Genomic DNA, 115343 nt, shown 5'->3' with positions numbered 1-115343 from the left:
AGGCGGCGTCAACGCTCGCAAGGCCGGCACCACCGTCGCTCACAAAGATGCTAACGGGCAGGATGTTGAGCTCAACGTCTACGGCACCGTAGCTGAAGCGGTAGAGGAAACTGGCGCTGATGTCTCCATCGTCTTCGTGCCCCCGGCATTCACCAAAGACGCCGTGATCGAAGCGATTGACGCTGAGGTTCCCCTGGTCGTTGTGATCACCGAGGGCATTCCCGTGGGTGACACCGCCGAGTTCTGGGCCTACGCCAAGAGCAAGGTAGATGCTGACGGTAAGCCCATCACCCGTATCATCGGCCCCAACTGCCCCGGTATCATCACACCCGGTGAGTCACTGGTTGGTATTACACCCGCCAACATCACGGGCAAGGGCAAAATCGGCCTGGTGTCCAAGTCAGGTACCCTGACTTACCAGATGATGTTCGAACTGCGCGATATCGGCTTCACCACCGCTATCGGTATTGGTGGTGACCCCATCATCGGCACCACCCACATTGATGCTCTTGAAGCTTTCGAAGCTGACCCCGAGACCGAAGCTATCGTCATGATTGGTGAAATTGGTGGTGACGCTGAAGAGCGTGCTGCTGACTTCATTAAGGCAAACGTCACCAAGCCCGTTGTTGGCTACGTTGCTGGCTTCACCGCTCCTGAGGGCAAGACCATGGGCCACGCAGGCGCTATCGTCTCCGGCTCATCAGGTACAGCTCAGGCTAAGAAAGAAGCACTGGAAGCAGCTGGCGTGAAGGTTGGTAAGACCCCTTCAGAAGCTGCTGCTCTGATGCGCGAAATCTTCGCTAGCAAGTAAGCCCGAAATTCTTATTAGTAAGACGCCGGTGCTCACACTTTGTGTGAGCACCGGCGTCTTGCAATAACTCTGGTCTTTATCTCAAGAACAAAGCGCAGGGAGCCTAGGGCGTAGAACCGTAATTGTTATAGGTGGTGCCGCCAAAATATATGGGTCCGGTCGTACTGACGGTCATCTTATTATGATATTTTCATAATAACCTTGCGGTGGTGGATTGTCGGCGGTACAGTAGGGAGCAAAGGGCGGCCCAGTAGGGGGCTCCCGCCCGTCTCCCTCGTAGAAAGGTGTTGGGATGACTAAGCGCGCATCATTCACTGTTCCCGGTCTGACCGAAGAGTCTGGCCACCACGTTGCCGAGGCTTTGCAGCTTCGCCTGCATGCCCTCAATGATTTGCATTTGACCCTCAAGCACGCCCACTGGAATGTTGTGGGCCCCACCTTCATTAGTGTGCACGAAATGCTAGACCCCCAGGTTGATTTGGTGCGTGGCTTTGTCGATGAGCTTGCTGAGCGTATGGCAACCATGGGCGTCTCGCCCAATGGCCTGCCCGGAGACCTGGTAGCTAAGCGTACCTGGGAAGATTACAGCGTCGACCGCGCTGACGCCCAGGCTCACCTATCCGCCCTCGATGAAGTCTACAATGGTGTCATTGAAGACCATCGTGCAGCCATCGCTAAAGTGGGAGATGTTGACCCCATCACCGAAGACTTGCTGATTGGTCAGACCGCTGAGCTCGAAAAATTCCAGTGGTTCATCCGCTCACACCTCTATGACGGCCAGGGCAACGTGAAGTAAGTTCTTGGCTCACTACGCACGTAACATGGTAAAAAATCAGCCTCTTCCCGCGCGGGAAGAGGCTGATTTTTTATTCGGATGAGAGGTTTAGTCTTCGTCAACCAGCGCGCGAATCTTAGCCAGAGAGAGCTCCGAGTGCTCCATACGGGCGTGGCCAAGGTTCTTGGGTACAGAGAGGAGACCCGGCACCACAACTACCTTCATGCCTGCATCCACTGCACTCTGAGTCCCTGAATCTGAGTCCTCAATCGCTACGCAGTTAGCGGGGTCAACGCCCAAATTTTTGGCAGCCAGCAGGTAGGGCTCGGGGTTGGGCTTGGCCTGGGTGACGTGCTCATCGCTCACAATGGTAGAAAACAGTCCTTCAGGCCCTAAGTTTGCTGTGCGCTGGGCGACGGCGGTGGTGGCGTTGGTAACGATTCCGGCAGGTACACCAGCTGCCGCAACTTCGTCCAAGAGTTCGGGGATGCCTTCAAGCAGAGTAATGGTTGCTTCAGACAGCAAAACACCCATTTTCTCTTTAAGGCTTGCATAGAGTTCGTCTGCCGGAGCGTCAATGCCCAGGGCATGCATTCGTTCAAAAGTTACCGTGGCGGGGCGCCCCAGGCATGCCAGCGAATCTTCTTCGGTCCAGGTCTTACCGTAGTCTGCTGCAAGGGCCGCTTTGGCCTCAGCCCACAGGGGCTCGGTATCAACTAGGGTTCCGTCATGGTCAAAGAAAATCGCTTCAAGTCTGCTCATACCTTCAACCCTACCGGTCGGGGAGCGGACGCGTGCATAAAATGGGGGAGTGAGCTTACCGCAAAATTTTTCTGAAAATGACACTGTAACCCCTGGCAGCTCTACTCTACGCCGGCAAGGGTGTGCGTTGACCCGGATTAGTCTCTACCTGATGGGCCCCCTGGGGGTGCTGGCTGCTCTATGGATTACCGCAGGTAGATCACTTTTTGGTGCAGGTGGGTCTTTGGTGCCAGTCTTTGCTATCAGCTTCGGCCCAGCCTTAGCTGTTCTTTATCTGCTGGCTACCTACTATGCCTGGCAGGAGGTAAAGCTGCAGCGAGCAGGGGTATCCGCAGGTCTGCCGCTGGTCACCGCCCTGGTGCAGGTAGTTGGCTGGCTACTTGCCGCTGTCTTTGGGTTACTCGTGCCTGACCGTGTCGATGGTGTGACGGTCTCAGCCGCCTCCGCTCTTTTGGGGCACGATCTCGTGGGTCTTTCAGCGGGGTTCGGTAATACCGCCGGCATCCTGACTTTTGCTTTCGCCATAGCTGTGCTGTTGCTGACCCTTGCCAGCCGGCGCAAGGCTAAAGAAGCTGCCCGCGGCATCGATGATGATGTGCGCGAGCAACTGGAGCGCCAAGAGTCGATGTACGACTTCCTGGATTAAGGGCTCAGAGGCTCACCGCGTCCAGCCAACCGTTGAGTACCTGGGTGGACGCTGCCGTCAAATCCTCTGCGTACTGGGACGCTTCGCGCCTGAAGACCGCGATATCCTGGCCCGAGTCAACGATGTCGGCGGTGTAGGCAATGAGCCACTGCTCAACCTTACGGGGGTCAACTTCTAGGTGAAACTGTAGGGCTAGGGCGAAAGGCTTCCCTGCTTCGTCTTCAAGAGTGAAAGCTTGGTTCTCAAAATCAGAGGTGGTTGCCAGTGTTTCTCTGTCGGCGGGAATGCTGAACTGATCCCCGTGCCAGTGCAGAACGGGCGTGTTGCCAAGGGGAGCTAGCACGGAGTTCTTACCAGCTTCGGTGAGTTCCACCGGGGAGTAGCCCAGTTCTAGAACGCCGGAGGCGCTAATTTCGGCACCAGCTGCCACGGCAATTTGCTGGGCACCTAGGCAGATGCCTAAAACGGGTTTTTGCGACGCTAGACGGTTCTTGATGAGCTCAACCTCCTCAAAGAGGAAGGGGTAGCTCTGGGTGTCGTTCACGCTAATTGGGGCACCCAAAACAATCAAGAGATCGGCCTCTTGAACCTCAGGAATATTGAGAGAATCAATGCCAGCATCGCGGTATTCAACGGTGAAACCACGGTCTTCAAGGAGCTGCTCGTAAATACCGAGACCTTCGAATGCTACATGGCGGATGGCATATGCTGTGCGAGTCATGAATCCTCTTTAGGTAATGGGGTGAGTGCTGCCATGTCAGTCTACTGAGATGTGTCAGAGGTTACTAGTTGATACTCGCGGGTTGAGATGTCTCCAAAAATTACTGAACGATACTAGCGCAAATAAGTTGAGTGAGGTAGACTCAACTTATAGAAAAGGATGCAGCTAGGCCGGTTCCACCAGTTGTAGCGAGCGTCCACCACCAACCTTAAATATCAACCTCCTCATAGAAAGAAGACGAAATGAACGCTCAACTCACCACCAAGAGCCAAGAAGTGCTCTCAGCAGCCAATATGAACGCTCAAACTGCGAGTAATCCTCATTTAGACACCGCTCACCTGCTGAAGGCCCTCATGGATCAGCGTGATGGTGTGGCGGTAGCTGTGCTCAAAACTGCAGGGCTAGATCCTGATGTTATCTCGGTTGCTGCCTCCTCCCTCATTAAAAAACTGCCCAAGGCGGCCGGCTCATCCGTAGCTCAGGCTCAACCTTCCCGTGCCCTGCTCACTGCCCTGCAAAATGCGCAAAACAAAGCAAAAGAGCTGGGTGATACTTATATTTCCACCGAAGTCTTACTGCTGGGCCTTGCCGCAGGAAACGACGACACCGCTCGCGCCCTCGAAGCAGAAGGCGCGACCGCTAATCATCTAGAAACCACCATTAAAGAGATGAGAGGGGAGCGAACAGTGAACACTCCTGACCCCGAGGGTACCTTTGATGCCCTGACTAAGTACGGTACCGATCTGACCGCTGTTGCACGCGAAGGCAAACTAGACCCGGTCATTGGTCGCGACAGCGAAATTCGCCGCGTGATCCAGGTGCTCTCCCGCCGCACCAAGAACAACCCCGTGCTCATCGGCGAGCCCGGCGTCGGTAAAACTGCCGTTGTAGAAGGGCTGGCTCAGCGCATGGTCTCCGGGGACGTGCCCGAATCTCTGCGCGGCAAGACCCTCATCTCCCTGGACCTGGGAGCTATGGTGGCAGGTGCCAAGTACCGCGGTGAATTTGAAGAACGCCTCAAGGCAGTGCTTGAAGAAATCAAGGCCTCAGAAGGGCAAATCGTCACCTTCATCGATGAAATCCACACCGTAGTTGGTGCCGGCGCCACCGAAGGTTCCATGGACGCCGGTAACATGCTCAAGCCCATGCTGGCCCGCGGTGAACTGCGCCTGATCGGTGCCACCACCCTGGACGAATACCGCGAGAACATCGAAAAGGACGCTGCTCTTGAACGTCGTTTCCAGCAGGTCTACGTAGGCGAACCCAGCGTGGACGACACCATCGGTATTCTGCGTGGCCTCAAGGAACGTTACGAAGCGCACCACAAGGTTGCAATTGCTGACTCGGCCCTAGTTGCCGCAGCTAGCCTGTCTAACCGTTACATCCCTAGTCGCCAGCTACCCGATAAGGCTATTGACCTGATCGACGAGGCAGCTAGCCGCCTGCGCATGGAAATTGACTCGGCCCCCGAGGAAATCGACCAGCTACGCCGCGCTGTTGACCGCCTGACGATGGAAGAACTGGCGCTCGCTAACGAAACTGACCCCGCCTCCCTCGAACGCCTAGAAGCTCTGCGCGCTGACATGGCGGATAAGAAGGAAACTCTGGACGCCCTCAACGCCCGCTGGGAAGCTGAGAAGGCTGGTCTTAACCGGGTGGGTGACCTCAAAACCCAGATCGATGAGCTGCGTTCTAAAGCAGAAGTAGCCCAGCGCGAAGGTAACCTGGGGGAAGCTTCCCGTATTCTTTACGGCGAGATTCCCTCCCTGGAAGCCGAGCTGGTTGCTGCCCAGCAGGCAGAGAGTAGCTCTGCTAACACTGAAGCTATGGTGTCTGAGGAAGTCACCGCTGATGACATCGCAGAGGTTATCTCAGCCTGGACCGGTATCCCCGCTGGCCGCATGCTGACCGGCGAAACCGAGAAACTGCTCAACATGGAAGGCGAACTGGGTAAGCGTCTCATCGGTCAGTCCAAGGCTGTAACCGCTGTTGCGGACGCTGTGCGCCGTTCCCGCGCCGGTATCTCTGACCCCGACCGTCCCATTGGCTCCTTCCTCTTCCTGGGCCCCACGGGCGTCGGTAAGACTGAGCTTGCCAAGGCGCTGGCGGAGTTCCAGTTCGACGATGAACGCGCCCTGGTGCGCATCGACATGAGCGAATACTCAGAGAAGCACGCTGTTTCCCGCCTGGTTGGTGCCCCTCCCGGGTACGTCGGCTACGAAGAGGGCGGCCAGCTGACCGAAGCTGTGCGCCGCCGCCCCTACTCCGTCGTCCTGCTGGACGAGGTGGAAAAGGCTCACCCAGAGGTCTTCGACATTCTGCTGCAGGTGCTGGACGATGGCCGCCTCACCGACGGTCAGGGGCGTACCGTGGACTTCCGCAACGTCATCCTGATTCTGACCTCCAACCTGGGCTCCCAGTTCCTGATTGATCAGGAGCTGGACGAAGATGCCCGCCGCTCTGCGGTGATGGGAGTAGTGAATGCCAGCTTCAAGCCGGAGTTCCTCAACCGCCTGGACGAGGTCATCATCTTTGATCCCCTCTCACCCGATGAGCTGAGCTCCATCGTTGGGCTGCAAATTGCAGCTCTGGGCAAGCGCCTGGAAGACCGCCGCCTGACCTTGGATGTCTCCCCGGCAGCCATTGAATGGCTGGGGCTGGCTGGTTATGACCCCGCCTACGGTGCCCGCCCGCTCCGCCGCCTGGTGCAGCGAGAAATCGGTGACCGCCTGGCTAAGGGAATCCTAGCTGGGGCTATCAAGGACGGCGACACCGTGCGGGTGGACGTTAACCCGGATGTTGCCACCGAGGGTCTAACGGTTACTGCCGCATAAACCTCAACAAAGAGGTGGGTATGTTTATAGCCAGTTGGCGAGAACATACCCACCTCTTTGCCATGCCTGAAGGTAAGCAGGCTTCCACCCCTCAGTAAGATAGACCTATGGCCATTGATACCCGATTTGCAGGTGCCGCTGAGAGCATCAGCGCTCATGCCGATATTGCCGCAACCCACCGTGCCGCGCTGCGCTCCATTGAGCGAGTGGTGAGCGAAACCGCAGAGCCCACAGACCCTGCTACTGCTATGGCTGGTATCCGGGCTCTGCTAGATGCCGGCGATGTCCTGGCATTGACCGGCGCGGGTATCTCCACCGGCTCAGGCATACCGGACTACCGAGGCCCTGCGGGCTCTCTCAAAAACCATCGGCCCATGACCTATCAGGAATTCAAATACGACGAGGTTGCCCGGCAACGCTACTGGGCACGGTCCTTTGTGGGTTGGCGACAGATGAGCCGCGCCCGCCCCAATACCGCCCACTACCTGTTGGCGGATCTTCAAGCGCAGGGGAAGCTGGCTGGCATCATTACCCAGAACGTGGACGGGCTCCACACTAGTGCGGGAGCGAAGGATGTGCTCACCCTGCACGGGGATTTATCCACCATCGAGTGCCTGGACTGTGGTGCACATGAGAGCCGTGAATCGTTGGACTCCCGTATCGACGCCGCCAACCCCGGTTACCTTGCCCGCCTGATTGGCACCGACCTGCGAGTCAACCCGGACGGGGATGTTGACCTGGCTGACCGTTTCATTCGTGATTTCAGCATGGTGCACTGCCTTGCCTGCGGCTCCACCAAACTCAAACCGGCGGTAGTCTATTTTGGTGAAGCGGTGCCGGCGGCTCGAAAAGAGGCGGTAAAACGCTTGGGTGAACAGGCGTCCTCCCTACTGGTGTTGGGTTCGTCCCTAGCCGTGATGAGCTCCTACAAAATTGCCCTCGACTTTATCCGCGCGGACAAGCCTATCGCGGTGGTTAACCAGGGCCCCGGCAGAGCAGATGCCAAGGCTAACTACCTGTGGAGAGCTGATGTGGCGGATGCTCTCTATGTTCTGACTGCTCAGTAAAACGACCGTTCTCTATACATGTGACTACATTCTTACGTCTCAACCGGCAGAGCGAGAGGAAAATGGCCGCAAAAACCTGTACCCTTATATACAGAAAAGACTGAAGGTTTTTCTGGTACCCTTGTGCGTGCATAAGCAGGTGACCAGATACGAGCGATAAAGAGGGGGTCTCGCCATGGGGCGCGGCCGTCAAAAGGCTAAAGCAACACGTCAGGCTCGGGAGATGAAGTACTTCAGCCCCGAGACAGATTACACTGCACTTGAAAAAGAACTCAGCAAAAGCACGGGTTCTAGCAACCGATCATCTGCCCACCCACGGCGCGATGACGAAGAAGACTATTCGCAGTACGCAGATAAATATTCTGACGACTACGACGGTAGATAACCCGCGCCCAGCGCGGGTTCTTCCCGTTATATTAGGCACCTGCCGCGCTGAGCGGCTAGGTGCCTTTTCTTTGACCTACCTCAAAGAAAAAGGGGCCAGATTCTTTAGAAGAGATCCCCATGCTCATGGTCTCTTCTAAAAAATCTGGCCCCTTTGCTGTGGCCTTTAGGGCTTTAGGCGTAGTTGCCCAGCAACACTGCCGCACCGCCGTCCACGCCCTTAGCCCCCTGAACGTAGTCGGCGTTGCTCTGATAGGCGCCGGTATCTGCCTCCACGGTTCCCAGAACCCAGCTAGGTAGACCGCGCTTGTTGAGACGCTCCACGGCAGCATCGGCAACGCTGGGGTCAACCACAGCGATCATGCCAACACCCAGGTTGAGGGTGCGCTCCAAGTCAGCCTGAGGCACAGAGCCCAGCTCGCCGACCAGACGAAAGATGGCGGGGATTTCCCAGCTGGAACGGTCCACTAGGCCCACGGTGCCGCGGGGTAGCACACGTGCCAGGTTAGCGGACAGACCGCCGCCGGTGACGTGAGAGAAACCGCGGATACCGCTACCGGTTTGGCCGTCTTCGCCGTTGACGGGGAAAGCCTCAATCAGATCAAGGCAATCCGCGGTGTAGATGCGAGTGGGTTCCAGCAGTTCTTCGCCCAGGGTGCGGCCCAGCTCATCCACCTGGCGTTCTAGACCCCAGCCCGCAACGTTAATAACCTTGCGCACCAGTGAGTAACCGTTGGAGTGGATGCCGGAGGAGGCCATAGCAATCAGCACATCACCCTCGCGTACCCGCTCAGGGCCCAAAAGCTCATCTGCCTCAACGATACCGGTTGCCGCACCAGCGACGTCGTACTCACCTTCAGCCAGCAGACCGGGGTGCTCAGCGGTTTCACCCCCCACCAGGGCGGTACCAGCCAGAGAGCAGCCCTCAGCGATACCGCGCACGATATCGGCCACGCGCTCGGGTACCACCTTGCCGGTGGCGATGTAGTCGGTCATAAAGAGAGGGCGAGCACCGGTCACCACGATGTCATCAACCACCATACCCACCAGGTCATGGCCAATGGTGTGGTGAATGTCCAGAGCCTGCGCAATCGCTACCTTGGTGCCCACACCGTCGGTGGAAGTCGCCAGGTAAGGCTTACGGTAATCCTTCAGAACAGAGAGGTCAAAGAGGCCAGCAAAGCCGCCGACCCCGCCCACCACACCGGCGGTGTGGGTTGCCTTCACCGCGTCCTTCATCAGCTCTACGGCGCGGTCACCTGCCTCAACGTCCACACCTGCTGAAGCGTAGGTTACTGCCTTATTTGCGGTCATTATGAGCCCTTCTGGGTGGTGGGTGAAACTTTGTCTTCGGGGAGGACGAGCGCCTCAAGATCGGCGTCTGGCCCTGGTTCGCACCCGGTCTTGGTGACGGACTGCTGCCCGGGGCTCTGAGGAGCGGAGAACTTCTGCTCGAGGGTCTCGGTGCCTGGACGGGTATCAATCGAAACTGCTGTGGCATGCTCTGGCTTATGGGCAACCTCGCGCTCTACCGTTACCTCAGCAGCGGTACCGGCTAGAGGGCCACCGTTCTTTTCAGCATCGAAAATTGCTTTGCCACGGCGCTCTTGAGCAGGAAGGGGGATGGGATAGTTGCCCGTGAAACAGGCGGTGCAAAGACGCTCGCGGGGCTGCTCGGTAGCGGCAATCATGCCCTCTTCAGAGATGTATCCCAGAGAATCTGCACCCAGTGACTTGCCGATTTCTTCAATGGTTAGACCGTTAGCCACCAGCTCAGAGCGGGAAGCAAAGTCAATACCGTAAAAGCAGGGCCATTTAACGGGTGGGGAGGAAATCCGCACGTGCACCTCTTTAGCCCCGGCCTCTCGTAGCATACGGACCAGGGCGCGCTGGGTGTTACCGCGCACGATGGAGTCATCAATGACGACTAGACGCTTACCTTCCACCACGCTGCGTAAGGGGTTGAGCTTGAGCCTAATGCCTAACTGGCGGATGGTCTGCGAGGGCTGAATAAAGGTTCTGCCCACGTAGGCATTCTTGACGAGGCCGTTGCCAAAGGGAATGCCCGACTCCTCAGCGTAGCCGATGGCCGCCGGGGTGCCGGATTCTGGGGTAGGCATCACGAGGTCTGCTTCAACCTTATGCTCGCGCGCCAGCTGACGCCCCATTTCAACTCGGGACTCGTACACGCTCCGTCCACTAATAGTGGTGTCGGGGCGGGCCAAGTAAACATACTCGAAGACACACCCTGCTGGCTTGGCCTCAGCGAAGCGCTGGGAGCGTAGGCCGTCGGCATCGATAGTGATGAATTCACCGGGTTCAACCTCGCGCACGAGAGAAGCACCAACGATATCCAGAGCAGCGGTTTCCGAGGCTATGACCCAGCCGCGATCCAGCCTGCCCAAGACGAGCGGACGCACGCCCTGGGGGTCACGCGCCGCATAGAGAGTTTCCTCATCCATGAACACCAGGCAGAAGGCACCAGAGAGCGTCGGCAACAAATCAAGAGCTGCCTCCTCGAGGCTCTCAAAATGATGGTCCTTCAACAGAGCCGTGACCAGCGCGGTGTCGGTCGTATTGCCCTGGGCTAGTTCGCCGCGTTCAGGGCGTTTGCCATCATTCTTCTGTAGCAGACGATCGTAGAGATCTGCTGAGTTGACCAGGTTGCCGTTATGCGCCAGCGCTAGGGTGCCGTGGGGAGTGTCGCCCAAGGTAGGCTGCGCGTTCTGCCATATATTGCCACCGGTGGTTGAGTAGCGGCAATGCCCGATAGCCATATGGCCCGGCAGGGAGTTCAAAGTGGTTTCGTCAAACACCTGGGAAACCAGCCCAATATCCTTATAGACGCTAAGGTGCTTGCCATCGCTGGTTGCGATACCAGCAGACTCCTGGCCGCGGTGCTGTAAGGCATAAAGACCGTAATACGTAAGTTTTGCGACGTCCTCACCGGGAGCCCACACACCAAAGACACCGCATTCGTCTTTGGGGCCGTGGTCTAGGGGATCGAGATCGTGGGTGAGTTTTCCATCGGAACGAGCCAAAGCGCGAGTTTCCATCTCTTCTCGTGTAGTGGTTAGCCTCGTCACTGCCGCGCGGGGTGGGGTGGGTGAGCGAGCGAACAAGCCTAGTTTACCTGTTGCGAAGAGCTTAAAGAAGAAAAGCCCACCAGCGGCGTGTACATTCGCGCTGATGGGCTAATCATCTAGACAACATCTGTGGTGGCGTCATAGACCTTGGGTCGCTTGGACGAGCGGCGATCCAGCAACAGCGCTAATACTATGAACAGTGCGGTGCAGGCAGTTCCAAAAATTACCGCCATAATCCCGTACACCGCACCAAAGGTGTAGTTCTCGTTTTCAGGGCCCAGAAGAGTAACTACAAACGCAACGATTAAGCCAAGAATCAGCCCTGTAATGGCAAAAGCAGGGATGGACGGCGCACGGCGCACGGTCAGTTGCGCGCGTTCTGGTGCAGTAGCAGGGTTAAAGTGCTGGCCCAGGGAATATTGGGTTTCTTCGGTCTTCTCAGAAGGGGTGCTCATGGGGCTTAACTTTACCCGGTTTAGAGCGTGTCTGGGGGAGCAGTCTATCTAGCGCTTAACTGATGCTTATTCATAAAATCCCACCAGCCGTCAAAACATCAACACTCCCGCACCACCGAAAACATCCTCCCATACAAACCCAGCGGACGCCTGAACTCCGCATGCAACCCCCGCCAGGTCTTGATCTGAGCAATCACTCGCTCAACCACCGACCGCAGCCGATTATTCTTCTTCACCTGGACTGCCTGACGCTAACCAGGCTTACGCTTAGTCGGGGTAGCTAATCCCAGGGCGACATAGCCTTTATCACCCAGAGTCGAGGAATCCAGCAGCTGGTCGAGTCGGTGGGCCCTGAAAGCATGAGCATCATGCCTAGCTCCGGGTAAGGGGGGCTAAATAGCTAGCAACTTACCATTGAGTGTGAAGATGACCTGATGATTGAACCCTGCCCGCTTATACTTACCTGAAAAGTTTATTTTGCTTTGTGAACGCCAGTTCCAGGTGGTATCAGATTCCCGTCAATCACAAGGAGTCAGGTGCTTTCAGGTTCTCTTCCAAGGTGGGAACGAGTGGAGTGAGAATTTTTCCAGGGTCTTCTCGATGGTTGTGATGGTCCGTGAGACAGTGGGCTATGAGACCTCAAAAAGGCGGGCGAGGGCTTCTTCTTGGATGAGGTTGTGCCGGTAGCTGATGAGCCTGATTTCAAGGCCTAGACCAGGGTGAGCCTGCGGGTTTTTGGTCTGGTTTGACCCAGGTGAGGTGGTTGTTGAGGACTGTGATGAGCATGGCGAATTGAGTGGTTGAGAGCCCGGCTGCACGCTGATATGGCAACGTTTCTTCCCGGTTGGCTTGAGGCTATTTGTAGAGATTTAACGCTCATATTTTGCTGCCTGGTGGGACCGTTTGGGATGTATGGGCGGGTGTTTTGGGTGGTGCGGAGGGTTGGTGTTTTTGGCGGCGAGTGGGACCTCATGAATAAGCCTCACTTTCTGATCAGGGGGGATTGACGAGTCGATCATATAACGAGATATTGAAGGGTTCGGTGTCAAAATGAGCTCTTGTAGCTACCCTATATTCATTCTGGAAAGAGCTCACGAGGGGATTTCGCCAAGACAGTTCTTATACAGTAGATAGGTACGCAGAGTTCTTACAGTTCTAACTCCTTCAGAGGTACTCCTTCAAAACTCTTCCATTCCTTTAAACCATTGCTGCTTCTTCCGGAGACAAATACTGCAGCTGTGCTAGGACTCCTAAATAATATGTCCTTGGTTAGCCGAAAGTCTTCGAGAGAATCAGCGAATTTCTCCACATAACTTTCTCGGCTGGGAGGGCAACTTGGGGCCGATTCCGCACGAATTGTAGAGTCTTTCAAGATTACAAAACCATCAGCGGTCTGTTTGCCTCGTGCATGAAAGTTTTGGCCCTTGAAAAACAAGGTAGAGGTATTTTCTTTCTCAACGGTATTTGAGGTGTCGTCTCTCAAAGGTGGCGTAGCGGTTTCGTCTAGTGGTTGGAAGACCTTATATCCTAAGGAACCAACGGCGATCTTGGTGTATTCAATAAATTCATCCAGTTCCGCCTGTTTTTCTTCGGTGACGTTCCCCGGTGAGGGCGTGTTGTTGTTAGCGATTTTGTATCGTTCAGCCTCCAGCGCAGCTTTCCAGAGGTTATTTTCCAGGTAGCTAATTTCAGTGGGTCCAAAAGAGTCATCAGTGGTCGTGATGATAATGGCATGAGTGAAATAGCTCAGCCTGTCGGTACTGTGTTCATCGATTCGTCCGGCGATTCCGTTGCCGTTAGCTCGAGAGCGTGCTTGTCCGACGTAGACCATTTCTCGGTCAGTGGCCTCTTCAGACCCGAAGAGGAGATAGACACCGTTGTGGCTGAGGTCAGGCCGCTGTTTTGAGAGGGGTTTGAGGTTTGTGCGGGGGACGAGAAAGACTCTTCCTGTCCAGTTGGAGAGTGAACATTTGATGGGACCGGTGGGTGTTCCATTCAGAAGGAAGAGTTGAACTGTTTTTGGAGTAGGCATTGTTGGTCGTCTCTTGTTTCTTAGTGCCCCAGATGATAGGGGTAAGGCTCGTGTTTTAGACTTTACGTCGTGTCCGGTAACTATGGTGTGTTTGGGTGGTTCTTCTGTCTCCGATTGTCAGATTCCAAGCTCAGCCCAACACATATCTTTATTCACTATATAACTTGGGAGTGGACCGCATTTAAGGCGCTTGCCTTCTCACCTTAAGAGCCCGTGAAATCTATATATTAGAAATCATGCATAAGAACCCCCATGATCCCCAGCTCACGCTCAGAACCCTCCTTGATCTAACTGATATCCCTCTGGAGGAGGTTCTGTTTATCAGACATTCCCAAGGCGCTGCACACCTTTCCTCTCTTACTGAGTCCACCGCTGAGTCCATACTGAGATATACGCGCGAGCAAGCTGTTCACGCCCGTAAATTTCCCCAGGACCCGCCCACATATTGGTTTGTCTTCTTAGCAGAAACAGGAGGAAAATGCCGCTTACATGCCGTCTATGAAAATAACGGTGAGGTTCTTGCCGAACGTACCGCAGATCATCGCTATTTTGATCTTCATGTAAGTCAGGTTTTCGCTACTTATCAGGGTCGGCTACTGATTAAGTGGACTAAAGATTATATTAATTGGGCAAAACTGGGAAGGTATGCTCAGAACCTTGCGGTAGCTGAAATAGCTCCTCGTGAGGTGAAGGATTTCCCTGGATACGACAATGTTGTGCTCAGCTATGCTGAGCTTCAACAGGTGGTGTCGGAAGATTCTCTATATGTTAAGTGGCGGGCTGCGCTGGAAGCTGTGCAAGGGATCTATCTCATTACAGATACGGTTACCGGGAAGCACTATGTGGGTAAAGCCGATGGTAGCGAGAGGATTCTGGGAAGGTGGAGGACTTACGCGGCAGACGGTCACGGGGGTAATGTTACTTTGCGTGAGCTGCAGGTTACTGATGCGGATTATGCGCAGAGGTATCAGTTCAGTCTTTTACGCATTTTTGGGCCGCAGACGCCGCAGCTAGAGGTGGACCAAGCGGAGACGCATTTTAAGCGGGCTCTTTTGTCGCGGCAGTTTGGATTGAATCGGAACTAGTAGGGTCTGGAGGGCTACGTGGTGCTCAAAGGTTCCTGCAATAGTAAGAGGGATGGTCTTTTAACTGGTATCTAGAATTTACTGTTAAAAATTGGTTGAAGTATCAACTTACACTTTCAGAAACCAACGATTTTGCGACCGCGTTAGTGTTCCTTCCATCTTTAAGAGCGGAGCGCACCGCCTTTTTCTGCTCAGACGTGAGAGCTGCAGATCTTCCACTATAGCGCCCTTGTGAGCGGGCATGAGTCAGAACTTCTTTAGTGCGCTCTATCAGCAGAGTTCTCGCTCCCATTGAGCCAGGGAGGCTATCACGGAGGTGACGAGCTTTTCTGCTGGTATTTTAGTGTCTGAATCGAAATCTAGGCCTTGTACTCGCCTGCCTTTTGCGTCAATTGATTGAAGAGTTTTGAGCTTATCGAGGGTGCTTCGACCTAGACGATTTAACCGTGTGACGATGAGAGTGTCACCCTCGCACGCGTAGTCTAGAGCATCTGCTAGTTGGGGTTGTTTAGATTTTATGCCACTCACTATCACAGCATAAACTTTTCGCATCCTACGCTTTTGAGCTGTCCTTGCTGATTTTGTAATGAGGCTTATTCATAAGGGGTGTCCCACCAACTAGACGACGACCCCGCCAGCGGCAAAAAATAGAGAGTTAAATCGCCAGAAATAACCCCAAGCCATACCGGAGAGACCGTTGCCTCACCAGCGTACAACACGCCTATCTAGCCAGCAATTCGCCACAGTGCTCATCACCTCACAAACCAGATTAATATGGCACAGACCCAATGAAAAACCACGCAAACTCAGCTTGAACCAAACACTACAGATGACACTCATCTACCACCGGCACAACCTCACCGAAGAGCTACTAGCAGGCTTCTTCGGCATCTCTCAATCAACGGTCTCAAGAACTATCAGACTGAGAGAAAAAGCACTCCATCAAGTACTGCAGCCCTTAACTCAGCCACTGTCGAAAGCTCTCAGTATATCCGGATCTCTCGTCGTTGATGAAACGCTCATTCCAGTCTGGAATTGGCGTTCACAAGGTAAAATAAATTTTTCCGGTAAGCACAAACGTGCGGGTTTCAACCACCAGATCATCTGTACTTTAGACGGTAGACTCTTGGCCATTACTGATCCATTACCAGGGGCTATGCATAATGCTTATTGTTTCAAGGAGCACGGGTTAGATCAGTTGCTAGATTCTTCAACCTTGGCTGATAAGGGTTATATCGGTTTAGGGCTGGCGACACCGAATAAGCGGCCTGCTGGTGGGCAGATGAGCCGGAATCGTACGATGGTGAATCGTCAGATTAAGAGGTTGCGTTCGGTGGTTGAGCGTGCGATTGCTCAGGTGAAGACCTGGCGGGTTTTGCATTCTGGGTTTCGGCGACCGTTGGGGGTGTATGGGCGGGTGTTTTCGGTGATGCGGGGTTTGGTGCTTTTGGCGGCGAGTGGGACCTTATGAATAAGCCTCAATGTTGCACCAGCCCCACGATGATGAGTTGGCAAGAGGTCGCCCCACCCAGCTAGTGATTAATGCGTCGAATCTTTAGAAGAGCGGCAGGTAGTCGCTTAAATCTGAGCGCAGCCCGGATGCTGAGATGAGTGCAACTTTCTCGCCCCAGGTGGCAAAGCCCAGAGCAACTTGGCACCAGGTCAGCGCGTCTGCTTCCACCACGTTGGGCGGGGTGCCGCGAGTATGTCGAGGCCCCGCCACGCACTGTGTCACACCAAAGGGCGGTACCCGTACTTCCACCGAGTTACCGGGAGCCAAGGTTGCCAGTTCCTCCAGCAGATAACGGACGCCGGTTGCCCGAACGGTGCGGGGCAGAGCAGCAAAATCTTTGGCTGGGTCAGCTGAGCCCAGGGTTTGTTTAATGGCGGCAAGAGCCGCTGCCCCGGCGTCCTCAGATACCTTACGCCGGATCCCCATTAAAGCAGCTCCTCAAAAGCTGCCCCCGGTCTGATAGCGCCCACGGGGGCGCCGCCACCGACGATGGGGAAGGTGGTAGCTGTTACCGCACGGTCAGCTACATCAGCTTCGATTAGCCCGGCCACCTGTAAAGCGCGAACTGCCACCAGAGATGCTGCCCGGTTTGAGCCGTCCAACATTTTGACAGCTACGGCTGCCCCACCTTGCAGGCCAATAGCCAGAACACCCTCGGCACCACGCTTCACCACGGCATCTAGGGTTTCAGAGAGGACGGTATCGCTGGCGCCTACCCCGTGCACGTATTCTGGGTAGTCGATCATGGCGGTGGCAACGGTAGCTGCGCGGGCATCCGCCTTAATGTTGTAGGCGGCAACGCCCAGCGTTGAATACGCGTGGGCTAAGCCCGTCAGGGATGTTGCTGCCAGGGCAGCGCCGCAGCCATCAACGGAAACATGCTGGGCAGTCTCACCGGTGTAGTCCTCAATGGTTTGAAGAACCAGCTGTTGTAAAGGGTGCTGAGGTTCAAGATAGGTGGCGGTGTCCCAGCCTGATTTCACGCAACCCCAGAGAAAAGCGGCGTGCTTACCTGAACAGTTATAGGCTAGTTTCTGCTTGCCGTGACCTGCCTGCACGAGGGCATGGTAGCTAGGCTCATCGGCGGGCCATGCTGCCGGGCACTGCACATCATCAGCGGTCAAACCAGCTTCAGCAAGGACGGTCTGCGCCACCTTCATATGTTCAAAGGAGCCGGTGTGGGAGCCAGAAGCTAGAGCAATCTGCGCTCCTTGTAGCTCAGCTCCCGCGTTCATCGAGGCAATGGTTTGCAGGGGCTTGAGAGCTGAGCGGGCGTAAATCAACTCATCGGGTGCCCCAGCGGAGAAAGCGACCTGGCCGGCGGAGTCCAACACCACCACCGAACCTACGTGGCGGGATTCGGTAAAGCCCCCGCGGGTGACGACGGCGAGTTCGGCTGCTTGGTCAGCGGTAAAAGTCTGCATGGGTCAAGTCTACTGGGGGCCGTTTATCTCTCGTATTTCTCCCGCACAAAGTTTTCGCCCGAAAGGGGTTAAAAACTGGCTGCTTTTAACTCCTTTCGGGCGAAAAGTTTTACCGGGTGCCTAGCCCGCCTTCGTCATTTCAGCTTCGAGCTTGGTGCCCTCAACGTCCAGATCAGGTAGCGCCTTATCGAGCCAGCTGGGAATCCACCAGACCCGCTCACCGAGAAGATACATGAGCGCCGGAATCAGCGTCATACGAACGAGGAAGGCGTCAAAGAGGACGCCGGCGGCGAGGATGAAGCCGATAGAAGCAATCATGGGATCACCCGAGAAAACGAAGCCGATAAAGACACCGGCCATAATGAGGGCCGCTGCGGTGACCACTTTAGCCCCGTGCTGGTAGCCGATAACCACAGCCTTTTGAGCTCCGCGCCCCCGGCTATGGGCCTCTTTCATGCCGGATACTAGGAAGAGCTGGTAGTCCATGGCTAGACCGAAGAGGATGCCGACGGCGAGGATAGGCAAGAAGGATAAGATGGGCCCGGGCGTAGAAACACCGAAGAGCTCACTAGCCCAGCCCCACTGGAATACCGCCACAGTGGCACCCATCGCTGCCAACAGCGAGAAGAGGAAACCAATGGTTGCGGTGACTGGCACCAGGATGGAACGGAAGACCAGAACGAGCACCAGAAGCGAAAGGCCAATGACGATCCCCACATAGATGGGTAGCACCCGGTAAAGGTTCTCTGAGATATCGATATTCATGGCGGTTTGGCCGGTAACACCGAAGTTAACCTGCCCCCGGTCGGTATCCAGGGTCAGCGCTCGTAGCTCGTGCACCAGAGCGGTGGTTGACTCTGAGTTGGGGCCCTCGGCGGGAACAACCTGATAGAGCACAGCTGAGTGATCCTCGGCGATGAGTGCTGGAATCACGCTGACGACGTGGTCCTGTTCCAAAATGTCCTGGCCGATATCCACCTGAAGCGCTGCGGCTTCATCCTCAGTGGTGCCTTCAGGGAGTCGCGCCGCCGCGATTACGGTGCCGTTGCGGCCCTCACCGAAGGTATCAGCAATGAGGTTATAGCTAATGTTAGCTGCCGAATCAGTGGGCTGGGAGGAACCGTCGGGCAGCCCTAAACGCATGTCCGCTACCGGTAGTGAGAGAGCGCCCAGAGCCAAAACTACTGCAGCGATGGTGAGCAGAGGCTTTTTGAGGACCGTCGCAATCCAGCCGGTTTTCTTCTCTTCGTGAGTTTGAGCCGCTGCGTGTGCTTCTGCACGGACGCTGGCCGCGGCCTCAGAGGGGTCTTCGGACGCGGTCTGCTCAGCGCGCTTCTGGAGGTGGGCGCGGTGCTTCTTGCTGATGAGGCGCCATCCTATCAGAGACAGCACAGCGGGGGAGAAGGTAACTGATACGGCTACCGCTATGAAAACAGCGAAGGCAGCAGCGTTACCCATGGTGGAAAGAAAGGGGATACCCACTACGTTGAGACCCAACAGGGCAATCATCACGGTGATACCGGCGAAGACCACGGCACCACCTGCGGTACCCGTTGCCAGCGCGATGGAAGGTCGAATGCCCATTCCCTGCGCTAGGTTATTGCGGTGTCGGTTGAGAATAAAGAGGGTGTAGTCGATGCCAACGGCCAGGCCCAGCATGGTACCCAGGGTGGGGGTAGTGCTGGTCATGTCGATGACGCCTGAGAGCGCTAGGGTGCCTAGAGCGGAGGCACCTACCCCGATGAGGGCCATGAGAATGGGCAGACCGGCGGCCACAAGGGTGCCCAGCATGATAAAGAGAATGATGAAAGCAATTGCCACACCAATAATCTCGGCCGTCATGTTCATGTGGGTTTCAACGCCCTGCATGGTCTGGTCGAAGGTGACTTTTAACCCGGCGTCCTCTGCGGCAGTGCTCATTTCACTGCGGACGGTCTCCAGGTCTTCTGATGAGAGCGCTGTGAGCTCCTTGGTGAAAGTGATCCCTGCAATGGCAGTTGAGCCGTCCTCAGAGATGGAGGTCGCGTCGGAGGTCATGTCCAGCAGAGCCGCATTGCGTTCTAGTTCAGCGGTGCCGGTTTCAAGGTCCGTGCGTCCCTGATCAAGTGCAGCCTGGGCGTCATCCAGTGCCTTGATACCCGCTTCAGCTTCGGTGCGGTTGCGATCGATTTCTGCTTGAGCTTCTTCGAGGGGAGCCCGCTGCTGATCAAGTGCAGCCTGCTGGGCTTCGATCTCACCGAAAGCTTCAGCGGGAGCGTTAGACGCTTCAAGCCCGGCGCGTGCCTCATCGAGTTGTCGCTGGGCATCCTCAAGCTGAGCCTTGCCGGCATCCAAGTCTGTTTGGGCTGCGTCTAGGGCAGCGATACCTTTTTCTGCTTCGGGGCGGTTGCGATCAATTTCTGCCTGCCCGCTTTCAATGTCGCGAGAACCGCTCTCAAGCTGGGCGCGGCCTTCTTCTATCTTGGCCTGCCCATCTGCGATTTGGGCTGCCGTTTCAAAGGGGTTGGTGACGCTATCAACGGTTTCAAGCTCCCCAACCCGGGTGAGTGAGCTGGCAAGGGCTGCTTTCTGTTCCTCGGTGAACTCGTTGCCGTCCTGAGTCTGAACAATCGCAGAGCCGGTAGCGGCGTTAGTGTTCATGTCGAAGGTGTCAGCCAGCTCTTCTTGAACCAGCTGTGCTTCGGTGCCGGGAATCGTGATTTCGTTGCTCATTTCGCCCTTGAAAGCGGCATAAGACCCACCGATTCCGGCAAGGATGAGGACCCAAATGCCGATAACGGCCCAGGCGCGCCGGGCAGCAAAACCGCCCAGCCTATAGAGGAGTTGAGACATGCTTATTGGTCAGCTTCCTGTGATGAAAAATTGATGTTCTTGGACGATGAATGTTTGAGGCGGTTAATAGCGCGGGGTTCCGCTAGCTACCTGATCGATATTTCGGTGGATGTAGGGCACAATGTCTGCTATTTCTAGGTCTTTGGCCTCTGCCGAAAAGCAAGTGACGTCCTGCTCAGATTCTTGAGCGAAAGCGGCAAAACCCATGAGGACACCCATCAATAGATTGACGGTGTAGAGGGCATTGGCAAGGCTTTGCTGAACCGTGAGCTGGGGATAGGCATGGTCAATACTGCTACAGAAGCGGTCGCAGATGGTACCTAAGGTCAGCATGATTTCTTGAGTCATACCTTCGAATTCTTCATAGGACAGGGCCGCTGCCAGCACTATAAATTTCTTGAGGTGTTCTTGCACGTGGGGGCTATCCACCGCTGCGTGAAAGTGATTCGTGATAGCGACCGGCACTTGCTTAAGGGTGAGGTCATGAGGGAACGGAGGACTATCGATGATGGGTTCTAGGTGCTGAGCAACGCGGAAGGTCAGAGCGTTGTCGATTTTTTTGAAGTGATTGAAAATCGTGCGTTCTGAGACCTTTGCTACCTCGACGAGAGCGCTGGTTGTAAGCCCGCTGCGTCCATTGCGTAAAACCAGCTGCTCAGCTGCTTCAGCAATTTTTTGTTTGGACGCAGTGGAGCGGGCACGACGCTTATCGATAGGTGGCGCATGATGGAGCATGTTCATACAGTAACTGTAATAATGCAGTAACTGCAACAAAACGTTATGTGGGGTTGGGCATAGAGAAGAGGTGCCGCCCATGCTGAGAATCAACAGTATTTATCACGGGAAGAAGTGCTGGACCGGATCCGCACGAGGCAGTCGTGGTCAGGGAAGGGGATAGGGCTTGGGGATGTGTGATGTCGAAAACAAAATGGTGTAGATAAACAGCAGGAAATGCTGTGTTGAATGGCTAATAGAGCGCGAATATACACGTTATCTTTCGCGTCACCTCTGCTGGATAAACTGGTCAAGCTGATGCTATCGGGTAGCCTAAGGGTATGAAGGTTTTGGTACTTGGCCCCGGCGGGCGAGAACACGCAATTATCCGAGCTTTGCAGAGAGATTCATCTGTCACCGAAGTGCATTCTGCACCGGGTAATGCGGGCATAGCCGCTCATGCCCCGGTTCATGCCATTGACGCCAATAACCCCCTGGAGGCCGTCGAACTGGCCCAGGAACTTGCCGTTGATCTAGTGGTAGTTGGCCCCGAAGCCCCTCTGGTCGCCGGGGTATCCGATGCCCTGCGCGATGCTGGCTTCGCGGTCTTTGGTCCCTCCAAGCCCGCTGCCTTACTTGAAGGCTCTAAAGCTTTTGCCAAAGAGGTCATGGCTGCTGCCGGTGTCCCTACCGCTCTGGCTCGTGTGGCTGGTACCAAAGAAGAAGCTGAAAGTGCGCTTGCTGCTTTTGGTGCACCCTATGTGGTCAAAGACGACGGGCTGGCCGCGGGTAAGGGCGTAATAGTCACCGAGGACTACGACGACGCGCTAGCCCACGCCGAAACCTGTTTCGCCGCCGGCGGCACCGTGGTTATCGAGGAATATCTGGATGGCCCCGAAGTTTCCCTTTTTGTGCTTTCTGATGGCACTAACTGTGTACCGCTCTCGCCTGCTCAAGACTTCAAGCGTATTTTTGATGAGGATCGGGGCCCCAACACCGGTGGCATGGGTGCCTACACCCCCTTGCCTTGGCTACCTGAAGGCTTCGTTGAAGAAGTCATTCAGAGGGTAGCTGCCCCCACTATCGCTGAAATGAATCACCGAGGCACCCCCTTTGTCGGAGTGCTCTACTGCGGGTTAGCTGCGACCTCCCGCGGCATCCGCGTCATTGAGTTCAATGCCCGTTTTGGAGACCCTGAAACTCAGGCAGTGCTGACCCGCCTCAAAACCCCCCTGGGAGGGTTGCTCATGGCAGCAGCCAAGGGTGAGCTGCCCGCAGATATAGAACTGGACTGGGACCCCCGCACCGCCGTTGACGTCGTCATGGCAGCGGAAAACTACCCTGACACTCCCCGCAGAGGCGACGTCATCACCGGCATCGAAGCAGCTAACGCTCTTGAAGGGGTGCACGTAGACCACGCTGGTACTGTGTCTACCGACCGCGGCATCGAAACAGCCGGTGGCCGCGTGCTGGCCGTAGTAGCTCTAGGCGAAGACCTTGCAGACGCCCGCGAACGAGCCTATTCTGGTGTTGCTGCCATTAGCTGGGATGGCGCGCAGAACCGCTCAGATATTGCTCTAGCTGCCGCTGAGAACCGCATTACCATTCCCACCCCTCTCTAACTAAATAGTTCTATGACTGCTCACCCTATGTACGGGTGGGCAGTCACTGTTTTATCATTAGCTCACACCTCACCCTGCATCACATACCAGGAGAACCACAATGACCAACACCCCGGTTGATATTCCCGGCTGGAAGCACGTTTATTCCGGTAAAGTCCGAGACCTCTACATCCCCTTAGAAGATACACAGGACGCGGTAGGGGTGAACCTCAGCGACGATGCTGAACTTCGCGCCGGTTGTGTCATGGTCGTTGCTACGGACCGTATCAGCGCCTTTGACCAAGTGCTCCCCACTGAAATCCCCGATAAAGGCAAGATCCTTACCCAGATGTCTCTCTGGTGGTTCAAGCAGCTCACCGGTGTGCCCAACCACGTGCTCTCCACCGATGTGCCTGAAGTTGTTGCCGGGCGAGCCATGATTTGCAAATCTCTGAATATGTTTCCCGTGGAATGTATCGTGCGTGGTTATCTCACCGGCTCAGGGCTTGTCTCCTACCAAAAGACGGGAATGGTCAATGAATACAAGCTACCGGCCGGTCTTGTGGATGGTTCCCGCCTTGAGAACGCGCTTTTTACCCCTACCGGTAAAGCAGAAGTGGGTGAACACGACGAGCCCATCACCATCGAGGAGCTCAACGAAGAAGTCGGCGAAGCAATCGCAGACCGCCTGGAGGAACTCACCCTCTACGTTTACCAAACCGCAGAGAAAATTGCCCGCGAACGCGGCATTATTCTCGCCGATACCAAAATTGAGTTCGGCACCGACTCTTACCGTGGTGAAATCACCCTGGGTGACGAGGTCCTCACCCCCGATTCCTCCCGATTCTGGGACGCCGAGGACTACAAGCCAGGCCGCTCCCAGTCGTCCTTCGATAAGCAGTACGTGCGCGACTGGCTCAAGAGCGCGGCTTCTGGTTGGGACGGCACCGGCCCTGTGCCGGAACTACCTACCGACGTGGTTGAGAAGACCCGGGCACGCTATGTGGAAGCCTTTGAACGCCTGACCGGGCAGACCTTTAAGGCTTAAGGGCTAAAGAGGCGGGGTGCACCAGGAATCTTCCTGGTGCACCCCGCCTCTTTGTATGCCTAGGTTAGCTGCCCTGCTCTGCGCGTACCTTCTGGTGGTACTCGTAGTGGGTGGCACCAATCTCTGAGAGAGCATAGAACCAGCGGATATGCTCGGCTACCGCTACCTGGGCGCGTTCAGGCTCACCGGTGGTCACCGCTGCGAAAATTTCCCTGTGCTGCCGCTGGAGCTCCTTTTTGGTGCTTTCCCAGTCTTCTAAATAGGGCACTGCTTCTTGTACATAACCCACCGTGGCAAGGTGCAGTGAGTCGATGACGGTTTCCATGACGATGTTGCCGCTTAGTGACGAGATTTCGTAGTGAAAGCGAGTATCGCAGAAGTGGAAACGGTCATCACAGATACCGGCGTGACTCATCTCATCGAGGTAGCTCTCTGCCCTTTGCAGAGCTTCGCTGTGTTCGGGCAGGTGCGCCACCTTAGCTGCTTGGGCGGCAGCGTTACCTTCGAGCAGGACGCGGGTGGTGACGATGTCTGCTACGGGCAGGGTGCGCGTGGCGATGTGCATGCGCAGAGCCCAACCCAGAGCATCCGAGGGCTGGGAGATGACAACGGCCCCTGATTTAGGGCCTGATCCTACGCCCGAGCGAATGAGCCCTACTGCGCTGAGGATGCGCAGAGCTTCGCGTACAGATGGGCGCGAGATCCCGTATTCTTCAGCCAGGGTCCGTTCCCCGGGTAGGCGGTCGCCCACGCGTAGTTGGCCGTGGCGCAGCCTGTATTCCACCGACTCCAGTAGAGCGGTGTAGGTGCGTTCTTTATCTTTCACGTCTTTACTTTCATGAAAGGAATGGGGGTAGCAAGACGGTGCAGCCCCAACGAAGCGAGGGCGCTGCACCGTCTCATATATCTTAGCCGTGAGGCTACAGAGTGTTACTGGTTGCTGGCGAAGTAGGGGTCAACCATGAATCCCAGAATGTTGGACTGCAAGAAGACCAGCACGCAGATAGCAAACAGGAGGATGAAGGACCAGGGCAGGACAGCCTTGAAAATCTCTGATTCCTTGCCTTCCATGTTCACCGAGGTAGCTGCGATAGCCAGGGACTGGGGTGAGATCATCTTGCCCACAACACCACCGGTGGTGTTAGCAGCCAGCATAAGTTCGGGGTGAGCGCCGGGAACACCGTTCGCCTGCAAGTTCTCAGCGGCAGTGACCTGCAGCTTGGAGAAGAGCGCGTTGGCGCTGGTGTCAGAACCGGTAACTGCGGTACCAACCCAACCCAGAACGGGTGAGAGGAAGGCATAAGCCACACCGAGGGAGGCAACGAATTCACCGATGGCAACGGTCTGACCTGAGTAGTTCATGACGAAGGCCAGGGCCAGAACCAGGGCGATGGTGACAGCGGTCCAGCGCATCTTGTAGGCGACAGCGCCGATTTCCTTGAGGACGTCCCCAAGGCCAAGCTTGTAGGCACCCTTCTCGTTGAAGATGGAGTAGATCACAGCAACAATCAGACCCGAGAAGAGCAGGTAGGTGCCGGGGTTAGCCAGCCAGGCCCAGGTGTAGGCGGAGTTGACGGGATCGCCAGAAGCGGTGACCAGTCGTTCTGCCAGCAGGGGAATATCGAACTTGATGGACTGCGCCTTGAGCCAGTTAACCAGCGGGGTGTAGAGATTAGCTAGACCGAAGATGATAACAACAATGAGGTAGGGCATGAGTGCCATCCAGATGCGGCGGGCGGGCAGGTGCACTGATTCAGCTGACTCAGTGATGCCGTAGCGCTCGCGGACACCCGCAACTCCGCGAGGCTTGACGAAGCGCATAAAGACTACGGCTGCTGCAATGGAGACAATGCAGGCAATCACGTCGGTGAGCTGGTAGGCGAAGTAAGTAGCTGCCCACCACTGCGCCACTGAGAAGGCCAGACCGATAACGGCGGCGTGCATCCACGCGTCCTTGATGCCCTTTACACCATCTAGGATCCAGAGCAGGATGAAGGGGACGAAGAAGGCGATGAAGGGCGCCTGGTGACCAACAACGGCTGCCACGTTGACGGCAGCCTGGGCGCCCTGTTCGTTGGCGCCGTAGGCAACTTCACCGGCGGTGGTGATGGGGATAGCAACTGCGCCGAAGGCAACGGGGGCGGTATTGGCGATAAGGACGGTGGTCGCTGCCTTGAGGGGCTTAACACCGAGTGCCAGGATCATGGTTGCGGTAATAGCAACGGGGGCGCCGAAGCCTGCAAGTGCCTCAAGTAGACCGCCGAAGCAGAAAGCGATGAGGATTGCCTGGATGCGTAGGTCGCCGCCGCCGATGAGGTCGAAGGTGCGTCGGAGGTCTTCAAAGCGGCCTGAGAGCACGGTGATCTGATAGAACCAGATCGCCATGAGGATAACCCAGACGATGGGGAAGAGACCGTAGATACCGCCGCGGAAAGCGCTCATACCGGCAAGATCGAAAGGCATGCCGAAGCCGAAGACGGCTACGAGGATAGCGACAATGAGGGAAACAAGACCCGAGACGTGTGCGCGGGCTTTAAAACCCAGCAGCATAATGAAGAACGCCAGTAGGGGCAGGGTTGAAACCAGTGCGCTGAGCGCAAGGCTGCCACCTACGGCGTCGGTTACAGCGGTATAAGTATTCTCCACCGTAAACCTCCTTGAATGTGTGCAGAGATGATGACTCTTCTATGAGTTATCAAATATAAAAATTAAGAGACCTGATTGTGTGGTCAGACCATAGTGATGAGGTTTAGACTACATGACTTATAACACTCTGCCAAGTTGTTCAAACCACTTTTTTGGGCTTATCTGAAGGTGTTTTAGATGTTTCCGAAATGCTGGCGCAGGGGCAATGAGGGATGGCTCAAACTGTCGATGCTCCCCCGACAAGGTCAAGGAGTCGAACTGGTCTTGATGTGGTCAGACCATCAGATGATTTGAGTAAAAAAATGTGCCCTTATTAAAAAGGTAAAAGTGACCCAATATCGTGTTAAATGAAGAGTGAAGAAGAGAATCCAAACTAAGGGCCCTCTCTCGCTTCCGGCACCCGCTCAAAGACGGCGGTAGCGCTACGGATGGCGGCAGGGAGCACCGTACGGAAGATTGAGAGATAGACATGCGTGTGGCACTATTTTCAACGTGCATCGTAGACGCTATGTACCCGAAGGTAGCGGCAGCTACCGTTAGCGTCCTAGAGCGTTTGGGGCATGAAGTTGTGTTCCCTCAGGGGCAGACCTGCTGCTCCCAGATGCACGTCAATTCGGGATATTTTGACGATGCTTACCCGGTGGTTAAAACCCACGTTAAGGCCTTCAGCGAGTGGGACTTTGACGTAGCCGTAGCCCCCTCGGGCTCCTGCGTTGCTTCCTTGGGACACCAGCAGCCCATGATTGCTGAGCGAGCCGGTGACACCGCCACCGCCACCGCAGCTGCTGACCTGGCGGCCCGCACCTTTGAGCTGTCCCAGTTCTTGATTGATATCTGCGGCATTACTGATGCTGCTGAACAGCTGGGCTCCTACTTCCCTGAGAAGGTTACCTTCCACGCGTCCTGCCATGGCATGCGTCTGCTACGTCTTGGCACTCGCCAGGAAGATTTGGTGCGCACCGTGGGAGGCCTGGAATACACCCAGATTGAAGACCAAGATCAGTGTTGCGGCTTTGGTGGCACCTTCTCCTTTAAGAACGCCGACACTTCAGGCGCTATGGTCGCTGATAAGGTGCAGCACATTGAAGAAACCGGTGCCAGCGTGTGCACTGGCGGTGACGTCTCCTGCCTGATGAACATCGGCGGCGCCCTGTCCCGTAAGGAATCACCGGTTCAGACGGTTCACTTCGCTGAAATTCTGGCATCCACTAAAGAAAACCCGCTTAAGGTTTCTGGCCCCGTCTCTGTTACCGCAGGAGGTAAGTAAACATGACTGCAACCGCACTCGGTATGCCCCAGGTCCGCCACGGAGTGGGCAATATCTTTGAACACGAGCCCTTCCCCGAATACGCAAAACGTGAGCTCAAGAACGAGCAACTACGCGCCAACCTGGGCTTTGCGACTCATAAGATCCGTACCAAGCGTGACGCTGTTACCAGCGAACTGCCCGACTGGCAGGATCTACGCACCGCCGGTTCCATGATCAAGCAGCAGGTTATGGCTAACCTGGATACCTACCTCGAAGAGTTTGAGCGTAACTTCACTGCCAAGGGCGGTCACGTGCACTGGGCACGCGACGCTCACGAGGCAAATGAGATTGCTCTTAAGCTCATCCAGGCTGAGGGTGTCACAGAGGTCAATAAGATCAAGTCCATGGCTACAGCCGAAACCGGGCTGAACGAGTACCTGGAAGAATTCGGTATTCACGCTATCGAAACTGACCTTGCAGAAGAAATTGTGCAGCTGGGCGATAACGACCGTCCCTCCCACATCCTGGTACCCGCTATCCACCGCAACCGCACCGAGATTCGCGATATCTTCCGCCGCAAGATTGAGGGCGTTAATCCCAACCTGTCGGATGATCCTGCTGAACTCGCCGAGGCATCTCGCTTCCGTCTGCGCGAGAAGTTTCTGACCAACAAGGTGGCTATCTCGGGCGTAAACTTTGGTATCGCCGATACCGGCACCATGACCATCGTTGAGTCAGAAGGCAACGGTCGCATGTGCCTGACCCTGCCCGACACCCTCATTACCTTCATGGGTGTTGAGAAGCTACTGCCCACCGTACAGGACCTTGAGGTCTTCACTCAGCTGCTGCCTCGCTCGTCCACCGGTGAGCGCATGAACCCCTACACCTCCATGTGGACCGGTGTCACCCCGGGCGATGGCCCCCAGAACCTGCACGTCATCCTCATGGACAATGGTCGCACCGCTGTCCTAGCTGACCAGGTAGGCCGTCAGGCTCTAAACTGTATCCGCTGCTCCGCCTGCATGAACGTCTGCCCAGTGTACGAGCGCGCCGGTGGTCACGCCTACGGCTCAACCTACCCCGGGCCCATCGGCGCCATTCTCTCACCCCAGCTGGGCGGTATCGAGAACGAGCACAATGCCACCCTGCCCTTCGCGTCCTCCCTCTGCGGTGCTTGCTATGACGCATGCCCCGTAAAGATTAACATCCCTGACGTGCTGGTTCACCTGCGCGGTAAGGCAGTGGACGCCGAGAAGGCACAGGGCGAATTTGCCGGCGGTAAGAAGGACCCCCACTACCAGATGGACGCCATCATGTTTGGCGCTAAGAAGCTCTTTAGCTCCGGTAAGCTCATGGGCCTGGCAACCAAGGGTCTGCCTGTCTCAAAGCTGGTGACCGGTAAGAAGCACAAGATTAGCAAGCTGCCCGGTCTGGTTGGCGGCTGGACTGACTACCGAGACATTCCTGAGCCCCCGTCCACCTCCTTCCGTAACCAGTGGAAGAAAGAGCGCGGTGCTGCGCCCAAGCGGGTGGGCGGCTCCCGGGTGGACGTTGCTGCCCTCATGGAGGCTAACAAAACTAAGGTAGCTGAGGCTCACGCCAAAGCTGAGGCCGCTAACCCCATCATCAAGGAGGCACAGTAATGACCGATGCTAAGAGCGAGATTCTGGGCCGCATCCGTGCCTCCCTTTGGGATTCACCCCAGCCCGCTGAACCGGTGCGTACCTACCGCCGAGTCAGCGACAAGGGTCAGGAAGAAATCATTGAGATTCTGGTCGACCGTCTGATTGACTACAAGGCCAACGTTTATCATGAAACCGCTGAGACTATCGCCGGTCGCATTGATGAGCTACTGGCTAAGGCATCGCGCTACGTGGTGCCTGCTGGTCTGGATGCCGCTTGGTTGCCTGAGGACACCGCTTCACGTTCAGCGGTCACAGATTCTGGTAACGCTGATAAGCCAGGTGCGCTTTCCGTGCGCGAATTAGACGCTGTGGACGCCGTGGTGACCTCATCGACCGTGTCCTGCGCTGAAACTGGTACCATTGCGCTCAACAGCAACCCTGCTGAGGGACGCCGCGCTATCACCCTGGTCCCTGATCACCACATCTGCGTGGTGCCGGTGGAAACCATTGTGGAGCTTATTCCTGAAACTGTTGCTCGACTGGATATCGAAAAGCCCATCACGTGGATTTCTGGCCCCTCAGCCACCAGTGATATCGAGCTGATTCGTGTGGAGGGCGTGCACGGCCCCCGTACTCTGGATGTCATCATCCTCAAATAGAGCGCTGGCAAACAAAAAGATGGGGTGTGAACTGAAAGTTCACACCCCATCTTTTTATATTTGAGGAGACATCCTTGGCGCTCTAGCTGATTCCTCAGCGAGGATTATGACGGTTACCGATGATCGAGTCTTACCCGTACTGCATGCTTGAACTAAACTCGGGGAGGGTGATCTGGTGCAGGTAATTTGTCACACTCCACTCCCGGAAGACCGTGGCATAATCGTGAACGGACGTAGAAGTGGAGATTCCATGAAGACAGCAACACCGGGCGCGGGGCGTATTATTGGCGTGGACCTTGCACGCTGCCTGGCACTCATTGCCATGTACGTAGCTCATGTTGCCCCTAGCGCGGGGCCAGCTGGCATCCTAAACCTCAGTGAGTTTGCAACCGCCCCCCTCTTTGCTCTGCTGATGGGCGTGTCAGCCTACCTCTCCACAGAACGCATGAGCTTCCCGGTACTCTTTGCCTCATCGGTGGTCCGCGGAATCATGTTGATAGCTATTGGGCTATATATCAATACGTGGGACGCGCACGTGGATATCGTCCTGCCCTACCTGGGTGTTTTGAGCGTCCTCATCGCCCCGCTGGTCTTCTTGCCTGCCTGGCTGCTGGGTGTCATATCTTTACTCTCATGGTGGTTCGCCACCACCGCGCTGACCTTTTTCACACCCGCCTACAATGAGCAGGTACTTTCCGGTAGCTACCTCCAGTACGCCTACCAGTGGTTCTTCACCGGCACCCACTATCAGGTTTTCACCCTTCTGGCCTATGCCTGTGTTGGTGGCATCCTGGCTCGTGCACTGGGGGAGTGGGGAGCAGTTGGAGATACGGTAACTGCGATAGCCGCTACCGGCGTCGCCGGCCTAATCTACTGGTATGCAACCACCGAACTCAGCGAGTTCTTGCCCTATACCGCCAGCAGGCTTGAAATCGCGTTCGCGCTCTTCTTGAGTATCGCTGCCCTAGGGTGGAGTTGCCTACTAGCACGTATCTTTGCTTCGCGTGCCCAGGTGCTTGACCCGCTGGTAGCTGCCGGCAGGATGACGCTCTCGCTCTACGTCTTGCAGATAGGCGTGCTGGCTCTCTATATTCGCTACGCCCCGGCCTACGGCTTGCCTTACAACGACGACTCCTGGTGGATGCTCGTGCTTCTCATTGCCCTATCCCTACTTTTTGCCTGGAGTTGGGACCGTCTGCTAGGCAGAACGATCGCTCGACGTGGCCCCCTGGAAAGTCTATTAGCGCTGGTCACCGGCAGGAGTTAATGTTTGTGGGGTTACCTACTCAACAAGGTGCTTTCGCGTTAGGTTGACCCCTCTTTCTGATAGGCTCATCTCACCCCTAGAAGAAAGGTGAGATAGCCATGCCCAAACATATAGCGCCCCCAAAAAATCGCACATGGGTACGAGCCCTGTTTCCTGCCCTTCTGGTGCTGGTCTGGGTGGCTGTTGCAGGTATTGGCGGGCCTTACTTTGGCAAAATCTCAGAAGTCTCAACCAACTCAGCAACCGACTTTCTGCCCCAAAGCGCTGAATCAACCCAGGTGACCGAGCAACAGCGGGACTTCTTCGGGTCAGATTCCATCCCGGCTATTGCTGTCTTCGCTGCCGACGGCGAACTCACCGATGAACACCGCTCCTACCTAGACGGGCTAACCCAATCCATGCGTGATGAGGGTTTTATCAGCGGCGAAACTTCCCCGGTCATCTACTCAGAAGACGGGCAAGCTGCAGAAATTATCATCCCACTAGAAGGCAACGAAGATGTGCTTGAACCGGTCGAAGCGGTACGTAGCTACATCGCTGACCCGCCGGCTGGTCTCACCGGCTACATTACCGGGCCGGCTGGTTTCACCGCTGACCTCGTCGAAGCCTTCGGCGGAATCGACGGTATCCTGCTCGCCGTGGCCCTGATTGTTGTCTTTATCATTCTGCTCATTGTCTACCGTTCACCGGTTCTTCCCATCCTGGTGCTCATCACCTCTATAGTCGCGCTCTCCGGCGCTATCTTCGTCATCTGGCACATGGCTAACATGGGCTGGGTCAAAATCAACGGGCAGGTTCAAGGCATTCTGCTCATTCTGGTGGTCGGTGCAGCAACCGACTACTCCCTGCTCTACGTCGCCCGCCACCGTGAGGCTCTCACCCAGTACGCCTCTCGATTCGACGCCACCAAAGCAGCTCTCAAGGGAAGCTTTGAGCCTATTCTTGCCTCCGGTGGCACCGTCATTGCCGGTCTGCTCTGCTTGCTCCTCTCCGAGCTATCTTCCAACAAGGCGCTGGGCCCGGTGGCTGGCACCGGCATCGTCCTTTCCATGCTAGCCGCCCTTACCTTCCTCCCCGCCACCCTCGCCCTAGCTGGCAGAGCAGCCTTCTGGCCTGCCCGCCCCAAATTACGTGAGGGAACTCAGGACGCTAGCGCGGGTCTCTGGGTCAAAATTGCAGATTTTGTTTCTGCTAAACCCCGTAAGGTCTGGCTAGCTACCGTCTTTGTGCTCGCCATCTTCGCGGCCTTCGCCACGACCTTCCAGGCCAACGGTGTGCGCCAGTCAGACCTGGTGCTCGGTGAATCCCAAGCCCGCGACGGCCAGGCGGTACTCGCCCAGCACTTCCCCGCAGGCTCCGGCTCACCAGCGTCCATCATTCTGCCCGAAAATTCCATGGACACCGCCGTTAGCGCCCTTGAAGCAACCGAGGGCGTGGACTCCCTAGCAGTACTTTCAGAGGAATCACCCTCAGGCACCATACCCCTCGGTGCAGAGGCTGCCAACCTGCCGCCTATGTTTGCCAACGCCGCACCCACCGTGGTCGATGGCAAAGTGCTGATTCAAGCAACCCTCAGCGACCCCGCAGACTCCCGCGAGGCCGAAGAAACCATCAAAACCATCCGAACCGAACTGAACGACACCGGAGCTATCGTCGGCGGTGAAAGCGCCACCAACCTGGACACTAACACCAGCGCCGTACGCGACCTCACCGTCATCATCCCCTCGGTGCTCATCGTCATCACCCTCATCCTCATGCTGCTGCTGCGCTCCATCGCCGCACCCCTGCTACTAGTTGCCGCAACAGTGCTGTCCTACCTCACCGCCATTGGCGTCTCAGCCCTGGTCTTCAACCACATCCTCGGCTTCCCTGGCGCAGACCCCACCGTACCCCTCTACGGCTTCGTCTTCCTCGTAGCCCTGGGCATCGACTACACCATCTTCCTCATGACCCGGGTCCGCGAAGAAGCCCTACAGGTTGGCACCACTCAAGGCATGCGCAAGGGGCTGGTGGTGACCGGTGGTGTCATCACCAGCGCCGGTATCGTACTAGCAGCGACCTTCGCCGCCCTTGCCGTCATCCCCCTCATGTTCCTTGTGCAGCTGGCCTTCATCGTCGCCTTCGGCGTTCTGCTGGATGCCACCGTGGTCCGCGCCCTGCTCATCCCAGCATTGGTTGAGGACATCGGCGCCAAGGTCTGGTGGCCCTCCAAACTGACCAAGAAGCCTTAGGAGCTTTCTCGTCAGATAGTGTCGGATACGTCTCCATAACCGGCCAGGTACGACAAAGCCCCGGAACTCTGCTGAGTTCCGGGGCTATTTGTCGGGATGACAGGATTTGAACCTGCGACCTCGTCGTCCCGAACGACGCGCGCTACCAAGCTGCGCCACATCCCGATTGTTGCTTCAGCTTTTGAGCCTAGAGCAACTGTTCAATAATAACGCTCCGCCTGCTAGGACGCAAAACCAGGCAAGGCCGATAGCGCGCTTTCTCTGCACTGATCAGCGCGCCATCTCTTTACCGGGTTGCCCGCTCTAATAGCTGCAGGATGTTTTGGTAGCTGTGCCCGGTTGCCTCCGTCATGCCCTGCTCACAGGTGCGGTTAGTTGAGGCATAGGCAACAAAGGTGCGCTGATTAACCTCAGCAGCCTCAGCAGCGGTAGCGCTAGCCGTCAGCTCGGGGTGCAACATACCCCTATCCCCGGCGTAACCACAGCAACCCCAGGCAGCCGGTACCACGGCGTCCGGTGAGATCGCCTCAGCAATCTGCACCATACGGCTCTGCAAGCCCAGATGGGTGATGGAGCAGGTGGGGTGCAGGGCAAGAGAAGCGATGGGAGCCGTAACCGCTAACTGGGGAAGTAGACGGTCGGCGGCGAATTCTACCGAGTCAATGAAGACAATACGGGAGAAATCCGGCTCACCCGGCACTCGGCTGCGCCCCTGCTGGCTCTCTACCGCGGCGGCAACTTTCTGCTGCATGGTCAGCAGCCCCTCGGTGCAGGATGAAGCATCACAGATCACCGGTAGGCGCCCGCCATCCGTGGCTTTCCAGAGTGCAGTGAGAACTTTATCGCGCATAATGGCGTATCCACCGGTGTAGCCCTTGGACTTCCAGGGAGTGCCGCAGCAGAGCTCACCGATACCCTCGGGCACCGTGTAGTGTACACCCGCGCGCTCGCAGAGGGCAGTGAAGGCAGCGGTGGCGTTGACGGTGGTGTCAGCGCCGTTCTCATCGATGCCGCCAAACATGGCATTGACGCAGGCGGGGAAGAAAACGATCTCAGCTGCCTCATCGGCATGGGGATGGCGGCGGGTTCCACCGCCGGAGAGGTGCTTCTTATAGAGAGGCACCATGTCTTCGCCCACGAGAGTGCGCGCCACCTTCGTGACATTTTGGACCGCCGGAAAGGGGAGAGCTTTAGCCAGGTTCAGCGCTTTGCCGGCCCCTGCGTCCACTGCGCCCCAGTTTTTAGCCGCAAGTTTCCAGCCAGTAGCCGCTAGCTTATTCTGGTTTTCACTGCGGAGTCTGCGCACCAGCTCACCGGTATCAATGTGCATAGGGCAGCGGGTCAGACACATGCCGTCTACCGCGCAGGTCTGCACCCCTGCGTAGTCGTAGTCCGCACGCAGTTGCTGCGCTAACTGGCCGTTGCCTTCGGCTTCGGCTGCCTGAATTTCCCGGCGGAGGACGATCCGCTGGCGGGGCGTAAGAGTCAGGTCTTTGGAGGGGCAAACCGGTTCACAGTAGCCGCACTCCACGCAGCGGTCCACCTCTTCTTCAACCGTCTCAGCTACCTTGAGATTCTGCACGTAAGAGGTGGGATCATCAGAGAGCAGGACGCCGGGGTTGAGCATGCCGCGCGGGTCAACCAGGGCTTTGAGCTCGCACATGATCTCGTAGAGTTCATCGCCAAACTGGCGGCGGACAAAGGGCGCCATGATGCGGCCGGTGCCGTGCTCAGCCTTCAGGGAGCCGTCAGCACCAATGATGAGATCCACCATGTCCTCAGTGAAGGCTTCATAGCGTTTCAGTAGAGCAGCGTCGCGGAACTGCTCATTGAGCATGAAGTGGATGTTGCCATCCTTAGCATGGCCGAAAATCACTGAATCCTGATAGCCATGCTGGTCAAAGAGGGCCGAGAGATCCTGGCAGGTTGAACCCAAGCGCTCGACCGGTACCACTACGTCTTCTAACAGGGCGTTAGTGCCGCTAGGGCGGTTTCCGGCCACCGTTGTGTAGAGGCCTCGGCGGGCCGCCCAGAGCAGGTCTCGTTCGGCGGCGTCCGTGGTCATGCTGAAAGGTAGAACGGTGCCCAGGGAAGACAGCATGGGGGCAGCTGCCGCCTCTTTGTCTGCCAGTTCTTCTCTACTGATGCCCTGGAATTCGACCAGCAAAGTGGCGTGGTCTTTGACGTCAATGGCGGCAAGTGATGCCGGTACCTGGCCACTGCGCTGGGCTACGCGAATGGAGGTTGCATCAAGGAGCTCTGCTGTTGCCATGCCTGCTGCCACTAGAGCTGGAATGGTGCTGGTGGCGTCGATGAGATTATCAAAGGTCAGCAGACCGGTGGAGACCGCTGGCAGGATGGGCAGGGTGCGGTAGGTGGCTGAGGCAATGAACCCCAGGGTTCCTTCGGAGCCTACGAGCAGGTGTTCCAGAATCTTGACCGGAACCTCATAGTCCACAAAGGAGTTAAGACCGTACCCCATGGTGTTCTTCATAGAGAACTGCTGCTCGATTTTCTCCACGGATGCCGGGTTATCCACGATGCGGCGTCGCAGGCGCAGTAGACCCTCATGCAGGTCTGGTTCTTTGGCTGCTAGCTGAGCGTCTGCGTCCGCATCGGCGGTATCAATGACGGTTCCCGAGGGCAGCACGACAACCAGGGAGTCCAGGGTGTTATAGGTGTTGAACTCGGTCCCCGAGGACATACCCGACGAGTTATTGGCGACCACACCACCAATGGTGCAAGCGGTGATGGACGCCGGGTCTGGCCCCAGCTTGCGCCCGTAAGGTGCCAGGCGGATGTTGACCGCTTGGACGGTGGCGCCGGGCTGGACGCGCACCCGCTTACCGCCATCCAGTACCTCGATTCCGCGGAAGTTTCTGCGGGTATCTATTAATAGGCCGTCGGTGCTTGCCTGGCCGGAAAGTGAAGTGCCCCCGGAGCGGAAGGTGAGGGGGACACCGTGGCGGGCTGCACCGGCAAAGATTCTGCCAATGTCAGCCGCTGACTCGGGCCGCACAACTGCACCGGGAACCAGGAGGTAATGGGAGGCATCGTGTGCCATGGCGAGGCGGTCGGTGGTGCTGTCTGAGAAGAAATCTGCTTGCTGCTTATCCCGCAATGTTTCCGCCAGAGCTTGTAGCTCTGGTGTGTGGGAGTGGGCTAGGGCTTCGGCTGAGGTTATAACGCTCACGGGGGCTCCAAGGGCAGGGATGAAGTGTGTGTGACAGCAGCGCGGGACATAATTGACCAGCGTTGCCCACTTCTTACTGTAACTCAGCCCACAGAATCAACCAAGGCGGCAGGTCGGTCTGTGACACGCAGTTTTAGGCAGGGTTAGTTTCATTGGGTGATCACTAGGTGGACACCCATAAAACTACCGCTGCCCAAAACCTAGCTCACAGCGTTGCTTTCCTCCCAGGCGCCCACCATGCGGGCAAAGCGTCCACCGTGTGCCACCAGGTCGCTGGGCGAGCCGTCCTCCACCACGTGCCCGGCGTCCACCACCCAGATACGGTCAGCGTTGAGCACCGTTGAAAGCCGGTGGGCAATCACTAGAGAGGTGCGCCCCGCTAGCAGGGTCTCAAGGCCCCGTTGCACCAGCTGTTCCGTTGGGATATCCAGTGATGCGGTTGCCTCGTCCAAAATGAGCACAGCAGGGTCTGCCAAGAAAGCGCGGGCAAAAGAAATCAGTTGTCGCTGACCAGCAGAGACCCTCCCACCGCGCTTGGCCAGATCGGTATCAAAACCCTGGGGTAGAGACATAATGAAATCGTAGGCCCCCACCGTGCGGGCGGCCTCGTGCACCTGCTCATCAGTAGCGGTGGGGTCACCCAAACGGATGTTGTCGGCAACGGTACCCTCAAAGAGGTAGGCCTCCTGGGTTACCATCACTACCTCCCGGCGTAGCTGCGCATCCGACAGCTGCCGCACGTCCACCCCGTCCAGGCTGATAGAACCGGTGGTTACATCGTAAAAACGGGCAACCAGCTTAGCGATAGTTGACTTACCTGCACCCGTGGCGCCCACCAGTGCCAAATGTTGACCGGCAGGCACCTCGGCACTCAGGCGGTGCAGGGCGGGTGTGCCGTCCAAGTACTCGAACTCCACCCCGTCAAAGACCAGGTGGCCCTGGGCAGGAGTGAGACGCTGCGCCGGATGTTCAGGCTCACGAACCTGGGGCTTTTCCGCCAAGAAACCGGAGACCTTCTCAAGAGCAGACACCGCCGATTGGAACATGTTATAAAACTCGGAGAGCATAAAAATCGGCTCGAAAACTCGGTTAGCATAAATAACCAGCGCCAGCAGAGTACCTACCTGCATAGAACCGCCGAGGACTGCGTAGCCACCAATTACCAGCACCGCTGCAACGAAAGTGTTTCCGAGAGCTTGAAGAGTAGGCATGTAGAGGCCGTGAACCTTCACCGATTCCATGACCCGTGCGCGGTAGTCCTCAGCGGCTGCCGCGTAGTCCCCGCGTACCTGTGGTTCAGCGCGGAAAGCCTTGACCGCCCTAATGCCCGTGAAGGTTTCAGCAAAACGGCTGATAATGCGGGCGGAGGCTACCCGCTGAGCGCGGTAGGTAAGAGATGACGCACGGCGGAACCAGAGGGTAAGCAACCAGACCGGCACGAAAGCGATCGCCAGGGCAACCCCGGCTCGCCAGTCCATCAGGAAGAGCGCAACTACGGTGAAGATGATGCCCAGCAATGTAGATGCCAGCTCAGATAGCCCGGAATCAAGGAACTGGCGGATGGTGTCAAGATCGCTGGTCAGTCGTGAGGTGACCCGCCCGGAGGTGTAGGTCTCGTGGAAACCTACGGATAGTTTCTGGGAATGGTCGAACATTCGTTGGCGCAGATCGTAGAGGGCGCTCTGAGAGATCTTGTAGGTCAGCAGAATATTGGTGTAGATGCAGATTGCAGACAGCACACCCGCACCGGCGTAAAGGAGCACCATGCGTGTGGCGGGCCCGGCATCCCCTGCCATCAGCGGGTCAATGGTGGTATTGAGGGCCTCAGAAATAATCCAGGGCATGGCGGTTTTGAGCACCATGGACAGAACCACCAGCACCACGGCAAACAGCAGGTGTAAGCGTACCGGCGCTAGAATATCCGCCAGAAGAGCCACCGACCGGCGGCGCACCTGCCGGGCTTCTTCTTTGCTGAGATTGACCTTGTCTTCTTGGGCTTCGATAGAGGGTTTCACTGCTCTGCTCCCTGCCCGGTGGTACTTGGTGCCATGAGTCGGCGGTAATCAGCCCTGCTCAAGAGCTCGCTGTGGGTACCCAGGGCCGCAACCCTACCCTCCTGCAGCAGAACTACGCGGTCAGCTAGAGCCACGGTTGACGGCCTGTGTGCGGTCAGCAAGACGGTGGTGCCGCCTAATTGCTTCTTGAAGTTGGTGATAACCCGTTCCTCGGTGCTCACGTCCAGGGCAGAGAGCGGGTCATCTAAGAGCAGGACGCCGGGGCAAGCTGCGATAGCGCGTGCCAGCGAAAGACGCTGGCGCTGGCCGCCCGATAGACTCATGCCCTCTTCTCCAATGACCGTTTCAACACCATGGGGCAGCTGCGCCACGAAGTCAGCAGCAGAAACATCCAGAGCGCGTTCTAGTAGCTTATTCTGCTCATTTTCGGTGAGGTCTGACCTGGCACCAAGGAGGACGTTCTGCCGCACGCTTGCTGAAAAGAGTACGGGCTCTTCAAAAGCGAAAGCAACCCGTGACCGTAGCTGGGGCAACGGCACCCGATGTGCGTCCAGCTCATCTATTCGCAGGGAGCCGGAGGTAGGGGCGTAAAGGCCAGCTGCCAGTTGCAGAACCGTTGACTTGCCTGAGCCAGTTGAACCGACCAAGGCAACAATCTCGCCGGGGTGTACCTTCAGGCTGAAACCTGTGAGAACAGGACGTTCTGACTCACCGTAGCTGAAGTGAACTTGATCGAACTCGATGGACGCTCCACCGAGCTGGGTAGATAGCATTTCAACCTCAGACTCATCAGCGTCAAGGGTTAGCTCCACCTGCTCACCAGCTCCACCCACCATGACCTGGCGGTGACGATCCATAGAAACTTTAGCACCCAGGTACATGGAGAGCAGCATACTGCTCCGCTCCACCTGCGCCATCAAGATAGTCGCGGTCGCAAAATAACTGCTGAGAGCACCCACACTCATGGTTCCTTCCGCGACGAGATTGAGACCGACCAGAAGCGCAATTGCCAGCGTCAGACCGCTGATGATGCCTACCTGCATCTGCACCATGCCCGTGGTGCGGCCGCGCTTGATTTCTAGGTTCTTGAGTTCGCTTGACCCCTTCTCAAACCCGGCAAGTGCGTGCTCACCCCTCCCCAGAGCTTTGAGCACCCTAATACCCTGCACCGATTGTTCTACGGTGGTAGCTAAATCGCCGGTTTTCTCTTGGGAGGCGCGGGTCAGGGTGCGAAAGGAACGCACAAAGCGCCAAATGAAGAAAACGGTGAGAGGCAGGCTAATCAGAAAAATGAGGGCCAGCTGCCAGGAGCCTCGAGCCATATAAGCCGTGCCCACGGCGACCTGAACCAGGGTAGTAATCAGCTGAATCAGACCGAAGGCAGTCCACCGGCGAATGGTGCCTAGATCTGACATGGCACGGGTGAGTAGCTGCCCTGAGGGCCAGCGGTCATGAAAGCTCAAGGGCGAGCGCAAGAGGCGGTCAAAGAGATCTATGCGCATGGTGTTCTCCACCGTGGACGCCGGCTCCACCACCAGCTGCCTGCGCAAGAGAATAAGACCCGCCTGGGCAAGACCTAGCGCAAATACTAGGGTGCCGCCCAGCCAGACTGATGACGCTACTGGCTGGTTGGTGAGAAGTGAGTCAATAATCCACCCCAGAACCTGGGGGATTGAAATAGCCAGAACAGCAGCTGTCACGGCTACCAAGAGACCAGCAACCCAGCGTCCTCTCACCGGGCGCGTATAGGCCCACAGGGAGATATCGTCTTGGCTGCGCTCGCCGTAGGGCACTGGAGGGGGCGTTGGTAAGGGTTTGACGCGCAGAAGACTAAAAGACATGTAATCCATGTTATATTCACTAGCTGCTGGTCAAGGAACCGGTTCACAGCTGACGAACGGTCCCCGGTGGAGGTAGGAGCCCGCTTACGAAGCCGCCCGCTGAGAGTCAGCCAGCCTGCCCACCGCTTCAGCCCAAGCGGGGATAATGCTGTGGTTGTGCCGCGAGACCGTATCGTTGCCGAGAACGTAGGGCTCGGTGACCCTGCCCGCGGCTGCCCAGCGCGAGCTAGTCCCCACAAAACCACGTTCATCGGTGCGCAGGTAGCCCTGGGAGATATCGGCATCGGATGCCCGTGCCAGGGTCTCATTGAAGCTACCTTCTGCTAGACCCGCCGGGGATTGCACGGTATCGATGAGGTAATCCGCTTTAATATCTTGTGCGCGATCCATCATGCTTAGGTCCAAAAGGCCGGCCTCCACAAGGCCTAACATGCGGTGCATTTGTGCGGCGGGTGCGCCGAAGGTGAGCGGTTTCAGGCGGCCAATGGTCTCGCGTAAGGTGCTATCCAGTGCCAGCCCGCCGAGTGAAACCCGGGTAATAATCTGGGGGTAGAGATTTTTCCAGACCATGCCAAAACTCTGTTGCGGCAGACGCTCGCTCAGCAGGCTCACCCTCATCAGCTCTTCAGTGGGCAAGGTGGATAGTGAATCTTCCCACGTCAGCGGCACACCGTGCAGGGCAGAAGCAGCCTCAATAACCAAGGCACGCAGCTCGGCGCCCGTGGTGACCTGGGCCAGGGGAGCTTTAAACTTCTCTAAGAGGTCCAACTCGCTTTCGGTGGGCTGCGGGGGCTTCACCTGAATGAAGCGACCACTGCGCGAGAAAGGCATCATGGTGGCAGGTTCAAAACCGCTGGGCTCATAGGTTGCTCCGGAGAAGTTGCCGCCCCTGCCCAGCGTCAGAGCCAGCACCGTATCAATACAAGAAAGTGCTGCCCCGCGCAGGGCCACACTGGAACCGGCAGCTACCGCACTCAAGTCGTCGTATGATCTCAGCACCCCGTCACCGCTAGGCAGGGGGTTATGTCCGGTGACCGACAGCACCGCATCATAATCAGCCAGTTGGCTGATATCGGTAACGCGCTGTTGCACATGGCGCACGGTGAACCCGGTCGGCAGATTTGCCAGAAGATGCTGCCAGGAGAAGTGGAAAAAAAGCCCCACGGTGCGGCGCGGCGGGAAGGTGGTAAGCGGGTCTGTCTCACCCAGCACCTGACGCCGAAATTCATTCAGCAGACCCCAACCGGTAGCAACCCGGCCAGCCTCCACGTTCAGCAGGTAGTAGGCGGGCTGGTCCAGGCTGTAGGCGGCGCCCCTGCCCAACTGTTGAGGGTCAAAGATCGTCACCTCACAACTGAGGTTCTGCGCACGTGCAATGCGAGCAAGCTCTTCAACTGCCCATAGACCACGCGGGCCGCCGCCCACGATTGCAACCCGCACGACTCTGCTCACGGGGTTACTTTTGAGCCGAAGTCAAAGTGACCAGCACGGCTTCAGGCGGGCAGAAGAGGCGTACCTGCGCATACCTGCTGGTGCCCAAACCGGCTGAAACCTGCACCGGAACACCTCCCTGTAGAGAAACGCCCTTGGCACGTTCCGGGGGCAAATCGCAGTTAGATCTCAGCGCATGACCGCCGGGAAGGCAGACCTGACCACCGTGAGTGTGACCCGCAAAAATTGCCTGTGCGCCATCATCCACAAAGCGCTCCAGAGTGCGCATGTAGGGAGCGTGGCAGACACCTAGCCGGACGCTAGGGGCTTTCTCAGCCTCAAAAGCTGTGGGGGCAAAGCCAGGGTGCTGATCGTAATTCAGGTGCGGGTCATCCACACCAGAAAATTCTAGCCTCAAACCATTGATGGTCAGGGTGTCATGGCGGTTAATAAGACCTACCCAACCTCGGGCATCGAAGGCATCGTGCATGTCTTGAGTAGGGAGTAGGTCGCGCGGTTCAGTGCCAGCCTCATCCCCGGTATTCTTCTTCCAGAGATAGCGGGCGGGGTTCTTAGAAACGGGGGCAAAGTAGCAGTTAGAGCCGGGTACGTAGACACCGGGGAAATTAAAGAGCGGGCCCAGAGCCTCTAAAAGAGCGGGAAGACCGCTCATGTGGGAGAGATTATCACCGGTATTGATAACTAAATCAGGCTGCAACTCCGCTAGGGAATGCATGAAAGCTGTCTTCCGCTTCTGCCCCGGGATCATGTGCATATCCGAAATGTGCAACACCCTAAAGTCGGGGCTACCAGCGGGAAGAACGGGCAGAATTTCTTGCCGAACCCCAAAATTGTTGAGCTCGTAAAAACGTGCATAAGCTGCCGTAGCGGCTCCCGCAACCGCACCTGCAGCTAGAACCGCCGAAACAGTCTTAGAAGCGGAGCGGATCGAAGCTGCTACATCGAAAGAACTTAAAGAAGTCATGGTGTAACCCTTACTGGCTCGTGCCGAGAACAGAAGCTGAGGGATTCTCAAACCTGTCCGTATTGTAGTTTTTAGCCTCAGCTTGCATGTAACGCTGCCACTGCAGACCCGCATAGGTAGCGCCGTCCACGTAGTCCAACGACTTACCGTTGATGGAGAGGCCATTGAGTGAACGTGAACCCCAGTTCATGGAGCCTACCCAGGATGCAGTTGACAGGCCGCGGGTATAACCCACAGTCCAGGTCTGGGTGGAGTTATCGGTGGTACCTGTCTTAGCTGCTGAAGCATCGGTAAGACCAATGCCGCGCTGGTAACCGGAGCCATCAACCAGAACCTGCTTGAGTACGTAGTTAACACCATTAGCGACGTTCTCTTCGAGAACACGTTCACAGCTAGCCTCATAGGTTTTAATTTCCTCGCCGGTCTTACCGCTTTCCACCTTGTTCAGAGATTTGGGCTCACAGTACATACCGCCGCTCGCAAAGACAGCGTAGGCAGAAGCCATAATCAGGGGAGTGGTACCATTACGCCAACCACCGATGTAGGCCGAAGGCTGATTAAGGCCGTAAGGCTCATCATTGCCAGCACCGTCGGTGATATGCATGGCTGAACGCAGGTCGTTGAGGGCACAGGCATCGGTCACGGACGCCATCTTCATGGTGTAGGAGTTAATGGAGTTCTTCATGCCGTAGGCTACGGTGCCCCAAGTCTGGGCTCCACCCTCAGCATTTTGGAACTTATAGCCGTCCGTATCAGGGGTCTGGGTGAAACCGCCTTCAACACAGGACGCAGGCCAACGGAAGGACTGGGGGTAGTTCAGAGAGGTGCCATCGATGTAAGCATTGACACCCTTCCCGTCCTTAATCCACTGGGCAAGCAGAACCGGTTTGAAGGTAGAACCCGGCTGGTAACCGGCTGTACCACCGTGGGAGGTGCCGGCGTTAAAGTTGTAGTAGGAGCTCTGATTGGTCTCGTCTTGCTCACCGTACGCTGAGTTCTGAGCCATAGCCACGATGTTGCCGTTGGAAGGCTCCACCGATACCAGAGAAGAGTTGACATCATCAACGTTGTTGCTGGAAGGCTGAGTCGCTTCAACCTGCTTCTTGGCCTCTGCCTGCGCGGCGGGATCAAGAGTGGTAATAATCTTGTAGCCGCCCCGGTAAAGAGAGTTGGCTCGATCATCTTCGGTTGCACCGAAGGTTTCATCATTCAAGAAGTCAGTGACCGCGTAGTAACAGAAGTGCGCTGAATCGCCAGCAGTAGAGCATCCCATAGGGGTGTTATGAATATCCAGCTCAATGTCTTCGTTGAGAGCACTGGAGTATTCTTCCTCAGTGATTTTGCCGTCACGAAACATGGTACCTAATACGATATCGCGTCGTTCCCTAGAAAGCTCAGGGTTTACGTCTGGGCGATAAATGTTAGGTGAAACAACCATGCCCGCCAGAATAGCTGACTGAGAAATATCAAGTTCTTTAGCGGAGATACCCCAGTAGTAGTTGGCAGCGGCCTCTACACCGTAGTTGGAGCCGCCGAGGTTGATGATATTAAGGTAGCCCTCCAGAATGTCATCTTTGGAGAGGTTCTGCTCCATCGAGATCGCAAGTTTAATCTCTTTGATCTTGTCGAGGTAATCCTTGTTGGCACCCAAAGTGTCGGCTTCTGTACCGTTCTGCTCAGCCGCGTCAATCAACAGGTTATTGACGTACTGCTGGGTGAGGGTTGAAGCGCCCTGTCGCGCACCGGGGTTAACGATGTTATTGACCACCGCGCGGGCAATACCCAAAGGGGACACCGCACCGTGCTCGTAGAACTTGCGGTCCTCAGACGAGAGAATGGCATCTTTCATGTGCTGAGACATATCATCGAGAGTAATCTCGGTGCGGTTCTGCGAGTAGTAGGAGGCGAGCTCTGTTTTACCGTCCTTGGCATAAATGACCGACGGCTCAGATAGGGGCCCCTCGCTGAGGGTATCGGGCAAGCCCTTGAACCAGTTCAGCGATGCACTTGCGGTAGCGCTCAGGGCGGTAGTCGGAGGCACAAGAATAAGAGCCGTCACAAAGCCGGCGATGATGCTGAGTGCAATGAACTGCAGAAAATCGCCGGGTGTGCGGTGTCTCTTGCGAAGATTCTTAGATGAAGCCATTGCATCAGTTTATCGGCTGATAGGAAAAAGTACATTGGCTTGCCCCTGTTGACACCGTAGAAGTGTGCTGTCAGCCGGTTAGAAAGACCACATCGCAGAGGTTTATATACGGTGTGTGTAGCTAACCTAGACCCTTCGCCGGTGATCCTTTCACCGTTTACCCAGCTGTAGTGAGCCTTCCGGCACGTAGCTAGTTGCTCTCATCGTTCGTCTTTTAGGGCGGGGTGGTCTAGGCTAGAACTATGGAAAAATGGGAATACGCAACTGTGCCCCTGATGATTCACGCAACCAAGCAGATCCTCGATACCTGGGGTGAAGATGGTTGGGAACTTGTCACTGTACTTCCCGGCGCTGCACCTTCTGGGGCAACTCCTGCCGGTAATATGGTGGCACCGACTCAGGGTAATCCAATCGCCTACTTCAAGCGTAAGAAGTCAAACTAGCGATTCTGTTGAAAGCCGGGTTTGCGGCCTGCACTGTGCAGCGCCTGCAGGCCCGGTTTAATGCTCTATACATACGGTAGCTCGCCCAGCAACCTTTTTAGTTCTTAGGCGTTGTTGAGTGCAGGCTACCCAGTGAAAGGTGATGCGATGTCAACGGTTGAAGACCGCATTAGAGAACTCGGCTATAACCTACCCGAGCTAGCAGCTCCCGTGGCTGCCTACGTCCCCGCCGTCACCAGCGGCAACTACGTTTACACATCTGGCCAATTGCCCTTCGTTAAGGGTGAGCTACCTGCCCGTGGCAAAGTCTCTGCCAGCGGGGACGCCGCTTACGTGAGCCCCGAGAAGGCTCAGGAGCTTGCAGCTCTTAGTCTGCTTAACGCTTTGGCAGCGGTTAAATCTGTTATCGGTGATCTTGATCGGGTGACCAAGGTCGTCAAGGTCGTCGGTTTCGTTGCGTCCGAACCAAACTTCACAGCTCAGCCCGCCGTCATTAATGGTGCCTCTTTGCTGCTGGGTGAAATCTTTGCTGAAGCGGGCCAACACGCGCGCTCGGCGGTAGGGGTGCCTGTGCTTCCGCTTGACTCCCCGGTCGAAATTGAAATTATCGTTGAGTATGTCTAACCAGGGAATGTACACCGGGGCCCTCAAAACCTTGCCTCGCTCAGATGCTCCTACACCTAGCGCCAGCGTACCTGCCGCTGCGCGCTACTTCAGGGTGCCACGCGCCCTGCAATCGGCAGCACACTCTTTTGTAGAAAACGGCGCGGTAGCGGGGCGAAGCCTGCGGCAGGCAGCCTCAGTTGTCTTTGTGCGTGATGGCGCAAACGGGCTTGAGGTACTGCTCACTTACCGCACCGGTGCATCCCCTCTGGGCGTGGTAACTTTCCCCGGTGGTCTCATTACCCCTGCAGACGCCGAGCCGGTGCCTTGGGTTGGTCCATCACCAGCACAGTGGCAAGCCGTTCTGCAAACAGAGGACGCCGAAACCGCGCATGCTGCTGTTGCCGGGGCTATCCGTGAAGCGTTTGAGGAAACCGGAATTCTGCTGGCAGGGTCTGACTCAATGAGCGTCACCGAGCACTCTGACGGACTAGAACAGATGGACGCCCGCGAAATGATTGCTGCCGGTGATAAGACCATGGCGGAATACCTGGGCAAACGCGGCTTGAAACTTCGCACCGATCTTCTACGCCCCCTGGCACGCTGGCAGTCCCCAGATTTCAGGCACCAGAGATGCGATATCCACTACTTCGCCTGTGCGGTACCGGTGGGACAAAAGTTTTGTTTACTGGCGAGTAAAGGCTCCTGGGGTGAGTGGCTCAACGTGAGGGAGCTGCTGGCAACCTCAGGGCAGACCTGGCTAGGGGACCGCATCGGGGCTGACACCACCCGTTCCCTGCCGCTGGAAGAACTCCTAACCCCTGGCGTCCTTTGCATCTTGGAGAGCCTAGCGCGCTCCTCCAACGCTGTTGCCTTCTTAGCACAGAAGCACAAGGTCGAAATAAAGAAGGCAGAGGTTGTGCAGGTCGACGGTGAATACATGCTTGCCTTTACCTCACCTACTTCACCTGGAATCTGGGAAAAATGCTCAAGCCAGCTTTACCGTTCAAATAATACTTAAAACTTAGCCACGAGTGACGTCAAAAAGGTGGGCACCCCAGTTGGGGTGCCCACCTTTTTATTGACCGATAACGGTTGAAATGTTTAGCGTGAACGCTGACGCAGACGCTGCAGGTCAAGGATAACCACTGCGCGTGCTTCGAGTCGGATCCAACCGCGTGAAACGAACTCAGCAAGAGCCTTGTTCACGGTTTCGCGGGAAGCGCCAACCAGCTGTGCCAGTTCTTCCTGGGTGAGCTCGTGAGCAACCAGGACGCCGTCCGTAGCGGGGCGACCGAAGCGGTCAGCCAAATCAAGGAGGGCCTTAGCCACGCGACCGGGAACATCTGAGAAAACCAGGTCAGCCAGGTTCTCGTTGGTACGGCGCAGGCGGCGTGCTAGAGCCTGCAGTACCTGAGCTGAGATATTAGGTGACTTTTCCATTGCCTTGCGCAGGGACTCGTGCTTAACACCTGCCAGGCGGGTTTCAGACACAGCGGTCGCGCTGGTGGAACGGGGTGAGGGATCAAAGAGCGCCATCTCGCCGAAGATTTCACCGGGGCCCATGATGGCTACCAAGTTTTCACGGCCGTCAGATGCGGTGCGTCCCAGCTTCATCTTGCCGGAGATGACGAAGTAGAGCTGATCGCCCTGATCGCCTTCGTAAAAAAGGGTAGCGCCGCGGGACAGGTCAACTTCGGTGATGTCTTCGGTCAAAGCTGCAAAAGCCTCATCATCAAGTGATGCAAAGAGGGGGGCGCGGCGTAGTACTTCAATATCCATAGTTCAAAAACTCCTAGAACAGTTCTAAAGTGGAGAGCAAAAGTGCGAGAAGCAGCTTGTATGGTGCTACCGGGCAGAGTACTAAGCATAGTATGAGCTGTTTCAATGCGCGCCACATTTGCTTGTGACATATTTAACTACTAAAGAGACTACATGATATCGGGTGCTTTCAAAACCTTTTTTGAGGTATGCGTGGGAGTTCCCAGAGATTTTTAGGGCCCGGTCACTGGTTATTCTCCCAGGTTCAGACGGTAACCTTTATTCTTCCCACATTGGGGCATCACCCCCGTTGTTGAGCTACATGACCTATCTGAGGGATGGGTACAGAAACGGAGAAGGCCATGAGCGCTGCGACCGTCCTTGATATTGCGGTTTTGGCCGTCATTGGGCTGTATTTTCTGACAGGTCTACGTCAGGGCCTTTTCGTTGCCCTGGGCACACTGGTTGGCTTTGTGATGGGTGCTGCTGCGGCGGTCTATGCCACCCCCTGGATGATTGACCAGGTGGGATCGCAATGGAACCTGCTGGTGGCGCTGGGTACCGTGATGGCGTGCCTGATACTGGGGCAAACTATCGGGATGGCCTTGGGGCGCTCCTTGCGCCGTATCACGGATGCTACTCCTTTGCGCGGCTTAGAACGTCTGGCTGGTGGTGTGCTGAACCTGTTACTCAGCGCTTTGGTGATTGTGACCATCGTGCTTCTGGTGCGCCCGCTGGGGCTGCCAGCTGTTACTGCTGCTACCGCTGAATCTAGGGTCATTTCCTGGATGATGTCGGTCACTCCGGCTACCCTGCAAGATAAAGTCACTGAAATTCGTGGGCAGGTCATTGATGCGGCAGCCCTACCTGAGATTTCCAACCTGATCTTTCCTGAGCAGGCTGCCCCCTCTGAGCCACTGTCAAACCCCGTTCTAGAGAACGCGAGCTCCTCAGTAGTGCAGGTAGTGGGAGCTGCCCAAGCTTGTAATTACACTTCGGAAGGCTCTGGCTTCGCTGTGGACGGTGGGCTGGTCGTTACAAACGCTCACGTCCTTGCCGGGGTCACTACCCCCACTCTGCTGGCGCGGGGCGGTGAGGCAGCGACCGGTGAAGTCATCTATTTTGATGAGGCTCTAGATATTGCCATCATCTCATCCCCCGATTTGGGAGTGAACCCCCTGCCTATCGATGGCACCGAAATAGCGGCTGGCACTACCGTCTCCTTTATGGGCTACCCCGGTGGGGGAGGTTTCCAGAGTAAACCTGCCACGGTGCAGGGGCTGGGCATCACGCAGACCGTTGATGCTCAGACTGGCCAGACCAACCCCTCCCGTCTGGTGTACCAGCTGGCAGCTGATGTTCAACAGGGTAACTCCGGTGGCCCTGTGCTGACGGAAGATGGCACGGTTATGGCCATGATTTTTGCTAAAGCAACCCAGGGGCAAAGCGGCTACGCTGTGCCAGCATCAAGCATTATCAACGCGCTGGGTCAGGTGGAGGTCGGGTCACAGGCGGTAGCTACCGGCGCATGTGCAGGCTAGCTCCCAACCGGCGCTAGCGGCTATCACTGGAACCTTGAGCCTGTCGCCGCGCAAAGAGCAAATAGTAGAGCAACCCGCAGGTCAGCAATACTAGCCCACCTGTAATAGACGCGAGCGGTAGCGTCCAAACCACAATGAAGCAGCCGGCTGCCCCTGCTACCTGTAACCAGCGCGGGTAGCGGCGGTGGGTCGGGCCCTGGGTCAATGCGGCGCAGTTCGCCAAGAAATAGTAGAGCAGAATACCGAAGGATGAGAAACCGATCGCCCCGCGCACGTCAAAGAGCAGAATGAGAAGGCAGACGGCTAACGCTACCGTGATTTCTAGGCGGTGAGGTACCCCAAAACGGGGGTGCAGAGGGGCAAAAACTGCAGGTAGATGCTTGCCTACAGCCATAGCGTGGCCGGTGCGTCCGATACCTGTAATGAGCGCTAACAGTGCACCCAAGGCAGCCAGGCTAGCGGCTAGGGAGAGCACCCCACGGGCAAAAGGCCAACCGCCAACTGCATCTGCCAGAGGAGCTACACTGCCAGCTAGCTGTGCTGGGCTGAACTGTGACAGCACAACAAGGGCAACTGCCAGGTAGAGTACGCCCACTAAGCTCAGCGCCCAGAGAATGGCCCGCGGTATGGTACGTTCTGGCTGTATAACCTCACCGCCCATGGTTGCAATGCGCGCGTACCCTGCGAAGGCAAAGAAGAGCAGACCAGCACCCTGTAGAACCCCGTAGAGACCAGCGGTTCCTGAGTCAACCGCGTGTAAGGGCGCCGGTGAAGTACCGGTTAAGACCGCAACAAAAAAGACCGCTAAACCTGCTAGCACCAGGGTGACCAAAAGCTTAGTCAGGGCAGCGGTGCGGGTGATACCCCGATAGTTGACGGCAGTGAGTGCAAGAACCGCACCTATGGCAAGAGGCTTTTGCCAGGACGGCGCGGCGTAGGCGGCAAAGGTCATAGCCATGGCCGCGCAGGAGGCTGTCTTGCCCACCACGAAGCACCAGCCTGCGAGAAAGCCCCAGATGTCGCCCAGCTGTTTTTTGCCGTAGATATAGGTGCCACCAGACTGGGGGTACTGGGCGGCTAGCTGGGCACTAGAGGTGGCATTAGCAAACGCAAGAAAAGCGGCGATTGCCAGTGATACTAACAGGTATTCACCTGCTGCGCGGGTTGCTGGGGCGAAAGCGGCGAAGAGCCCGGCGCCAATCATAGAGCCAGCCCCAATGAAGACTGCATCGGCCAAGGTTAGTTTGCGCTGTGGTGTGGTACTCATAGTCTATGACCTCGTGAAATGTAGGACGCTGGTTTGAGTTTAACCGGCAGGTTGAAGCTGGCGAGCAAGATAGGACAGCGCCAGCTCGTAGCCTTGAGCCCCGGCACCAGCAATGACGGCGCTGGCTTGCAAGGAAACGTAGGAGTGGTGGCGAAAGCTCTCGCGGCGGTGCACATTGGAGAGGTGGACTTCAACGATGGGCAGTTCGGTGGCCTCTAAGGCGTCGTGGATTGCAACCGAGGTGTGGGTGTAGGCGGCAGGGTTAATGATGATTGCTGAGCCTTCGGTGCGGGCCCGCTGGATTTCGTCAATGAGCGTACCCTCGTGGTTGGACTGCATGAACTCGATGCTCAGACCCAGCTCGGTTGCTTGAGCGCGCAGGGTCGCCTGAATGTCTGCCAGAGTGGTGTGCCCGTAGATGTCGGGTTTGCGGATACCCAGCAGGTTAAGGTTGGGGCCGTTGAGAACAAAGATGGGTTTGGGTGCAGTCGCAGTAGTTGCCATGGCTCCTAGTTTTTCACAGTAAAGAGCCCGCCTCCAGTTTTCTGCGGAATCGTGAGAAAACTGGAGGCGGACTATGGATGGATTTCCTTATTTACCCCTTAGCTCTGCTTGAAGTTAGCCTCGATTGACTGCATGACGGTGGGGTCTGCCAGGGTGGTGGTGTCGCCGACCGGGCGGTCTTCTGCGACGTCCTTGAGGAGGCGGCGCATGATTTTGCCGGAGCGAGTCTTGGGCAGGTCGTCCACGATGAGCACGCGCTTGGGCTTGGCGATGGGTGAGATTTCCACACCGACGTGGGCGCGTATTTGCTCTGCCAGTTGGGTAGGGTCATGGTCCTCTGCTTTGGCGCTGTCGTTGAGGATGACGAAGGCCATGACTGCCTGACCGGTGGTTTCGTCAGCAGCGCCCACTACAGCAGCTTCTGCTACGGCGGGGTGCGATACCAGGGCGGACTCGATTTCGGGGGTGGAGAGGCGGTGGCCGGAGACGTTCATGACGTCGTCCACGCGGCCCAGTACCCAGAGGTCGCCGTCGGCGTCGCGTTTGGCGCCGTCGCCTGCGAAGTACATCTTTTCGAAGCGTGACCAGTAGGTGTCGATGAAGCGGTCATCGTCGCCCCAGATGGTGCGCAGCATGGAGGGCCAGGGCTCACGGATGGTGAGGAAACCGGACTGTTCGTTGGGCAGGGAATCGCCCAGGTCATCGACCACGTCGATGGTGATGCCGGGGATGGGCTGCTGGGCGGAGCCGGGCTTGGCGTGGGTGATGCCGGGGAGCTGAGAGACCATGATGGCGCCGGTTTCGGTCTGCCACCAGGTGTCTACGATGGGGCACTTGCCGCCGCCGATGACGCGGTGGAACCAACGCCAGGCTTCGGGGTTGATGGCTTCGCCCACAGTGCCCAGTACGCGCAGGCTGGTGAGATCGAACTTTGCGGGGATGTCCTCGCCCCATTTCATCATGGTGCGGATGGCGGTGGGGGAGGTGTACATGATGGTCACCCCGTACTTTTCAACGATTTCCCAGAAACGGCCGCGGTGCGGGGCGTCGGGGGTGCCTTCGTAGATAACCTGGGTGGAGCCGTTGACCAGGGGGCCGTAGGCGACGTAGGAGTGACCGGTGACCCAGCCGACGTCAGCGGTGCACCAGTAGACATCGGTCTCGGGCTTGAGGTCAAAGATGTTCTTGTGGGTGAAGGCGCCCTGGGTGAGGTAGCCGCCGGTGGTGTGCAGGATACCCTTTGGCTTGCCGGTGGTGCCTGAGGTGTAGAGGATGAAGAGGGGGTCTTCGGCGTTTTGTGCTGAAGGGGTGTGGTCGGTGGATTGTTCTGCGGTGAGCTCGTGCCACCAGACGTCACGGCCCTCAACCCAGTTGACGTCTTCGCCGTTGCGCTTGACGACTAGCACCTTCTCGATGGTCTCAGCACCCTTTTCTAGGGCGGTATCAACGGCGGGCTTCAGCATGGAGGGCTTGCCTCGGCGGTAGGAACCGTCAGCGGTGATGACTAGCTTGGCTTCGCCGTCCTCAATGCGGGAGCGCAGAGCGTCGGCTGAGAAGCCGCCGAAGACTACTGAGTGAACGGCGCCTACGCGGGCGCAGGCCAGCATGGCGATGACGGCTTCAGCGATCATGGGCATGTAAATGGCAACCCGGTCGCCCTTGGTGACACCCAGGGATTCGATGCCGTTGGCGACGCGGGAAACTTCGTCTTTGAGTTCGGCGTAGGTATAGGAGGCGGTGTCGCCGGGTTCGCCTTCAAAGAGAATGGCGGTGCGGTCGCCGTTGCCGGCCTCAACATGGCGGTCTACCGCGTTGTAACAAGCGTTGAGTTCGCCATCTGCGAACCACTTGGCGAAGGGAGGGTTAGACCAGTCCAGGGTTTCGGTGAAAGGCTTGGACCAGGTCAGTAGCTCACGAGCCTGCTCTGCCCAGAAATCTACCCCTTTTTCTTTAGCTTCTTCGTAGATGCCGGGCTGGGCATTAGCTTGGGCTGAGAATTCTGCGCTGGGAGCAAAGATATTGGTTTCGGTCATGGGCTCTGCCTTTCCTGTGTAAAGGTTTATGGCGTGGCTCATTGATGTGAGTCACACAAATATTTATCTAACACCATAGTGCACTGTGTAGTGGCTGTCACAAAATCACTGTTCGTGTTACATGAAATGTGACGGTAGACCCGGCGTGAATATGACTGGAACTGACGGTGCGCTATGCTCTGACAACCGCTTTTGAGTAGTCTCATTCATATGGTTGAATCACTCTCATCGATAGAGCTAACCCCTGATGAACGCTCTCTGCTTGAAATCCGTACTGTGCCTGCCCCGGTGGCGGAGGCGGCAGCTCGCAAACGCTCACGCGCCGCTGCTAAAGGGGAGAGTGAAAGCCCCCTTTCCCTGGTGCGTCGAGCCCGAAAAATTAACCGAATTTTGGGGGAAACCTACCCTTACGCCGTAGCTGAACTCGATTTCGCGAACCCCTACCAGCTTTTAGTGGCAACGGTGCTCTCAGCCCAGACCACCGACGTCCGTGTCAACGCAGTTACCCCAGAGCTCTTCGCCCGCTACCCGGACGCGGCCGCCCTGGCTACTGCGCGTATCGAAGAGGTCGAAGAAATCGTGAGACCTCTGGGTTTCTACCGCTCCAAGGCAAAGGCAACGGTGGGGCTTGCCGAGCGGCTGGTCGCTGATCACGGTGGGGAAGTGCCGGAAAAATTAGAGCAACTGGTCAAGCTCCCCGGCGTGGGTCGCAAAACCGCTTTCGTGGTGCTGGGTAATGCTTTTGGGCGCCCCGGCATCACCGTGGACACCCACTTTGGGCGTCTAGCCCGCCGCTTCGGTTTTACTGACCTAGAAGACCCCGTCAAGGTGGAACACGCCGTCGCTGCTCTCTTTGAGCCCAAGGACTGGACCAACCTCTCCCACCGTCTGGTCTACCACGGCAGGCGTATCTGCCATGCCCAAAAACCGGCCTGCGGGGTCTGCCCCGTTGCTGACCTTTGCCCCGCCTATGGCGCCGGGGAAACGGAGGAAACAGCTGCTAGGGCTCTCATGAAATATGAGATGGCGCCCGGGCGCGAACGCCTGCACCTGCGTTTTCTGCAGGGTGCCACCCGCCAGGAACTCCGAGCAGAAGGGTACGGCCTCAATGCCTGAGAATATTTCCCACAGCCACCCCACACGCACCCAGCTCCTTGAGCTACTGGAACGCAACCCACCGGCAATAGAGGGAGCTGATGCCTGGCGGATTGGGCGCATTGACCCTGAAAAAGCCCGCGATGCTGCCGTGCTAATCCTCTTTGGTGTGCTCGATGACAGCCCCTCAGAAAGCCACTGCGGAGCGGTAGGGGATGACCTTGACCTGCTGATTCTTGTGCGCTCCAATCGGCTGCGTCATCACGCCGGTCAGCCTGCCTTCCCCGGCGGTCGGGTGGACCCAGAAGACTACGACGAGGCAGCCCGTCTAGGGGTTCCGGTTGCCCAGGTGGCTGCTCTGCGCGAAGCTGTCGAAGAAACCGGATTGGATGCCAGTGGAGTTGAAATTCTAGGCCAGTTAGAACCCGTTGCCTTGCCGGTCAGCAATTTTATGGTCACTCCAGTAATTGCCTGGTGGACGCTGCCCACTCCCGTCGCCGCGGTGGACACTGACGAATCCACCCTGGTGGTGCGCGTGCCGGTAGCAGATCTGCTCGACCCGGAAAACCGCCACACCGCCGCCATCAACAGCGCCTATCAGGTGCACAAGTCACCTGCCTTTGATGTGCACGGTGACCACGAAACCTTCACCATCTGGGGCTTTACCGGCTTCATCCTCTCCAATATCTTCAAAGAACTCGGCTGGGAACTGCCCTGGAACCCCCAAAAGATGCGGGACATCGGTGCATAGGCCATAAGAAAAACGGGGGGCCGGCATAGGTGGGTATTCAGCCTGCTGACCCCCTCTTCTTATTTGGCCTGGGAGTAGTCGTCGGTGGTTACTACGGTGACCGGGAACTCAACGTCGGTGGGCCCAAAAATTAGTTCAGCGGCTGCCTGGGCGCTTTCTCGTACAATCGTGGCGCATAGTGCCGCCTCGTTCTGCGGGCCGTAAATCATGATTTCATCGTGTAAGAAGTAGACCAGGCGGGACTGTAGACGGTGGCCGAAGCGCCGTTCGGTGCGCAGGCGGCGGCGAATCTGCGCCATCCAAATCACCGCCCATTCAGCGGCGGTGCCCTGAATGACGAAGTTACGGGTGAAGCGACTGTGGGAACGGGCGGCCGTTGCAGCAGCTCGCTCTTTTTCTGCTGAGGATCGGTCGCGCTGAGCCTCAAACCAGGCGTGGGATGGGGCGGGGGACGTCCTACCTAAGAAGGTAGTGACCTGACCGCCGCGCAAGCCGATTTCTGCTGCCTTTTCAGTGAAACCGATGGCTTGGGGGAAGAGCTTTTTGAGGTGGGGCATGAGCTGCCCTCCCTCACCGGTGGTGGCACCGTACATGGCAGCTAGCAGGGCAATTTTGGCGTGGGAGCGGTCTGCCAGAGCGCTGCCGGTACGTTTGCCGATTTCTGCGATACCCAGGTAGAGGTCGGTGTCGCGGCCTGCTACAGCTAGAGCTCGGTCCCCACTCATAACCGCCAGAATACGGGGTTCGATTTGGGCGGCATCTGCCACGGTAAGCAACATACCTTCTTCGGCGTGCACGGCGGCACGGACGTCCTTAGGGATCTGCATGGCACCGCCCCCGTGGGCACCCCACCTGCCAGTAGCGGCGCTCGCCACCTCATAAGCAGGATGAAAGCGGTTGTCCGTTACCCAGGCGTCTAGCCATGCCCAGCCGTTAGCGGTGTAGAGCCTTGCCAAGCGTTTGTACTCCAGCAGGGGGCGTACCACCTGCCAGCGGGATTCGCGCAGGTGCGGGGCGGAATTCGCCCATTCGGTGAGCTCCCACTTGCGAGTGCTGGTGACCGAGAAGCCCGCGGACTGAAGTGCTCGCAGCACCTCATGAGGGGAGTCGGGGTTGAGGTTGGGCGCCCCCAATTCTTGGCGCAGACGGGCAGCTAACTGTTCGAGCTTGTAGGGGCGCTGATAGCCTGCCGGGCGGGCACCGAGCTGGTGCTCTAAGATCTTTTCGTGGATAGCCCGGTTCCAGGGCATCCCATAGTGCTTCATTTCTGCGGCAATAATGCCGCCCTGGGATTCGGTGGCTGCCAGTAGGCCTAATCTGCCAGGGTAAGGGGCCGATTTGATGGTGGTGAGCTGGGCCTGCAATTCTTCGAGAAGCAGGGAGGCTGTGGGGGCAGGTTCCTGTTCGTCACGGCTGGCGGTTATGGGCGGGGCATCAAAGAGGGACTCTTGACCCTCAATCTGGCGGCGAGCCGGTAGGGTTCCGGCTGGCTGAGCTTCCTTGCCGAGCTCTAGTACCGGGGTGAAGCTGATACCGTTTTGGGCTCTGGATGCTGCGGTCACTAAGAGGCGCTGAACCAGGCGCAGGTCGTGGCAACTGCTGGGGCTGGCACCGGCCTGCAAAAGCATGGGCATGACCATTCGGGCATCTGCCCAGGTCCAACGGATCGTGCGGTGGGTGTTGTGCTTTTCAACCGTTTGCATAAAGTCCGCTATTTTTCCCAGAGGAAAGGTGCGGTGAGTGCCAGAGCCGGTGTCATTGAGTGTGATGGCCTCCCAGAGCGCATCAACTGCCCCACCGAGGTTCTCCCCGGTAGAGGCGTCTGCGGGCCCGAGCACAATATACATTCTTCTATTATTCCTGTTTTTCTAGCCGCAGGTGTAGACAGGTCACAACTCCTGTGGCACAAAGAGGGGCAGAAAAGGAATTCGCCCGGGACGCTTAAGGACAGTCATGCGCCACACAAGCCAACCGTCAGCTATCGAGCAAGACGCTGAAGGTCAGCAGATGGATACAGATCAGCTACCGCAGCTCTACCAACTGGCACGGAAGGGCACCCCGAAACTGGGCAGAGCAAGGGAACCAGGTTCTTCGGGCGAAGGCCCTTCCCCTCAGCAGACCATTGCCGCGACCTCAGCCGAAGATCGTATTGAACTATCAGTGCGTAAGGCCCGCAGCCGCTTCTTTGAGTTGCCAGCCGAAGAGGTAGGTGCCAGCGATGTGCAGCGCTCTGGCACCACCATACAGCCTAACGTTTCCGCGCACCCCAGTGCTCTGGAGCAACCCACTCTGCCCGCACCGGTTAGGGCCCCGCGTCCCCATACCGTTGCTGCTCTTGCCGGTACTATCACTGATTTCCGGCCCCTTAAGGCAGAGGTAAAAGGGCCTGCTGCGCCCCCCTCTAACCCGGTGCACCTGGAGGTAGACTCACAAACTCAGAAACCTATGACGTCAAAGAGCAAGCACAGCCAGGTGCCTGATGCTCGACTGCTGAACCCCGCAGACCCGGTAAATTTACGCGGCCTTTTGGACGCTATTGACGTCCCTTTGACCCCGGTAGAAGAAGACTCTGCCCAGCGCCGACTCAGAGCAGAGCTAACCGGGCTGGGCCCCCTTGACCCTCTGCTGGATATCCCTCAACTGAGCGATATTTTTCTCAACGGAACCGAGGTTTGGTACGAGGCGGCGGGGCTATTGCAACGCTCAGATATTTCCCTTACCGATGAGGAGGAAGGTCGTGCCCTCGCTACCCGTCTGCTCAGCGCTGCCGGTGGCAGGCTGGATGACTCCCACCCCATCGCTGATGTCCAAACAGAAAATGGATTGCGCGTGCACGCTGTGCTACCACCGCTCAGCCGGGGCGGCACCCTGCTCTCTATCCGCCTGCGCGCTACCGGCACCCCTACCCTGGCTGACCTGCAAGAACGGGGTATGTTGAGTGAGGAAACTAGCCGCGTACTTGCCTACTTGGTGCGGCAGCGCGCTAACTTTCTGATCAGTGGGGGCACTGGCAGCGGCAAAACCACCCTGCTCTCTGCCCTGCTCGCAACCTGTGGTGCGGACGAGCGGCTGCTGCTAGTTGAGGATACCTCTGAACTCGCCCCAGATCACCCGCACACCGTGAGTCTGCAGGCGCGTGAGGCGAACACCGAGGGCAGGGGAGAAGTTCGTCTCTCTGAGCTCATCCAAGCGGCCTTGCGTATGCGCCCCACCCGCCTGATAGTGGGAGAGTGCCGCGGTGCCGAAATTGCAGATATGCTCTCGGCCATGAACACCGGCCACTCAGGCACTGGCGGCACCGTGCACGCTAACTCTACCGAGGCGGTACCTGCCCGTCTGTACGCTATGGGTGCACTCGCCGGTCTGAGCGAACGGGCGGTGACTTTGCAAGCCGCTACCGCCCTGGACTACATCATTCATATTGATAGGAGTAGCGGTCAGCGCCAGGTGCGGGAGATTGCCAGCCTGAGCCAGCAGTCTGGGACCTTGGTGGTCCGGCCGGTATGCCGTGTCGAGGCAGGTCGCCGGGGACCCTATCTTGCCTGGCTACCGGCGGGAGAACAACTGCGTCAAGCAGTCCAGGGTGCTGTGGGTGATAGCTCGTGATACACCTGCCTCCCCGCCATGCCGCCCGCCCGGGAATAGATGAACTCGAACTTTGGCCAGATCTCATGTGGCATCTAGCAGCATTGCTCAAAGCTGGGGTAAGCCCAGCCTTTGCACTGGCAAAAGCTACCGAAGAAGTAGCAGGGCGTCAGCGTCACCTTGAGCAGCAGCCTCAGGGGTTGCTGGCCCGTTGGGATAGGGAGGCGACCGGGCTTTTAGTTGCAGTCGGAGACCTGCACCATCTTCTCAGCTCCTGCCTACTTGCCGCAGAAAGAGGGGCCCCAGTATCGCAGGCCTGCTTACACAGCGTCCAGACGCTGGCTCGCCCCACCTCTCTTGAGCGAGCCCTCAGCCTAGCGGCCTGCTGGCAGGTCAGCGAGCGCACCGGTGCCCCCCTTGCTGAGGTGTTGGAACGATTCGCCCGGTATTTGGAAAACGATATTGACCTCTTGCAGATGAGAGAGGCTGCCATGGGCGGGCCTAAGGCAACAGGCCGCATTCTCTCCTGGCTGCCCCTGTTGGGGCTGGGCTTGGGTCTCGTCATGGGGGCAGACCCGCTCGGCGTCCTCTTCGGTTCGGTGCTGGGCGCTCTGATCTGCTGCGTTGGTCTTGCCCTTGCCCTAGTGGGTAGCCGCTGGACGGCTCGCCTCATCCTCCGCGCAGAAAAAGGGGAGCTCTAATGGAGGTGCTGGTGCTAGCGGCTAGCTCTTTTGCGCTGGTTGCATCCTTTTTGCTGTGGCTCTTGAAGCGCAGGGACGCCCGCCGAGCTCAGGCGCAAGAGCCTGTTGCCGGCGCTAACCCAGCGCCTGGTTCAGCATCTGACGCTGCCCCTGGTGCCGCTTTGGATGCAGCCCTCTACCTGGATTTAGCCGCATCTATGTTGGCTGCCGGGTTACCTGTGCGTGCCCTACTACATCACTTGGGACAGTTGGATAGCGGGCGCTACCGCCTCTTTCTGGGCGGGGTGGTGCTTAAGCTGGATGCTGGTGCCACCTGGGCCCAAGCCTGGGGCGAGACCGTGCCTAAACCCTTGACCGGTGTTCACTCAGCCCTGGGACTGAGTCTGGAAACAGGTGCGCCCAGTGCCGATTTCCTGCGTATTCTGGCAGACCGGAAGCGTCGGCACCGTCAACGCTCCTTAGAAAAGGCGGCTGCCAGGCTGGGTGTGCAGCTGGTGGTGCCGCTGGGGCTCTGTTCCTTGCCTGCTTTTATCTGCCTGGGTGTGGTGCCTGTTCTGATCGCTATGATTCCCTCCCTGCTCTAAAAGGCGTGTACACAGACTCTAAACCCAGTAGATTTTTCGGTCACAGTCGCTTCATACTTTCACCCATTACCTGGCAGCCGCACCGGGGCGAAGGAAGTAATCTGAGCAGATTTTCCACAGCTTCCCTCATCCCTGGTCACCATCGGTGACCTGAATGACACTGGTAGTAGCCCGCTGAGGTGGTGGATTCCTTTTCCATCCTTTTCCTCTTACCCTTTCGCCCCGCAGCGGGCTAACACTCACCCTCTGACCTGAAAGGACGGCACCATGTCGTACCCTACAACCACACCCTCTCACTCACTGGTCTCTGCTGAGGACCGGGGAGAAGAAGCCCCGACCGCCCCAGCTCTTATCGGGGAGCTAGTCACCTCTTTGGATGACCCAGAAGCCGGTGCAACCACCGCTGAGTACGGCATCGTCATGCTAGCAGCAGTCGGCTTTGCCGGTCTGCTGGTAGTAATCCTGAAATCTGATGAGGTGCGTGAGCTCCTGCTAGGGATTGTGCGCAATGCGCTCTCGACTGGAGCCTAAACCTCACCCACGGCCTCTCGCCGGTGGCATCTGGCCCTGCGCTCTTCTGGGGCGGAGGGCTAGGTGCCGACAGCGCGGGTCTGTCACCGCTGAATTTGCAGTTACCCTACCCGCCGTGGTGTTCGTGCTGGGTCTGGTACTGGGTGCTGCAGCCCTGGGCATCGTGCAACTCCGCCTTGAAGAGGGCGCCCGAATAGGAGCCCGAGCCGCTGCTCGCGGTGAGGGCGCTGAGACGATCACCCGCATCGTCCAGGAAATTGAGCCTCGGGCAGCCGTATCGGTGAGTACCAGCGGAGAATTCACTCGCGTTGAAGCTAGTCGCACTGCGCCGGGGCTAATTGGTCGGCTCACCGGCTGGCAACTGGTCGCTGATGCTCAAGCGCTCACCGAAGGTGGTGGGCAGTGAGCATGCGGCAACCAAGCTTCTGTCTGCCCCGCGAGGATGCCGAGCGGGGCAGTAATACCGTGACATCTTTGGGATTGGTCTGCGTGCTATTAGTTCTGGGGCTTACCGTGGCAGGGCTGGTCGGTATCGTAAGTGCTAATCATCGGGCCGCTACCGCTGCTGACTTGGCAGCCCTCGCTGGAGCCGATGCCGCCCGAGGGTTAAGCAGTGGGCAGCCCTGCACCGTAGCGGCCGCTGTGGCGGGGCGCAATGGGGCTAGTCTGGCTGGCTGCGCTCTCCCTTCGGAGCTGAGCGGAACGGTGGATGTCCGTGTAACGATTCCTATAGAAGGGCCGTTCGCTTTCTTGGGGTCGGCTGAAGGTCTTTCACGTGCTGGGCCTCCTGCCGTGCTAGTAGACAAGGGTTCCTAGCCCACCCAAGATTACAGCAGCCTACCTTGGCTAACTCTTTCAGCTTGCCCGCGAGAAAGCCGGAGGGCTAGAAGGGCGCCTCACTACTGTGCTGACCGGTCAGCGCTTCAACTGCTGAGACCACCGGCTGCGGCGCTCGCCCTGCATCGACTTCCCTTTGATTCAGGGGCTCGATGAGGGCTCTGTTCTCGCCCTCCGACACTGCCCCGGCATGAACCAAGAGAGCTCCCAGCAACCGGGCTGCTGCGGTCTTCTCTAGAGGCTCGTTGCGGTTGCCGCACTTGGGGCTCTGGACGCAGGAGGGGCAGCCGCGCTCGCATTCGCAGGCCAGAATGGTGTCAAGGGTAGCTCGCAGCCAGTGCTCGGCTGCCTCGAAACCGCGTTCGGCAAAACCTGCTCCACCCGGGTGACCGTCATAGACAAAGATGGTGGGCTGCTCGGTGTCAACATGCAGGGCAGTAGAAAGCCCTCCAATATCCCACCGGTCGCAGGTAGCGGTGAGGGGTAATAAACCGATGGCGGCGTGCTCGGCGGCGTGGAGGGCGCCGGGTACCTCGCGTTCGTGAATCCCAGCTGAATGCAGAACTGTGGCAGGAATGGTCCACCAAATAGCGCGGGTGTTGAGGCTTTGAGGCTCTAAATCCAGGGGCTCGTCGCCCAGCACTTGTTGGCCAATCAGCGATTTGCGCTGATAACCCACTACCTGCGAGCGCACCCGCACCGACCCAAAGTTCATTGTTACCGGCCCCTGCTCCACCGTCTGATCGGTGGCCAGTACGGTGACTTCGGTGATGTCCCGTGCTTGCGTGTAGTAGTCGGGGGTGGCTCGGCTGACGGCAATGACCCGGTTTTCTTCATCGAGGTCTTCCACCAAAAAAGTTTCACCCTGGTGAGTGTAGATAGCCCCGGGGTGTCCTTGTGCGTGAGCTGAACCGCCGTCCATCGTGCCCACCACAGCGCCGGTTTCTACCTCAATAATCTGCAGCGGTGAACTGCCGCCGCGCAACGAGACCAGGGCGGACGCGGATTCTGGGTGGGTCCAAAACCAGCCGGTGGGGCGGCGGCGCAGGTAGCCCTGTTCTACCAACTTTTCCAGAAGCCTGGGGGCGGTGGCGCCGAAAACAATCAGCTCTTCTGGACGCAGGGGCAGCTCTGCGGCAGCGGCGCAGAGGTGGGGGCTGAGAACATAGGGGTTCTCAGGGTCAAAGACTGTCTTTTCAACTCCGTTCTCAAAGATGTCAGCCGGGTGGTGCACCAGATAGGTATCCAGCGGGTCTTCGCTGGCAACCAGCACCGCGAAACTATCTTGCCCAGCGCGGCCAGCGCGTCCAATCTGTTGGAAGAAGGAGGCCCGGGTGCCTGGCCAGCCGGCCACCAGCACGGCGTCCAGCCCAGCAATATCAATCCCCAGTTCTAGAGCCGATGTTGATGCAACCCCCAGCATCTGCCCGCTGCGCAGGGTACGTTCTAGATCTCGGCGTTCTTCGGGCAGGTAGCCTGCACGGTAGGCACTCACCCTGGATGATAGGCCGGGCTCGACTTCATCTAGGAAGCGCCCGGCGGTTTGGGCAATAGCTTCTGCCCCGCGCCTCGATTTGATGAAGGCGATGGTGCGGGTTCGGTCAATCACCAGGTCTGTCAGCATTTCGGCGGTTTGAGTGATGACAGACTTGCGCACGGGAGCCCCGTTTTCACCGCCACTGCTTCCTCCGGGGGAGAGGCCTGTACCCCGATTTGCGGATAGCCGGTCAGTCACCTGCTGGTTCTGGTCAAACTCAGGTTCCCAGAGCACCACATGGGTAGCACCCCGCGGAGCCGTGCTCTCGGTAACGGCGGTGACTGCCTCCGGTCGAGAACCAATTAAGCGGCTGAAGGATGCGGCTGGCTCAGCACTGGTGGCAGAGGCACCAATAAAAACCGGGCTGACACCGTAGTGCCGGCAGATTCTGCGCAGGCGCCGCAGGAGTACCGCCACGTGGGCACCGAACACACCGCGGTAGCTGTGTGCCTCGTCAATAATCACATAGCGTAGCTTGCGCAGAAAAACTGACCAGTGACCGTGGTTGGGCAAGATGGCGTGGTGCAGCATATCCGGGTTACAGAGCACCAGGTTGGCACGCTCACGAATAAAGCGTCGGTCAGCGGGAGGAGTGTCACCGTCGTAGGTTTCAGGCACCACACCGGGCAGGTTTAGAGAGCGTAGTGATGCTAGCTGGTCGGCAGCTAGAGCTTTGGTGGGGGAAAGGTAGAGAGCCGTTGCCCTGCCAGAAATAAAGCCTGCTCCGCCCTCGCCGATTTCCCCTCGGTAAATAGCATCTAGTGCCGGTAGCTGGTAGGCAAGGGATTTGCCCGAAGCCGTGCCGGTGGCAAGAATAACGTGCTGGTTGCCCGGTGAGCTGTGGGCGGCATCTGCGGCCTCAACCTGGTGTCGGTAAGGCTGGTCAACGCCCAGGAATTGGTAGGCTTCTACGACGCGGGGGTGTGCCCACTTGGGCCAGGGGGAGGTAACAGCTTCTTGGGCTGTTAAGGTCTGCACATGCGTGATTTGAGGCGGGTGGCTACCGTACCCCAGTCTCTGCAGCATCTCCCGCATCGCAACCGGGGCGGCATCCACGGGGTGAGCGCTGGAGGCTGAGCTAGGGGTAACTGGCACGTCACCGGGTGCGGGAGTTGGAACAGACATACCTCCCATTATCACCCCTGATCGCAGAGCGCCGTTGCTGGCAACAAACAATCATTCCCTTCACCCAGCAAACTGATGCTGAGCAATGGGCCTAGCCGCTGAAATAAAACGCCCCTTCTGTGACTTAGGCAATAAGGTACGTGATAATGGGAATATGAGTATTCCAATGAACATTCAAGACCAGAATCAGCCCGCTGAGAGGGAACCGGCAATCACCGTACTCGATGATAAGCAGGTGTGGGAGCTCATTGAGAGCACCAGGTTTGCCCGTCTGGGAACACTGGGTGAAGACGGTTTTGTGCACATCACCCCTCTTAACATTGTGACTGATGGGGAAAAGATTTATTTCCGCACAGCAGCGGGCTCAAAACTAACCCAACTGATTCTTGAAGAGAAAGTTACGGTGCAGTTCGACCGCGCTGAAGGCCATCATGCTCACTCAGTCAATGTTTTTGCTACCGCCCGCTTGCTCACAGACTCCCAAGAAATTGATGAGGTGAAGAAGCTCAACCTGGCCCCATGGCTGGATACCGAAAAGCTGGAATTCGTGGAACTAACCCCGCAGAAGGTGACCGGCCGGCGCTTCCGCCTGGGGCACTAAGCCCCTTACCGCCTGCGGCATCACATCTCACTTTAGAAGCTCGCCTGCTGTACCGGTGGGTAACTGGGCAGGGGAGTAGAATGGGGGTGTGGCTCAAGAACGAATTATTCTCTATTACTGCTTTGCACCCGTGACCGACCCCAAGGCTGTCATGCTCTGGCAGCGTGCCCTGTGTGAAAAACTAGGGCTGACCGGTCGCATCATTATCTCCAAGCACGGTATCAACGGCACCCTGGGCGGTGATATCAACGCGCTCAAACAGTATGGTAAGACCACCCGTCAGTACCCCGGTTTTGAAAAGCTAGAACTGAAATGGTCTGACGGCGGAGCTGCTGACTTCCCCCGTCTATCTGTTAAGGCTCGCGACGAAATTGTAGCTTTCGGGATCCCCGAAGAACTGGTCGTGGATGAAAACGGCGTGGTGGGCGGTGGCGTCCACCTCAAGCCCGAAGAGGTCAACCAGCTGGTTGAAGAACGCGGCGACGAAGTGGTCTTTTTTGACGGACGCAACGCTTTTGAAGCCAAGATTGGCAAGTTTAAGAACGCTATTGTTCCTGATGTTCGTACCACCCACGATTTCATCGAAGAAATCGAATCGGGAAAGTACGATGACCTCAAAGACAAGCCCGTGGTTACCTACTGCACCGGCGGTATCCGTTGCGAAATCCTCTCTGCTCTAATGAAGAACCGCGGCTTCAAAGAGATTTACCAGATGGACGGCGGTATTGTCCGTTACGGCGAAAAATTTGGGGATAAGGGTCTCTGGGAAGGCTCCATGTACATCTTCGATAAGCGCATGCACGTGGAATTCTCACCGGACACCGTCACCATCGGCCAGTGCGAGCACTGCGGTGCCCCCTCCAACAAGTTTGAAAACCTGGATGTAGACGGCAAACGCGATCTGGTGTTGCTCTGCGGCGACTGTGCCAAGAAAGCTCTAGCCGAGAGGGGCGCGGTGAGCGCCTCATAACCTCAGCGGCAACTAACAGAAAGCCCACCTGTTCTCATGGCAGGTGGGCTTTTCTATATTTGAAGCGGCCCTGGGCTAGAGTGGGTGTCTATGAATAGCCCTGCCTCTACCTTTGAAACAGCCCTGATTGAGTACGGAACCTTTATGGTAGCCGGTGTGACTGCACCTGCCAGCGAGCAGAGCGTCTTTAGTGATTGGTGGCAGGAGCTTTACAAAAAACTAGAGCAGGGTGAGAACGGTACTGCAAAGCTGGCTGCGGTGGAAAAATTACAGCGAGTGGGCGTTATTATGCCTGATGCTGATGATGCCGGAGCCACCTATACCGCAGGTTTTATCGTGCCCGGTGGAATTAAGGACGTCGTTGCCCTGGGACTGACCGGTGTGATGGTGCCTGCCGCTATGTACGCCACGGTTCTGGTCCAAGGAGCCGTACTAGCTGGTGAGACCCCCCACCACATCAAAGAAGGCTTCGAACACCTGCACACCGAGTTTCTGCCCTCGAAAAGGCTGGTGCCTACCGGCGTCCACCTGGAGGTGTATGGGCCTGGTGAGATGACCAGCAAGAATTACCGCATGTACCTGTGGACAGCCACTACTCCTGCGTAAATAAAGGTATGGCTCCTGCACCAGTCGGTGCAGGAGCCTTTTGAGTGGTGTGCTCCTCAGACGCTGGTGGTTACTTGGCTGGTGGTAGTTTCTCCCAGGGCTCGATGCCGCCGGCAACCTCATAGAAAAGGGGGTGCAGGCGCTGTGCCGGTGGACTGGCAAAACGGTCAAGGTACCACTGGGGGTCTCTGGCCTCTACCTTTTGCTTCAAAAATTCCAGCTCATAATCAACCTGTCCCTGCGTCACAGCCATCGGGGCAACCCCTTCAGCCTGTTCTGTGACAATCAGTGAGCGGTTGAAATTGTAGCCGCGCCGGTCAGCCTCATCGGCTAGACCGTGAAGGTAGGCGCAAATGGTAGCCAGAGGGTCTGGGCTTGCCTTGAAACGGTCCAGCTGCGGGTGGTTTTTGTATCCCTTAGTGAGGCCCTGCAGAACTTTCTGCGCCAGTAGCGTTTCACGCCAGCAGGCGACCAAACCCTTGGCGTCCAACAGGGAGGGAGCTACTGACCAGATACGCACCTAGGAAGTCTCGACCCGGCGAGCAATAGCTGCTTCAAGCCGCTCAACTTTTCCCGTGATCTCACCTGAATCGTGGCCGGGGCGGATATCGGCTTTGAGTACCAGTGACACACGGCTACCGTGCTTGCCCACCACTTCGGTGGCTGCCTTAATGACGGCCATGCATTCATCCCAGTCACCTTCGATGGTGGTGAACATGGAATCGGTCTGGTGGGGCAGACCAGAGTTTCGGACAATTTCTACGGCTTCTGCAACGGCATCGTGCACTGAACCACTGGGGTCGCCCCCGCCAGTGGGGGCTACGGAGAAAGCAAACAACATAGGGATTAGCCTAGTGCAGTCTGCCCCAGCCGTACAGGGCCACCTGCCGTTGCTCACTTCCTGCGGTTCTGCGGGGCTGGAGGTGAGGAGATAAGCGCCTTCAGAGAAGAAACCCTCCTGATTCCTGAGATAATGGGGGCGTGACTGATTTTTCTCGTATTGATAATGCCCCTATGAGCACCGACACTGCCGCGCTCGCAACCCTCAACGCAGCTTTGAAATCGGTGAATTACACCTATGACGGTGTGCAAGAGCTGCTGGGCGACGGTCCTTTCGACGCCATGGCTCGGGACCAGGTGGTTCCCGGCGTCTACCGCATTGGCCAGGTACTGGGCTGGGAGGCAACATCTGAGAGCTTCACCACGGCTGACCGCGCTCTTGCAACCGTGGTCAGCTTCTTTTTGCTGGCTCAGGAATGCGAGGTAGCTGATCTTGATGCTGCCCTCGGCGCGGGCTCTGCGCAGCTTATTTCTGAGCTGGGGTTGGCAGAAGGGACGCCGGGTGGCGTCCTTGCCACGGTAGATTTGCGGCCTCACGCGGCTGATGATGGCACCGAGATTTATGTTGCCAGCGATTTAGGTGCTCATCAGCGCGAAGGCGTGTTGCGCCGTGACCACGTGCTGGGTATCGGGCACGCCTCGCTGACCCTGGCACAGTTGATTGAGCGAATCCCGGTAGATCGTGCTCTAGATGTGGGGACTGGCTGCGGTATCCAGGTCTTTCACTTGCTCGCCCACGCCCAGCACGTGACCGCCACCGATATTTCCGCGAGGGCACTGGCATTTACCCGCTTTAATCTGTTGCTCAACGCTGAAGCGCTCCAGGTTGACCCCCACAATGTGGAGGCTCGCGTGAGCCTGCGCCTGGGTTCTCTGCTGGAACCGGTGGCTGGCGAAACCTTTGACCTGGTGGTGTCTAATCCTCCCTTCGTGATTACTCCTCGCCGTGAGGGAGAAGTGGCCGCTGATCAGTACACCTACCGGGATGGCGGTATGGCAGGCGACGGTATCGTTTCCACCCTGGTGGGACAGCTCCCCGGGGCGCTGACCCCCGGTGGGCGTGCCCAAATGCTGGGTAACTGGGAAATCCCTGTTGCTACTGTCGGGCAAGAGCGTGATTGGTCAGCGCGTCCCCGTGCCTGGGTGGGGGAGCAGACCGAAGCCTGGTTTATCCAACGGGAGGTATTAACCCCTGAGCAGTATGCCGAGACCTGGTTACGCGATTCTAGCGAGAACCGTGATGCGGCTGCCTATACCGAGAGCTACACGGCTTACTTGCGAGACTTCGCGGCGCGCGGAGTGGAGTCGGTGGGCTTTGGCATGATCTGGTTGCGCAAGCCTGCTGCGGACCTCACCGGTGAGCGCCTGCATCGCTTTGAAGAAATCACCTACCCCATCCAGCAACCCATCGCCCCTTTTATCACCGAGGCAGTAGCTCACTATGACACGGTGACGGCCATGACCGATGAGCAACTACTGGCACAGCACCTGGTGGTGGCCGGGGATGTGACTGAGGAGCGACACGCTACGCCGGGTGCAGAGCATCCTTCTGTAATTTTGCTCCGTGCCGGTGCCGGGTTGCGTCGTACGATTTTGGAGACCACGGAAACCAGTGGCTTCGTCTCAGCATGTGACGGTGATTTGTCCGCCGGTCAGATTATCGGCGCACTTGAAGCGTTGCTGGCTTGGGAGGATGACCAGCCGCGCCGCGTATTAATAAGTAATATTCGGGAACTCTGTGAGAAAAGTTTCCTGCGGATTGACAGCTGAGAATTAGACTGGGGCAATGAACGAGAATCCCATTAAAACTCTGAATGAAGACCGTTGCTGGGAACTATTGAATCAGCATCAGGTGGGCAGGCTAGCTCTGGCAGCTGGTGGTGAGATTGATATCTATCCCGTGAATTTCGTGGTGCACGAACGCAAGATTTACTTCCGCACCGCGGCTGGCCAGAAACTCTCTGAAGTGGTGATTAGCCGCAAGGCAGCTTTTGAGATTGATGAGATTGTTGATGGGGTGGCACGCTCGGTCGTGGTGCGCGGAAACGCTCACTGGCTGACCAGCGAAGCCGATATGAGCGCCGTTGAATCGCTGAGGCTCAAAGCGTTCGCACCGACCTACAAAACCAACTGGGTGGAGATAGAACCCACCGGGGTTTCCGGTCGTGAGTTTGAAATTGGGGATGAGCCGGACTACGACGAGCTTATCGTTGGCTAAGGTTCCTTGCCCGACCTCGCTCGGAGAGTAACAAGCTAACCTCACACCGGGTGCTGTGTGGGCGGCGGTGGGCAAGTGGGTTATTGTTGTGGGTATACGCGCAAAAACGGCGCTAGGACTGTCTGAACACTAATCCAAGGAGCACAGTTGCCCACTAAGGCTACCTCTGAACACGGCAGGTCACTGCTGATTGTGGAATCCCCCTCGAAGGTAAAAACGATTAGCGGCTATCTTGGTGATGCCTTTATTGTTGGGTCCTCCATGGGGCACATCCGCGATCTGCCTCAGCCTTCAGAACTGCCAGATGAGCTCAAAAAGGGCCCAGTGGGTAAGTTCGCCGTCAACATTGATGAGGGTTTTACACCCTATTACGTGGTGAATTCAGACAAGAAAAAGAAGGTCACCGAGCTCAAGCGCCTGCTCAAAGAATCTGACGCTCTTTACCTAGCAACCGATGGGGACCGTGAGGGTGAAGCTATCGCCTGGCACCTTTTTGAGGTGCTTAAGCCCAAGGTCCCGGTTTACCGTCTGACCTTCCCCGAAATCACCAAAGAGGCCATTGAACGCGGTTTTGAGAACCTGCGTGAAATTGACAATGACCTGGTGGACGCTCAGGAAACCCGCCGTGTACTGGACCGTATTTACGGCTATGAGCTCTCGCCGGTGCTGTGGCGCAAGGTATCCCGCGGTCTCTCAGCGGGCCGCGTGCAGTCGGTAGCAACCCGCCTGGTGGTTGAGCGTGAGCGTGAGCGCATGGCTTTCCGTTCCGCAACCTACTGGGATCTAACCGGTACTTTTGCGACCTCAGACAATCAAGCTTTTACGGCTAAACTTTCAGCTGTTAACGGTTCTCGCGTGGCAACCGGCAAGGATTTTGCTGATAGCGGCGAATTGAAGCCGGCTTCAGCGGGCAAGGTTGCCCACCTGGATGAGGCCGCCGCCAGCTCACTGGCAACCGCCCTGGAGCAGGCAGCCTTTAGTGTCCGCTCCGTTGAAACCAAGCCCTACACCCGTCGTCCTGCCGTACCTTTTACCACCTCTACCCTGCAGCAGGAGGCAGCGCGTAAGTTGCGTTTCTCCTCCCGCTCCACCATGCAGGTGGCTCAGCGGCTCTACGAAAACGGTTACATCACCTACATGCGCACCGACTCGGTAGCCCTGTCTGACCAGGCCACCAAGGCAGCGCGTAAGCAGGCGACCGAGCTCTACGGCCCGGAATTTGTACCTGCATCCCCCCGTACCTACAGCTCAAAGTCAAAGAACGCACAAGAAGCACACGAAGCAATCCGCCCTGCAGGGGATTCCTTCCGCACTCCGGATGCCGTGAAAAATGCTCTGAGCGTGGATGAGTTCCGCCTCTACGAGCTGATTTGGAAGCGCACCGTCGCCTCCCAGATGGCCGATGCTAAAGGTTCCACTGCATCCATCCGCCTGGGCGCAACCTCAGCTGATGGGCGCGACGCTGAGTTCTCCGCCTCCGGCACCGTCATCACCTTCCGCGGCTTCTTAGCTGCCTACGAAGAGGGTAAGGATCTAGCCCGCGGCGAAGAGGGAAACGCCAAGGACGGTAGAGAAGATAAACGCCTGCCCAACCTAACCGAAGGCCAGGGCCTGACCGGGAGCGACATTGCAGCCGCCAAGCACACCACTTCACCGCCCCCGCGCTACACAGAAGCCTCCCTCGTCAAGGCAATGGACGAGCTGGGTATCGGCCGCCCTTCCACTTACGCGGCAGTTATCTCAACCATCATGGACCGCGGTTACGTCAATAACCGCGGCGGCACCCTGATCCCCTCCTGGGTTGCCTTCTCAGTGGTGCGCTTGCTCGAAGAATACTTCGCTAAGTACGTAGACTATGAGTTCACCGCAGAGATGGAAGAGGACCTCGACCGCATTGCCCGCGGTGAAGAGTCCCGCACCACCTGGCTGAGTAACTTCTACTTTGGTGGCGACGCCACGCGCGGTCTCAAACCCATCGTGGATAACCTGGGCGATATTGATGCCCGGGCTATCAACTCCATCGAGGTAGCTCCCGGCGTTAATCTGCGCGTGGGTAAGTTCGGTCCCTACCTTGAAGCCGGCGGTGAAATTGATACCGAAACTGGCGAAATCAAAGACCCCGTGCGCGCTAACGTGCCTGCTGATCTTGCCCCCGATGAGCTGACTGAAGAAAAAGTCGCTGAGCTTATGGAACAGGGGAAGAACGACGGTCGCGAACTGGGCACAGATCCCAAAACCGGACGCACCGTGGTAGCACGTGATGGCCGCTATGGCCCCTACGTCACTGAGGTCATCCCCGAGATGACCGAAGAGGAAATCGCTGCATGGATGGAAGCGCAGCCCACCGAGTACTACAAGAATGGCCGCGCTAAGCCCAAGAAGAAGCCCAAGGCGGAAAAGCCCCGTACCGGCTCTCTCTTCAAGTCCATGGACCTTGCCACCGTCACCCTTGAGGACGCCCTCAAGCTCATGAGCCTGCCCCGCGTGGTCGGCACTGACGCTGAAGGTGTTGAAATTACCGCGCAGAACGGGCGCTTCGGCCCCTACCTGAAGAAGGGTACTGACTCCCGCTCACTGGAGACCGAGGATCAAATCTTCAACATTACCCTGGAACAGGCGCTCGAGATTTACTCCCAGCCCAAGCAGCGCGGTCGCGGTACCGCTAAGCCGCCCCTGGCTGAGCTGGGCGTTGACCCAGTTTCTGAGAAGAAGATTGTGGTGAAGGATGGTCGCTTTGGTCCCTACATCACCGATGGCGTCACCAACATTACGGTACCCCGCAGTGAGACTATCGAGTCACTGACGCATACCCGCGCGGTTGAACTGCTAGCTGAGAAGCGTGCTAAGGGCCCGGTGAAGCGCAAGACTGCGGCTAAGAAGCCCGCTGCCAAGAAACCGGTAGCTAAGAAAGCAACCGCGAAGAAGGCTCCTGCTAAAAAACCTGCGGCCAAGAAAGCTAGTTAGCATCTGGGGGCTGAACGTGTAGCAACGTGCTACGTGATGTCACACCCGATAGATGAGCCCCCGCCCGCTGACCCTCTTACGGTCTCGTGCGGGGCGCTCGCCCGACTACGAGCGTCCATGTCTGCCTATGTGCGCCCAATCGATCACTGGACCAGTAGACTAGACCTAGCTTTTTTCACTCACCACTGGGGGTTGCCATGCGCTTGGGCGTACTAGACGTTGGATCCAATACTGTTCACCTGTTGCTATTGGACGGTAATGCGGGCAGCCGACCCGAGCCCTACGCCTCCCATAAGATGGGGCTGCAGCTGGTCCGCTACATCGATGCGGACGGTAATATCAGCGATGAGGGGCGCAATAAGCTCACCGAGTTTGTGGGTAGCGCCCTTGATTTCGCGATTGAGAACAACGCCGAGGATCTGCTGGCTTTCGCCACCAGTGCTATTCGTGAGTCCACTAATGGGGCAGCTGTTTTGCAGTACGTGCAGAATAAGACCGGGGTGACCCTCACCGAAATTTCCGGTGATCAGGAAGCTGCAATTACCTACCACGCTGTGCGTCACTGGCAGGGCTGGGGTGCTGGCCGCATCCTGAACTTTGATATCGGTGGTGGTTCTTTTGAGTTTTCTACCGGTGTGAATGCTTTCCCCGATGACGCTATTTCTGTGCCGCTGGGTGCCACCCGACTGACCGGTGACTGGTTCAGTGACGAAATGCCCACCCCTAAAGAAGTGAAGAAACTGCGCAAGTACACCCGCGAGGTGTTGGAACCTGTTGCAGAAGATTTGCTGGCCTACGGGCAACCCCATATGACGGTGGGAACATCCAAGACCTTCCGCTCCCTGGCGCGTATTTGTGGTGCTGCCTCCTACTCTGCAGGCCCCCACGTCAAGCGTGAGATGCGTCTGGAAGACCTGCGCCTGTGGTCCCGGCGTATGGAGGCCATGTCACCGGCTGACAGGGTCGATTTACCGGGTGTCTCTGAGATGCGCTCACATCAGATTCTTGCCGGTGCTATCGCTGCTGAGGCCGCTATGGAGGTCTTTGATATTGAGGTAATGCGCGTGAGCCCCTGGGCATTGCGTGAGGGGCTCATCCTGCGCCGCCTTAACCACTTCGCTACCCAGGGCACCGCCAATATGATTAGCCCTAAATCGATTGCTGAGGGCGCCCGCCGCTAGCCGGGAGTTCTCCCTATTCCACGACGGTTGTCCCATTCTGATAAGAGGAGGGATTGATTAGTGACCTTGCTGCCCGTGAGAAGTTCTAGAATGGGTGTAGACACCGCCACGGGGAGGTAACCATGACCGAGCAGAACAGTACCGATCTGCAGGCAGTTGAGCAGAGCCAAGCTGGAGAGAGCACGCCCCAACAGGTCCCAGTGGCTCTCTCTACATCCTGCCTCTTTCCTCTGGGTGTGCCAGAGACTTTTGAAACTGCCTTAGAGCTGGGCTATGACAGCGTCGAGGTTATGATTACCCACAACGTGCTGAGCCAGGAACCTCACGACCTGCTGGATTTGATTCAGAAGTACCAGCTACCCATTTCAGCGATCCATGCCCCTACTCTGTTGCTGACCCAGCAGGTCTGGGGCAGGGCCTGGAACAAGATGCAGATGGCCGCTAAGATGACCAGGGCAGTGGGGGCTGATGTGGTGGTAGCTCACCCGCCCTTCCGCTGGCAGAAAACCTACGCTAAGAACTTTGTGGCGGGGGTTCACGAGATTTCCCAGCTAGAGGGCGTCAAAATCGCGGTGGAGAACATGTACCCCTGGTCAGTGAAGGGTAAGGCCGTAGAGATGTACGCCCCGCACTGGGACCCCTCCAAATTTGATTATGACTGGATGACTTGGGATTTCTCGCATGCTGCTGCCGCTAATGATGACTCGCTAGAGGCCGTTCAACGCATCGGTTCCCGGCTAGGTCACGTGCACCTGACAGATGGATCCGGTGACAAGGTCATGGACGAGCATCTGGTGCCAGGTCACGGCTCGCAGCCGGTCGCTGAAACCCTGCAATTCATTGCAGCCAGTGATTTTGACGGAGTGGTGTGCGCTGAAATTTCCACTCGTAAGGCTAAGGGTGCGGCTGCGCGCGATGAGATGCTGGCAGAGACACTTGCCTTTGCCCGCGAACATTTGGCACGCTAGGTTTTTTCTTCGACAGGACGGCGGGTCGCGGCTGAGAGCTGAAATCAGGCAGGGTCTCCCCGTGGCATGAAAAAATGAAACCTGACTCACACTAGGGAGATGAGATTCTAATGACCACGGTAGCTTTTATCGGTACAGGTTCTATGAACGGTGCCATTGCGGCTGGCCTTCTGGCGTCCGGCTTTGACCCTGCTAAGGTGCGCGCCACGGTGGGTTCCCATGCCAGTATTGAGAAGTTGCGCGCCCGGCTGGGGGAGGGGTCGGAATCTGTCACGGTTCTGGCGAATGAAGACGACCCCACAGCAAATCTGACAGCGGCCCGCGGTGCAGATATTATTCTGCTGGGGGTTAAACCCTACGATATTTTGGAGCGCGCCCGCGAAATCGCACCGGTGCTTTCGCCCAATGCGATCGTTGTTTCGGTGGCGGCTGGCATAACGCTCGAAGCATTAGAGAAGGCTCTGCCTGAGGGGCAACCTGCAGTGCGCTGCATGCCCAACACGCCTTCGCAGGTAGGCCGCGGTGTTCTGGCAGTTTCGATAGGACAGACCGTTACTGAAGAACAGCAGGAGGCTGTAAAGCAGGTGCTGGGGCCGGCCGGTAAGGTGGTTGAAGTTGCTGAACACCAGATGGGTGCTGTCACCGCGGTGTCTGGCTCAGGGCCTGCCTATGCCTTTCTACTGGCGGAGGCCATGGCTACTACCGGGGTTAAGCTAGGGCTGGACGAAAAAACCGCTACCGAGCTCGCTGCCGCAACGGTTGCTGGAGCTGGCTATCTCTTGGAAGCTGACCCCAACCCACAGAAGCTGCGCAAAGAGGTAACCAGTCCCAAAGGAACCACCGATCGGGCTATTAGCACTTTTGTAGACCATGGAATCTTTGAGCTAACAGAATCTGCCATGCGAGCCTGTGTCCAGCGCAATAAAGAGATGACTGCGGAGTTTAGCCGGTAGCCAGAATTCCCAGGGCTAAGTGAGAGTTAGAACAAGAAAGAGGCGTGGGAGCCTAAAAGATTAAACGATGAAGGCCAAGCCGTAGGGAATCGGCTTGGCCTTCAGTTCCTTGTTTCTGAAAAAATCAGAAACAGGGAGTGCTCTCTACCGGGGCCAGACGGAATTAGGGGGGAACCGTCAGTCTGCCCTGGCTTCGAGCTACTTGAACGGGTTCGCGGACCGTTCAGTAATCACTCGCACCTTTAGAGGCAGTTATAACTATATGGCATATAGGGCAAAAGCGCACACTGACATTCAAAAAAAGTAGTCAGAACCTTAACATAGATAAATATTTTAATTTTTAATGAAAATCACCGGCTGTGCAGTAAATGGTCAGTTACCATTGCGCTGCTTGCTATATATAGAAGCTTATTCAGAAGTCCTCCCAGCACTATAAAACACCACCCCAGACCACTGAAAATATTTCCGCCGAGCGCGAAGTGGTGAACCTGTTCATCACCTTCACATCCGCAGATGTCCTGCCGGTCTTACTATTTTCGGCAGGGGTAGTAAAACCCACCTCAATCTAAGTCTTTATCAGCTAAGGTCGATGACTCCGGTCACTGGTCCAAACGGCGATGTTTGAAGGCATAGGCATCATGTCTAGCCTCCGGTGCTGGGTTGGTGATGATTAGTGAGCCCGGTGGTGCTCTGGTGCGGTAACGGTCTTTCAGTCTGGCTTGAGGTTATTTGGTTGAAGATTTTACTCTCATTGTGCTATTGGTGGGGCCGTTGTTTTATTGATGGGTGTGGGACTTGTGAATAAGCCTCATAGAGCCCAATTAGGGTCTTGATGCAAAGCGCTCAATCAGATCAACCTGACCAGAAACAATCAACAAATCCCGTGATGAGACGCGGGTTTCGGGGGTCGCGTAGGTAATTTCTTCACCGGGAGATTTGACCCCCACAATGGTCACGCCGTATTTAGAACGCACATCAGATTCTGCCAGGGTGAACCCATGAGTCTCCTTGGGTGGGTACATTTTGACGATGGCAAAATCATCATCTAATTCGATGAAATCTAGCAGTCTTCCTGAGAGAAGGTGGGCAACACGAGCGCCAGCATCCGACTCAGGGTAGACCACCTTGTGTGCACCGATACGGGAGAGGATTTTCCCGTGAGAGGGTGTTATGGCCTTAGCCCAGATCCGTTCAATGCCTAGATCCACCAGGTTTGCGGTAATCAAAACAGAAGCTTCCACCGAGGTGCCGACGCCAACTACTGCGGCGGTGAACTCGTGCGCCCCCAGCTGTCTCAGGGCATTCATGTCAGTGGCGTCAGCCTCAACAATATGGGTCAGGTCCCCGGACCACTTTTGCACGAGGGCGGGGTCTTTTTCTATAGCGAGAACCTCTTGGTTCTGGCGTACAAGTTGCACTGCTGTGGCTGTACCAAAGCGCCCAAGCCCGATAACGAGCACGGGGGCGCGGTGAGAGCGCTGAGGGTCTTTTCTAGCCAATGATGGGCCTCTCTTCTGGGAACTTGTAGAGCCTGCGGCGAGAACGCATGGCAAGCCCCGTCGCAACGGTGATGGTGCCGACGCGGCCGATGAGCATGAGGATGGAGAGTAGGTATACACCGCTTTGAGGTAACTCGGCTGAGAGTCCGGTGGACAGGCCGCAGGTTGCGTAGGCCGAAATTACCTCGAACAGTGAACGTTGAAGTGATGCTCCACTCATGAGCATAATTGCTGCTGTGCCGATGAAGACGAAGGTTGCGCTCATCATAATGACCGAAATAGCGATACGTAGAACGGTGTCCGGGATGGTTCTTCCGAAGGCAACCACAAACTGATCGCCGCGGGCCTCTGCCAGAATGGCGAGGAAGACCACAGTAATAGTGGTGATTTTGATGCCACCGGCAGTGGATGCTGAGCCGCCCCCGATAAACATCAGCAGGTCGGTCAGTAGCGCGGTGACCGGGGTGATATCGTTCATATCAACGAGGTTGAAGCCACCGGAGCGCGTCATGATGGAGGCAAAGGTTGCGTTCAGAACCTTGTCGGCGACGCTCAGTTCGCCAATGGTTTTGTTGTTGTTCCATTCCAATGCTCCCCAGGCGAAGGAGCCGGCCACAAAGAGTACCAGGGTGCCGATGACGGTGAGTTTGGCGTTGAGGTTCCATCGGCTAAAAACTACCAGGTTTTGTTGGAGGACCAGAATGACGGGGAAGCCCACCGAGCCGATAACGACGCCAAGAGAGATGGGTATAAGAATCCACAAGTCATGACCGTAGGGCACAATTCCGTCTGAGTGAGGGGTGAATCCGGCGTTATTGAAGGAAGAGACGGCGTAGAAGATGCCGTGCCAAACACCTTGACCCAGCGACTCACCCAGCAGGAGAAATCGGGGTATTAAGACCAGCGCAATGGTGCCCTCAATAACGATTGAGGTAACGGCAACAGTGCGCAGCACGGAGCCTACTTCACCCAGTCGCCCTATATTCATTGACTCCTGCGTGATGATTCTTGACCGCAACCCTAATTTTCTACCAACAGCGAGCGCCAGGATTGAGGTCAGTGTCAGGGTGCCCAGCCCGCCAATTTGGGATCCCAGCAGGATCATGAGTTGTCCGAAGAAGGTCCACTGTTCAGCGGTGGATACCGTAGTAAGGCCGGTGACGGTCACGGCGCTGGTCGCAGTGAATACGGCGTGCTGAAGCTCTACCCGGTGCCCATCCTGAGAAGCGATGGGCAAAGAGAGCATGATTGAGAAAAAAGTGATGACGAGTATGAAAGCTGTTATTGCGGTACGGGAGGACGAAGACCCCACGACCCGGTCTATCAGGTCGCGTAGGCTCTCAAAACGCTGGATCAACAGCCTAATCCCGGCTGAGTACCGCGATTCCTTACCCTCTCGAACGAACTGAGGTTGCTTCTTGAGCTCTTCCTGCTGTGGTGTGGACATCTTCTTACCTCCTTCATAGCTCATCGCTTCTAAGCGTAGTCTGCGTGTCATAAAACCGTCGCATCAACGGTTACGAGTTTTATTGTGTTTAATGGTATTTGTGACCCAACTTACCTATAGGGGGTAGAGCCAATGGCGGCCATTGAACGATTGAAGCCCACTGATGTGCGCGTGCTGTGGAGCCCCGCCATGGCCAACTATTTTTTTGGGGACTACCACCCTATGCATCCCAGTAGGCTGGATGCCACTGCATCCCTCGCTAAAGATTTAGGGATTTTTGACCTGCCTCAGGTTCAACTCGAAAAGCCAGAAATCGCCAGCGTTCAACAGCTTATGCTGGCGCATGACTACCCCTACATCGACGCCGTGCAGAAGATTAGCGCTGACCCATCATTGGTCATCGCTAGTTGCGGTTTGGGCACCGAAGACACCCCCGGCTACGAGGGAGTCCACGAGGCTAGTGCTCGCTTAGCGGGCGGAACTTTTCAGGCGGCTCAAGCAATTTTGGATGGCAAGGTTAAGCACGCGGTTAATTTTGGCGGGGGTATGCACCACGCCTCCCGCGACCACGCCAGTGGCTTCTGCATCTACAACGACTGCGCAGTGGGTATTAGCCACTTGTTAGAGCAGGGTGTTTCGCGCGTGGTCTATATTGATGTGGACGCCCACCACGGCGATGGCACACAGAGCATTTTTTGGGATGACCCACGCGTCATGACCATCTCCATTCATGAAACGGGAATGTCCCTCTTCCCTGGCACAGGTTTTTCCAACGAGGTAGGTCCGGAGGGTGAAGCCGCTGGAACGGCAGTGAATATTGCCATGCCACCTACCACTACCGATTCGGGGTGGCTGCGCGCTTTTAACGCTGTGGTTCCCAGCCTTTTGCGGGAGTTCCAACCAGAAGTGATTTTGAGTCAGCACGGTTGCGATACGCATATGAATGATGAGATGTCCCACATGAGCATTAGCATCAACGCTCAGCAGGAAATTGCGGCTCAGATTTCCTTGCTGGCTGATGAACTGTGCGAGGGCCGTTGGATCGCTACTGGCGGAGGTGGTTACTCGGTATACGACGCGGTGCCTCGCTCATGGACCCATCTGATGGCGGTTGCCGCCGGGCAGCCTCTGGATGTCTATCAGCCCACCCCTGCGTCCTGGCAGAAGTACATGCTTGAAACCTACGGAACGAAAGTTCCGGCTGCTATGGGTGACCCCGTTGATTTATGGTGGCGCTCCTGGGAAATAGGCTTTGACCCGGGCGACGATACCGATCGCACCATCATGGCGACCCGCAAAGAAGTTTTTCCGCTATGGGGCCTCGATCCTTGGTATGACTAGTCAGCCTATATATAGCCCGTCGGATATTTTCCAAGAAAATTGAGTCCTGTCTGAGTATTTGGTACAAACCTGAAATATGGTAGCGACAATATGTAAGTAGGGCTATATATGTGTATATGATGATGGGCATGAAGGACGATCTTTTTGCTGTCATTGCTGACCCCACACGGCGCCATATTTTAGAGTTTTTAGCCATCGAGAGACTCTCCGTGGGTGAGTTGGTTGAGGAGTTGGGTATCAGCCAACCTACCGTATCAAAACACCTTAAAGTTCTGCGCACTGCTGGGCTGGTGGAGACCGAAGCTGTTGGGCAAAAGCGTTTTTATTCTTTGGTACCCCAGCCCCTTGAGCGGGTTACCGACTGGTTAACATCTTTGGTGCCGCCGCCATCTGCGGCACAGGACGACGTGCAACGCCCCCCGCTCCCTGCTACCGGGGAGCAATCGGTAGAGCCAGAAGATAGTCTAAACAAGCCTGCTGAATCGGTGGAAGAGAAGGACAAACCAGAAAATTCGGTGCAACCCCAGCTTACCGAGGAGGTTGTGGAACAGACCGAAGTTAAGGAACCTGCTGAAACTGCCGAACCTGCTGAAACTGCCGAACCTGCTGAGTTGCTTGAGTCTGTAGAAGCAGATGTGCCCGAAGTAGCAGACCTCGATGCCTCGCATCCTCAGGGGTCGCAGCTTTCTTCCCCGGCGATTACCTTCACCCCCTTTACTCCTTTTACCCCCTCTGCCACCGCAGACGCTCGCCCCACCTCACCTTCAGTGGCAGAAACAGAGACTGTTTCTGCAGCTTCCGAAGACCCCCAAGAGCTTTTATCGGTAAACACCGTAGAGGTCTCAGCGCCCGCTGAGATTGAAGACCAAGAAGTAGCTCAGAGGCAAGAGCACACCCCGCCTCTCTATGCTGAGGATAAGCTAGCCGTGCCCCAAGATGACACCGATGAACGTGGGCTCTTTGCAAAACTAACGCGTCTGCGCCGCCGTTCGCGCTAAACACTTTCCCCCTCACTCACCCTCAGCAGAGAAATAACCCCGAAACATGCCTAAACATCAGAAGTTACTCGACTGGATCGAGAGCGAACTGATTTCACGTACCCTCCACCTTGGGGATCAACTCCCCGATGATAGGGAGCTAGCTCGCGTTATCGGTCTTAGCCAATATCAGATCCGTGAGAGCCTCAAGCACTGCGAAGAGATTGGTCTGCTGCGCCTTTACGTGGGTAAACGCAAAACCATTCTGAGCGAATTATTGCGCGAACCGGCAGTCTCGGCAGGGCCGGCTATCGGTCTTTCTCTAGCTAGCTCTGTTTCACCCCAGCGGGATCTCTTTCAGACCTGTCTGCTGTTGGAGTCACATGCTGTTTCAACAACTCCAGCACACCAGGCGGCCTACCCTGAGCTAGAGAGAATCCTGCAAAGGATGTCAGATCCGGCGACCAGCCTGAGCGATTTCCACGATCTTGAGGCAGATTTTCACATTCAACTCGGTCAGCTTTCTGGCAATACCCTTATCTCAGCGTTACTGGCTACGATGAGGGACTCCATGATAGAAGCGAGATTCGATCTGGTATCGCAGGTGCCGTTGTGGAGTGCCACGGCGACGCGTCTGCGCATGGAATACCGCGCAATTCTTGATGCCGTAAAATCCGAAGACCCGGCCCTGGCCCGCACCTTGCTCATCGCTAACCTCAAAGAGCGATTTGCTGAAGCCCAGGTCCCCTTAGATTTTGAAGCGCCAACCTCTGAGGGGCAGACTCTGAGCAGTAACCTGGTGCCGGTGGATATTGAAGATCAAGACTTAGTCCCTGAACAATGGGGTGGCCCCATTACCCCCGGACTCTTTGATGCTTTACAGAATATTCAGCCCAGAGAAGCTGACCGCGATAAGCAACAGACCTTGCCCGAGTTCCGCGAAGAAAAGCCAGAGGGCTTCCCGGACGGTCAGGCAGCACAGGAAGCTCGTCAGGAACCTAAACCTAGAGCAGATTTCGTATCTGAGCCTCAGACTACATCGACTAGTTCACTACCAGAAACTCTGGAGAACTCTGCCCCGCAACCACCTACCGTGCTGAGGGCTGTTCCCACGGGGAGCGCAACGCGCCGCCGCAAGGGCACAGTGAGCCCTGTAGTTCACGCAACCATCATCACACCCCCGGTCCGGCAACCTCTTGCTACCCGCGAAGAGGGAGGTCACCAAGATGAGGGGCAGGCAGCGGCAAGCGCTCCCGCTTATCGCGTGCTAGCTGATCAGCAAGATGAGCTGAACCGCATTGAACGTGCCCAGTCGGCGGCAAAAGCCCGCCTGGCCGCTGCCGCTCAAAAACGGCAGGAAGCCCGTGAACGCGCGCAGGCTCAGGCGGCAGAAGAAAAAAGGTTGGCTGAACAGGAGGCCGAGCGTCAGACCCAACAGCGGGCTGAACTGGAGAGGGAAGCGCTGTCTCAGGAGCTTGAAGCTAAACTGCGTGCAGAAGAGCTAAGGCTGGCTGCTCTGTCTGCACAGCCCCAAGAGGCAGAGAATCAGCAGGAAGCAACCCAAGAAGAAGCGGAATCAAGCGAACACCATCAAACTCACGAATCCAAACCCAAGAATCGGCTCCACCCCGAGACTCCTACTCCAGGCAGAAAGCATTTTGCGGTCAGGGAATACTTTGGTTTTCTTTCCGCAGGACGTCGAAAACCACAGCCGGCCAAAGAGCTCCCAGCCTCCGAAGCCGGCCAGGCTGACGAGCACACCGTGCCAGAAGGGTACGAAGTTTTAGAGGAAAACCCTACTAGCTCATCCCAGCATGCGGAGGAGATGGCGTCTGCATCCGATACCGGTAGGAACACTGCTGAATTTGAACTGGCACAGACCGCAAACCCGCCCCAAGGGGGAGCAAACCGGCACCCGATGAAGAAAAAGAGGCAAAAGAGCCGTAAACGCTAGCTCTGCGCCGGCAGTGATTTTAGCCTCTCAAAACGAGAAAATGCTCTCATTCGCAGGTGAACAATGCGCGAAATGTGGGCATACCCTGTACTCTTGACTGAAGAGCGTTTTTTCACGCGCTAGGGTTATGTATGCCCAAAATAGCGTGTATTGGAGCGTTTATACCGGTATAACGCCCGGATAGCTACCGAAAGGCTTGCCGTGCGCGAGCATCGTTCGGCCGGGTATCGACCACTATTTAATAAGTGAGGTGAATCCGATGGGTTCAGTTATCAAGAAGCGCCGCAAGCGTATGTCTAAGAAGAAGCACCGTAAACTTCTTCGCAAGACTCGCCACCAGCGTCGCAACAAGAAGTAAATTCTTCACCGCGAGCCCCGCACAGTTTGTGCGGGGCTCGCGCTGTTTTAGCACCTAACGCTACAGTGGTCCTATGGCCACTCCCACGATTGAACTGTTAACCAAGCCCGGCTGCCACCTCTGCGAAGCTGCGCGGCAGACGACGGGTGAAGCTGCCGCCCGCTTCGGGCTGAGCTTTACCGAAACTAATATTGAAAATGATCCCCAGCTTTTTGAACGGCATAAGAATGAAATCCCGGTCTTGCTCATCGACGGGGAAGTCAAAGACTTTTGGCAGGTTAATGCTCGCCGCCTGACTAAGCTACTGGAAAAGAAACTGGCAGCCTGAAACCTGCTGGAGACGGGAGTAGTGATGAGGACGTCGCCGCTGGCACCGGCGCCTTATCTTTGAGACACTGGTGTGATGACTTCCTCAGAAAAAGCACCGGTAACCGTTCATCTCATGCGCCACGGTGAGGTTCACAACCCCCAGCGCATTGTCTACGGTAGGTTGCCGGGTTACCACCTGTCAGAGGCTGGGCAGAGGATGGTGCGGCTTTCAGCCGAAGAGTTTAAGCGCCGTGCTGATGCCGGTGCCAATATTGTGCATCTGGTCTGCTCTCCATTGACTCGCACTCAAGAATCAGCTGCCCCCATCGAAGAGTTGCTGGGTTTGACCGCGGTACATGATGAGCGTGTTATTGAGGCTGACAATTATTTTGAGGGTCTGCACGTCACCAAGGACGAACTGCTAAAGCACCCTGCCCACTGGCCGCACCTGCTCAACCCCCTGCGTCCTTCCTGGGGTGAGCCCTACCGCCAGCAAATGACCCGTATGGTCGAAGCTATTAAGGATGCCGCCCGCACCGCTTATGAGAAGGGTGGAGCCGGTGCTGAGGCGATTATTGTGTCTCACCAGCTACCTATTTGGATGGCGCGTACCTCTGTTGAGGGTGGGTTTTTGCCCCATGATCCCCGCAAGCGTCAGACCAATCTGGCGTCTATTACTTCTTTGCACTTTGATGATATTTTCAGCCCAGGCACACCGCGTCTGACCTACTCTGAGCCTGCCGCTGAGTTGTACTCAGGTGTCATTCAGCTACCCGGGTCATAATAGAGCTTTGGCTAAATACATCGTCTAGTTTCACTGAAGAGAGCACCGCACCATGCCTTCACCGATCTCACCGCGTTTCAGCCGTAAACAGGCACTAAGCCTGGGCCTTTTGGGCGGCGCAGCTTTGCTGACCGCTTGCTCAGCTGATGAAGATTCACTGGCTGCTCAGGCTAATGCAGGAGACTCTAAAGGATATATCGCGGGCGATGGCAGCGTCACCGAATACGCTGAGGCTGAGCGCGGAGAACCGGTTGAGTTCGAAAACGAGCTCTTTGATGGCAGTACCCTGAGCGCAGCAAGCTTGCGCGGCAAGCCCGTAATGCTGAACTTCTGGTATGCAGGGTGCGCTCCTTGTCGTATTGAGGCCCCGGAACTCAATTCTTTGCACCAAACTTTCGGCGATAAGATCACCTTCCTGGGGGCTAATGTGCGGGATGAAAAGGGTACGGCTGAAGCCTTCGAAAAGAACTTCGGAGTTGAATACCCTTCTTACCGGGACCTCAACGGCAAGGTGCTTCTCGGCTTGAGCAAGTATGTGCCGGCCCAGGCCGTACCCACCACCGTAGTTCTGGACGCTCAGGGTAGGGTTGCTGCACGCATCCTGGGGCAGATCGATCCCTCGATCTTGCGCACCATTCTTGAAGAGCAGGCGAATGCCTAACGTCGGGGACATCGTTCTAGACGGTTCGCTCTGGTTGGCCCTGCCCATTGCAGCGCTTGCCGGGCTGGTGTCTTTCGCTTCTCCCTGCGTCCTGCCTCTGGTCCCCGGGTACTTGGGGTACGTGAGTGGTCTTTCTGGCGCTGAGATGAGCCCGCGAGCCCGTACAGCCCGTACCGTAACCGGTATCGGGCTCTTCGTGTTGGGGTTCTCCTTTATTTTTGTGCTGATGTCAGTGGTATTGGCTCAGCTGGGAGCCGCTCCCTGGCTGCGAGGCCAGAGCTGGGTGAATCTGGTGCTGGGGCTATTGGTCATTCTCATGGGCCTGGTCTTTATGGGCCGCTTCAATTTCTTTCAGCGCGACCGAAAGATTGAGAAAAGACCGCCCGCCGGGCTCTGGGGAGCGCCTATCCTAGGCATCACCTTCGGGCTGGGCTGGGCACCTTGCATCGGCCCCACTTTTGCCGCTGTTCAGACACTTGTCTACACCGGTGGTTCTGATAACACCAAGGCGATTGCGCTCACCCTAGCGTATTGCTTGGGTCTTGGAGTGCCCTTCTTGTTAGTTGCCCTTGCAGTTAGTAGGGGAGTGAACACCCTGGGCTGGTTGCGCAAACATAAGCTAACCCTGCAGCGGCTAGGCGGGCTCATGCTCATCATCATCGGCGTTCTCATAGCTACCGGGGCATGGACCAGCATGATGTCCTGGTTCCAGGCCACAATGCCAGTCTATGAACTGCCCATCTAAACTTCACATTTCACTTACGCTCCAAGGAAACCATGGCTGATACTAAAGACGCTGTAGCGCTCGGGCCTCTCGAAATGCTCCGCTGGGCATGGACCCAGCTGACCAAGATGAACACTGCGCTCTTCTTGCTCTTGTTGCTCGCTATTGCGGCTGTACCCGGCTCCATCTTTCCGCAGCGCATTCAAGATCCCACCAAGGTCAACGACTACATCGAAGCGCACCCTACCTGGGGGCCGATTGCTGATTTTCTCCAGCTCTTTGATGTCTTCTCTTCCGTGTGGTTTGCCTCCATTTACCTCCTCCTTTTCATATCACTGATTGGCTGTGTGCTACCCCGAGCGGCAAAACACTACCGCTCCATGAAAACGCCTCCTGCCAGAACTCCCAAGAATTTTGGCAGACTACCCCAGCACCGAACCCTGACAATCCCAGCAGGTGCTGGAAATCTAGATGCAAAAAGGGCTATCGACGACGCTGCGGCGGTGCTCAAGAAGCGTGGCTACCGCGTAGAAACCCGTGAAGATGCTCCCGGTGTCTTGAGCGTGGGTGCTGAACGCGGTTACCTGCGGGAGTTCGGTAACATCCTCTTCCACGTGGCTATGATCGGTGTGCTGGTGGCCTTCGGCGCGGGCTCCCTCTTTGGTTACAGCGGGCAAAAAGTAGTGGTCGAGGGCGAAACCTTCGTTAACTCCCTCATTAGTTATGACTCCTTTGACCCCGGCACCAATTACAACCCTGACTGGCTCAACCCCTACTCAGCGACCCTAGATAGCTTTGAAGTTGCCTACGACCGTCAGCAAGGGTCACCCACCTACGGGGACGACATTGACTACACTGCTGAAATGACCTTGACGGACAGCAAAGGCGAAAGTAGCACTGAAACCCTGAAGGTGAATGAGCCTATCTATATTGAGGGCACCAGTATTTACCTCTTGGGCAACGGGTATGCCCCCATTGTTCGTGTAACCAATGATGATGGCAGCATCGCCTATGAGGGGCCCGTTGTGGGGTTGACCTCTGGCATGAGCTATCTTTCCTCCATTGTGCTCAAGGTACCGGATGCTCACCCCGGTCAACTGGGTTTCGTGGGAATGTTCCTGCCTACCGGTGAAACCGAGTACGGTGCACCCACCTCTATTGACTCTGATCTCTACAACCCCATGCTGGTGCTCCAGTCTTACACCGGTGACCTGGGGCTTGACGACGGAGTTCCACAGAATGTTTATGTGCTTGATGTTGACAGCCTAGAAGACCTCAACACCATGGCTAAGGGCAACGGTATTGTGCTCGATGGCTCTAAACCATCGGTACAACTCCCTGAAGGTCACGGCACCATTGAAATGCTGGGCGTCAAACGGTATGTGGGCCTTGAAATCCGCTCCGACCCGGGGCGCCCCATCGCGCTGGTCTCCTTTATCCTGCTCTTCATCGGCCTTATTATCTCCCTTTTCGTAGTACGCCGCCGCGTCTGGGTGCGCGCTTTCAGCAGTGGCGAAGGCGCCGACCGCGTACTCACCGTTGAATATGCCCTGCTCGCTCGCGGTGAAGACCCGCGACTTGCGGACGAAGCCAACCGCTTGACTGACCTTTTTGCATCTGCATGGGGGTTAGAATTTGATGAAGCATAAACTAAACCACCCTGCTCACAGCGCACCGGCGTCCACTGCCTGCCTCCCCAACGAAATGAGTGACTATGCCTGAAATTAGCGAAAACCTTGCCCAATGGAGCGAGCTTTTCATGTACCTCGCCGCCGTTACCTACATGGTTGCATTTATCTCCTTCGCCTGGGACATCGCCTCTAACTCCCGCACCACTCTACGCCTTGAAGAGACACAGGTTAGGGAACGTGAGCTGGTGGGCGCAGGTGCACTTTCAGGCTCCGCAAAGTCTGCTCGTATCAGCGGTATCGAGCAGGGGACCGGCGAACGAGGAATGAGCTATAAGCGCTCAGCAGCCAAGAAAATTGAGGCCCACGTAGCCGATGCAGATATGCGCTACACCGGTGCCCGCCGCCCGGCTGCCCGCGCCGCTGTGGTGATCCTGGGGTTGGGTGCTGCTATTCACTGTGCGGGTGTGCTGAGCCGTGCTCTTGCCGCTAACCGTGTGCCCTGGGGCAATATGTACGAGTTCTGCACCACCGGCGCTTTCTTGGTCGTCCTGGTCTACCTGATTGCCCTCACGTTCCGTGATTTACGCTTTGTGGGTGTGCTGGTTTCGGGTCTGACGCTGACCATGATGACCGCAGCGACCATCGGTTTCCCAACGCCCGTGGGTCAACTCAAGCCCGCGTTGCAGTCCTACTGGCTGGTGATTCACGTGTCGATTGCGGTGCTGGCATCAGCAATCTTTACCATCACCTTTGCTATGGCAATTCTGCAGCTGGTGCAGACCTCACGCGAACGTCAGATTATTGCTGACCAGAGCACTCAGCTCACCCGACTTGGCTTTATGCGGCTGATCCCCTCTTCCACTGCCCTGGAGAATTTTGCGTTCCGCCTCAACGCTGTTGGCTTTGTGATGTGGACCTTCACCCTGGCCGCCGGTGCTATCTGGGCTGAAAAGGCTTGGGGACGCTACTGGGGTTGGGACACCAAGGAAGTATGGACCTTCATCATCTGGGTGGTCTACGCAGCCTACCTGCACGCCCGCGCCACCCGCGGTTGGTCCGGCCCTCCCTCAGCCTGGCTGTCTATCGTGGGTTATCTCTGCATTATTTTCAACTTCACGGTGGTGAACGTTTACTTCTCTGGCATGCATTCTTACTCAGGTCTATAGGCGCTAGCGCTTACTAGAACAGTAAATACCCGCTGACCTTTGGTGAGGTCAGCGGGTATTCTTTCGGCCTGAGATCGGCTTAGGTATCTGGGGCGAGTGCCTGGCGGCTACTGCGGTAGGTTGCCCAAGAGGCCTTGGCCTCAAGCGCCAGGATGATGAGAACAAAGAGACCAAGCAGCACCCCCTCGGCGAGATGGGCGGGTTGCCCTAGCGCCAATGCCAGAGAGGAGAGACTGGCGCGTTCTCGGGCCAGCCGGGCACGTCCCTTGGGCGTGATGCTGTATTCACGAGGTGCTGGGCCTCCGGTGCCTTCAATCTATTCAGCGGTGACGGCGCCAGCGTCCTCAAGCTTGGAGAGCGACGGGTAGAGTGAACCGTCTTTGAGCCTGCCAAAGCCCAGTTCTTCAAGACGGGCAGCATTTTAGGCTGCCATCGTTGCATAAGGACAGAAAAATACCCGCCTCATACAGCAGGCACCCACTATAGGGATACTTTAAAGACAGGGCGGGTGCTCTCAAACGGAGAAACTAGGGACGCTCACCGGGCTGGCTGCCACTATCTGGCTGCTCGTCGTCATCCTTATCTCGATGCTCTTCACTGTCACCGCGACCTGCTGCGCGGTTCTGGCGTTCGCGGTCCTCGCGTTCACGCTTGGCGCGGGCCTCAAGAAAGCGCAGGTACTCGGGGTCATCATCCGGAGCGACCGGGGACCTTTCAAGCGGTGCGCCAAAGGACCCGAACTTATCTTTGCGGGGCCGCCCAAGCCAGAACCAGAGCGCTGATCCCACCAGCGGGAACAAGAAAGTGATCGCTACCCAAACGCCCTTGGGCAGGGTGCGCACCTTTTGGCTCTCCGCTTGCGCAGCATCAAGAATTGCATAAATCCAGATTGCTAGTAGCAGTGCGCCACCGGTAATAATTAATATAACTCTACCCATACCTACCAGTGTGACACGAGAGCAATGTATAGGGCGGCTTTGTGCGCTCACAGCGTTGCCTGCAACACCCCGGGTGCGTCAGCTAGAATGAAACAGTGAATTTTCTGAAGTACACCATCATCCGTCTTGCCCTAGCTACTGCGGCTTTCTTTGTAGCCTATTATTTCGGTGCAGGGCTTTACCTGTCAATTCTTGGTGGCGCGATTATCGGCTTCGCCATCAGCTATTTGGCTTTCCCCAAACTCCATCTGGCAGCTGCTACCGATTTTAATGGCTGGTTCAAGCGACGCCCAGCCAAGAGCAAGGTTGAAGAAGAAAACCAGGCCTTTGAAGATGGGCTGGATGAGGGAGCCCGCAAACAAGAGGGCATAGATATCTAAGACCCGGGCATTTGTCCAAAGCGTACAGAGCTGTGCGACAACCTCAGAAAAAGGTGTACTGACAGGTGCACCTTTTCTGCTAGTGAATGAGGTTTTAGTAACCGGTGAAGACCGAAATCTGTTCGGTGAATACATCGAGCGGCGCCAGCGCCACAGCTAGGGCAGCAAGCAAGCTGTAAGCAAGCGCTACAAAGCCTGCCTGCTTCAAGATGGGGATTAGGGCAAGGCCGCGGGCACCAGATAGAACCGTTAGTGAGGAATGCAGCACCGGGCCAATCAAGATAAAGACCAGGGCGAACCAGGGGTTGTTGGGCACTAACACCACGATGAGGCCCAGCCCCAGCATCATCTCTGCCGCGTAGGTTCTGCGAGAGATAGTATCTCCCAGGCGGACGGCGAGGGTGCGTTTGCCGGCGTCGATGTCGGTGGGAATATCACGCACGTTATTAGCCATCAGCAACCCGCAAGAGAATAGGCCCATAGAAATTGCCAGCACGATAGATGTCAAGGTCAGCTGGGCTGTCTGGGTGAACATGGTGCCCAGAGTGGCGACCAAACCGAAGTAGATGAAGACAAAAACATCACCCAGACCCATGTAGCCATAGGGGTGTTTACCTCCGGTGTAACCCCAGGCAGCCAGAACTGCTGAAGCTCCGATAGCAAGGAACCACCACTGCTGAGAAAGGTAGACCAGCCCCAGCCCCGCTAACATCGCTAGACCGAAGCAGATGAAAGCAGCCATCTTGACCGAGCGGGGGGAGGCTACGCCGCTGCCGACCAGGCGCAGAGGACCGACTCGAACCTCGTCTGTGCCCCTAATACCATCTGAGTAGTCGTTGGCGTAATTGACGCCCACCTGCAAGAAGAAGGCGACCAAGAAAGCGAGCAGGGCACGCCAGTGGTGCAGTTCGCCTACCTCGTAGGCGGCGGCTGACCCTGCGATGATGGGGGCAACGGCAAGGGGCAGGGTGCGAAGGCGTGCTCCTTGAATCCACTGTGCAACAGTTGCCACGTTATCTCGCTTCCTTTGATTACTGCCCCGGGTACCCGGGGCAGGCAAATACACACTATTGTCTCATTTTTTGCCTCTGGACGTGCACGATTGGCTGGGTAAGTCAGTTGGGGTCGCTCACTGTTGCCGGTGATACTGCTCAAGGTGGGAGGTGACGGTGGTTCGGTCTGGCTTTCCGGTGGAGAGCGTGGGGAAGTCGGTGTAGACCAGAGTGAGTTTAGGGACGGCAGCTTTGCCCAGGTGCTGGGTCACCAGATCAGAGAGCTGGGTGGCTAGCGGGCCCTGCGGGTCTAGAGGCTCTGGGTTTTCTGCCCCCGGGTGACTGTGGCGCAGGGTCAGAGCTGCTACGAGAGCCTGCCCCCAGCGGGCGTCCGGCAGACCAACAACTAGCGCCTCGCGCACAGAGGAGTGAGTTTCAAGCAGACGAGCCAGCACCCCGGCACTTATTTTAAGGCCTCCGGTGATGATGGTGTCATCAGCTCTTCCTAGCACCGTGAGTGAGCCTGTGAAGGTGCCGCGGTCATCAGTTTTGTACCAGCGGGTGCCATCGGGGCCCGTAAAGAAATGGGCAGCAGTGCGTTGCGGGTCATCGAGGTAACCGGACGCTAGGGTGGGGCCGCCCAACCAGATACGGCCGCTACCAGATGCTGCGTCCTCCTCTGTTTCTGGTTCGATCTGCACCTGGACGCCGGGCAGGGGAGCTCCCGCGTAGACACAGCCCCCAGCGGTTTCAGCGCTGCCGTAGGTGGTTAGCACCGGAACTTTTAGGTGCAGCATCTGCTCAAGGAGGGCGGCGCTTGCCGGAGCACCGCCTAACAGCAACGCGTCAAAGCTACGCAGAGCATCCAAAATCTCACTGCTCATCTGGGGGTTTCTCTCCGCTGTCTCCAGTAGCTTATGCAGCTGGGTGGGCACTAGCGATGTCATTCGGTGGTGGGCGGTCAGCGCGCTGGCACTGCTCACAAAGTCTTGCGCGCTAAAAGGTCCACCGCTGCTGATGGATTTAGTAAGTACCGGGGTGGTGCCCGCTAAGGCTGACCGTGCCACAACCTGGGCGCCAGCAACGTAGTGCAATGGCAGAGCCAGGAGCCACTGAGCGTTATCGGTGCTTGTGAAGGCTTCTGTAGCTCGTGCTGAAGCGGCCAGGGCGGCAGTAGTGAGTGCGGTTCGTTTAGGGGCTCCTGTTGAACCGCTGGTGCTCACTACCAGGGCAAAATCGTCCGGCTGGCTATCGAGTTGACTGAAACTGGTGGTGAATTTTCCCAGTAGCTCGTTGGCATCCACATGACCGCTCCCACCAACCACCGCCGTCTGCTCGGTGAAGCGTGCATCAGTGGAGGACGGCGCAGCAACGGAGTTGAACTGAGAGATAAGCATAGGGTCAGTTTACGCTGGCGTCCTTTAGATGCTTGGTGGCTACAGAAATTTATTCACTCAACCAACAAGAGGGATCAACTGTATCCACGTCAGTCATCGTCACCCACACGTCCCTAGCGGTGTACCTCAAGTGACTGAGCGAGGTGTTTTCCTCCAAGAAACATTGAACACCATATTCTCGTGACAGAGCAGGCTTGCAAAACATGACGCAACCTATATGCATCCTGGTGGGGGAGAAGAACTCTTTTTAACCTTATATACCGTGAAGTTTACTTAACTGTATGGATCAGCGACTGGATTTATTGACCTTGGCTAATAAAGGTTTAAAGTAAGCCGGTCTTGCCACCCCTATCAGGGGCAGCAAGACCGGCAGGGCACCTGCGGATGTGAAGGTGGTAAACAGGTTCATCAATTCACGCAGGGCAGTGGTGGAGAGGGATGTTTTCAGTGGTGCCAGGGCACCCTTAATGAATACCTCTCCTTCTCACAGAATGTATTTACCGAGCGGCAGGAAGACTGCCGTGGGGGTCAATAACATACTTCAATGCCGAACCCTTATCGAAATCTGCATACGCTTGAGGCGCCTCATCCAGGCTGATGACCTTGATGTTGAGCAAATCTGAAAGATAAGGCATACGATCCCACAAGATTGACATCATCAGATCGTAATTGTAATGCATAACAGGCGCCTGACCACCGGAAATACGAGGTGACTTGATCCAAGCATCGCCGAAGTTGAGGGAGTAAATACCCTCGCGCTCAGCAGGAACTGGAGACTTAGGATTAGCCCCGTAAACACCTACGATACCGGTTGCTCCACCGGGACGAGTCGCATCCAAAACCTGGTTGATAGCATAGGATGATTTGGTCTCTTCAGCCTCTTGACCCAGCCCGTGTGCCTCATTACCTACATAGTCAACTGCGCAGTCAACATAGGGAGTACCAAGGATAGCTTCAATCGCATCGTTGAGTGAGTCAACCTCAGACAAGTTAATGGTTTCACAACCATTACGGCGAACCAGTTCTAGACGATCTTCATAGTAGTCACCCACGATGATGCAAGATGCGCCCAGCAAACGAGCAGCAGCAGCACCACAGCGACCTACTGGGCCTGCACCTGCAATATAAACAGTTGATCCAGCCTTCACACCAGCCTCCATGAGACCATGGAACGCGGTGGGCAAAATATCGGAAAGTACTGCTAGGTCAAGAATTTTCTCCATCGCCTGATCCTTGTCAGGGAAACGAAGAAGCTGGAAGTCAGCGTAAGGCACAAACATGTATTCTGCCTGACCGCCTACAAAGCCACCGAGGTTGAATCCATATGCGGCACACGAAACCTCGGGATTAGTGGTCTCACATACTTCTGTGCGTCCGTTGCGGCAGTTACGACAACGACCACACGCTACGTTGAAAGGTACAGAAACGATGTCGCCAGGCTTGAGGAACTCAACATCTGAACCGATTTCTACAACTTCACCCGTCATTTCATGACCCATCACCATACCTTCGGGTACAGGGAATGAGCCACGGTAAATATGCAAATCACTGCCACAGATATTGGTAGCAAGTAGCTTCACGATTACACCGTGGGGAGCCTTTTTGCCGTTAGGCATTTCTAGCTTAGGGAATTCAAGGGTATCCACGCGCATATCTTTTACGCCGTGGAATACTACTGCACGGTTTTTATCTGTCATGATTTTTCCTCACTGCTTTTTCCATAAAAAAGCTCTTAGGGTAAAAGCTAAAGCGTTAGAGGACAATGATCTCTCGGCAGAGCGAGCATCTCATCGGTTCCATATTACTTTTAGCTCTTCAGTAACCTTAGCATAGTGATCCCAGACCAAAAACTTCACCCCCCCAGTGAAAGAGAAGAAAAAAGTCGAGGTCTACGAATCCTCTAGGGAGGCAGTAAAGTGGCAAGCGACAAGAAATGATAACGATTTTGAGGCTGCATGTGCCTCCCACAGAAGCGATTGGTCAGATTCATCTATGAGCTACTTACCCGAATCCCCCACAGATAAAGAAACTTACATCCAACCAAATGTTCAAGTATTGGGCGCACGACAAAATAACCTGCGCAATGTCGACCTTTCTGTGCCCCGGGACGCGCTCGTAGTCTTTACCGGTGTTTCAGGATCAGGTAAATCTTCCCTTGCCTTTGGAACCCTTTATGCAGAATCACAACGCCGTTATCTAGAGTCAGTGGCCCCCTATGCCCGCCGTCTGATCGATCAAGCGGGGGTGCCTGACGTCGATTCCATTACAGGGATGCCCCCCGCTGTCGCTCTACAACAACAGCGAGGCGGACAAAACTCACGATCAACCGTTGGTAGCCTCACCACCATCTCAAGCCTGGTTCGGATGTTATATTCACGCGCCGGCCACTATCCAGAACATCAGAGCATGCTCTACGCAGAAGATTTCTCTGCCAATACCCCGCAGGGTGCATGCCCTGAATGTTATGGAATTGGCAGAGTATATGAAGTGCCCGAAGATCGCATGGTCCCCGATCCCACCAAAACCATCCGCAACCGAGCCATAGATTCTTGGCCTACCGCCTGGCACGGTCATCAGCTTCGAGATGTGTTGGTGGCACTTGGATACGATGTGGATGTCCCCTGGAAAGATCTCCCCAAAAAAGATCGCGACTGGATTCTTTATACGGACGAAACGCCGCATGTACCGGTCTACTCGCGTATGACACTTGCTGAGGCTCAAGCGGCTAAAAAAGCGCAGGTTGAACCCTCCTACAGCGGCACCTATGTGGGCGCAAAACGCTATGTGCTTGACACTTTTGCCAATACTAAAAGTGCCTCCATGAAACGCAAGGTAGCGCAGTTCCTCACATCCATCCCTTGCCCCGCCTGCCACGGCAAACGCATCAAACCAGAGGCCCTCTCCGTAACCTTTGCAGGGTTAGATATTGCTGATTTTTCCCAGATCCCTCTCTATGATCTAACCAATCTTCTTGAAAAAGCTGTTGAGGATGCTTCACGCAACATCTCACCGAATGCAGATGAAAAAGAAGCGATGGGGCAAGGGTTGCACCAGACAACGGAAGCAGAAGCTACAGAGTCGGTCAGTCACGCAAGTGAACCTGCTGCTGAGAAAGAACCGGAAGCTTATAAGGCTCCACCCCAGCCTGTTGAAAAACTTGCCGCTACCTCTCGGTTGGCCGCTGGCCTCATTGAGCGGATTCGCCCCATCATTGACCTCGGCTTGGGTTATCTTTCTCTCGATCGGATGACTCCCACCCTCTCCGGTGGTGAACTGCAACGTTTGCGCTTAGCCACTCAGCTGACGTCTGATCTTTTTGGTGTGGTCTACGTATTAGATGAACCTTCTGCTGGACTACATCCTCAAGATACCCGTGCGCTTCTTAGCGTTCTTGACGGACTCAAAGCACGGGGAAATAGTCTGTTTGTGGTGGAACATTCTATGGAAGTAATCCAACATGCTGACTGGATTGTAGATGTAGGACCAGGAGCTGGAGAACATGGGGGTCAAGTCCTTTATAGCGGGGAAGTTGATGGTTTAGCCCGCGTTCAGGAATCCCTTACACGTGGCTATCTCTTCGGAGGCAGTGGGCTACCACCGCATACTCCTCGGAAACCCGAGCAGTGGATAAAACTTTCTGGAGTCAGCCGAAATAATCTTCATAACGTAGATGTAGACATCCCTCTAGGTGTTCTTACAGCAGTCACAGGTGTTTCAGGTTCGGGGAAGTCTAGCTTAATCAGCCAGTGCCTACCTCAGCTGATAGCTGATCGCCTAGGTAAAACGCGCCCGGTAGATGAAACATCCGTCGAGGGAGATGAAATTTTAAGAGCCGAGCAGGCCCCTGAGACGAAGGGAGCTGTTGAAGGCGACTTAAGCGGTATACGCCGTGTGGTTGCCATCGATCAGAAACCTATCGGGCGAACCCCTCGTTCCAATATTGCAACCTATACAGGGTTCTTTGACCAGGTGCGACGACGTTTTGCCGAGACTGCAGAAGCCAAACGTCGTGGATATAAACCGGGTAGATTTTCCTTCAATGTTGTTGGTGGACGCTGCCCCACCTGCGAAGGTGAGGGGTCGGTGATGATAGAGCTCCTCTTCTTGCCCTCGGTGTATACAAAGTGTCCAGACTGTCACGGCACTCGTTATCAGTCGAGCACCTTGGAAATTCTCTGGCGTGGTAAGAATGTGTCCCAAATTTTAGAAATGAACGTGGAGGAAGCTCTGGTTTTTTTCGACGGCGAAGTGGATATTAAGCGTTCATTGGCTGCGTTGAGGGATGTCGGCTTGGGGTATCTGCGTTTGGGTCAGTCTGCGACTGAGCTATCTGGTGGAGAGGCTCAGCGCGTCAAACTAGCCACTGAATTGCAGCGGGGGCAACGCGGTGACACTGTGTACGTACTTGATGAACCCACTACAGGCTTACATTGTTCTGATGCTGACCGTTTGATGTCTCATCTTCAGACTTTAGTTGATTCTGGTAATACGGTCGTGATGGTCGAGCTTGATATGCGAATTATTGTAGCTGCGGATTATGTGATTGATATGGGCCCCGGGGCAGGAGAGGAAGGCGGTCACATCGTGGCCGTTGGCACACCAGCGGAGGTTGCGACTTCAACAGAGAGTGTTTCGGCACCATTTTTAGCAACGGCCTTGAAGTAAGAGTGGGCTCATGGTGTAGAAAACGTATCGATAAACCTTCTAATTAATAAACCTTTTAAACATAAACCTTCTAATTAATAAACCTTCTAATTAATAAACCTTTTAAACTGAGTACCGCATCGAACGTTATTAGCTGCTTTGCTCTCCCAGATTTATCTGGGGGCCGTGAAGAGAGGTGAGTAACATCTGTTTATTATGTTAGCCAGATGCGCTAACTGCGAAAAAATCTTGTATATATCCCCCTATACAAGTAATGTTAAAAAAGTAAGTTTTTAGAGTCTCATAAGTTTTTAGAGTCTCACTAGATTTAAGGAGCACATCATGGCTGACCTTAGCAACAAAAAAGTACTTATTCTCGCCAGTCAGGGCGTAGAGCAGGTTGAGCTTACCTCACCTCGCGATGCACTTAAAGATGCTGGCGCGCAGGTCTCACTTGCAGCACCCGAGGGTAAAGAGTTCCAGGGCATGAACGGTGACTGGGAGAAGGCAGATACTTTCACCCCCGATCTCGCACTGGCAGACGTCAACGTTGAAGAATTCGACGCACTGGTACTCACCGGCGGCACCCTCAACGCTGATGCAATGCGCATTAACCCTGAGGCTCGCTCCATCACCGTTCAGTTCTTTGAGGCAGAGAAGCCCGTTGCGGCAATATGCCACGCACCCTGGTTGCTCATCGACTCCAACAAGGTAGAAGGCAGGAAGCTCACTTCCTACACTTCCGTCATGCTGGATCTTCAAAATGCTGGCGCCGATTGGGTAGATGAGGAAGTAGTTGTAGACGGCAACCTCATTACTAGCCGTAATCCTGGCGACCTTGAGGCGTTCAATAAAGCAATCATTGCTAAGTTGAGCTAATCCTTTTTGGTATAAGTTTTCATATTACGATACGCAGGTAGGGAAGAGCCCGGTTAGCTTTGCTGGGAGGTTCTCTACTTGCGTATTGTTATATGCTTAGTGCCCCTTACGCATGGCCAAGTCGAACTTATACAGAACCAACTTTCTGAACTGCTAATCGAGAAAATCTGCCGACAACGTCTCACTACATACCCCTACGGAACGTAAGCTATCTAAAAAGTGGGCGCCAGTGCCGTTTTCTCACCTGAAAACAGTACTGACGCCCACTTGTTGTGTGAAATCCAATAATTTAGAAGTAGTAGGGGTAGCTTTCCCAGTTGGGGTCGCGCTTCTGCAAGAAAGCGTCGCGGCCCTCTACCGCTTCATCGGTCATGTAGGCCATGCGGGTTGCCTCACCAGCGAAGACCTGCTGGCCCGCTATGCCGTCGTCTGGCAAATTGAAAGCGAACTTGAGCATGCGAATCGCCTGAGGGGACTGGCGGGCAATTTGAGCCGCATATTCCAGGCCCTTGCGCTCTAGCTCCTCGTGGGGAACAACATCGTTCACAGCACCCATCTCGTACATACGCTGAGCATCATATTCCTTAGCCAGGAAGAAAATTTCACGGGCGAACTTCTGCCCGGTCTGACGAGCCAGCAGAGCCGAGCCGTAACCGGCGTCAAAAGACCCCACGGTCGCATCGGTCTGCTTGAACTTGCCGTACTCCGCTGAAGCGATAGTCAGGTCCGCTACCACGTGCAGGGAATGGCCGCCACCTGCCGCCCAGCCCGATACCAGCGCCACAACAACCTTGGGCATGGTGCGAATCAGACGCTGCACTTCAAGAATGTGCAGACGGCCGGCCTTGGCCGGATCAATGCTATCCGCATTCTCACCCTCGGCATAACGGTAGCCATCGCGGCCTCGAATACGCTGGTCGCCGCCGGAGCAGAACGCCCAGCCACCGTCCTTGGCGGAGGGTCCGTTGCCGGTCAGCAACACCGTGCCTACATTGGAGGTCATACGCGCATGGTCCAGCACCCGGTAGAGTTCATCAACGGTGTGGGGGCGAAAGGCGTTGCGCACTTCGGGGCGGTCAAAGGCGACGCGCACGGTGGGTAGGTCGCGCACTACGGCGCCTACCTCATCACGCTCCACCTGGCGGTGGTAGGTGATATCGGTGAGACCTTCAAAACCTTCCACCAGGCGCCAGGAGTTGGGGTCAAAAATGTCAGATACTTTTTCGGGAAGAGCGTTAGTCATGCTCCCTAGTCTAGCTTTCAGAGCAGACAAAAGGACGCCGGTGGGCCAGCCGTTTTATTAGCCTGCCCACCGGCGTCCTGTCGGTTTGAGCTCTCAGTCTAGCGGGTGAGTGCCACCGCGCGATCGAATTCTTCGTTGATTTCAACAGCCTCAACAGAGTTCGCCTTGTAGGTGACCAAAGAGACCACTACAGCGACCACCAGGTTGATGATGAAGCCGGGCACAATCTCGTACATAGCCGAGTGCAGTGCTTCGGTGTTGCCCCAGACGAAGACAGTCACAGACGCCGCGATGAGACCTGCGATAGCACCCCAGGCGGTGAGCTTGCGCCAGTAGAGCGAGAGTAGAACAATCGGACCAAAGGCGGCACCAAAGCCGGCCCAGGCGAAGGACACCAGTTCAAGCACCGAGGACTCGGGGTTCATGGCCAGCAACGCTGCAACCAGCGACACAGCCAGAACGCCAGCCTGACCCAGACGAAGGGACACTTTGTTAGAGAGAGTCCTGTGCGAAACCACCTTGTAAAGGTCCTCTGCCAGCGCTGATGAGCAGACGACCAGCTGGGAGGACAGGGTGGACATGATGGCTGCAAGAACTGCGGCGAGAACGAAGCCAGCAACCAGAGGATGCAGCAGAATCTGCGCTAGATCCAAGAACACTGATTCTGCTGAGGTGGTATCGGTGAGGGTGGCTTCGGGGTGGCGGGTGAAGTAAGCCAGGCCGATGAGGCCCACGGACATAGCTCCAACCATGCTCAGGATCATCCAACTGATGCCGATACGGCGGGCAACGGGGGCGTCCTTGGGGGAGCGTAGTGCCATAAAGCGCACGATGATATGCGGCTGCCCAAAGTAGCCCAAGCCCCAAGACGCCGCTGAGATAATACCGAGTGCGGTGGTGCCGGCAAAGAGCGACAGCGCCTGGGGGTTCTGGGTGGTAACGGTGGTGTAGAAGTCGTCCCAGCTCCCTACATAGAAGAAGGCCATGATGGGCATTGAAATCAGTGCGGCAAAAATGAGTAGACCCTGCACGGTGTCGGTGTAAGAGGCACCCAGGAACCCGCCGAAGAGAGTGTAGAGCACGGTGATGCCGGTGACCAGGAGCATGCCGGTGAGGTAGTCACCACCGAAGGAGGACTGGAAGAACTTGCCGCCAGCTACCATGCCGGAAGAGGCGTAGAAGGTGAAGAAAACCAGAATAATGATGGCTGCAACAATGCGTAGGATGTGGGTTTTGTCGCGTAGGCGGTTGCCAAAGAAGGCTGGGACCGTGACTGAGTTACGGGAAACCTCGGTGTAAGTGCGCAGGCGGGGGGCTACGAGCTTCCAGTTGAGCCAGGCGCCAATGGTTAGACCGATAATGATCCAGGCTTCAGAGAGGCCCACCATGTACATAATGCCCGGGATACCCATGAGTAGCCAGGCAGACATATCGGATGCGCCAGCTGAGAGCGCAGCGACGCCGGGCGTCAGCCCTCGGCCGCCGAGTACGTAGTCATCGAGGTTGTTGTTTTTGCGGCTTGCCCAGAAGCCGATTGCGATCATGGCTGCAAAATAGATTGCGAGCGCGATGAGTTGGAAGGCTGTATCGCTCATGGGACTCCCTTGTAGACGGTGCGCAGGGTGTGCTCTCTGCTAGTGCACCGGATAAGTGTGTAGAGCTTCTAAAGTACATCATGTAGTTTTTGTAACTCTTTATGCTCTCAATTAATGATATGTGGGTTAGCTTACACGCTTAGGGTTGAGGTGACACTAATACGGTGTAAATGCACCCTTTCGAATGCCCTCCACCTATCGTTCAGCTCTGCTTACCTTTTGGTGGGGTGGACATCACCGGAAGCATTCCGGTGTGCGCTGTGAGGCGGATAGCTGAGCGGTTAGTGCTCCAGACGATGTAAGCCCCAGAGGCGGCAATAAGGGCAATGCCCGCATAAGCCCACCAGGAGAGCACTTCGCCCAGTAGTGCAGTGCCAGCAATAGCGCCAATAACAGGGTCAATGGAGAAGAGCACTCCTATTACCGCGGCGCTGGTGAGCTGACCGGCGATATTATCTGCCGAGTAGGCAAGCGCTACCCCAAAAACCGCTGTAATTGCTAGGATCAGCCAGGCTCCTGCATCCAGCCGGCTCACCGCAGGGATGGCAAGAGGAAGCTGCATCAGGGCTGATACGCCGAGTGCTAGGGTGGTGCCGCGCAACCCGGCTGTCGCTGGCGAGACCGTACCCATACGTGCTGAGTAAAGGGTGTAGCCAGCCATGGATGCTGCTGAACCAAGCGCCCAGAGAAAACCGATAGGAGCAGCGTCCCCCGCCATGGTGGGGGCAGCAATCATGATGACCCCGGCCAACGCAAAAAGGGCGAAAAGCCCGTCTCGCAGCTGACGCACTCCAAGAAGTGCCACCAGAAAAGCCCCTAGGTACTCAAAGGTAACGGCCACACCTAGCGGAATGAGAGCAATAGCGTTATAAAAGCAGATGCTCATAAGGGTCAGCACCGCACCGTAAACCATCACCTGCACCCAATCCTTGCGGCTGAGCTTCAGTGGGTTGGGGCGCACTAAGAGCAGCAGGGTAACGGCGGCCAGCAACGCTCGCAACGAGGCAACTTCGGTCGGTGTAAAGGCCCCGAAGAGGGCGGAAGCCAGGGCGGCAGTACACTGAATACCCAAGGAACCCGCCATAATTAACAACAGCGCGGCAGTGCCCCTGCGGTGCTGGGGAATGCGGTCGGTCAGGTTCACGGGGTACCCCCTTTCGGGTAAGTTAGTGGCTGGTGAGTGGGTCGGCCACAATCCAGGGCTCCTGGCGAATCAGAGCTGGTGAGAATACTTCAAGCATCTGTTCCGCTGTTTCTGGCAGATGGGTCTGACCCTTGTTATCGGTGACCGGGGGCAAGGGAAGAGAGGCTGTCATCATACGCATAATTTGGCGGGTGCTGACTCCTGCCTCCCGGAGATCTGCCAGCGTCACCGCGCCATCGCGCTTAGCAAGGCGCACACCACTACTGTTAAGCGCCAGGGGTACGTGGGCATAGAGAGGGGCTTCTACACCCAGAAGATGAGCCAAATACGCCTGACGTGGTGCGCTGGGCAGCAGATCATCCCCGCGCACTACCTCGGTAACACCCTGGAAGGCGTCATCGATGACGCAGGTGAGATTATAGGCAAAAACCCCATCGCCCCGAACCAGCACGAAATCATCCACGGTATCGGTGTAGTGCCCGGCAAAGCGGTCGGTCACCTGCCAGGATGACGCTTCGGCTTTGAGTCGAAGTGCCGCCGGTCGCTGCGCTCGACGTGCTTCTCGCTCTGCCTCCGTGAGACTACGGCAGGTGCCGGGGTAGGCCCCCGGAGCGCCGTGCGGTGCCGTTGATGCTGCCTGAATCTCTTTACGGGTGCAGTAGCACTCATAGACCAAACCAGCTTGGTTCAGTTGCTTTACGGCGTCCTCATACGCCCCCAGGCGGCTGGATTGATACAGCACCTCGCCATCCCAGTTCACACCCAACGCGGCGAGGTCAGCCAGTTGGCGCTCGGCTGCCCCCTTTTTGACTCGGTCAAGATCATCCACGCGCATCACAAAACGCCCCTGAGCGCTACGGGCCATCAGCCAGGCCAGAAGAGCAGTGCGCAGGTTACCCAAGTGTAAGTCACCTGAAGGGGAAGGTGCATAGCGGCCGCCATAGGGGCGTGATGCGGGTACTGATAATGGAGAATCTAACACGCTTCCCAGTGTAGTGGAGGGGTGAAAACAGCTAAGCCTATAGGCCCCACTTGATGCTGTCTCTAACTATCATCATCGCGTGCTTTTCCCCACCAAAACACGCTGATGAGGGAAAACTCTCCGTTTAGTGATGGTTAGCCTCAAGAAACCGATGCACACAGTGCACTTTTAAGGTAAATAGGGCGAAGATTTCCAGTAACTTTAGAAGTATGGCTAGAACTATTGAAATTGCCGACGGCATTTATCAGATTTCCACTGATAACTACCGTCTCAACTCCGGTCTGATCGTTGGTGCTGAGCGTGCCATGATTGTTGACACCGGTGCTGGCCCGCGCCAGGGTGCCGAAATTCTGCGCGCCATCAGGCGTATTACAGACCTTCCCCTGGTCGCGGTGAACACCCACGCTCATTTTGATCGCTTCATGGGCAACGCTGTTTTCAAAGCAGACGGTGTCACTGATTTTTGGTCCCACCCCCGCGCAGGCCGCGCCATCGAAAAGTACGGGGACGCCCAACGCCCCTACGTCGAGGTGCTAGAACCCGAGATGGCGCATGCTCAGGGCCCCAACACTGAGCTTGTGCCCCCCACCCGCTTCCTGCCCGGTGATGGTACCCGCCCCGCCTTTACCCGCGTCGAACTGGGTGAACGTGCTATCACCCTCATATACCTGGGGCTTGCACACACCGATAATGACATTTTGGTGGGCGTCGATGACGTTCTCTTTACCGGTGACATCGTGGAGCAGGGCTCGGACCCCGCCTTCGATGACTCCTTCCCGGAGCTCTGGGTCAAAACCCTTCAGACGCTAGTGGGGCTGGATCGCTACCGCATCTTCGTGCCCGGCCACGGCACTCCCGTGGAGCGTACCTTCATTGAGCGCATGGCAGAAACTATGCAGGACGCCATCCAGAAAATTTCTGAATCGGCACTCACCCGCGTGAAGGGGGCAACGACTGCCTCGATGTATCAGCTACCCTACTCAGGTGGCTCTACCCGCATTCTGCTTGATCGCTTGCAGAAGCTGCAGAGATTTGAAGAGCAGGGTCAGCCCCTTGCCGCCGTCAACTTTGATGCCACTGAGCCTTCAGGACTCACCGGGCCCATTACCCTGGGCAACGGCTAAAGGCTAGTACAACAATAGAGGGCGCTGGCTCTCCTTCTTGGTAGGGGAGTCAGCGCCCTCATTTTTATGAGTAGGCACAGTTTCTAGTAGACCCAAACCTTGCGGTAGGCACTGCGCTGCTTGTTCTGTGGCCGGAGCAGGGCGATGAGCATGCTGGTGGTCAGCGCCGCTACCGCTGCAATCATGCAGATTGCTGCCACGAAAGAGCTGCCCGGGATGGGGTTGAACCAAGTGACACAGTAGAGCGAGAAAGCGCAGAACCCCACAAAGAAACCCGTGATAGTGAGGAGGGGAACCAGGATAAGCCCCGAGCGCTGGGTATCACTCATGTCTAGCTCTTCAGAGCGCATAAAGCGGAGAATGATGAGCCCCAGGATGCCCCACAGCCCGGTGACGAGAATAGCGGCAACGACGTCGGAGGGGCGGTGCCAGCCATTGACCACGGTGGAGTAGCCGGCAGCAACCGTGAATACCATGCTAAAAAGCGCCACCGTGGGCCGGAAACGTTTGGGTGAGGCCAGGAAAAGTGCCAATCCGGCAGCTGCGGCAAAGGTCGTGTGACCGGACGGTGCTGAGTTGATAGTTGCCTCTTGTATACCCAGGTTGGGTTTGACGATGAAATAGTTCTTGAGCAGTTGAGTGGTGATGTTAGCACCTATCGCCATACCCAGGCCCACCAAGGCAGGCACAAAGCGGTGCTTCCAAATCAGCACAAAGAGAATGCCCACGGCTGCAATAACGCCCGCTGCTGCTGGAATCATATCCAGCAGACTAGAGGTCTGCTGGGTGTAGAGCATGAACCGGTAGGAGAACTCCTGGAAGGAGGTTTCATCTAGCTGCTGGCCGGCGGGGGTAGTAATAAAGAAGACCACGGCAGCAATGAGCAGAAAGAGCATCGTGCCGGCAGCAAAGAAGTGCTGCAAAAGCGTCCAGAGGGAAGGGCGAGTCTGGCGGAGATGCGAGGGAGTCAGCATGTGCAGTCTGCCCGAGGGAGAATTCTCGGCAGAGGTAGCCGGGGCAACCTGCGAACTGTAGGAGGGAGACTGCTGGTTGCTCATTCTGCCACCAAACATGAGCTTGCCGAGGTTGTACTGAGCAGCTGGTGGGGTGAACTGCTGGGTGCCGGGCACGATGGGCGCTGAAGCTGGTTTGTCACTCATCTTCTGCGCCTTTTCAGCCTTTCGGGCAGATCTTTCTTTTTTGACCCGCTCTGCGGTTCGTTTTCCCTGGGCGGCAACCGATGAGAGCAGGCTGGATCCTGCTGAGGGTGGGCGAGTCATGGCAAGCGGCTCTGTTGCATCAGTGAGCACTTTAGTATCAGCGGTATGAGAGGTTTTGGCGCTGGCCTTATAGGACGCTTCGGGGCGGCCCTGCCCTGAAACGGGCAGCATAACAGTGACATCGGTATTCTCAGCGCGATCATAGTGCCGTGTAGGTAGCACAACAGTGGCGTCATGGTCGGCGCCCCGTTGAGGGTATGTGCTAGGGGAAAGCACCTCTGTTGCATCTTCAGACGGAGCGGCATGAGCGCGGTCGGTGCGTTTCTCAAAATTCACAGTGAACCCCAACTACCTTTCTGAAAATGCGAGAACTTCCTTGAGCCTACCAACCGGTAGCCTCGCAAGGAAAACTGCGGGCAAAATCTTGACTGATAGCTATTGTGGCAAACCCACATGAGTCTTTCCTGGGAGCCGCCGGAGTATTTGGTGCACGGTCGCGACATGCGGCGGTCCTCTGCCTTCTCGCAGGTGCGGTAGATTTGAGGCATGCTTGACCCTTTTGACGGTTCCCTGCCGCCGCTTGAAACAGTGCTAGCTCAGACGCGTGTGGTGCATCTGCCTATGCGCGTCAAGTTCCGCGGGGTAACTCTACGCGAAACGGCTCTTATCCAAGGCCCAGCAGGCTGGGGAGAATTCGCTCCCTTTCTGGAATATGAACCCGACGAGGCCGCCGCCTGGCTCGCTTGCGCCCTCGAAGCCGCCTGGCTGGGCTACCCCGCTCCGCTGCGAGAATCAGTGCCCCTCAATGCCACCGTACCCGCCGTCCCACCGGCACAGGTCGCTGGCGTCCTGGCGAGCTACCGAGGAGAAGTCCACGAGGTCAAAGTAAAAGTAGCTGAACCTGGGCTTCCCTTTGCAGAATCACTGGCACAGGACTGTGCTCGTCTTGCGGAAGTCCGCAAGCACCTGCCGGACGCCCGTCTCAAGATCGATGCCAATATGGGCTGGTCAGAAGATCAGGCAGTGCAAGCACTCACAGCTCTTTCTGAATATGACCTTATCTACGCTGAGCAGCCCGTGGAAACGGTGGAAGGGCTAGCGAAGGTGCGAGAGGCACTGCGCTCTGCGGGCAACCCCCTGCTGATCGCCGCTGACGAGTCTGTGCGTAAGGCAGAAGATCCCCTGCGCGTTGCTCGCCTAGGAGCAGCAGACCTGCTCATCATCAAAGCAGCACCGCTGGGTGGAGTGCGCCGAGCACTGAGCATCGTTGAAGCTGCCGGCCTGCCCGCTGTGGTCTCCTCTGCCCTGGAAAGCTCTGTAGGGATCCGCACGGGAGCCGCGCTCGCGGCTGCCCTGCCAGATTTACCCTACGGGTGCGGGCTAGGTACGGTATCTCTGATGAGTAAGGATGTCACCAGCAACCCACTGGTGGCGGTGGACGGACAGCTACCCTTGCGCGATGTGGAACCTGACCCTGCCCTGCTTCAAGAACTTGCAGCACCGGCTGACCGTGTGGCTCACTGGCATCACCGTATCAGGGACTGCTACCGCCTGTTAGAGGCTCAGAAACCTTAGTTGTCGCTGGTGGGCCTTTGCTAATAGCGATTCCGTTGATAGTCATAAGCTCTATGATGTAGGTCACTTCTTGCTGTAGACTGTGATGACCGGATGCTCTAGCAAGGAGGGCTTATGACTGACCTGTTCAACCTACAACCCGCTCCTGGCGTTAGCCCCTGCGTCGCCATGAAGAACTTTTTCTCCAAGAGCTTTGAGATGAAAGGGCGCGCCTCCCGCAGTGAATACTGGTGGCCCACCCTCATCCTCACCGGCGGATTAGCTGCCTGCGACATCGCAGCCCGTCACTACGACCGCGCAAAACACCCCGAAGCTTATGCGGCCAACCCGGGTGCACTGGAACGTCTGGTGCCCATCGTCCGCGTACCTGCCCCCGGAGCAGCTGAGACGGAGGCTGAGAAAGAAGCCCGCAAGCAGCACAGTGACCGCCTGGCGGAGACCTCTTTGCTCTTTAGTCTGCCCCTGGTGGTGGCTACCGCAGCCCCTAGTTTCACGGTTAGTGTGCGCCGCTTGCACGATATCAACCTCTCAGGGCACTGGCTTTGGCTCAACGCCATCCCCGTTGCAGGAAACCTGGGTAGCCTGGTGCTCTCAGCCCTACCTGGTAAACCCGAGGGTAGGCGCTTCGATTCCTAGCCACTTAATCTGCCCCAAGCCCAGGCGGAGTAAACTGGTGAGGTGACTTCACCTAGCCCCTCCATCATGACCGCTGTGACCGTGCTCGACACCCTGGTGCGCACGGGTATGCGGCACGTCCTCGTTTCGCCAGGGTCCCGTTCAGCCCCACTGACCTATGCTATCGGTGCACTGGTGGACGCCGGGGTGATAGAGGCACATGTTCGCATTGATGAGAGGGTAGCGGCTTTCACTGCCCTGGGTATCGCCCGTGCCAGTGGAGCTCCCGTAGGAGTCGTCACGACCAGCGGCACAGCGGTGGGGGAGTGCTTGCCTGCAGTTATGGAGGCTTATCATTCAGGGGCTTCTCTGGCCGTCCTTTCTGCTGACAGGCCTGCACGCCTGCAGGGCACCGGAGCTAATCAGACCACCGATCAAAGTGCCCTTTTGGGGCGCCACGTGCGTGCCTTTGCCGCCCTAGAAAACTACACTGCAGCTGAAGATGACCCACAAAATACTGCCTTTCACCGCGCCCTTGCGGCACTCACCGGGCGGAATCCTGAGAACTGGGGTCAGCCCTCTGGCCAGCCGGTTGGCCCAGTACACCTCAATATTGCTTTCGATACTCCACTGACACCTCATGAAGCTGATGCGCAAATTCTCCAGCGCTGGGCGCAGTCTTTGCGGGAGGGAGTGGCAACTACTGCACCGCCCCACCCCCGCCACCTTGATTTCACCGCTGAAAGCTGGCTGCGCTCCAATGACCTGCCCGCAGGCTCCCATCGCACCGTGGTTGTTGCAGGTGACGGGGCAGGTGCACTTGCTCAGCAGTTTGCCCAGAAACTGGGTCTACCCCTGCTGGCTGAACCCTCCTCGAACGCTCGTTTCTCACCGGTTGCTGTGCCAGCATACCGCCATATATTAGCCGGAGAACTGGGGCAGCAGATTGAACGCGCCGTCATTTTCGGCCACACAACTCTCAGCCGCCCGGTTGCAGCCCTGCTGGCTAATAAGGGCGTTGAACGTGCTATCTACGAGCCCAGCCCGCCCCCCTGGCATCAGCCTGGCGCGCTGGATTACCCCGTGCTAGAGAGCCTGCGCCAGCTAGCAGATTTTGCTGGTAAGGGCGGGAAGACTGACCAAGGGCAGCCCTGGTTGCACGCCTGGGTGCAGGCCGGGGCAGCACTGCAAGAAACCCTGCGCCAGAAGGTTGCAGATTATCGTACCAACGGAACCTACGACGCCGAGGTTGACCCCCGCGTCCCGGGTTTCTCCCTGGCACTGCGCGCCTGGGAAGCCTGCCTGGAAGATGATGCGGTGCTTCTGCTGGGTTCTTCGAACCTTATCCGTGATCTTGACCTGGTGGCTCCTGCCGCTGCTCGCAGCCCCCAAGTTTTTGCTAACCGAGGCTTAGCCGGTATTGATGGCACTATTGCCACTGCTAGCGGGATTTCACTGGCGCTCAACACAAAGGTGCGAGTGCTCTGCGGAGATTTGACCTTCCTCCACGATCTTGGTGCCCTGAATATTGGTCCCCTAGAGCGCACCCCCGATGTTGAAATTCTCGTGCTGGATGACCGTGGCGGCGGCATCTTTGCCACCCTTGAACATGGTCAGTTGGGGCGCACGCAGCAGTTCGGTGCTACCGTGCAGCGCTTTTTCACCACCCCGCATAGCGCCAATCTCGAAGAGCTGGCGTCAGCCTGGGGCAAGAACGGCATCAGTCTGGAGGTTGTACACCCCTAGAGGGCGTGCACCCCGTCTAGATTGATACGGGCGGAGTCATGACGCTCGCCGGTTAGCATGGTAACCATGACTGTGGCATCCTCTGTGGCGCGTACCTCGTGCAGCAGATAAGCAGTCAAGTGGATGGGCGAGCCGGGCTGAAGCTGCAAGATCTGCCCCTTGACTTCAAAATCAACAGCTCCGGAAAGCACCTGGACTACTACAGGGTGCACCGAATGGTGTTCACGCCATATTTGCCCCTTTTTGAAGCTGAGCAAGACCAGGTTGGCGCCGTCAGCATCCACCAGTTTTCTCGCTTGGGGCTTGGTGTCAAAAGGCTTGAGTGCCTGGGGTAGGTGGGGGAAGACAAGGGCTGTTCCTTCGTGAGTTCCGGGCATGGCGCTAACCTCTCATAAATTAAGTATCTATTACACCAATTTACCCCTCTATTCAGCAACATAAAAGTGCCCCGGCAGCTATCGCAATAACTGCCGGGGCACTTTCTATGCAGAGAGCTAGCTAGAGCTGGGTGGACGTAGATACTTCGCTGCCATCGTTTGGTTCACTGCCCGCTTCGTCGGGGTGACGGGACATGTGCACCAAAGCGGCGCCTAGCCCGCCCCAGATGAGGGCGATTGAAATAAATAGCATGATGATTGCCGGTGTGCTCATGGCTTATAGACCTTTCTGTGCGGCTGAATCAACGTGGTCGTGCTGCACTTTGCCGCCTGAAACGGGGGGAGCCGGCGGGGTTAGTGATGCGCGTGAGGTCTTAGGCCAGGGGAGCAGAGAAATAATAACCGCTGCGACCAGCAAGACGACAACCATGCCCCAACCAAAGATGTTGAGCATTTCTGCCGGGTAACCTTCGTAGGGCTCATTCATGAGGTTGATGAAGGTATTAACCAGTGAGTAGCCCAGAATAATCGGGGTGACGCCTGCCAGCAGGATCATCCAGAGCTTACCCATCTTCCAGGAGGAGCGAGCGTTGATGTGATCGCGCAGGGTGGGAAGGGCTCGTACCAGGTAGGCGACCACAAAGATGGAGACCAAACCTGCGGCGAGAATGCCGAACTGGTTGACGAAGTTATCGAGGATGTCCAGGACGAAGAGGCCTGAAGTGGTTGCCATCAGCAGGGTTGAGATGATGGCGATAGGCAGGACCACTAGCAGGGTTGAACGTACCCGGCCCAGGTTGAACTTGTCCTCAATGCCGGCAACGATTACTTCAACAATGGAGATGATGGAGGTGAAACCGGCGAAGAGCAGGGAGCTGAAGAAGAGCACGCCGATGAGGGTGCCTCCCGGTGCCTGAGAGATGATGGTGGGGAAGGCGATGAAGGCGAGGCCGATACCTGAGGTGGCTACCTCGGAGACGCCGATGCCTGCTGCGGTTGCCATGAAGCCCAGGGCTGCAAAGACGCCGATGCCTGCCAGCAGCTCGAAGCCTGAGTTGGCGAAGCCAACGACAGCACCGGTGCCGGTGAGGTCGGTTTTCTTCTTGAGGTAGGAGGCGTAGGTGATCATGATGCCAAAACCGATGGACAGTGAGAAGAAGATCTGACCGTAAGCTGCTACCCATACTTCGGGGCGGGTCAGTGCTGACCAGTCAGGGGTGAAGAGTGCATCAAGACCTGTCCATGCGCCGGTGAGGGTCAGTGAGTAGGCAACGAGGGCAACAAACATGACGACCAGCAGGGGGATGAAGAAGATGTTGGCAAGGCCAACGCCCTTCTGCACGCCTAGAGACATAACAACGGCCAAGAGAACCCAGATAATCAGGATGGGGATCAGGATGCCGGGCACAAAGTCAAAGGTGACTCCGGCTGCGGGGTCTGAGACCTGCAGGAAGTCAGTCATCAGGAAGGTCGCTGGGTCATCGCCCCATTCGTGGGTGAAAGAGTAAATGACGTAGCGGGCGGCCCAGGCCAGAATCGCTGCATAGTAGACAGCGATGATGAAGTTGATGCCCATGTGCCACCAACCGATGAACTCGGTTTTACGGTTTAGGCGGCGGAAGGCGAGTGGGGAGGACGCCCGGGCACGGTGACCGATGACGTAGTCAAAGAAGAGGAAGGGCAGACCGGCAGTCAGCAGGGCGACCAGGTAGGGGATCATAAAGGCACCGCCGCCATTGTCATAGGCAACGTAGGGGAAACGCCAGATGTTGCCAAGACCCACGGCTGAACCGATGGCAGCAAAAATGAAGACCTTGCGGCTTGAGAAGCCTTCGCGCTTTTTGGGTGCGCTGGTTGAGGTAGAACTCATGATGGTAGTTCCTCAGTGTGTGTACATGTAGAAAGGCACCGTGGACGGCGCTTAAGGTGCTGCTGAACCTGGGCACGTAGGTGGTGCTGGTTATTGGTGCGGGCGCCTGCGGCTGGGTGTGCTGCTGAGCCTGAAGGCCAGGTTACCGGTGGGTAACCGACCTTTTGCTGTGTTGAAACATAACTCTCAACGCAGTAATGAAGCTATTCTACACATCAACTCTCATATGGTGGCCTTTGGTTTGTATTATAAACAGCAGTGCCCGCCAGCCATGAGGGCTGACGGGCACTTGAGAAGTACTTGGTCGACTAGTTATCGCGGTGCACTACGGCGTGTGCAAATGACTTAAGCGCTTCTTTAATGACCGAGGTAGGCAGGGGCTCAATAGCTGCGATGGCATCATCAGCCCAGCGGTAGGCTACCTGCCAGGCTTCTTCGGTGACCGGGTGGGCAGACAGGGCCGCCACAGCCTCTGCGAGTGCCTCGTCGCTGTTGAGGTCTCCGCGGATTATCTGCTGCACGTGTTGGGCTTCTAGGTCACCTGCTGCGGCTGCGCGGTCTAGCAGAATGGTGGGCAGGGTCGGTACGCCTTCGCGCAGGTCGGTGCCGGGGGTTTTGCCGGACGCCACGCCAGAGCTGGTGACATCAATGACGTCATCTGCCAGCTGGAAGGCTACGCCTACGAGCTCACCGTAGCGGGCCAGCATCTGCACGGTTGCTTCCGGTGAGTCCGAGAGAATGGTTCCGTAAGATCCGGCGGCTGCAATCAGAGAGCCGGTCTTGCCCTCAATGACCTTTATGTAGTGAGCAAGCAGGTCTTCGTGCTTCTCAGGCCCGGTTGTTTCAAAGAGCTGACCCAAGACCAGTCGCTCAAAGGTCTGAGCCTGCACCGCTAGGGCGCGTCCGCCCAGCTCCGAAACAATCAGGGAAGCCCGCGAGAAGATCAGGTCACCGGTCAAAATAGCCACAGAATTACCCCAAATATTCTGAGCGGTATCCACACCCCGACGCTTGGGGGCATCGTCCATGACATCGTCGTGGTACAGCGTTGCAAGGTGGGTCAGCTCAACCACCACGGCAGCGTCAATGACGCGGTCATTGATGCCGCCACCGGCTTCAGCTGCCAGGAGGGTCAAGAGGGGGCGCACCCGTTTGCCGCCTGCGGAGAGCAGGTGGCGTGAGGCAACATCAGCGAGGTGATTGGTCTGGGCTACAGCGCGCTCCAGTCGTACCTCAACCTCAGTGAGAGCCTCCAGAATCTTGGGCCCTAACACAGGGTCCTGGGCAATGGGATCAAAGCCCTTGGGCAGGTTGAAGTCAGCTTCGGGCATGAGGGCGTCTGCCGCTAGGGGTGAGCCGGTGGGTTCAGTCACGATGTCTTTCACAATCTTGGGGGTGCGCAATGTGCGCGTACAAGAGATGGCCGGTTTCTAGTCTACCGGCATCTTTCGGTTTAGTTTTTGGGTTTGAAACCGCGGTGGAGGGCCACAATACCGCCGGTAAGGTTGCGATACTGCACATCCTGCCAACCGGCCTCACGGAAGTGGCATGCCAGTTCGTCCTGGTTGGGCCAGGCAAGAATGGATTCAGCGAGGTAGACATAGCTTTCAGGGTTGGATGAAACTGCCCGTGCCACCGGTGGAATCAGCTTCATGATGTAGTTGCGGTAGACCAGGCGGAAGGGAGTGAAGGTGGGGGTTGAGAATTCGTTAATCACGATGCGTCCGCCAGGTTTGGTCACTCGGTAGAGCTCACGAAGTGCCTGAGGGTAGTCAGCCACATTGCGTAGCCCGTAGGACATGGTGACGGCGTCGAATTCCTCGTCGGCAAAGGGTAGGTTGGTGACATCTGCCTGGACAAACTCGATATCGGGGCGGCGGCGCCGGCCCACTGCCAGCATTCCTTCTGATAGGTCAGCAGCAACAACCTTCACCCCAGCGTCGGCAAAAGGCTCGGAGGAAGTGCCGGTGCCGGCTGCAATATCCAATACCTTTTGGCCGGGACGGGCGTCCACGGCGGCGACGGTTTGTTGGCGCCAGTATAGGTGCTGACCCAGCGACATAATGCCATTCATCAGGTCATAGCGTTCAGCTACCTGGTCAAACATTGAAGAGATGTCAGTGGTCTTTTTGTTAAGGTCTGCTCGGTTCACCCTGCTATTCTTTCATGTTTGCCCCTAAAGCTCATGCTGGTTATGGCGGGGGCTTAAAGAATCTTAGGGGTGGTGGGGTGGTCTTTGGTTACTGATGGGTCACATGGTGTGAGGTAGGATACTTAAACATAGCTATGTATATTCATGCATTATCTTGAATTTTTACTCAGCTACAGGCACAATAAGACATCAGATACTGCTTTATGCCCACACTTTTTAAGGACACCCCATGAAGAAAGCACCCTTTGCCCTCGCTGCGGCAGCCCTGATGTTGACTGCTTGCGGAAGCAGCGGCGGTACCACTGAATCCGGCATCTCTCTCATTGCAGAGGGCAAGCTGACTGTCTGCACCAACCCTCCCTACGCCCCCTTCGAATACGAAGAGAACGGCAAGATTGTAGGTCTGGACGCTGACATCGCCGCGGCTATCGCTGAAGACCTCGGCGTCACTTCAGAAATGTTCAGCACCTCTTTTGAGGGTATCCAGTCGGGCGTTGCGCTGTCCTCAGGGCAGTGTGATTTAGCACTTTCAGGTATCACCATCACCGAAGAACGCAAGAGCGTTATGAACTTCACCGAGGCTTATGTCGATGACAACCTCGCTGTGCTGGTTCCGTCAGGTTCATCCATTACCGGTGCTGCTGACTTGTCAGGCGCCAAGGTTGGCGTGCAGCAGGCAACCTCCGGTGAAAAGTACGCCCAGGACGCCGGTGCTAATACCGTGCAGTACGAAGACAACGGTCTTCTGCTGCAGGCTGTGCAGACCGGCCAGGTAGACGCCGTGGTCGGTAACATCACCGTGCTCTCAGAAATGCTGACCAGCGATGAGACCCTCACTGTTGTTGAAGAGATTGAAACCGGTGAGCAGATTGCTGGTGCGGTTGCTACCGAGAATTCAGATCTTCTTGAGGCTGCCAACAAGACCTTGGCAGCTATGGAAGAAGATGGCCGTATGGCGGATCTTCGTGAGAAGTACCTGGGTATTTCTGAGTAAACTGGTTCTCATATTCTGAAGCAAGGACGCCGCAGAACGGGTTTCGCGCGAAACCCGCGCTGCGGCGTCCTGCCCTTTATCCATATTTGACCTGCCAACGAACGGAAAACTTGATCATGGCACTGTCACCCCGGCAGAAACAAAACTACTGGCGCTACTCGCAGTATGCGCTGCTGGCTCTGATTGCAATCGTGCTGGTGATTGTCGCGGACTGGGGCACCCTGCGCGATAAAGTCTTCAACCCAGACATTATTGCCCACCAGTTCCCGGGCGTTATCACGGTAGCCCTCAAGAACACCCTTATCTATACCGCGCTGGGTTTCGTGGTGGGGCTCAGCCTGGGTGTGCTGCTGGCGTTGATGAAGATTTCTTCCATTGCACCATACCGCTGGATATCCACACTTTACATTGAGCTTTTCCGCGGTCTACCCGCCCTGCTAGTCTTCATTGCTTTTGGCTACGGTATTCCGTTGGCATTCGGTCTGCGTCTCAACAACTACGTCACGGTTATGCTTGCTTTAGGTATGGTCTCAGCAGCCTACATCGGTGAAGTGCTACGTGCCGGCCTTGAGGCAGTGCCCAAGGGTCAGTATGAGGCTGCCCGCTCATTGGGTATGGGGCACTCCCGCGCTATGATGACCGTTATCATCCCCCAGGCCTTCCGTATTGTTCTGCCCCCGTTGACCAACGAAATCATCCTGCTCACCAAGGATTCCTCCCTGGTCTACCTGCTGGGCATGTCTGTGGCCCAGTACGAACTCACCAAGTTTGGGCGTGAGGGCATTTCAGCTAGCGGCGCTGGTCTAACACCCCTGGTCGTAGCGGGCGCTTGCTATCTTATTATTACCGTTCCCTTAGGGCTGCTTGCCCGCCACTTCGAGAAGCGTGCTGGCGCGCGTTCCCGTAAGTAAATTCGGTTCAGCTCTACGTCTAAGGACACCTCATGACATCACATTCTGCTCCCGCCTCAGTCACTATCAAGGATCTGCACAAGTCCTACGGTGAAGTTGAAGTGCTCAAAGGTATTGATATCAACGTCAGCCCCGGTGAAGTGGTCTGTCTCATCGGCCCATCTGGCTCGGGTAAATCCACCCTGCTACGCTGCGTCAATCTTCTGGAGACTCCCAACTCAGGCCTGATCGAAGTTGCGGGTCACTCGGTTACTGACCCGGACGTAAATATCGACAAGATGCGCACTAATGTGGGCATGGTCTTTCAGCAATTCAATCTTTTCTCCCACCTCACCGTGCTTGAAAACTGCACCGTTGCTCAGATCAAGGTGCTGAAACGGTCCAAGGCTGAAGCTCAGAAGATTGCCCTCGAGAACCTCGAAAAGGTGGGCCTAGCT

The 115343-nt window shown here is 56.6% G+C and carries 99 protein-coding genes and 1 tRNA gene (2 of these 100 only partly in view); 56 read left to right on the top strand and 44 right to left on the bottom strand.

What is annotated here, in order from left to right; all coding sequences use genetic code 11:
- Positions 1 to 811 carry the 3' portion of a succinate--CoA ligase subunit alpha gene (gene sucD / locus M3668_RS03415; RefSeq protein ID WP_251379392.1) on the top strand. The gene continues 107 nt to the left of window position 1, outside the view, so only the last 811 of its 918 coding nucleotides appear in the window; the start codon falls outside the window, past its left edge; the stop codon is at positions 809 to 811.
- A 292-nt stretch (positions 812 to 1103) separates the two neighbouring features.
- On the top strand, positions 1104 to 1607 hold the full coding sequence (locus M3668_RS03410; RefSeq protein WP_251379391.1) for a Dps family protein: 504 nt from the start codon (positions 1104 to 1106) through the stop codon (positions 1605 to 1607).
- A gap of 87 nt (positions 1608 to 1694) precedes the next feature.
- Here the strand turns inward: M3668_RS03410 and M3668_RS03405 are convergent, their stop codons facing one another.
- Entirely contained in the window at positions 1695 to 2348 is a 654-nt protein-coding gene (locus tag M3668_RS03405; RefSeq protein WP_251379390.1) for an HAD family hydrolase, read from the bottom strand.
- A 127-nt stretch (positions 2349 to 2475) separates the two neighbouring features.
- Here M3668_RS03405 and M3668_RS03400 point away from each other — a divergent pair, with 127 nt between their 5' ends.
- Entirely contained in the window at positions 2476 to 2994 is a 519-nt protein-coding gene (locus M3668_RS03400; RefSeq protein WP_251379389.1) for a hypothetical protein, read from the top strand.
- 4 nt (positions 2995 to 2998) lie between these two features.
- Here M3668_RS03400 and M3668_RS03395 read toward each other — a convergent pair whose 3' ends face one another.
- On the bottom strand, positions 2999 to 3715 hold the full coding sequence (locus tag M3668_RS03395) for a glutamine amidotransferase (RefSeq protein ID WP_251379388.1): 717 nt from the start codon (positions 3713 to 3715) through the stop codon (positions 2999 to 3001).
- A gap of 242 nt (positions 3716 to 3957) precedes the next feature.
- Between M3668_RS03395 and clpB the strand changes: the two genes are divergently transcribed.
- From clpB to M3668_RS03380, 3 genes are all read left to right on the top strand, one after another.
- Positions 3958 to 6549: an ATP-dependent chaperone ClpB gene (gene clpB / locus M3668_RS03390; protein ID WP_251379387.1), complete on the top strand. Its 2592-nt coding sequence runs from the start codon at positions 3958 to 3960 to the stop codon at positions 6547 to 6549.
- 107 nt (positions 6550 to 6656) lie between these two features.
- Positions 6657 to 7616, top strand: coding sequence for a Sir2 family NAD-dependent protein deacetylase (locus M3668_RS03385; protein WP_251379386.1), 960 nt, complete (start codon positions 6657 to 6659; stop codon positions 7614 to 7616).
- Between the two features lie 175 nt (positions 7617 to 7791).
- Positions 7792 to 8001, top strand: a complete 210-nt coding sequence (locus M3668_RS03380; protein WP_251379385.1) for a DUF3073 domain-containing protein — start codon at positions 7792 to 7794, stop codon at positions 7999 to 8001.
- Between the two features lie 173 nt (positions 8002 to 8174).
- On the opposite strand, the gene purM is transcribed toward M3668_RS03380, so the two are convergent.
- The 4 genes from purM to M3668_RS03360 form a co-directional block, all read right to left on the bottom strand.
- Positions 8175 to 9314 carry a phosphoribosylformylglycinamidine cyclo-ligase gene (purM, locus tag M3668_RS03375; RefSeq protein WP_251379384.1) on the bottom strand — a complete coding sequence of 380 codons (1140 nt, stop codon included), beginning with the start codon at positions 9312 to 9314 and terminating at the stop codon, positions 8175 to 8177.
- Positions 9314 to 11041: an amidophosphoribosyltransferase gene (gene purF, locus M3668_RS03370; RefSeq protein ID WP_251379702.1), complete on the bottom strand. Its 1728-nt coding sequence runs from the start codon at positions 11039 to 11041 to the stop codon at positions 9314 to 9316. The genes purM and purF overlap by 1 nt, the downstream gene beginning before the upstream one ends.
- A 161-nt stretch (positions 11042 to 11202) precedes the next feature.
- The gene (locus M3668_RS03365) at positions 11203 to 11541 is read right to left on the bottom strand and encodes a hypothetical protein (RefSeq protein WP_251379383.1); all 339 of its coding nucleotides are present in this window, start codon (positions 11539 to 11541) and stop codon (positions 11203 to 11205) included.
- Between the two features lie 1147 nt (positions 11542 to 12688).
- Entirely contained in the window at positions 12689 to 13573 is an 885-nt protein-coding gene (locus M3668_RS03360) for a GIY-YIG nuclease family protein (RefSeq protein ID WP_251379382.1), read from the bottom strand.
- Positions 13574 to 13809: 236 nt separating this feature from the next.
- Between M3668_RS03360 and M3668_RS03355 the strand changes: the two genes are divergently transcribed.
- On the top strand, positions 13810 to 14658 hold the full coding sequence (locus tag M3668_RS03355) for a GIY-YIG nuclease family protein (protein ID WP_251379381.1): 849 nt from the start codon (positions 13810 to 13812) through the stop codon (positions 14656 to 14658).
- Positions 14659 to 14928: 270 nt separating this feature from the next.
- On the opposite strand, the gene M3668_RS11100 is transcribed toward M3668_RS03355, so the two are convergent.
- On the bottom strand, positions 14929 to 15246 hold the full coding sequence (locus M3668_RS11100; protein WP_353055963.1) for a recombinase family protein: 318 nt from the start codon (positions 15244 to 15246) through the stop codon (positions 14929 to 14931).
- Positions 15247 to 15403: 157 nt separating this feature from the next.
- Here M3668_RS11100 and M3668_RS03350 point away from each other — a divergent pair, with 157 nt between their 5' ends.
- Entirely contained in the window at positions 15404 to 16129 is a 726-nt protein-coding gene (locus M3668_RS03350) for a transposase family protein (protein WP_353055962.1), read from the top strand.
- Between the two features lie 84 nt (positions 16130 to 16213).
- Here M3668_RS03350 and M3668_RS03345 read toward each other — a convergent pair whose 3' ends face one another.
- The 4 genes from M3668_RS03345 to M3668_RS03330 all read right to left on the bottom strand — a co-directional run bounded on the left by M3668_RS03345 (position 16214) and on the right by M3668_RS03330 (position 21168).
- Positions 16214 to 16597: a sterol carrier family protein gene (locus M3668_RS03345; protein ID WP_251379379.1), complete on the bottom strand. Its 384-nt coding sequence runs from the start codon at positions 16595 to 16597 to the stop codon at positions 16214 to 16216.
- Positions 16597 to 17595: an asparaginase gene (locus M3668_RS03340; protein ID WP_251379378.1), complete on the bottom strand. Its 999-nt coding sequence runs from the start codon at positions 17593 to 17595 to the stop codon at positions 16597 to 16599. Before M3668_RS03340 ends, M3668_RS03345 begins: the two co-directional genes overlap by 1 nt.
- Before the next feature lie 120 nt (positions 17596 to 17715).
- Positions 17716 to 20427 (bottom strand): MMPL family transporter, encoded by a 2712-nt coding sequence (locus M3668_RS03335; RefSeq protein ID WP_251379377.1) that lies wholly within the window; start codon positions 20425 to 20427, stop codon positions 17716 to 17718.
- A gap of 63 nt (positions 20428 to 20490) precedes the next feature.
- A complete protein-coding gene (locus tag M3668_RS03330) occupies positions 20491 to 21168 on the bottom strand; it encodes a TetR/AcrR family transcriptional regulator (protein ID WP_251379376.1) in 678 nt (225 codons plus the stop codon).
- Positions 21169 to 21482: 314 nt separating this feature from the next.
- Here M3668_RS03330 and purD point away from each other — a divergent pair, with 314 nt between their 5' ends.
- Together purD and M3668_RS03320 are read left to right on the top strand one after the other, a co-directional pair.
- Complete coding sequence (gene purD, locus M3668_RS03325; protein ID WP_251379375.1) at positions 21483 to 22763, top strand: phosphoribosylamine--glycine ligase; 1281 nt, start codon at positions 21483 to 21485, stop codon at positions 22761 to 22763.
- 100 nt (positions 22764 to 22863) lie between these two features.
- Complete coding sequence (locus M3668_RS03320; RefSeq protein ID WP_251379374.1) at positions 22864 to 23790, top strand: phosphoribosylaminoimidazolesuccinocarboxamide synthase; 927 nt, start codon at positions 22864 to 22866, stop codon at positions 23788 to 23790.
- Positions 23791 to 23854: 64 nt separating this feature from the next.
- Here the strand turns inward: M3668_RS03320 and M3668_RS03315 are convergent, their stop codons facing one another.
- Positions 23855 to 24616: a FadR/GntR family transcriptional regulator gene (locus M3668_RS03315; RefSeq protein ID WP_251379373.1), complete on the bottom strand. Its 762-nt coding sequence runs from the start codon at positions 24614 to 24616 to the stop codon at positions 23855 to 23857.
- Between the two features lie 104 nt (positions 24617 to 24720).
- A complete protein-coding gene (locus M3668_RS03310; RefSeq protein WP_251379372.1) occupies positions 24721 to 26436 on the bottom strand; it encodes an L-lactate permease in 1716 nt (571 codons plus the stop codon).
- A 469-nt stretch (positions 26437 to 26905) separates the two neighbouring features.
- Between M3668_RS03310 and M3668_RS03305 the strand changes: the two genes are divergently transcribed.
- From M3668_RS03305 to M3668_RS03285, 5 genes are all read left to right on the top strand, one after another.
- Positions 26906 to 27703, top strand: coding sequence for a (Fe-S)-binding protein (locus tag M3668_RS03305; protein WP_251379371.1), 798 nt, complete (start codon positions 26906 to 26908; stop codon positions 27701 to 27703).
- 2 nt (positions 27704 to 27705) lie between these two features.
- Positions 27706 to 29328, top strand: coding sequence for a lactate utilization protein B (locus M3668_RS03300; RefSeq protein ID WP_251379370.1), 1623 nt, complete (start codon positions 27706 to 27708; stop codon positions 29326 to 29328).
- Complete coding sequence (locus M3668_RS03295; RefSeq protein ID WP_251379369.1) at positions 29328 to 29969, top strand: LutC/YkgG family protein; 642 nt, start codon at positions 29328 to 29330, stop codon at positions 29967 to 29969. The genes M3668_RS03300 and M3668_RS03295 overlap by 1 nt, the downstream gene beginning before the upstream one ends.
- Positions 29970 to 30219: 250 nt before the next feature.
- Entirely contained in the window at positions 30220 to 31236 is a 1017-nt protein-coding gene (locus tag M3668_RS03290) for an acyltransferase family protein (protein ID WP_251379368.1), read from the top strand.
- A 98-nt stretch (positions 31237 to 31334) separates the two neighbouring features.
- Complete coding sequence (locus M3668_RS03285; RefSeq protein ID WP_251379367.1) at positions 31335 to 33467, top strand: MMPL family transporter; 2133 nt, start codon at positions 31335 to 31337, stop codon at positions 33465 to 33467.
- A 91-nt stretch (positions 33468 to 33558) separates the two neighbouring features.
- Here M3668_RS03285 and M3668_RS03280 read toward each other — a convergent pair.
- The 7 genes from M3668_RS03280 to M3668_RS03250 all read right to left on the bottom strand — a co-directional run bounded on the left by M3668_RS03280 (position 33559) and on the right by M3668_RS03250 (position 45078).
- Positions 33559 to 33632: transfer RNA gene (locus M3668_RS03280), tRNA-Pro, on the bottom strand.
- A 121-nt stretch (positions 33633 to 33753) separates the two neighbouring features.
- The gene (locus tag M3668_RS03275) at positions 33754 to 36531 is read right to left on the bottom strand and encodes an FAD-binding and (Fe-S)-binding domain-containing protein (RefSeq protein ID WP_251379701.1); all 2778 of its coding nucleotides are present in this window, start codon (positions 36529 to 36531) and stop codon (positions 33754 to 33756) included.
- Positions 36532 to 36860: 329 nt separating this feature from the next.
- Positions 36861 to 38675, bottom strand: a complete 1815-nt coding sequence (locus tag M3668_RS03270) for an ABC transporter ATP-binding protein (RefSeq protein WP_251379366.1) — start codon at positions 38673 to 38675, stop codon at positions 36861 to 36863.
- The gene (locus M3668_RS03265; RefSeq protein ID WP_251379365.1) at positions 38672 to 40525 is read right to left on the bottom strand and encodes an ABC transporter ATP-binding protein; all 1854 of its coding nucleotides are present in this window, start codon (positions 40523 to 40525) and stop codon (positions 38672 to 38674) included. Before M3668_RS03265 ends, M3668_RS03270 begins: the two co-directional genes overlap by 4 nt.
- A 75-nt stretch (positions 40526 to 40600) precedes the next feature.
- Positions 40601 to 41968, bottom strand: a complete 1368-nt coding sequence (locus M3668_RS03260; RefSeq protein ID WP_251379364.1) for an FAD/NAD(P)-binding protein — start codon at positions 41966 to 41968, stop codon at positions 40601 to 40603.
- A gap of 4 nt (positions 41969 to 41972) precedes the next feature.
- A complete protein-coding gene (locus M3668_RS03255) occupies positions 41973 to 42932 on the bottom strand; it encodes a metallophosphoesterase (RefSeq protein WP_251379363.1) in 960 nt (319 codons plus the stop codon).
- Positions 42933 to 42942: 10 nt separating this feature from the next.
- Positions 42943 to 45078, bottom strand: a complete 2136-nt coding sequence (locus M3668_RS03250; protein ID WP_251379362.1) for a transglycosylase domain-containing protein — start codon at positions 45076 to 45078, stop codon at positions 42943 to 42945.
- A gap of 242 nt (positions 45079 to 45320) precedes the next feature.
- Between M3668_RS03250 and M3668_RS03245 the strand changes: the two genes are divergently transcribed.
- The 3 genes from M3668_RS03245 (at position 45321) to M3668_RS03235 (ending at position 47145) form a co-directional block, all read left to right on the top strand.
- Positions 45321 to 45521 (top strand): DUF4177 domain-containing protein, encoded by a 201-nt coding sequence (locus tag M3668_RS03245; RefSeq protein ID WP_237202408.1) that lies wholly within the window; start codon positions 45321 to 45323, stop codon positions 45519 to 45521.
- Between the two features lie 147 nt (positions 45522 to 45668).
- Entirely contained in the window at positions 45669 to 46145 is a 477-nt protein-coding gene (locus tag M3668_RS03240; protein WP_251379361.1) for a RidA family protein, read from the top strand.
- Entirely contained in the window at positions 46138 to 47145 is a 1008-nt protein-coding gene (locus M3668_RS03235; RefSeq protein WP_251379360.1) for an NUDIX hydrolase, read from the top strand. The genes M3668_RS03240 and M3668_RS03235 overlap by 8 nt, the downstream gene beginning before the upstream one ends.
- An 83-nt stretch (positions 47146 to 47228) precedes the next feature.
- On the opposite strand, the gene M3668_RS03230 is transcribed toward M3668_RS03235, so the two are convergent.
- Positions 47229 to 47906 (bottom strand): Crp/Fnr family transcriptional regulator, encoded by a 678-nt coding sequence (locus M3668_RS03230; protein ID WP_083091991.1) that lies wholly within the window; start codon positions 47904 to 47906, stop codon positions 47229 to 47231.
- A gap of 341 nt (positions 47907 to 48247) precedes the next feature.
- Between M3668_RS03230 and M3668_RS03225 the strand changes: the two genes are divergently transcribed.
- A complete protein-coding gene (locus tag M3668_RS03225; RefSeq protein ID WP_251379359.1) occupies positions 48248 to 49426 on the top strand; it encodes a MarP family serine protease in 1179 nt (392 codons plus the stop codon).
- A 13-nt stretch (positions 49427 to 49439) separates the two neighbouring features.
- Here M3668_RS03225 and M3668_RS03220 read toward each other — a convergent pair whose 3' ends face one another.
- The 3 genes from M3668_RS03220 to acs all read right to left on the bottom strand — a co-directional run bounded on the left by M3668_RS03220 (position 49440) and on the right by acs (position 53272).
- Positions 49440 to 50693, bottom strand: coding sequence for an APC family permease (locus M3668_RS03220; RefSeq protein ID WP_251379358.1), 1254 nt, complete (start codon positions 50691 to 50693; stop codon positions 49440 to 49442).
- Between the two features lie 39 nt (positions 50694 to 50732).
- Positions 50733 to 51197, bottom strand: a complete 465-nt coding sequence (gene aroQ, locus M3668_RS03215; protein ID WP_251379357.1) for a type II 3-dehydroquinate dehydratase — start codon at positions 51195 to 51197, stop codon at positions 50733 to 50735.
- A 98-nt stretch (positions 51198 to 51295) separates the two neighbouring features.
- The gene (gene acs / locus M3668_RS03210) at positions 51296 to 53272 is read right to left on the bottom strand and encodes an acetate--CoA ligase (protein ID WP_502948947.1); all 1977 of its coding nucleotides are present in this window, start codon (positions 53270 to 53272) and stop codon (positions 51296 to 51298) included.
- Positions 53273 to 53440: 168 nt separating this feature from the next.
- On the opposite strand from acs, the gene nth reads away from it, so the two are divergent.
- Both nth and M3668_RS03200 read left to right on the top strand, forming a co-directional pair.
- Positions 53441 to 54346, top strand: coding sequence for an endonuclease III (gene nth / locus M3668_RS03205; RefSeq protein ID WP_251379355.1), 906 nt, complete (start codon positions 53441 to 53443; stop codon positions 54344 to 54346).
- Positions 54339 to 55076 (top strand): NUDIX hydrolase, encoded by a 738-nt coding sequence (locus M3668_RS03200; protein WP_251379354.1) that lies wholly within the window; start codon positions 54339 to 54341, stop codon positions 55074 to 55076. The genes nth and M3668_RS03200 overlap by 8 nt, the downstream gene beginning before the upstream one ends.
- Before the next feature lie 59 nt (positions 55077 to 55135).
- Here M3668_RS03200 and M3668_RS03195 read toward each other — a convergent pair whose 3' ends face one another.
- On the bottom strand, positions 55136 to 56923 hold the full coding sequence (locus M3668_RS03195) for a bifunctional 3'-5' exonuclease/DNA polymerase (RefSeq protein ID WP_251379353.1): 1788 nt from the start codon (positions 56921 to 56923) through the stop codon (positions 55136 to 55138).
- Positions 56924 to 57029: 106 nt separating this feature from the next.
- On the opposite strand from M3668_RS03195, the gene M3668_RS03190 reads away from it, so the two are divergent.
- From M3668_RS03190 to M3668_RS03165, 6 genes are all read left to right on the top strand, one after another.
- Positions 57030 to 58682: a TadA family conjugal transfer-associated ATPase gene (locus M3668_RS03190; protein ID WP_251379352.1), complete on the top strand. Its 1653-nt coding sequence runs from the start codon at positions 57030 to 57032 to the stop codon at positions 58680 to 58682.
- Positions 58679 to 59362: a type II secretion system F family protein gene (locus M3668_RS03185; RefSeq protein ID WP_251379351.1), complete on the top strand. Its 684-nt coding sequence runs from the start codon at positions 58679 to 58681 to the stop codon at positions 59360 to 59362. The genes M3668_RS03190 and M3668_RS03185 overlap by 4 nt, the downstream gene beginning before the upstream one ends.
- On the top strand, positions 59362 to 59946 hold the full coding sequence (locus M3668_RS03180) for a type II secretion system F family protein (RefSeq protein ID WP_251379350.1): 585 nt from the start codon (positions 59362 to 59364) through the stop codon (positions 59944 to 59946). Before M3668_RS03185 ends, M3668_RS03180 begins: the two co-directional genes overlap by 1 nt.
- Positions 59947 to 60213: 267 nt before the next feature.
- Positions 60214 to 60477 (top strand): DUF4244 domain-containing protein, encoded by a 264-nt coding sequence (locus tag M3668_RS03175; RefSeq protein ID WP_251379349.1) that lies wholly within the window; start codon positions 60214 to 60216, stop codon positions 60475 to 60477.
- Entirely contained in the window at positions 60455 to 60883 is a 429-nt protein-coding gene (locus M3668_RS03170; RefSeq protein WP_251379348.1) for a TadE family type IV pilus minor pilin, read from the top strand. The genes M3668_RS03175 and M3668_RS03170 overlap by 23 nt, the downstream gene beginning before the upstream one ends.
- A 2-nt stretch (positions 60884 to 60885) precedes the next feature.
- Positions 60886 to 61293, top strand: coding sequence for an Rv3654c family TadE-like protein (locus M3668_RS03165; protein WP_251379347.1), 408 nt, complete (start codon positions 60886 to 60888; stop codon positions 61291 to 61293).
- Positions 61294 to 61360: 67 nt separating this feature from the next.
- Here the strand turns inward: M3668_RS03165 and M3668_RS03160 are convergent, their stop codons facing one another.
- Positions 61361 to 63886, bottom strand: a complete 2526-nt coding sequence (locus M3668_RS03160) for a DEAD/DEAH box helicase (protein WP_251379700.1) — start codon at positions 63884 to 63886, stop codon at positions 61361 to 61363.
- Positions 63887 to 64130: 244 nt separating this feature from the next.
- Between M3668_RS03160 and M3668_RS03155 the strand changes: the two genes are divergently transcribed.
- The 3 genes from M3668_RS03155 to M3668_RS03145 all read left to right on the top strand — a co-directional run bounded on the left by M3668_RS03155 (position 64131) and on the right by M3668_RS03145 (position 66153).
- A complete protein-coding gene (locus M3668_RS03155) occupies positions 64131 to 64577 on the top strand; it encodes a pyridoxamine 5'-phosphate oxidase family protein (protein WP_251379346.1) in 447 nt (148 codons plus the stop codon).
- A gap of 88 nt (positions 64578 to 64665) precedes the next feature.
- Positions 64666 to 65547 (top strand): oxygen-dependent tRNA uridine(34) hydroxylase TrhO, encoded by an 882-nt coding sequence (gene trhO, locus M3668_RS03150; RefSeq protein ID WP_251379345.1) that lies wholly within the window; start codon positions 64666 to 64668, stop codon positions 65545 to 65547.
- An 84-nt stretch (positions 65548 to 65631) separates the two neighbouring features.
- The gene (locus M3668_RS03145; protein ID WP_251379344.1) at positions 65632 to 66153 is read left to right on the top strand and encodes a GyrI-like domain-containing protein; all 522 of its coding nucleotides are present in this window, start codon (positions 65632 to 65634) and stop codon (positions 66151 to 66153) included.
- Between the two features lie 70 nt (positions 66154 to 66223).
- Here the strand turns inward: M3668_RS03145 and M3668_RS03140 are convergent, their stop codons facing one another.
- Both M3668_RS03140 and M3668_RS03135 read right to left on the bottom strand, forming a co-directional pair.
- A complete protein-coding gene (locus tag M3668_RS03140) occupies positions 66224 to 66673 on the bottom strand; it encodes a pyrimidine dimer DNA glycosylase/endonuclease V (RefSeq protein ID WP_251379343.1) in 450 nt (149 codons plus the stop codon).
- Positions 66674 to 66994 (bottom strand): thiamine-binding protein, encoded by a 321-nt coding sequence (locus M3668_RS03135; protein ID WP_251379342.1) that lies wholly within the window; start codon positions 66992 to 66994, stop codon positions 66674 to 66676.
- A 173-nt stretch (positions 66995 to 67167) separates the two neighbouring features.
- Here M3668_RS03135 and M3668_RS03130 point away from each other — a divergent pair, with 173 nt between their 5' ends.
- The 6 genes from M3668_RS03130 to proC all read left to right on the top strand — a co-directional run bounded on the left by M3668_RS03130 (position 67168) and on the right by proC (position 75277).
- The gene (locus M3668_RS03130; protein ID WP_251379699.1) at positions 67168 to 68763 is read left to right on the top strand and encodes a DUF7059 domain-containing protein; all 1596 of its coding nucleotides are present in this window, start codon (positions 67168 to 67170) and stop codon (positions 68761 to 68763) included.
- A gap of 16 nt (positions 68764 to 68779) precedes the next feature.
- The gene (locus M3668_RS03125) at positions 68780 to 69211 is read left to right on the top strand and encodes a pyridoxamine 5'-phosphate oxidase family protein (protein WP_251379341.1); all 432 of its coding nucleotides are present in this window, start codon (positions 68780 to 68782) and stop codon (positions 69209 to 69211) included.
- Positions 69212 to 69358: 147 nt separating this feature from the next.
- Complete coding sequence (gene topA, locus M3668_RS03120) at positions 69359 to 72175, top strand: type I DNA topoisomerase (RefSeq protein WP_251379340.1); 2817 nt, start codon at positions 69359 to 69361, stop codon at positions 72173 to 72175.
- A 197-nt stretch (positions 72176 to 72372) separates the two neighbouring features.
- Positions 72373 to 73356, top strand: a complete 984-nt coding sequence (locus tag M3668_RS03115) for a Ppx/GppA family phosphatase (protein ID WP_251379339.1) — start codon at positions 72373 to 72375, stop codon at positions 73354 to 73356.
- A 122-nt stretch (positions 73357 to 73478) separates the two neighbouring features.
- Complete coding sequence (locus M3668_RS03110) at positions 73479 to 74324, top strand: sugar phosphate isomerase/epimerase family protein (protein WP_251379338.1); 846 nt, start codon at positions 73479 to 73481, stop codon at positions 74322 to 74324.
- A gap of 110 nt (positions 74325 to 74434) precedes the next feature.
- The gene (gene proC, locus M3668_RS03105; protein WP_251379337.1) at positions 74435 to 75277 is read left to right on the top strand and encodes a pyrroline-5-carboxylate reductase; all 843 of its coding nucleotides are present in this window, start codon (positions 74435 to 74437) and stop codon (positions 75275 to 75277) included.
- 821 nt (positions 75278 to 76098) lie between these two features.
- Here the strand turns inward: proC and M3668_RS03100 are convergent.
- The gene (locus M3668_RS03100; protein WP_251379336.1) at positions 76099 to 76776 is read right to left on the bottom strand and encodes a potassium channel family protein; all 678 of its coding nucleotides are present in this window, start codon (positions 76774 to 76776) and stop codon (positions 76099 to 76101) included.
- The gene (locus M3668_RS03095; protein ID WP_251379335.1) at positions 76769 to 78223 is read right to left on the bottom strand and encodes a TrkH family potassium uptake protein; all 1455 of its coding nucleotides are present in this window, start codon (positions 78221 to 78223) and stop codon (positions 76769 to 76771) included. Before M3668_RS03095 ends, M3668_RS03100 begins: the two co-directional genes overlap by 8 nt.
- Before the next feature lie 132 nt (positions 78224 to 78355).
- Between M3668_RS03095 and M3668_RS03090 the strand changes: the two genes are divergently transcribed.
- The 10 genes from M3668_RS03090 to ccsB all read left to right on the top strand — a co-directional run bounded on the left by M3668_RS03090 (position 78356) and on the right by ccsB (position 88128).
- Positions 78356 to 79564, top strand: coding sequence for an acetoin utilization protein AcuC (locus M3668_RS03090; RefSeq protein ID WP_425570001.1), 1209 nt, complete (start codon positions 78356 to 78358; stop codon positions 79562 to 79564).
- Positions 79565 to 79680: 116 nt separating this feature from the next.
- Positions 79681 to 80562, top strand: a complete 882-nt coding sequence (locus M3668_RS03085; RefSeq protein ID WP_251379334.1) for an ArsR/SmtB family transcription factor — start codon at positions 79681 to 79683, stop codon at positions 80560 to 80562.
- Between the two features lie 46 nt (positions 80563 to 80608).
- Complete coding sequence (locus M3668_RS03080; RefSeq protein WP_251379333.1) at positions 80609 to 82495, top strand: FadR/GntR family transcriptional regulator; 1887 nt, start codon at positions 80609 to 80611, stop codon at positions 82493 to 82495.
- Between the two features lie 259 nt (positions 82496 to 82754).
- A complete protein-coding gene (locus M3668_RS03075; RefSeq protein WP_005504750.1) occupies positions 82755 to 82853 on the top strand; it encodes a 30S ribosomal protein bS22 in 99 nt (32 codons plus the stop codon).
- Between the two features lie 73 nt (positions 82854 to 82926).
- On the top strand, positions 82927 to 83181 hold the full coding sequence (locus tag M3668_RS03070) for a glutaredoxin family protein (protein WP_251379332.1): 255 nt from the start codon (positions 82927 to 82929) through the stop codon (positions 83179 to 83181).
- Between the two features lie 75 nt (positions 83182 to 83256).
- On the top strand, positions 83257 to 83946 hold the full coding sequence (locus M3668_RS03065) for a histidine phosphatase family protein (protein ID WP_251379331.1): 690 nt from the start codon (positions 83257 to 83259) through the stop codon (positions 83944 to 83946).
- A 52-nt stretch (positions 83947 to 83998) separates the two neighbouring features.
- Positions 83999 to 84607 (top strand): TlpA family protein disulfide reductase, encoded by a 609-nt coding sequence (locus M3668_RS03060; protein ID WP_251379330.1) that lies wholly within the window; start codon positions 83999 to 84001, stop codon positions 84605 to 84607.
- Positions 84600 to 85352, top strand: a complete 753-nt coding sequence (locus M3668_RS03055; RefSeq protein WP_251379329.1) for a cytochrome c biogenesis CcdA family protein — start codon at positions 84600 to 84602, stop codon at positions 85350 to 85352. Before M3668_RS03060 ends, M3668_RS03055 begins: the two co-directional genes overlap by 8 nt.
- Before the next feature lie 32 nt (positions 85353 to 85384).
- The gene (resB, locus tag M3668_RS03050; RefSeq protein ID WP_251379328.1) at positions 85385 to 86980 is read left to right on the top strand and encodes a cytochrome c biogenesis protein ResB; all 1596 of its coding nucleotides are present in this window, start codon (positions 85385 to 85387) and stop codon (positions 86978 to 86980) included.
- Between the two features lie 65 nt (positions 86981 to 87045).
- On the top strand, positions 87046 to 88128 hold the full coding sequence (gene ccsB, locus M3668_RS03045; RefSeq protein WP_251379327.1) for a c-type cytochrome biogenesis protein CcsB: 1083 nt from the start codon (positions 87046 to 87048) through the stop codon (positions 88126 to 88128).
- Between the two features lie 527 nt (positions 88129 to 88655).
- On the opposite strand, the gene M3668_RS03040 is transcribed toward ccsB, so the two are convergent.
- Positions 88656 to 89066 (bottom strand): PLD nuclease N-terminal domain-containing protein, encoded by a 411-nt coding sequence (locus tag M3668_RS03040; RefSeq protein WP_251379326.1) that lies wholly within the window; start codon positions 89064 to 89066, stop codon positions 88656 to 88658.
- Positions 89067 to 89161: 95 nt separating this feature from the next.
- Between M3668_RS03040 and M3668_RS03035 the strand changes: the two genes are divergently transcribed.
- A complete protein-coding gene (locus tag M3668_RS03035; RefSeq protein WP_251379325.1) occupies positions 89162 to 89446 on the top strand; it encodes a DUF4229 domain-containing protein in 285 nt (94 codons plus the stop codon).
- A 94-nt stretch (positions 89447 to 89540) separates the two neighbouring features.
- Here the strand turns inward: M3668_RS03035 and M3668_RS03030 are convergent, their stop codons facing one another.
- The 3 genes from M3668_RS03030 to M3668_RS03020 all read right to left on the bottom strand — a co-directional run bounded on the left by M3668_RS03030 (position 89541) and on the right by M3668_RS03020 (position 93532).
- Entirely contained in the window at positions 89541 to 90458 is a 918-nt protein-coding gene (locus tag M3668_RS03030) for a 1,4-dihydroxy-2-naphthoate polyprenyltransferase (RefSeq protein WP_251379324.1), read from the bottom strand.
- A gap of 117 nt (positions 90459 to 90575) precedes the next feature.
- On the bottom strand, positions 90576 to 91835 hold the full coding sequence (locus tag M3668_RS03025; RefSeq protein ID WP_251379323.1) for an AMP-binding protein: 1260 nt from the start codon (positions 91833 to 91835) through the stop codon (positions 90576 to 90578).
- 497 nt (positions 91836 to 92332) lie between these two features.
- Positions 92333 to 93532, bottom strand: coding sequence for an alcohol dehydrogenase catalytic domain-containing protein (locus M3668_RS03020; protein ID WP_251379322.1), 1200 nt, complete (start codon positions 93530 to 93532; stop codon positions 92333 to 92335).
- Positions 93533 to 93827: 295 nt separating this feature from the next.
- On the opposite strand from M3668_RS03020, the gene M3668_RS03015 reads away from it, so the two are divergent.
- Both M3668_RS03015 and M3668_RS03010 read left to right on the top strand, forming a co-directional pair.
- On the top strand, positions 93828 to 96500 hold the full coding sequence (locus M3668_RS03015; protein WP_251379697.1) for an excinuclease ABC subunit UvrA: 2673 nt from the start codon (positions 93828 to 93830) through the stop codon (positions 96498 to 96500).
- 321 nt (positions 96501 to 96821) lie between these two features.
- Entirely contained in the window at positions 96822 to 97358 is a 537-nt protein-coding gene (locus M3668_RS03010) for a type 1 glutamine amidotransferase domain-containing protein (protein WP_251379321.1), read from the top strand.
- Between the two features lie 289 nt (positions 97359 to 97647).
- Here the strand turns inward: M3668_RS03010 and M3668_RS03005 are convergent, their stop codons facing one another.
- The 4 genes from M3668_RS03005 to gluQRS form a co-directional block, all read right to left on the bottom strand.
- Positions 97648 to 98601 carry a 1,4-dihydroxy-2-naphthoyl-CoA synthase gene (locus M3668_RS03005; RefSeq protein WP_251379320.1) on the bottom strand — a complete coding sequence of 318 codons (954 nt, stop codon included), beginning with the start codon at positions 98599 to 98601 and terminating at the stop codon, positions 97648 to 97650.
- A gap of 98 nt (positions 98602 to 98699) precedes the next feature.
- Entirely contained in the window at positions 98700 to 100196 is a 1497-nt protein-coding gene (gene putP / locus M3668_RS03000) for a sodium/proline symporter PutP (RefSeq protein ID WP_251379319.1), read from the bottom strand.
- A gap of 202 nt (positions 100197 to 100398) precedes the next feature.
- Positions 100399 to 101340: an EamA family transporter gene (locus M3668_RS02995; protein ID WP_251379318.1), complete on the bottom strand. Its 942-nt coding sequence runs from the start codon at positions 101338 to 101340 to the stop codon at positions 100399 to 100401.
- Positions 101341 to 101362: 22 nt separating this feature from the next.
- Positions 101363 to 102331, bottom strand: coding sequence for a tRNA glutamyl-Q(34) synthetase GluQRS (gene gluQRS, locus M3668_RS02990; RefSeq protein WP_502948952.1), 969 nt, complete (start codon positions 102329 to 102331; stop codon positions 101363 to 101365).
- A gap of 200 nt (positions 102332 to 102531) precedes the next feature.
- Here gluQRS and M3668_RS02985 point away from each other — a divergent pair, with 200 nt between their 5' ends.
- Positions 102532 to 103446 carry an MBL fold metallo-hydrolase gene (locus M3668_RS02985; RefSeq protein WP_251379316.1) on the top strand — a complete coding sequence of 305 codons (915 nt, stop codon included), beginning with the start codon at positions 102532 to 102534 and terminating at the stop codon, positions 103444 to 103446.
- An 83-nt stretch (positions 103447 to 103529) separates the two neighbouring features.
- Here M3668_RS02985 and M3668_RS11095 read toward each other — a convergent pair whose 3' ends face one another.
- Positions 103530 to 105002 carry a phosphatase PAP2 family protein gene (locus M3668_RS11095; RefSeq protein ID WP_251379315.1) on the bottom strand — a complete coding sequence of 491 codons (1473 nt, stop codon included), beginning with the start codon at positions 105000 to 105002 and terminating at the stop codon, positions 103530 to 103532.
- Positions 105003 to 105212: 210 nt separating this feature from the next.
- Here M3668_RS11095 and M3668_RS02975 point away from each other — a divergent pair, with 210 nt between their 5' ends.
- The 3 genes from M3668_RS02975 (at position 105213) to menD (ending at position 108602) form a co-directional block, all read left to right on the top strand.
- Positions 105213 to 106241 carry an o-succinylbenzoate synthase gene (locus M3668_RS02975; RefSeq protein ID WP_251379314.1) on the top strand — a complete coding sequence of 343 codons (1029 nt, stop codon included), beginning with the start codon at positions 105213 to 105215 and terminating at the stop codon, positions 106239 to 106241.
- A 114-nt stretch (positions 106242 to 106355) separates the two neighbouring features.
- Entirely contained in the window at positions 106356 to 106877 is a 522-nt protein-coding gene (locus tag M3668_RS02970) for a DUF805 domain-containing protein (protein ID WP_251379313.1), read from the top strand.
- A gap of 42 nt (positions 106878 to 106919) precedes the next feature.
- Positions 106920 to 108602 carry a 2-succinyl-5-enolpyruvyl-6-hydroxy-3-cyclohexene-1-carboxylic-acid synthase gene (menD, locus tag M3668_RS02965; RefSeq protein WP_251379312.1) on the top strand — a complete coding sequence of 561 codons (1683 nt, stop codon included), beginning with the start codon at positions 106920 to 106922 and terminating at the stop codon, positions 108600 to 108602.
- Here the strand turns inward: menD and M3668_RS02960 are convergent.
- The 5 genes from M3668_RS02960 to M3668_RS02940 form a co-directional block, all read right to left on the bottom strand.
- On the bottom strand, positions 108599 to 108979 hold the full coding sequence (locus M3668_RS02960; protein ID WP_251379311.1) for a cupin domain-containing protein: 381 nt from the start codon (positions 108977 to 108979) through the stop codon (positions 108599 to 108601). The two genes, menD and M3668_RS02960, sit on opposite strands and share 4 nt — an antisense overlap.
- A gap of 121 nt (positions 108980 to 109100) precedes the next feature.
- A complete protein-coding gene (locus M3668_RS02955) occupies positions 109101 to 109253 on the bottom strand; it encodes a methionine/alanine import family NSS transporter small subunit (RefSeq protein ID WP_251379310.1) in 153 nt (50 codons plus the stop codon).
- A gap of 3 nt (positions 109254 to 109256) precedes the next feature.
- Positions 109257 to 110849 carry a sodium-dependent transporter gene (locus tag M3668_RS02950; protein ID WP_251379309.1) on the bottom strand — a complete coding sequence of 531 codons (1593 nt, stop codon included), beginning with the start codon at positions 110847 to 110849 and terminating at the stop codon, positions 109257 to 109259.
- A gap of 308 nt (positions 110850 to 111157) precedes the next feature.
- On the bottom strand, positions 111158 to 112180 hold the full coding sequence (locus tag M3668_RS02945) for a polyprenyl synthetase family protein (protein WP_251379696.1): 1023 nt from the start codon (positions 112178 to 112180) through the stop codon (positions 111158 to 111160).
- A 122-nt stretch (positions 112181 to 112302) separates the two neighbouring features.
- Positions 112303 to 113001, bottom strand: a complete 699-nt coding sequence (locus M3668_RS02940; RefSeq protein WP_353055958.1) for a demethylmenaquinone methyltransferase — start codon at positions 112999 to 113001, stop codon at positions 112303 to 112305.
- Positions 113002 to 113230: 229 nt separating this feature from the next.
- Here M3668_RS02940 and M3668_RS02935 point away from each other — a divergent pair, with 229 nt between their 5' ends.
- From M3668_RS02935 to M3668_RS02925, 3 genes are all read left to right on the top strand, one after another.
- A complete protein-coding gene (locus M3668_RS02935; protein WP_251379308.1) occupies positions 113231 to 113995 on the top strand; it encodes an ABC transporter substrate-binding protein in 765 nt (254 codons plus the stop codon).
- A 116-nt stretch (positions 113996 to 114111) separates the two neighbouring features.
- Positions 114112 to 114906 carry an amino acid ABC transporter permease gene (locus M3668_RS02930; RefSeq protein WP_251379307.1) on the top strand — a complete coding sequence of 265 codons (795 nt, stop codon included), beginning with the start codon at positions 114112 to 114114 and terminating at the stop codon, positions 114904 to 114906.
- A gap of 32 nt (positions 114907 to 114938) precedes the next feature.
- On the top strand, positions 114939 to 115343 hold the 5' portion of the coding sequence (locus tag M3668_RS02925) for an amino acid ABC transporter ATP-binding protein (protein WP_251379306.1). Its footprint extends 357 nt past the window's final position; the window shows 405 of its 762 coding nt (coding positions 1-405); the start codon lies at positions 114939 to 114941; its stop codon lies off the right edge, out of view.

This window comes from Rothia sp. P100 (assembly GCF_023712425.1).
GTDB classification, from domain to species: Bacteria; Actinomycetota; Actinomycetes; order Actinomycetales; family Micrococcaceae; genus Rothia; species Rothia endophytica.
Note: the sequence above shows the minus strand (reverse complement) of the source record. Positions and strands in the feature narration are given on the sequence as shown.

Bases quoted from the DNA above. Each gene is read 5' to 3' on its own strand.
- M3668_RS03335 (WP_251379377.1), bottom strand. From the start codon at position 20,427: ATGTCTCAACTCCTCTATAGGCTGGGCGGTTTTGCTGCCCGGCGCGCC.
- M3668_RS03285 (WP_251379367.1), top strand. From the start codon at position 31,335: ATGCCCAAACATATAGCGCCCCCAAAAAATCGCACATGGGTACGAGCC.
- M3668_RS03320 (WP_251379374.1), top strand. From the start codon at position 22,864: ATGACCAACACCCCGGTTGATATTCCCGGCTGGAAGCACGTTTATTCC.
- M3668_RS03330 (WP_251379376.1), bottom strand. From the start codon at position 21,168: ATGAACATGCTCCATCATGCGCCACCTATCGATAAGCGTCGTGCCCGC.
- M3668_RS03250 (WP_251379362.1), bottom strand. From the start codon at position 45,078: ATGGCTTCATCTAAGAATCTTCGCAAGAGACACCGCACACCCGGCGAT.
- M3668_RS03060 (WP_251379330.1), top strand. From the start codon at position 83,999: ATGCCTTCACCGATCTCACCGCGTTTCAGCCGTAAACAGGCACTAAGC.
- M3668_RS03190 (WP_251379352.1), top strand. From the start codon at position 57,030: ATGCGCCACACAAGCCAACCGTCAGCTATCGAGCAAGACGCTGAAGGT.
- M3668_RS02950 (WP_251379309.1), bottom strand. From the start codon at position 110,849: ATGAGTTCTACCTCAACCAGCGCACCCAAAAAGCGCGAAGGCTTCTCA.
- purD (WP_251379375.1), top strand. From the start codon at position 21,483: ATGAAGGTTTTGGTACTTGGCCCCGGCGGGCGAGAACACGCAATTATC.
- M3668_RS03220 (WP_251379358.1), bottom strand. From the start codon at position 50,693: ATGAGTACCACACCACAGCGCAAACTAACCTTGGCCGATGCAGTCTTC.
- M3668_RS03170 (WP_251379348.1), top strand. From the start codon at position 60,455: ATGCGCTCTCGACTGGAGCCTAAACCTCACCCACGGCCTCTCGCCGGT.
- M3668_RS03135 (WP_251379342.1), bottom strand. From the start codon at position 66,994: ATGTTGTTTGCTTTCTCCGTAGCCCCCACTGGCGGGGGCGACCCCAGT.
- M3668_RS03300 (WP_251379370.1), top strand. From the start codon at position 27,706: ATGACTGCAACCGCACTCGGTATGCCCCAGGTCCGCCACGGAGTGGGC.
- nth (WP_251379355.1), top strand. From the start codon at position 53,441: ATGGTTGAATCACTCTCATCGATAGAGCTAACCCCTGATGAACGCTCT.
- M3668_RS02970 (WP_251379313.1), top strand. From the start codon at position 106,356: ATGACTGACCTGTTCAACCTACAACCCGCTCCTGGCGTTAGCCCCTGC.
- M3668_RS03040 (WP_251379326.1), bottom strand. From the start codon at position 89,066: ATGGGTAGAGTTATATTAATTATTACCGGTGGCGCACTGCTACTAGCA.
- M3668_RS02960 (WP_251379311.1), bottom strand. From the start codon at position 108,979: ATGCCCGGAACTCACGAAGGAACAGCCCTTGTCTTCCCCCACCTACCC.
- aroQ (WP_251379357.1), bottom strand. From the start codon at position 51,197: ATGGCAACTACTGCGACTGCACCCAAACCCATCTTTGTTCTCAACGGC.
- M3668_RS03275 (WP_251379701.1), bottom strand. From the start codon at position 36,531: ATGGCACACGATGCCTCCCATTACCTCCTGGTTCCCGGTGCAGTTGTG.
- M3668_RS03065 (WP_251379331.1), top strand. From the start codon at position 83,257: ATGACTTCCTCAGAAAAAGCACCGGTAACCGTTCATCTCATGCGCCAC.
- M3668_RS02975 (WP_251379314.1), top strand. From the start codon at position 105,213: ATGCTTGACCCTTTTGACGGTTCCCTGCCGCCGCTTGAAACAGTGCTA.
- M3668_RS03410 (WP_251379391.1), top strand. From the start codon at position 1,104: ATGACTAAGCGCGCATCATTCACTGTTCCCGGTCTGACCGAAGAGTCT.
- M3668_RS02930 (WP_251379307.1), top strand. From the start codon at position 114,112: ATGGCACTGTCACCCCGGCAGAAACAAAACTACTGGCGCTACTCGCAG.
- proC (WP_251379337.1), top strand. From the start codon at position 74,435: ATGACCACGGTAGCTTTTATCGGTACAGGTTCTATGAACGGTGCCATT.
- M3668_RS03245 (WP_237202408.1), top strand. From the start codon at position 45,321: ATGGAAAAATGGGAATACGCAACTGTGCCCCTGATGATTCACGCAACC.
- M3668_RS03340 (WP_251379378.1), bottom strand. From the start codon at position 17,595: ATGCAGACTTTTACCGCTGACCAAGCAGCCGAACTCGCCGTCGTCACC.
- M3668_RS03305 (WP_251379371.1), top strand. From the start codon at position 26,906: ATGCGTGTGGCACTATTTTCAACGTGCATCGTAGACGCTATGTACCCG.
- M3668_RS03355 (WP_251379381.1), top strand. From the start codon at position 13,810: ATGCATAAGAACCCCCATGATCCCCAGCTCACGCTCAGAACCCTCCTT.
- M3668_RS02955 (WP_251379310.1), bottom strand. From the start codon at position 109,253: ATGAGCACACCGGCAATCATCATGCTATTTATTTCAATCGCCCTCATC.
- M3668_RS03225 (WP_251379359.1), top strand. From the start codon at position 48,248: ATGAGCGCTGCGACCGTCCTTGATATTGCGGTTTTGGCCGTCATTGGG.
- M3668_RS03290 (WP_251379368.1), top strand. From the start codon at position 30,220: ATGAAGACAGCAACACCGGGCGCGGGGCGTATTATTGGCGTGGACCTT.
- M3668_RS03125 (WP_251379341.1), top strand. From the start codon at position 68,780: ATGAACGAGAATCCCATTAAAACTCTGAATGAAGACCGTTGCTGGGAA.
- M3668_RS03405 (WP_251379390.1), bottom strand. From the start codon at position 2,348: ATGAGCAGACTTGAAGCGATTTTCTTTGACCATGACGGAACCCTAGTT.
- M3668_RS03230 (WP_083091991.1), bottom strand. From the start codon at position 47,906: ATGGATATTGAAGTACTACGCCGCGCCCCCCTCTTTGCATCACTTGAT.
- purM (WP_251379384.1), bottom strand. From the start codon at position 9,314: ATGACCGCAAATAAGGCAGTAACCTACGCTTCAGCAGGTGTGGACGTT.
- acs (WP_502948947.1), bottom strand. From the start codon at position 53,272: ATGAGCCACGCCATAAACCTTTACACAGGAAAGGCAGAGCCCATGACC.
- M3668_RS03005 (WP_251379320.1), bottom strand. From the start codon at position 98,601: ATGACTAACGCTCTTCCCGAAAAAGTATCTGACATTTTTGACCCCAAC.
- M3668_RS03175 (WP_251379349.1), top strand. From the start codon at position 60,214: ATGTCGTACCCTACAACCACACCCTCTCACTCACTGGTCTCTGCTGAG.
- M3668_RS03165 (WP_251379347.1), top strand. From the start codon at position 60,886: ATGCGGCAACCAAGCTTCTGTCTGCCCCGCGAGGATGCCGAGCGGGGC.
- M3668_RS03095 (WP_251379335.1), bottom strand. From the start codon at position 78,223: ATGTCCACACCACAGCAGGAAGAGCTCAAGAAGCAACCTCAGTTCGTT.
- M3668_RS03015 (WP_251379697.1), top strand. From the start codon at position 93,828: ATGAGCTACTTACCCGAATCCCCCACAGATAAAGAAACTTACATCCAA.
- M3668_RS03265 (WP_251379365.1), bottom strand. From the start codon at position 40,525: ATGGATTACATGTCTTTTAGTCTTCTGCGCGTCAAACCCTTACCAACG.
- M3668_RS03365 (WP_251379383.1), bottom strand. From the start codon at position 11,541: ATGAGCACCCCTTCTGAGAAGACCGAAGAAACCCAATATTCCCTGGGC.
- M3668_RS03235 (WP_251379360.1), top strand. From the start codon at position 46,138: ATGTCTAACCAGGGAATGTACACCGGGGCCCTCAAAACCTTGCCTCGC.
- M3668_RS03195 (WP_251379353.1), bottom strand. From the start codon at position 56,923: ATGTATATTGTGCTCGGGCCCGCAGACGCCTCTACCGGGGAGAACCTC.
- M3668_RS03180 (WP_251379350.1), top strand. From the start codon at position 59,362: ATGGAGGTGCTGGTGCTAGCGGCTAGCTCTTTTGCGCTGGTTGCATCC.
- M3668_RS03240 (WP_251379361.1), top strand. From the start codon at position 45,669: ATGTCAACGGTTGAAGACCGCATTAGAGAACTCGGCTATAACCTACCC.
- M3668_RS03025 (WP_251379323.1), bottom strand. From the start codon at position 91,835: ATGCTTATCTCTCAGTTCAACTCCGTTGCTGCGCCGTCCTCCACTGAT.
- M3668_RS03070 (WP_251379332.1), top strand. From the start codon at position 82,927: ATGGCCACTCCCACGATTGAACTGTTAACCAAGCCCGGCTGCCACCTC.
- M3668_RS03160 (WP_251379700.1), bottom strand. From the start codon at position 63,886: ATGCGGGAGATGCTGCAGAGACTGGGGTACGGTAGCCACCCGCCTCAA.
- M3668_RS03055 (WP_251379329.1), top strand. From the start codon at position 84,600: ATGCCTAACGTCGGGGACATCGTTCTAGACGGTTCGCTCTGGTTGGCC.
- resB (WP_251379328.1), top strand. From the start codon at position 85,385: ATGGCTGATACTAAAGACGCTGTAGCGCTCGGGCCTCTCGAAATGCTC.
- M3668_RS03010 (WP_251379321.1), top strand. From the start codon at position 96,822: ATGGCTGACCTTAGCAACAAAAAAGTACTTATTCTCGCCAGTCAGGGC.
- M3668_RS02945 (WP_251379696.1), bottom strand. From the start codon at position 112,180: ATGCCCGAAGCTGACTTCAACCTGCCCAAGGGCTTTGATCCCATTGCC.
- M3668_RS02935 (WP_251379308.1), top strand. From the start codon at position 113,231: ATGAAGAAAGCACCCTTTGCCCTCGCTGCGGCAGCCCTGATGTTGACT.
- M3668_RS03345 (WP_251379379.1), bottom strand. From the start codon at position 16,597: ATGGGGATCCGGCGTAAGGTATCTGAGGACGCCGGGGCAGCGGCTCTT.
- M3668_RS02985 (WP_251379316.1), top strand. From the start codon at position 102,532: ATGGCTAGAACTATTGAAATTGCCGACGGCATTTATCAGATTTCCACT.
- M3668_RS03255 (WP_251379363.1), bottom strand. From the start codon at position 42,932: ATGACTTCTTTAAGTTCTTTCGATGTAGCAGCTTCGATCCGCTCCGCT.
- M3668_RS03395 (WP_251379388.1), bottom strand. From the start codon at position 3,715: ATGACTCGCACAGCATATGCCATCCGCCATGTAGCATTCGAAGGTCTC.
- M3668_RS03295 (WP_251379369.1), top strand. From the start codon at position 29,328: ATGACCGATGCTAAGAGCGAGATTCTGGGCCGCATCCGTGCCTCCCTT.
- M3668_RS03110 (WP_251379338.1), top strand. From the start codon at position 73,479: ATGACCGAGCAGAACAGTACCGATCTGCAGGCAGTTGAGCAGAGCCAA.
- M3668_RS03385 (WP_251379386.1), top strand. From the start codon at position 6,657: ATGGCCATTGATACCCGATTTGCAGGTGCCGCTGAGAGCATCAGCGCT.
- M3668_RS03085 (WP_251379334.1), top strand. From the start codon at position 79,681: ATGATGATGGGCATGAAGGACGATCTTTTTGCTGTCATTGCTGACCCC.
- M3668_RS03380 (WP_251379385.1), top strand. From the start codon at position 7,792: ATGGGGCGCGGCCGTCAAAAGGCTAAAGCAACACGTCAGGCTCGGGAG.
- M3668_RS03130 (WP_251379699.1), top strand. From the start codon at position 67,168: ATGAGCACCGACACTGCCGCGCTCGCAACCCTCAACGCAGCTTTGAAA.
- ccsB (WP_251379327.1), top strand. From the start codon at position 87,046: ATGCCTGAAATTAGCGAAAACCTTGCCCAATGGAGCGAGCTTTTCATG.
- M3668_RS03020 (WP_251379322.1), bottom strand. From the start codon at position 93,532: ATGACAGATAAAAACCGTGCAGTAGTATTCCACGGCGTAAAAGATATG.
- M3668_RS03080 (WP_251379333.1), top strand. From the start codon at position 80,609: ATGCCTAAACATCAGAAGTTACTCGACTGGATCGAGAGCGAACTGATT.
- M3668_RS03090 (WP_425570001.1), top strand. From the start codon at position 78,356: ATGGCGGCCATTGAACGATTGAAGCCCACTGATGTGCGCGTGCTGTGG.
- M3668_RS03360 (WP_251379382.1), bottom strand. From the start codon at position 13,573: ATGCCTACTCCAAAAACAGTTCAACTCTTCCTTCTGAATGGAACACCC.
- M3668_RS03075 (WP_005504750.1), top strand. From the start codon at position 82,755: ATGGGTTCAGTTATCAAGAAGCGCCGCAAGCGTATGTCTAAGAAGAAG.
- clpB (WP_251379387.1), top strand. From the start codon at position 3,958: ATGAACGCTCAACTCACCACCAAGAGCCAAGAAGTGCTCTCAGCAGCC.
- M3668_RS03155 (WP_251379346.1), top strand. From the start codon at position 64,131: ATGAGTATTCCAATGAACATTCAAGACCAGAATCAGCCCGCTGAGAGG.
- putP (WP_251379319.1), bottom strand. From the start codon at position 100,196: ATGAGCGATACAGCCTTCCAACTCATCGCGCTCGCAATCTATTTTGCA.
- M3668_RS03115 (WP_251379339.1), top strand. From the start codon at position 72,373: ATGCGCTTGGGCGTACTAGACGTTGGATCCAATACTGTTCACCTGTTG.
- M3668_RS03200 (WP_251379354.1), top strand. From the start codon at position 54,339: ATGCCTGAGAATATTTCCCACAGCCACCCCACACGCACCCAGCTCCTT.